Origin of the sequence: Trinickia fusca, assembly GCF_003628145.1 — a bacterium.
GTDB lineage: Bacteria > Pseudomonadota > Gammaproteobacteria > Burkholderiales > Burkholderiaceae > Trinickia > Trinickia fusca.
Genome location: NZ_RBZV01000006.1, coordinates 1 through 113,572 on the forward strand (window position 1 = coordinate 1; position 113,572 = coordinate 113,572).

Annotated in this window: 107 protein-coding genes and 5 pseudogenes (1 of these 112 cut by a window edge); 48 read left to right on the plus strand and 64 right to left on the minus strand. The window is 62.4% G+C overall.

Annotation, left to right across the window (positions count from 1 at the left end; all coding sequences use genetic code 11):
• Positions 1–3,169 (plus strand): hemagglutinin repeat-containing protein (locus D7S89_RS15535; protein ID WP_121278617.1); only part of this gene is annotated, 3,169 nt, incomplete at its 5' end.
• A gap of 296 nt (positions 3,170–3,465) precedes the next feature.
• Here the strand turns inward: D7S89_RS15535 and D7S89_RS28305 are convergent.
• On the minus strand, positions 3,466–3,579 hold the full coding sequence (locus D7S89_RS28305; RefSeq protein ID WP_121278619.1) for a SymE family type I addiction module toxin: 114 nt from the start codon (positions 3,577–3,579) through the stop codon (positions 3,466–3,468).
• Entirely contained in the window at positions 3,566–3,694 is a 129-nt protein-coding gene (locus tag D7S89_RS28170) for a hypothetical protein (RefSeq protein ID WP_281273141.1), read from the minus strand. The genes D7S89_RS28305 and D7S89_RS28170 overlap by 14 nt, the downstream gene beginning before the upstream one ends.
• Between D7S89_RS28170 and D7S89_RS15550 the strand changes: the two are divergent.
• A pseudogene (locus D7S89_RS15550) lies at positions 3,666–4,943 on the plus strand (ShlB/FhaC/HecB family hemolysin secretion/activation protein); the annotation flags it as partial. The gene D7S89_RS28170 and the pseudogene D7S89_RS15550 overlap by 29 nt on opposite strands.
• Before the next feature lie 40 nt (positions 4,944–4,983).
• On the opposite strand, the gene D7S89_RS15555 reads toward D7S89_RS15550, so the two are convergent.
• From D7S89_RS15555 to D7S89_RS15570, 4 genes are read right to left on the minus strand one after another with little or no spacing between them, the layout of a single operon-like run.
• Complete coding sequence (locus D7S89_RS15555) at positions 4,984–5,733, minus strand: siderophore-interacting protein (protein WP_121278985.1); 750 nt, start codon at positions 5,731–5,733, stop codon at positions 4,984–4,986.
• 23 nt (positions 5,734–5,756) lie between these two features.
• Positions 5,757–7,283 (minus strand): DHA2 family efflux MFS transporter permease subunit, encoded by a 1,527-nt coding sequence (locus D7S89_RS15560; protein WP_121278620.1) that lies wholly within the window; start codon positions 7,281–7,283, stop codon positions 5,757–5,759.
• On the minus strand, positions 7,280–8,449 hold the full coding sequence (locus tag D7S89_RS15565; protein ID WP_121278621.1) for an HlyD/EmrA/EmrK family protein: 1,170 nt from the start codon (positions 8,447–8,449) through the stop codon (positions 7,280–7,282). The genes D7S89_RS15560 and D7S89_RS15565 overlap by 4 nt, the downstream gene beginning before the upstream one ends.
• Positions 8,442–9,917: an efflux transporter outer membrane subunit gene (locus D7S89_RS15570; protein ID WP_183085217.1), complete on the minus strand. Its 1,476-nt coding sequence runs from the start codon at positions 9,915–9,917 to the stop codon at positions 8,442–8,444. The genes D7S89_RS15565 and D7S89_RS15570 overlap by 8 nt, the downstream gene beginning before the upstream one ends.
• A gap of 231 nt (positions 9,918–10,148) precedes the next feature.
• On the opposite strand from D7S89_RS15570, the gene D7S89_RS15575 reads away from it, so the two are divergent.
• From D7S89_RS15575 to D7S89_RS15590, 4 genes are all read left to right on the plus strand, one after another.
• The gene (locus tag D7S89_RS15575) at positions 10,149–11,048 is read left to right on the plus strand and encodes a LysR family transcriptional regulator (RefSeq protein WP_121278623.1); all 900 of its coding nucleotides are present in this window, start codon (positions 10,149–10,151) and stop codon (positions 11,046–11,048) included.
• A 473-nt stretch (positions 11,049–11,521) separates the two neighbouring features.
• Entirely contained in the window at positions 11,522–13,135 is a 1,614-nt protein-coding gene (locus tag D7S89_RS15580) for a 4-hydroxyphenylacetate 3-hydroxylase family protein (RefSeq protein ID WP_245982948.1), read from the plus strand.
• A gap of 15 nt (positions 13,136–13,150) precedes the next feature.
• Positions 13,151–13,894 (plus strand): SDR family NAD(P)-dependent oxidoreductase, encoded by a 744-nt coding sequence (locus tag D7S89_RS15585; protein ID WP_121278624.1) that lies wholly within the window; start codon positions 13,151–13,153, stop codon positions 13,892–13,894.
• A gap of 29 nt (positions 13,895–13,923) precedes the next feature.
• Positions 13,924–14,850, plus strand: a complete 927-nt coding sequence (locus D7S89_RS15590; protein ID WP_121278625.1) for an HpcH/HpaI aldolase/citrate lyase family protein — start codon at positions 13,924–13,926, stop codon at positions 14,848–14,850.
• Between the two features lie 20 nt (positions 14,851–14,870).
• Here the strand turns inward: D7S89_RS15590 and D7S89_RS15595 are convergent, their stop codons facing one another.
• Positions 14,871–15,563 (minus strand): TetR/AcrR family transcriptional regulator, encoded by a 693-nt coding sequence (locus tag D7S89_RS15595; protein ID WP_121278626.1) that lies wholly within the window; start codon positions 15,561–15,563, stop codon positions 14,871–14,873.
• Between the two features lie 743 nt (positions 15,564–16,306).
• Here D7S89_RS15595 and D7S89_RS15600 point away from each other — a divergent pair.
• The 7 genes from D7S89_RS15600 (at position 16,307) to D7S89_RS15630 (ending at position 22,316) form a co-directional block, all read left to right on the plus strand.
• Positions 16,307–16,720 (plus strand): acyl-CoA thioesterase, encoded by a 414-nt coding sequence (locus D7S89_RS15600; RefSeq protein WP_245982950.1) that lies wholly within the window; start codon positions 16,307–16,309, stop codon positions 16,718–16,720.
• Positions 16,721–16,832: 112 nt separating this feature from the next.
• Complete coding sequence (locus tag D7S89_RS15605; protein ID WP_121278627.1) at positions 16,833–17,966, plus strand: acyl-CoA dehydrogenase family protein; 1,134 nt, start codon at positions 16,833–16,835, stop codon at positions 17,964–17,966.
• Between the two features lie 98 nt (positions 17,967–18,064).
• Positions 18,065–19,132: a 3-deoxy-7-phosphoheptulonate synthase gene (locus D7S89_RS15610; RefSeq protein ID WP_121278628.1), complete on the plus strand. Its 1,068-nt coding sequence runs from the start codon at positions 18,065–18,067 to the stop codon at positions 19,130–19,132.
• Positions 19,133–19,246: 114 nt separating this feature from the next.
• Positions 19,247–20,374 carry a prephenate dehydratase gene (pheA, locus tag D7S89_RS15615; RefSeq protein ID WP_121278629.1) on the plus strand — a complete coding sequence of 376 codons (1,128 nt, stop codon included), beginning with the start codon at positions 19,247–19,249 and terminating at the stop codon, positions 20,372–20,374.
• The gene (locus D7S89_RS15620) at positions 20,358–21,104 is read left to right on the plus strand and encodes a hypothetical protein (RefSeq protein WP_147426670.1); all 747 of its coding nucleotides are present in this window, start codon (positions 20,358–20,360) and stop codon (positions 21,102–21,104) included. Before pheA ends, D7S89_RS15620 begins: the two co-directional genes overlap by 17 nt.
• A gap of 76 nt (positions 21,105–21,180) precedes the next feature.
• Positions 21,181–21,759: an FMN reductase gene (gene msuE, locus D7S89_RS15625; RefSeq protein ID WP_121278631.1), complete on the plus strand. Its 579-nt coding sequence runs from the start codon at positions 21,181–21,183 to the stop codon at positions 21,757–21,759.
• Between the two features lie 119 nt (positions 21,760–21,878).
• Positions 21,879–22,316 carry an anti-sigma regulatory factor gene (locus D7S89_RS15630; protein ID WP_121278632.1) on the plus strand — a complete coding sequence of 146 codons (438 nt, stop codon included), beginning with the start codon at positions 21,879–21,881 and terminating at the stop codon, positions 22,314–22,316.
• 5 nt (positions 22,317–22,321) lie between these two features.
• On the opposite strand, the gene D7S89_RS15635 is transcribed toward D7S89_RS15630, so the two are convergent.
• The 6 genes from D7S89_RS15635 to D7S89_RS15660 form a co-directional block, all read right to left on the minus strand.
• Entirely contained in the window at positions 22,322–23,743 is a 1,422-nt protein-coding gene (locus tag D7S89_RS15635) for a PAS domain-containing protein (RefSeq protein WP_121278633.1), read from the minus strand.
• Positions 23,740–24,360, minus strand: coding sequence for a SpoIIE family protein phosphatase (locus D7S89_RS15640; protein WP_121278990.1), 621 nt, complete (start codon positions 24,358–24,360; stop codon positions 23,740–23,742). The genes D7S89_RS15635 and D7S89_RS15640 overlap by 4 nt, the downstream gene beginning before the upstream one ends.
• Positions 24,357–24,758 (minus strand): anti-sigma regulatory factor, encoded by a 402-nt coding sequence (locus D7S89_RS15645; protein WP_121278634.1) that lies wholly within the window; start codon positions 24,756–24,758, stop codon positions 24,357–24,359. The genes D7S89_RS15640 and D7S89_RS15645 overlap by 4 nt, the downstream gene beginning before the upstream one ends.
• Complete coding sequence (locus D7S89_RS15650) at positions 24,748–25,122, minus strand: STAS domain-containing protein (RefSeq protein WP_121278635.1); 375 nt, start codon at positions 25,120–25,122, stop codon at positions 24,748–24,750. The genes D7S89_RS15645 and D7S89_RS15650 overlap by 11 nt, the downstream gene beginning before the upstream one ends.
• 4 nt (positions 25,123–25,126) lie before the next feature.
• Positions 25,127–26,107, minus strand: a complete 981-nt coding sequence (locus D7S89_RS15655; RefSeq protein ID WP_220702160.1) for a protoglobin domain-containing protein — start codon at positions 26,105–26,107, stop codon at positions 25,127–25,129.
• 347 nt (positions 26,108–26,454) lie between these two features.
• Entirely contained in the window at positions 26,455–27,048 is a 594-nt protein-coding gene (locus tag D7S89_RS15660) for a TetR/AcrR family transcriptional regulator (RefSeq protein WP_245982952.1), read from the minus strand.
• Between the two features lie 118 nt (positions 27,049–27,166).
• Between D7S89_RS15660 and D7S89_RS15665 the strand changes: the two genes are divergently transcribed.
• Positions 27,167–27,592 (plus strand): tautomerase family protein, encoded by a 426-nt coding sequence (locus D7S89_RS15665; protein ID WP_121278636.1) that lies wholly within the window; start codon positions 27,167–27,169, stop codon positions 27,590–27,592.
• 49 nt (positions 27,593–27,641) lie between these two features.
• On the opposite strand, the gene D7S89_RS15670 is transcribed toward D7S89_RS15665, so the two are convergent.
• The 4 genes from D7S89_RS15670 to D7S89_RS15685 all read right to left on the minus strand — a co-directional run bounded on the left by D7S89_RS15670 (position 27,642) and on the right by D7S89_RS15685 (position 31,251).
• Positions 27,642–28,856: a DUF3734 domain-containing protein gene (locus tag D7S89_RS15670; RefSeq protein ID WP_121278637.1), complete on the minus strand. Its 1,215-nt coding sequence runs from the start codon at positions 28,854–28,856 to the stop codon at positions 27,642–27,644.
• Entirely contained in the window at positions 28,853–29,638 is a 786-nt protein-coding gene (locus D7S89_RS15675; RefSeq protein WP_121278638.1) for a 3-hydroxybutyrate dehydrogenase, read from the minus strand. Before D7S89_RS15675 ends, D7S89_RS15670 begins: the two co-directional genes overlap by 4 nt.
• A gap of 42 nt (positions 29,639–29,680) precedes the next feature.
• Complete coding sequence (locus D7S89_RS15680; protein ID WP_121278639.1) at positions 29,681–30,421, minus strand: acetoacetate decarboxylase; 741 nt, start codon at positions 30,419–30,421, stop codon at positions 29,681–29,683.
• Positions 30,422–30,531: 110 nt separating this feature from the next.
• Positions 30,532–31,251 carry an NADPH-dependent F420 reductase gene (locus D7S89_RS15685; protein WP_121278640.1) on the minus strand — a complete coding sequence of 240 codons (720 nt, stop codon included), beginning with the start codon at positions 31,249–31,251 and terminating at the stop codon, positions 30,532–30,534.
• Positions 31,252–31,350: 99 nt separating this feature from the next.
• On the opposite strand from D7S89_RS15685, the gene D7S89_RS15690 reads away from it, so the two are divergent.
• Positions 31,351–32,322, plus strand: a complete 972-nt coding sequence (locus D7S89_RS15690) for a LysR family transcriptional regulator (RefSeq protein WP_121278641.1) — start codon at positions 31,351–31,353, stop codon at positions 32,320–32,322.
• A gap of 346 nt (positions 32,323–32,668) precedes the next feature.
• Positions 32,669–33,643 carry a cysteine synthase A gene (locus D7S89_RS15695; RefSeq protein ID WP_121278642.1) on the plus strand — a complete coding sequence of 325 codons (975 nt, stop codon included), beginning with the start codon at positions 32,669–32,671 and terminating at the stop codon, positions 33,641–33,643.
• Between the two features lie 129 nt (positions 33,644–33,772).
• Here the strand turns inward: D7S89_RS15695 and D7S89_RS15700 are convergent, their stop codons facing one another.
• The gene (locus D7S89_RS15700) at positions 33,773–34,717 is read right to left on the minus strand and encodes a glycoside hydrolase family 18 protein (protein ID WP_245982954.1); all 945 of its coding nucleotides are present in this window, start codon (positions 34,715–34,717) and stop codon (positions 33,773–33,775) included.
• An 802-nt stretch (positions 34,718–35,519) separates the two neighbouring features.
• On the opposite strand from D7S89_RS15700, the gene D7S89_RS15705 reads away from it, so the two are divergent.
• The 3 genes from D7S89_RS15705 (at position 35,520) to D7S89_RS15715 (ending at position 37,107) form a co-directional block, all read left to right on the plus strand.
• Entirely contained in the window at positions 35,520–35,795 is a 276-nt protein-coding gene (locus tag D7S89_RS15705; protein WP_147426671.1) for a hypothetical protein, read from the plus strand.
• 109 nt (positions 35,796–35,904) lie between these two features.
• Positions 35,905–36,486, plus strand: a complete 582-nt coding sequence (locus D7S89_RS15710) for a PAAR domain-containing protein (protein WP_121278645.1) — start codon at positions 35,905–35,907, stop codon at positions 36,484–36,486.
• 3 nt (positions 36,487–36,489) lie between these two features.
• A complete protein-coding gene (locus tag D7S89_RS15715; protein ID WP_121278646.1) occupies positions 36,490–37,107 on the plus strand; it encodes a type VI secretion system amidase effector protein Tae4 in 618 nt (205 codons plus the stop codon).
• 443 nt (positions 37,108–37,550) lie between these two features.
• Here the strand turns inward: D7S89_RS15715 and D7S89_RS15725 are convergent, their stop codons facing one another.
• From D7S89_RS15725 to D7S89_RS15865, 30 genes and pseudogenes are all read right to left on the minus strand, one after another.
• Positions 37,551–38,984 (minus strand): C80 family cysteine peptidase, encoded by a 1,434-nt coding sequence (locus D7S89_RS15725; RefSeq protein WP_121278647.1) that lies wholly within the window; start codon positions 38,982–38,984, stop codon positions 37,551–37,553.
• A gap of 60 nt (positions 38,985–39,044) precedes the next feature.
• Positions 39,045–39,791, minus strand: coding sequence for a hypothetical protein (locus D7S89_RS15730; protein ID WP_121278648.1), 747 nt, complete (start codon positions 39,789–39,791; stop codon positions 39,045–39,047).
• Between the two features lie 24 nt (positions 39,792–39,815).
• Positions 39,816–42,071, minus strand: a complete 2,256-nt coding sequence (locus D7S89_RS15735) for an ATP-binding protein (RefSeq protein ID WP_121278649.1) — start codon at positions 42,069–42,071, stop codon at positions 39,816–39,818.
• On the minus strand, positions 42,058–42,573 hold the full coding sequence (locus tag D7S89_RS15740; protein WP_121278650.1) for an aspartyl/asparaginyl beta-hydroxylase domain-containing protein: 516 nt from the start codon (positions 42,571–42,573) through the stop codon (positions 42,058–42,060). Before D7S89_RS15740 ends, D7S89_RS15735 begins: the two co-directional genes overlap by 14 nt.
• 22 nt (positions 42,574–42,595) lie before the next feature.
• Complete coding sequence (locus D7S89_RS15745; protein ID WP_121278651.1) at positions 42,596–43,384, minus strand: hypothetical protein; 789 nt, start codon at positions 43,382–43,384, stop codon at positions 42,596–42,598.
• A 21-nt stretch (positions 43,385–43,405) separates the two neighbouring features.
• Positions 43,406–44,083, minus strand: coding sequence for a hypothetical protein (locus tag D7S89_RS15750; RefSeq protein ID WP_121278998.1), 678 nt, complete (start codon positions 44,081–44,083; stop codon positions 43,406–43,408).
• Positions 44,084–44,099: 16 nt separating this feature from the next.
• A complete protein-coding gene (locus tag D7S89_RS27880; protein WP_245982956.1) occupies positions 44,100–47,714 on the minus strand; it encodes a hypothetical protein in 3,615 nt (1,204 codons plus the stop codon).
• A 14-nt stretch (positions 47,715–47,728) separates the two neighbouring features.
• Positions 47,729–48,559: a hypothetical protein gene (locus D7S89_RS15760; RefSeq protein ID WP_121278652.1), complete on the minus strand. Its 831-nt coding sequence runs from the start codon at positions 48,557–48,559 to the stop codon at positions 47,729–47,731.
• Between the two features lie 16 nt (positions 48,560–48,575).
• Positions 48,576–49,598, minus strand: a complete 1,023-nt coding sequence (locus D7S89_RS15765) for a phage tail protein (RefSeq protein ID WP_121278653.1) — start codon at positions 49,596–49,598, stop codon at positions 48,576–48,578.
• Positions 49,595–50,737: a hypothetical protein gene (locus D7S89_RS15770; protein ID WP_121278654.1), complete on the minus strand. Its 1,143-nt coding sequence runs from the start codon at positions 50,735–50,737 to the stop codon at positions 49,595–49,597. The genes D7S89_RS15765 and D7S89_RS15770 overlap by 4 nt, the downstream gene beginning before the upstream one ends.
• Positions 50,734–53,874 (minus strand): baseplate J/gp47 family protein, encoded by a 3,141-nt coding sequence (locus D7S89_RS15775; protein WP_121278655.1) that lies wholly within the window; start codon positions 53,872–53,874, stop codon positions 50,734–50,736. The genes D7S89_RS15770 and D7S89_RS15775 overlap by 4 nt, the downstream gene beginning before the upstream one ends.
• 5 nt (positions 53,875–53,879) lie before the next feature.
• Positions 53,880–54,089, minus strand: a complete 210-nt coding sequence (locus D7S89_RS15780; protein ID WP_121278656.1) for a hypothetical protein — start codon at positions 54,087–54,089, stop codon at positions 53,880–53,882.
• Between the two features lie 14 nt (positions 54,090–54,103).
• Positions 54,104–54,532, minus strand: coding sequence for a GPW/gp25 family protein (locus D7S89_RS15785; protein WP_245982958.1), 429 nt, complete (start codon positions 54,530–54,532; stop codon positions 54,104–54,106).
• A gap of 5 nt (positions 54,533–54,537) precedes the next feature.
• Positions 54,538–54,951: a PAAR domain-containing protein gene (locus tag D7S89_RS15790; protein ID WP_121278657.1), complete on the minus strand. Its 414-nt coding sequence runs from the start codon at positions 54,949–54,951 to the stop codon at positions 54,538–54,540.
• 16 nt (positions 54,952–54,967) lie between these two features.
• Complete coding sequence (locus D7S89_RS15795; RefSeq protein ID WP_121278658.1) at positions 54,968–55,594, minus strand: phage baseplate assembly protein V; 627 nt, start codon at positions 55,592–55,594, stop codon at positions 54,968–54,970.
• Positions 55,591–56,634 carry a phage late control D family protein gene (locus D7S89_RS15800; protein ID WP_121278659.1) on the minus strand — a complete coding sequence of 348 codons (1,044 nt, stop codon included), beginning with the start codon at positions 56,632–56,634 and terminating at the stop codon, positions 55,591–55,593. The genes D7S89_RS15795 and D7S89_RS15800 overlap by 4 nt, the downstream gene beginning before the upstream one ends.
• Entirely contained in the window at positions 56,627–57,271 is a 645-nt protein-coding gene (locus D7S89_RS15805) for a CIS tube protein (protein ID WP_121278660.1), read from the minus strand. The genes D7S89_RS15800 and D7S89_RS15805 overlap by 8 nt, the downstream gene beginning before the upstream one ends.
• A complete protein-coding gene (locus tag D7S89_RS15810; protein WP_147426672.1) occupies positions 57,271–58,110 on the minus strand; it encodes a hypothetical protein in 840 nt (279 codons plus the stop codon). Before D7S89_RS15810 ends, D7S89_RS15805 begins: the two co-directional genes overlap by 1 nt.
• Before the next feature lie 11 nt (positions 58,111–58,121).
• Positions 58,122–58,598, minus strand: coding sequence for a phage tail protein (locus D7S89_RS15815; RefSeq protein WP_121278662.1), 477 nt, complete (start codon positions 58,596–58,598; stop codon positions 58,122–58,124).
• A 1-nt stretch (position 58,599) separates the two neighbouring features.
• Positions 58,600–58,761: pseudogene (locus D7S89_RS28235) on the minus strand (DUF6760 family protein); the annotation flags it as partial.
• 14 nt (positions 58,762–58,775) lie between these two features.
• The gene (locus tag D7S89_RS15820; RefSeq protein ID WP_121278663.1) at positions 58,776–59,138 is read right to left on the minus strand and encodes a hypothetical protein; all 363 of its coding nucleotides are present in this window, start codon (positions 59,136–59,138) and stop codon (positions 58,776–58,778) included.
• Between the two features lie 12 nt (positions 59,139–59,150).
• Positions 59,151–59,597 carry a phage tail protein gene (locus tag D7S89_RS15825; RefSeq protein WP_121278664.1) on the minus strand — a complete coding sequence of 149 codons (447 nt, stop codon included), beginning with the start codon at positions 59,595–59,597 and terminating at the stop codon, positions 59,151–59,153.
• A 28-nt stretch (positions 59,598–59,625) separates the two neighbouring features.
• The gene (locus D7S89_RS15830; RefSeq protein WP_121278665.1) at positions 59,626–61,245 is read right to left on the minus strand and encodes a phage tail sheath family protein; all 1,620 of its coding nucleotides are present in this window, start codon (positions 61,243–61,245) and stop codon (positions 59,626–59,628) included.
• Positions 61,246–61,262: 17 nt separating this feature from the next.
• Positions 61,263–61,844: a peptidase associated/transthyretin-like domain-containing protein gene (locus D7S89_RS15835; RefSeq protein ID WP_121278666.1), complete on the minus strand. Its 582-nt coding sequence runs from the start codon at positions 61,842–61,844 to the stop codon at positions 61,263–61,265.
• Positions 61,841–62,452 carry a Pvc16 family protein gene (locus D7S89_RS15840; RefSeq protein ID WP_121278667.1) on the minus strand — a complete coding sequence of 204 codons (612 nt, stop codon included), beginning with the start codon at positions 62,450–62,452 and terminating at the stop codon, positions 61,841–61,843. Before D7S89_RS15840 ends, D7S89_RS15835 begins: the two co-directional genes overlap by 4 nt.
• Positions 62,452–63,402, minus strand: coding sequence for a hypothetical protein (locus D7S89_RS15845; protein ID WP_121278668.1), 951 nt, complete (start codon positions 63,400–63,402; stop codon positions 62,452–62,454). The genes D7S89_RS15840 and D7S89_RS15845 overlap by 1 nt, the downstream gene beginning before the upstream one ends.
• 29 nt (positions 63,403–63,431) lie before the next feature.
• Positions 63,432–64,046, minus strand: a complete 615-nt coding sequence (locus D7S89_RS15850; protein WP_183085219.1) for a hypothetical protein — start codon at positions 64,044–64,046, stop codon at positions 63,432–63,434.
• Between the two features lie 11 nt (positions 64,047–64,057).
• On the minus strand, positions 64,058–64,441 hold the full coding sequence (locus D7S89_RS15855) for a hypothetical protein (RefSeq protein WP_121278669.1): 384 nt from the start codon (positions 64,439–64,441) through the stop codon (positions 64,058–64,060).
• A gap of 92 nt (positions 64,442–64,533) precedes the next feature.
• Positions 64,534–64,986 carry a hypothetical protein gene (locus tag D7S89_RS15860; RefSeq protein WP_147426673.1) on the minus strand — a complete coding sequence of 151 codons (453 nt, stop codon included), beginning with the start codon at positions 64,984–64,986 and terminating at the stop codon, positions 64,534–64,536.
• 213 nt (positions 64,987–65,199) lie between these two features.
• Positions 65,200–67,824 carry an eCIS core domain-containing protein gene (locus D7S89_RS15865; RefSeq protein ID WP_220702161.1) on the minus strand — a complete coding sequence of 875 codons (2,625 nt, stop codon included), beginning with the start codon at positions 67,822–67,824 and terminating at the stop codon, positions 65,200–65,202.
• A 583-nt stretch (positions 67,825–68,407) separates the two neighbouring features.
• Between D7S89_RS15865 and D7S89_RS15870 the strand changes: the two genes are divergently transcribed.
• Entirely contained in the window at positions 68,408–69,778 is a 1,371-nt protein-coding gene (locus tag D7S89_RS15870) for an eCIS core domain-containing protein (protein ID WP_121279004.1), read from the plus strand.
• 34 nt (positions 69,779–69,812) lie between these two features.
• Here D7S89_RS15870 and D7S89_RS15875 read toward each other — a convergent pair.
• Positions 69,813–70,141 (minus strand): annotated as a pseudogene (locus tag D7S89_RS15875) (IS481 family transposase); the annotation flags it as partial.
• 11 nt (positions 70,142–70,152) lie between these two features.
• Here D7S89_RS15875 and D7S89_RS15880 point away from each other — a divergent pair.
• From D7S89_RS15880 to D7S89_RS15895, 4 genes are all read left to right on the plus strand, one after another.
• Positions 70,153–70,860, plus strand: a complete 708-nt coding sequence (locus tag D7S89_RS15880; protein WP_245982960.1) for a rolling circle replication-associated protein — start codon at positions 70,153–70,155, stop codon at positions 70,858–70,860.
• Between the two features lie 592 nt (positions 70,861–71,452).
• Positions 71,453–71,758: a hypothetical protein gene (locus tag D7S89_RS15885; protein ID WP_121278672.1), complete on the plus strand. Its 306-nt coding sequence runs from the start codon at positions 71,453–71,455 to the stop codon at positions 71,756–71,758.
• A gap of 121 nt (positions 71,759–71,879) precedes the next feature.
• Positions 71,880–72,566, plus strand: a complete 687-nt coding sequence (locus D7S89_RS15890; RefSeq protein ID WP_121278673.1) for a PAAR domain-containing protein — start codon at positions 71,880–71,882, stop codon at positions 72,564–72,566.
• Complete coding sequence (locus tag D7S89_RS15895) at positions 72,566–72,826, plus strand: hypothetical protein (RefSeq protein ID WP_121278674.1); 261 nt, start codon at positions 72,566–72,568, stop codon at positions 72,824–72,826. Before D7S89_RS15890 ends, D7S89_RS15895 begins: the two co-directional genes overlap by 1 nt.
• A 192-nt stretch (positions 72,827–73,018) precedes the next feature.
• Here D7S89_RS15895 and D7S89_RS15900 read toward each other — a convergent pair.
• Positions 73,019–73,861: pseudogene (locus D7S89_RS15900) on the minus strand (ISNCY family transposase); the annotation flags it as partial.
• Positions 73,862–74,011: 150 nt separating this feature from the next.
• Positions 74,012–74,308, minus strand: coding sequence for a helix-turn-helix domain-containing protein (locus tag D7S89_RS15905; RefSeq protein ID WP_121278675.1), 297 nt, complete (start codon positions 74,306–74,308; stop codon positions 74,012–74,014).
• A gap of 154 nt (positions 74,309–74,462) precedes the next feature.
• On the opposite strand from D7S89_RS15905, the gene D7S89_RS27195 reads away from it, so the two are divergent.
• Positions 74,463–74,753: a hypothetical protein gene (locus D7S89_RS27195; protein ID WP_147426674.1), complete on the plus strand. Its 291-nt coding sequence runs from the start codon at positions 74,463–74,465 to the stop codon at positions 74,751–74,753.
• Here D7S89_RS27195 and D7S89_RS15910 read toward each other — a convergent pair.
• Complete coding sequence (locus tag D7S89_RS15910; RefSeq protein ID WP_121278676.1) at positions 74,750–75,016, minus strand: hypothetical protein; 267 nt, start codon at positions 75,014–75,016, stop codon at positions 74,750–74,752. The genes D7S89_RS27195 and D7S89_RS15910 overlap by 4 nt on opposite strands.
• A 711-nt stretch (positions 75,017–75,727) precedes the next feature.
• Here D7S89_RS15910 and D7S89_RS15920 point away from each other — a divergent pair.
• From D7S89_RS15920 to D7S89_RS15950, 8 genes are all read left to right on the plus strand, one after another.
• On the plus strand, positions 75,728–76,045 hold the full coding sequence (locus tag D7S89_RS15920; protein ID WP_121278678.1) for a cellulose synthase: 318 nt from the start codon (positions 75,728–75,730) through the stop codon (positions 76,043–76,045).
• A gap of 127 nt (positions 76,046–76,172) precedes the next feature.
• Positions 76,173–76,397, plus strand: coding sequence for a major capsid protein (locus D7S89_RS15925; RefSeq protein WP_121278679.1), 225 nt, complete (start codon positions 76,173–76,175; stop codon positions 76,395–76,397).
• Positions 76,398–76,462: 65 nt separating this feature from the next.
• On the plus strand, positions 76,463–76,723 hold the full coding sequence (locus tag D7S89_RS15930) for a hypothetical protein (protein ID WP_121278680.1): 261 nt from the start codon (positions 76,463–76,465) through the stop codon (positions 76,721–76,723).
• A gap of 151 nt (positions 76,724–76,874) precedes the next feature.
• A complete protein-coding gene (locus tag D7S89_RS15935; RefSeq protein ID WP_147426675.1) occupies positions 76,875–78,335 on the plus strand; it encodes a virulence factor TspB C-terminal domain-related protein in 1,461 nt (486 codons plus the stop codon).
• Positions 78,332–78,469 carry a hypothetical protein gene (locus tag D7S89_RS27480; RefSeq protein ID WP_183085221.1) on the plus strand — a complete coding sequence of 46 codons (138 nt, stop codon included), beginning with the start codon at positions 78,332–78,334 and terminating at the stop codon, positions 78,467–78,469. Before D7S89_RS15935 ends, D7S89_RS27480 begins: the two co-directional genes overlap by 4 nt.
• Entirely contained in the window at positions 78,466–78,744 is a 279-nt protein-coding gene (locus D7S89_RS15940) for a DUF2523 domain-containing protein (RefSeq protein ID WP_121278682.1), read from the plus strand. Before D7S89_RS27480 ends, D7S89_RS15940 begins: the two co-directional genes overlap by 4 nt.
• A gap of 47 nt (positions 78,745–78,791) precedes the next feature.
• Positions 78,792–79,643, plus strand: a complete 852-nt coding sequence (locus tag D7S89_RS15945; RefSeq protein ID WP_425470823.1) for a zonular occludens toxin domain-containing protein — start codon at positions 78,792–78,794, stop codon at positions 79,641–79,643.
• Positions 79,640–81,007 carry a type II secretion system protein GspD gene (locus D7S89_RS15950; RefSeq protein WP_121278684.1) on the plus strand — a complete coding sequence of 456 codons (1,368 nt, stop codon included), beginning with the start codon at positions 79,640–79,642 and terminating at the stop codon, positions 81,005–81,007. Before D7S89_RS15945 ends, D7S89_RS15950 begins: the two co-directional genes overlap by 4 nt.
• A gap of 258 nt (positions 81,008–81,265) precedes the next feature.
• Here the strand turns inward: D7S89_RS15950 and D7S89_RS15955 are convergent, their stop codons facing one another.
• Positions 81,266–81,553, minus strand: coding sequence for a hypothetical protein (locus D7S89_RS15955; protein WP_121278685.1), 288 nt, complete (start codon positions 81,551–81,553; stop codon positions 81,266–81,268).
• Positions 81,554–82,302: 749 nt separating this feature from the next.
• Here D7S89_RS15955 and D7S89_RS15960 point away from each other — a divergent pair.
• The 4 genes from D7S89_RS15960 to D7S89_RS15975 all read left to right on the plus strand — a co-directional run bounded on the left by D7S89_RS15960 (position 82,303) and on the right by D7S89_RS15975 (position 85,293).
• Positions 82,303–83,187: a rolling circle replication-associated protein gene (locus D7S89_RS15960; RefSeq protein ID WP_121279006.1), complete on the plus strand. Its 885-nt coding sequence runs from the start codon at positions 82,303–82,305 to the stop codon at positions 83,185–83,187.
• Between the two features lie 172 nt (positions 83,188–83,359).
• A complete protein-coding gene (locus D7S89_RS15965) occupies positions 83,360–84,136 on the plus strand; it encodes a DUF6602 domain-containing protein (RefSeq protein ID WP_121278686.1) in 777 nt (258 codons plus the stop codon).
• Positions 84,137–84,289: 153 nt separating this feature from the next.
• A complete protein-coding gene (locus D7S89_RS15970; RefSeq protein ID WP_121278687.1) occupies positions 84,290–84,976 on the plus strand; it encodes a PAAR domain-containing protein in 687 nt (228 codons plus the stop codon).
• Entirely contained in the window at positions 84,976–85,293 is a 318-nt protein-coding gene (locus D7S89_RS15975) for a hypothetical protein (protein WP_121278688.1), read from the plus strand. The genes D7S89_RS15970 and D7S89_RS15975 overlap by 1 nt, the downstream gene beginning before the upstream one ends.
• A 16-nt stretch (positions 85,294–85,309) precedes the next feature.
• On the opposite strand, the gene D7S89_RS15980 is transcribed toward D7S89_RS15975, so the two are convergent.
• The gene (locus D7S89_RS15980) at positions 85,310–85,645 is read right to left on the minus strand and encodes a hypothetical protein (RefSeq protein ID WP_121278690.1); all 336 of its coding nucleotides are present in this window, start codon (positions 85,643–85,645) and stop codon (positions 85,310–85,312) included.
• Between the two features lie 755 nt (positions 85,646–86,400).
• On the opposite strand from D7S89_RS15980, the gene D7S89_RS15990 reads away from it, so the two are divergent.
• Together D7S89_RS15990 and D7S89_RS15995 are read left to right on the plus strand one after the other, a co-directional pair.
• Complete coding sequence (locus D7S89_RS15990; RefSeq protein ID WP_121278694.1) at positions 86,401–87,216, plus strand: hypothetical protein; 816 nt, start codon at positions 86,401–86,403, stop codon at positions 87,214–87,216.
• Between the two features lie 178 nt (positions 87,217–87,394).
• Complete coding sequence (locus D7S89_RS15995; RefSeq protein ID WP_121278696.1) at positions 87,395–88,198, plus strand: phytanoyl-CoA dioxygenase family protein; 804 nt, start codon at positions 87,395–87,397, stop codon at positions 88,196–88,198.
• Positions 88,199–88,326: 128 nt separating this feature from the next.
• Here the strand turns inward: D7S89_RS15995 and D7S89_RS16000 are convergent, their stop codons facing one another.
• Positions 88,327–88,701 (minus strand): DUF4180 domain-containing protein, encoded by a 375-nt coding sequence (locus tag D7S89_RS16000; protein ID WP_245982964.1) that lies wholly within the window; start codon positions 88,699–88,701, stop codon positions 88,327–88,329.
• 12 nt (positions 88,702–88,713) lie between these two features.
• Between D7S89_RS16000 and D7S89_RS16005 the strand changes: the two genes are divergently transcribed.
• The 8 genes from D7S89_RS16005 (at position 88,714) to D7S89_RS16040 (ending at position 95,490) form a co-directional block, all read left to right on the plus strand.
• Entirely contained in the window at positions 88,714–89,070 is a 357-nt protein-coding gene (locus tag D7S89_RS16005) for a M91 family zinc metallopeptidase (RefSeq protein ID WP_121278698.1), read from the plus strand.
• 277 nt (positions 89,071–89,347) lie between these two features.
• On the plus strand, positions 89,348–90,091 hold the full coding sequence (locus D7S89_RS16010) for an EAL domain-containing protein (RefSeq protein ID WP_121278700.1): 744 nt from the start codon (positions 89,348–89,350) through the stop codon (positions 90,089–90,091).
• A gap of 32 nt (positions 90,092–90,123) precedes the next feature.
• Positions 90,124–90,417, plus strand: a complete 294-nt coding sequence (locus D7S89_RS16015; protein WP_147426676.1) for a hypothetical protein — start codon at positions 90,124–90,126, stop codon at positions 90,415–90,417.
• A gap of 19 nt (positions 90,418–90,436) precedes the next feature.
• Positions 90,437–90,622, plus strand: coding sequence for a hypothetical protein (locus tag D7S89_RS16020; protein WP_121278703.1), 186 nt, complete (start codon positions 90,437–90,439; stop codon positions 90,620–90,622).
• The gene (locus D7S89_RS16025) at positions 90,609–90,788 is read left to right on the plus strand and encodes a hypothetical protein (RefSeq protein ID WP_121278705.1); all 180 of its coding nucleotides are present in this window, start codon (positions 90,609–90,611) and stop codon (positions 90,786–90,788) included. Before D7S89_RS16020 ends, D7S89_RS16025 begins: the two co-directional genes overlap by 14 nt.
• Before the next feature lie 186 nt (positions 90,789–90,974).
• Positions 90,975–92,372 (plus strand): FecR family protein, encoded by a 1,398-nt coding sequence (locus D7S89_RS16030; RefSeq protein ID WP_121278707.1) that lies wholly within the window; start codon positions 90,975–90,977, stop codon positions 92,370–92,372.
• A gap of 12 nt (positions 92,373–92,384) precedes the next feature.
• Positions 92,385–94,814, plus strand: coding sequence for a CHASE2 domain-containing protein (locus D7S89_RS16035; protein WP_121278709.1), 2,430 nt, complete (start codon positions 92,385–92,387; stop codon positions 94,812–94,814).
• A 61-nt stretch (positions 94,815–94,875) separates the two neighbouring features.
• Positions 94,876–95,490 carry a DUF4136 domain-containing protein gene (locus D7S89_RS16040; RefSeq protein ID WP_183085222.1) on the plus strand — a complete coding sequence of 205 codons (615 nt, stop codon included), beginning with the start codon at positions 94,876–94,878 and terminating at the stop codon, positions 95,488–95,490.
• Between the two features lie 23 nt (positions 95,491–95,513).
• Here D7S89_RS16040 and D7S89_RS16045 read toward each other — a convergent pair whose 3' ends face one another.
• The 3 genes and pseudogenes from D7S89_RS16045 to D7S89_RS16050 form a co-directional block, all read right to left on the minus strand.
• Positions 95,514–100,181, minus strand: a complete 4,668-nt coding sequence (locus tag D7S89_RS16045) for a beta strand repeat-containing protein (protein WP_245982966.1) — start codon at positions 100,179–100,181, stop codon at positions 95,514–95,516.
• A 27-nt stretch (positions 100,182–100,208) separates the two neighbouring features.
• Positions 100,209–100,340 (minus strand): annotated as a pseudogene (locus D7S89_RS28310) (ESPR-type extended signal peptide-containing protein); the annotation flags it as partial.
• Positions 100,341–100,361: 21 nt separating this feature from the next.
• Positions 100,362–102,155 (minus strand): ShlB/FhaC/HecB family hemolysin secretion/activation protein, encoded by a 1,794-nt coding sequence (locus tag D7S89_RS16050; protein ID WP_183085223.1) that lies wholly within the window; start codon positions 102,153–102,155, stop codon positions 100,362–100,364.
• Between the two features lie 443 nt (positions 102,156–102,598).
• On the opposite strand from D7S89_RS16050, the gene D7S89_RS16055 reads away from it, so the two are divergent.
• A complete protein-coding gene (locus tag D7S89_RS16055) occupies positions 102,599–103,333 on the plus strand; it encodes a response regulator transcription factor (RefSeq protein WP_121279009.1) in 735 nt (244 codons plus the stop codon).
• A gap of 156 nt (positions 103,334–103,489) precedes the next feature.
• Here D7S89_RS16055 and D7S89_RS16060 read toward each other — a convergent pair whose 3' ends face one another.
• From D7S89_RS16060 to D7S89_RS16085, 6 genes are all read right to left on the minus strand, one after another.
• Positions 103,490–103,777, minus strand: coding sequence for a hypothetical protein (locus D7S89_RS16060; protein ID WP_121278718.1), 288 nt, complete (start codon positions 103,775–103,777; stop codon positions 103,490–103,492).
• Between the two features lie 298 nt (positions 103,778–104,075).
• Positions 104,076–104,426 (minus strand): hypothetical protein, encoded by a 351-nt coding sequence (locus tag D7S89_RS16065; protein WP_121278720.1) that lies wholly within the window; start codon positions 104,424–104,426, stop codon positions 104,076–104,078.
• 237 nt (positions 104,427–104,663) lie between these two features.
• Positions 104,664–106,346: a hypothetical protein gene (locus tag D7S89_RS16070; protein ID WP_425470824.1), complete on the minus strand. Its 1,683-nt coding sequence runs from the start codon at positions 106,344–106,346 to the stop codon at positions 104,664–104,666.
• A complete protein-coding gene (locus tag D7S89_RS16075; protein WP_121278722.1) occupies positions 106,343–110,758 on the minus strand; it encodes a tetratricopeptide repeat protein in 4,416 nt (1,471 codons plus the stop codon). Before D7S89_RS16075 ends, D7S89_RS16070 begins: the two co-directional genes overlap by 4 nt.
• Before the next feature lie 19 nt (positions 110,759–110,777).
• Positions 110,778–112,190 (minus strand): HlyD family type I secretion periplasmic adaptor subunit, encoded by a 1,413-nt coding sequence (locus D7S89_RS16080; protein ID WP_121278724.1) that lies wholly within the window; start codon positions 112,188–112,190, stop codon positions 110,778–110,780.
• Positions 112,187–113,572 carry the 3' portion of an ATP-binding cassette domain-containing protein gene (locus D7S89_RS16085; protein ID WP_121279013.1) on the minus strand. The gene runs 906 nt beyond the window's last position, so 1,386 of the gene's 2,292 nt are visible here — the last part of the coding sequence; its start codon lies off the right edge, out of view; its stop codon occupies positions 112,187–112,189. Before D7S89_RS16085 ends, D7S89_RS16080 begins: the two co-directional genes overlap by 4 nt.

Genomic DNA, 113,572 nt, shown 5'->3' on the forward strand with positions numbered 1-113,572 from the left:
GGGCGGCGACACGGTCAATCTCGTGTCAGGCAAGGATATTTCGGTCAGCGGCAGCACGATCAGCCTCGACAAGGGCAATGCGAACCTGCTGGCGGCTGGAGACGTGAACGTCGGCGCGGCAACGGAAACGCATGAACTGAATGCGCATGAAACGCACAGCCGTAGCGGCGTGCTGAGTGGTTCGAAGGTCGCGAGCGGTATCGATCAGACCGCGACTTATAGCCAGGGCAGCACGATTTCAGCCGATGGCGTGACGCTCGCCGGCGGCCGAGACATCAACGTGACGGGCAGCCATGTCGTCGGCACCAACGATGTGACGCTGAAGGCCGCCCGCGATGTGACCATCAAGACATCTCAGGACACGGTTCAATCGTCCACCTACTACGAGAAGAAGGAAATGGGCCTGCTGTCGGACGGCGGCTTGTCGGTGTCGATCGGTTCGCGCTCGATGACGGACGGGCAGCAGTCGGCCAGCGTGACCAACAACGGCAGCGCAATCGGTGCGCTCAACGGCAACGTGTCGATCCGTGCGGGCAACGACGTGCATGCGACCGGTAGCGTTTTGCATGCCGGTAGCGATCTCGCCGTAGCGGGCAAGACCGTCACGCTCGATTCGGCTTACGACACGATGAGCTTGGCGGAGCAGCAGCAATACCGTCAGGCCGGTGTGACGGTGGGCTTGTCGAATCCCGTGATCGCGTTGGCGCAGACCGGCAAGCAGATGGTCGAAGCGGCGGGCAAGGCCAAGGGCGATCCGCGTCTGACAGCGCTGGCCGCGGCGACCACGGGACTGGCGACGAAGAACCTCTACGATGGTGCAGCCAGCGGTAATCCGGCGCAGTCGCCAACAAGCGTCGGCATCAATATTTCGCTGGGCGCCAGCAAGAGCGACAGCCAGTCGCAAGCGCAGGCGAGCACGGCGCAGGGCAGTACGGTGTCGGCGGGTCGCAATGTGGCGATCACGGCGACGGGCGCAGGGGCGGACAGCGACATCAATGTCATTGGCAGCACGATGTCGGCCGGGGACAAAGCGCTGCTGGCAGCGGACGGCAACGTGAACCTGCAAGCGGCGCAGAGCACGAGCAGCCAGCATTCGACCAACAGCGGCGGCAGCTTTGGTGTCGGGGTGTCGATTGGCGTCGGCTCGCAAAACGGGATTGCCTTCACGGCGGGCGTGGCCGGCAACCGCGGGCATGCCGACGGCGAATCGCGCACGTGGACCAATACGCACGTGACGGCCGGCGAAACACTGACGATTCAATCGGGCGGCGATACGACGCTCAAGGGGGCGGTTGCATCGGGCAAGCAGGTCGTGGCCGATGTAGGCGGCAACCTGAATGTCGAAAGCTTGCAGGACACCGATCACTACGATTCGAAACAGCAAAGCGCGGGCGTGTCGGTGAGCGTGTGCGTGCCGCCCTTCTGCTACGGTTCGTCGAGCGTCGCGGGCAATGTCGGCCAGCAGAAGATGAACAGCGACTACGCGGCGGTTGGCGAGCAGTCGGGCATCAAGACGGGCGACGGCGGATTCCAGGTCAACGTCAAAGGCAATACGGACCTGAAGGGCGGCGTGATCGCGAGCAGCGACAAGGCTGTGCAAGACGGCGTGAATAGCCTGACGACGGCGACGCTTACGTATAGCGACATCGAGAATCATGCCTCGTATGACGCTTCCTCGATCGGGCTGTCGGGCGGCTATGGGGGATCGATCGGCAAGAACCAGAAAGGCACCGCGGAGAACGTGAACCCGGTGGCGGGGACGACGCTGCCGAAGGGGGACGGTGGATTTGCGGTGGCGCCGCCCGTGGCGCTCAGTGCGTCGGACGATGCGAGTTCGACTACGCGAAGCGGTATCAATGGTGGCGTTGTCACGATTACCGACAGCGCGAAGCAGCTGCAGTTCACTGGGAAGACGGCCGATGAGACGGTCGCGAACCTCAATCGCGACACGTCGGACACGGGCGGCGTGCTGGCGCCGATCTTTGACAAGGAGAAGGTGCAGGCCGGGTTCGACATCACGAGTCAGTTCGTGAATCAGGTGGGGACGTTCGTCGCGAACCGGGCGGCGGAGGCCGATGCGGCGAAAGCGGCCGCGAATAATCCGAACCTGACGCCGGAACAACGAGCAGTGGCGCAGCAAAAGGCCGATCAACTGTCCGCGGATTGGGGGCCTAGCGGGACGTATCGTCAGGTGCTGACGGCGCTCTCGGTCGCTGCGGGCGGCAACGTAACGAACAGCATGGGGCAATTCGCGCAGAACGCGACGGTGGCGTACCTGCAAGAGCTGGGGACCAATGGCGTCAAGCAGATTGCCGATCACCTGGATAGCGACACTGCACGCGCGGCGCTGCATGCGATCGTGGGCTGTGCCGGCGCGGCGGCCGGCAGCCAGAGTTGCGGCGCGGGGGCAATGGGCGCGGCAGCGAGCTCTGTGCTCGGCACCCTGCTCAAGCCAGCTGAAGGATTGACGGCGACCGAGCGCGAAGCGCGAGACAATCTGGTGACGAGCTTGGTGGCGGGTGTTGCAGAGGCTTCTGGGCTGAATCCAGCGACGGCAGCCGGGGCGGCTAAGATTGAGGTGGAGAACAACCAAGCCTCGCAAATGGCCGACGGTGCGTCGCAGTTTCTGCCGAAAGGCATGGGCGGATACTTTGGGGAACCCGGCAAGAAAGGCGATGGCGTGATCGTCGATAATGCCACTGAGCTCGATCCGAGCGCCAAGGCAGGTTCGCTGATCTATCCCATGCCGGACGCGAAGACGGTAAATGATTGGATCACCTCCATCATCCCGGATCAGGCTAAGGGGCTCGTCGATTACATCACCACGGCGGTTCGCGGAGGTGATGGCGACAAGAGTACCTTCTGGTCCTCCACCAAGGACAAGACTCCAGTTGAAAATGCTTATGGGCATTCGACGAAGCATGGCGGGGAGTTTTCGGAGTATCAGAACTCGGTGCAGTATGTTCAAGCGGCACGGGACTTTGTGAATAATCCGCCTGCGGGAACGTTGACCAAGACGCGGCCAAATGGCGATACGTTGTTCTACGATCCATCATCAAACACCTTTGCTGTAAAGACAAAGGGCGGTGTTCCGAAGACGATGTTTAAACCGGATCCTGCCCAGCACGGATATCCGACCAATCTGGATTATTTCAATGCACAAAAGTAACTGCCGAGTATGCGGCTATGAATTGGCGTCGCCGCCTTGGGGTGATGATGGAGATAGTCCATCTTGGGACATATGTCCATGTTGTGGCACCGAGTTTGGCTACGAAGATTGCACTCTGGTAAGCACTAAAAGGAAGCGAGATCAGTGGATTGCCGAGGGATGCAAGTGGTTTGAGCCGAAAAAGAGACCACTAGATTGGGACTGCGAACGCCAATGCGAAAATATCCCCGAAGCGTTCAGATGATGCTGTAACCAACGCCCCCCGCTACGGCTGGAGTTGCTGTTTGGCGGGTCGCTCAGTAGGGCTCACTCGAAATGGTGAGGCAGGAGTTCCGGGGGGTGAACGGGATGCGCATGCGCCGACCCGGGGCGAAACCGGCTTGATGGAGCCATAGATCAGCGATCTGCATCCAGGGCTCTGCCGAGCGAGAACGGGATAGTCATGGCGCCGCCGGTGGCGTTGAGCGCGTCGACCAGAATCAAAATTCGATTGAATATGACATTCACGAAGAGACCAGTGGGCATATCGCTGATAGCCTTGCTGACATTCGGGGCGCAAGCAGAAGAGGCCCCGACGTCTGCCGACCGAACTGCCGCCGCGCGCGCAAACGCGGAGCGAGATCGACAGGCGCAGCAACAACGCGAAGCACAGCAGTACGAGGCGACCTTGCAGGCACCCTCGGTGCGCTCGGATGTCCCACATGCCGAAGCGTACCCAGTCCTGCCGTCTGAAACGCCGTGTTTCCGCATCGACCGCATCGTGCTCGACGTGCCAGACTCGTTGTCCGATGCCGTAAAAGCACAAGGCGCATCCGCGTTACCGCTCGGTCCTTTTGCATTCGCCCGTGAATGGTTGGAACACTACGCCGGCGCATGCGTCGGCAAACAGGCGCTCGATATGCTCGTCAAAGGCTTGTCGCAAGCGATCCTGGCACGCGGCTACATCACGACGCGCGTGCTGCTGCCCGAGCAGGATCTGTCGACCGGCACCCTGAAGCTCTCACTGATTCCAGGCGTGATCCGCCATATGCGATTCGCTGACGACAATTTGCGAGGCACTTGGAAAACCGCGTTTCCGACCCACAACGGCGAACTGTTGAACCTGCGCGACCTCGAACAGGGCCTCGAGCAGATGAAACGCGTGGCGAGCCAGGACGTATCGATGCAGATCGTCCCCGCCGATGTCCCCGGCGAAAGCGACGTCGTGCTCGACGTGAAGCACGGCAAGCCGTGGACCGTCGTCGCATCGATCGACAACTCCGGCACGCGCGCGACCGGCAAGCTGCAGGGCAGCCTATCGCTGGGCATCGACAACCCGCTCGGCCTGAACGACATTTTCAGCGTTGGCGCGAACCAGGACCTCCAGTTCGGCGATAAGCGCCTCGGCTCGCATGGCTGGAATGGCTTCTATGCGATCCCATGGGGCTACTGGACGGCGACGCTGTCCGCGTACACGAACACGTACTACCAGCAGATCGCGGGCGTAAATCAGACGTTCGTCGCGAGCGGCAATTCGAAGACCGTCGATTTCAAGCTGCATCGCGTACTGTCACGCAGCCAGAACGACGTGTTCGGCACACAGTTCCGGCTGTTACGCCGGTTCGGCCAAAGCTTCATCGAAGACACGGAAATCCCACAACAGCGACGCAACAATACATTCATCGAGCTAGGCCTGACCGATCGCCATTACTTCGGCAATATCCAGTTCGATGGGGCGCTTGCGTATCGTCAAGGAATAGGCGCGTTCGGCGCGCGAGCCGACGCACTCGTGTCATCCGCCTGCGTGCCAAATGGCAATGCCCAGCCCCGCTGAATCAATCGCGCTCGCGATGGTCCGCCACCCCGAGCTTCCAATAGCCTGCCGCCCGCACAGCGCTACGCGGCAGGCCGCGCTCGCCGAGCAGATGATCGCGTACCGCGCGCACCATCGACGATTCACCGGCGAGCCAGACTCGATGGCCGAGCGTGTCGAAATCGGCCTCACGCACGAGCGCTTCCATCAGCCCGCTCGTGCCCGGCAACCGACGTCCCGAATGGAGCCAGTGCACCCGCAGCCGCGCATGGCTCTTCAACACCTGTTCCTCGTGGGTGTCGGCGACCTCGATAAACGCTTCGGCGTCGATCGATTCGGGCAGGCACTGGAGGATCGAGGCGATCGCCGGTAGCGCTGTGGCATCGCCGATCAGCGTGTAACGGCGCGCGCTCATGTCGATCTCGTATCCGCCGCGTGGTCCCGCAAGCTCGATCTGTTCCCCGAGCCGCGCGTGGACGGCCCACTTCGACGCAGGCCCTTCCTCTCCATGCAGCGCCAGATCGATGTCCATGCGGCCCGCCGCGCGATCGAAATCGCGAATCGTATAGGCACGGCCGATCTTGCTCTCGCTGCCTGAGGGGTCTGATGTGCCTGACGGCACGAACATCTTGACCCATTGCCCAGGCAGCGTGACCTCCATCGTATGGAGGCCGTCGCCGATCACGGTGATGCGCCGCATGTGGGGCGTCACGTCGCGAATCTGCACGACTTCGACAGGCAACAGCGTGCGCGTTTTCGATTTGAAAAGCATGTCGATGCTCACTTTCGAAAAAATCACGACACCTTGCGCGGTGCGCGCGCGAGCCAAACGATCGCGAGCGTGGCGATAAAGGCGAAGGATGAGAAATAGAAAAAGTCGTTCAGCGACAACATGTGCGCCTGAACGTCCAGCTGCCGCGCAACGATCGCCCAGGCCTGGTCTTCGCCGAAGCCGCCACTTTTCAGGCGTGCGATGGCCGCAGCCGTTTGATCGTTGAGCGGCGTCAGCGTCCTGACGAGGTAGGTCTGGTGAAAGCGCGCGCGCTGATCCCAGAATGTCTGCGCAAGCGATGCGATGAGGCTGCCCGACATCATGCGGATCGCCGTCTGCAGGCCCGAGGCCGCGGCGATTTTTTCCGGCGGCACACCAACGAGCGACAAGCTCACGAGCGGCGTGAGGAAGAAGCCGATGCCGACGCCTTGCGCGAGACAGGTGAGGGCGATCGTCGCGGCATCGACGTCGGTCGTCATCGTCGAACGCCACCAGGCAACGCCGGCCCATGCGATAAAGGCGAGGCTCGCGAACAGGCGCGCGTCCGTCTGACGCACCCACTTGCCGAGAAACGGCGCGAGCAGGATGCCGAACACGCCCATCGGCGCGGTGACGAGACCGGCCCACGTCGAGCTGTAGCCCATGTTCGTCTGCAGCCAGAGCGGCACGAGCACGAGCGCCGCGAAGTAGAGACCGAAGCCTCCCCCGACCGCGACCGTGCCGACGGCAAAGTTTCGGTGGGCAAAGAGGCGCAGATCGATGATCGGATGCGCGTCGCCGAGCTCCCAGATCACGAGCCCGATGAACCCGAGTGCGGAGGCGGCCGCCGTCACGCAGATGAACGTCGAGGAGAACCAGTCGAGCGTGCGCCCGCGGTCAAGCGCCACTTGCAGGCAGCCGATGGCGACGGCAATCAAGAGCAGCCCGACGATGTCGACAGGCAGCCGCACGGTAGGCGTGTCACGCCCGCGCAGCACGAAGAGGACCGCCGCGACGACGAAGCACCCGACCGGCGCGTTCACGAGGAAGATCCAAGGCCAGCTGTATTGATCGGTAATCCAGCCGCCCGCCATCGGCCCTACCACGGGCCCGGCCATGTTCGTCATCGCCCACATCGCCACGGCGAATGCCTGTCTCTCGCGCGGAAAAACGGCGACGAGCAGCGCCTGGGACAGCGGCACGATCGGCCCCGCCACCGCGCCTTGCAGCACGCGGCAGGCGAGCAGGGTCTCGAACGACGGCGCGAGGCCGCAGAGCACGGATGCGAGCGTGAACGCGATGAGCGACGAGATGAACAGGCGCACCTGGCCGAAGCGTCGCGAGAGCCACCCGGTCAGCGGGATGCAGATGGCGTTGGCAATCGCGAACGAGGTGATGATCCATTCGCCCTCATCTGAGCTGACGCCGAGGTTGCCCGAGATGGTCGGCACCGAGACGTTGGCGATCGTGATGTCGACGACGGCCATGAACGAAGCGAGGCCGAGCGCGATCGTCGCGAGCCCGAGCGCCGGCCCCGAAAGCGTCGCGATGGGCTGTTTCGCGGCCGTCATCGATCGCCCCCTCGATTGGCGGCGACGATCTGTTGAATGCGCGCGGCGGTCTGCTTCTCCTCGTCCTGATAGACGGCAGCCGCGTCGTCGACTTGCGGCGCGCGCTGGGCCGCGAGCCTCGGATCGCAGCCGTCGGCATGGATCTCGACCTCCGAGGACATCCCGATGCGCAGCGGATGGGCCGCGAGATCGGCCGCGTCGAGGGAGACGCGCACCGGCACGCGCTGCACCACCTTGATCCAGTTGCCGGTGGCGTTCTGCGGCGGCAGAAGCGCGAAGCTCGCGCCCGTGCCCGCTTCGACGTCCTCGACATGGCCGTGATAGACGATCGATTTGCCGTAGACGTCGGCCGTGACCGTCGCGCTTTGCCCCGGGCAGACCCCTTTAAGCTGGACTTCCTTGAAATTCGCGTCCACCCAGAGATGTTCGAGCGGTACGACGGCCATCATCCGATCGCCGGGCGAGACGCGCCGCCCAAGCTGGACCATCCGCTGCGCGACCATGCCGGAGACGGGCGCGCGCACGACGCTGCGCGAGAGCGCGAGCGAGGCCGCGCGCACGCGCGCCACCGCGGCCTGCACGAGCGGATGCGACTCGACGGTTGCCCCGTCGATCTGTGCGCGGGCCTGCGTGCGCTGATGCTCGGCCGCGGCGAGCGCGGCTTGCGCCGCCAGTACGGCATCCTGCGCATGGCGCACGTCTTCGCCCGTGACCGCGCCGCTACCGGCGATCGCGCGGCGCGCGGCCAGGTCGGCCTTCGCCTTCTCGAGCTCCGTCTGGCGCAGTTTTACGTCGGCGTCGTAGCGCGCATCGGCGGCGAAGAGCCCACGCGTCGAGCGCACTGCTTGGGCGAGCTGTGCCTCCGCGGCGGCGAGCTCGATGCGCGCATCGGTCGAATCGATTTCGACGAGCGGCGCGCCGGCCGCGACGCGGTCGGTGTTGTCGGCGAGGATACGCGTCACGGTGCCCGTGACTTGCGGTGTGATCTGCACAATGCGGCCGCCGATATAGGCATCGTCGGTCGTGCGCGTCGCGCCGTCGGATAAGACCTCCCAGAGCGTGAATGCGACGCCTGCGAACACAACGGCGGCCGCGACGGCGGTGAGGCGTTTCTTGCGCGTGACGGCGCGGGATTGGACTTCTTGGTTTTGGGCAGTGTCACTCATGATGGGTCGTCGCGATAGAAGAAAGGGTCGATTGAGCCGAAGCGGTCTGCTTGCCAGCGGCGTCCTGCGTGGGGCGCCAGGCGCCGCCGAGCGCACGTATCAATGCGGTCTGTGCCAGCACGACGCGCGCGTCCGCTTCAGCCGAGCGGCGCTCGGACAAGAGCAGCGCGGTTTCGCTCGCAAGGCGCTCGAGCCCGCTCGATAGGCCCTGTCGTTCCCGGTCATGCAACAGACCGACGACGTGACGCCAGTGGGTGAGCGCCTCGTCGGCTTCGAGCTTGCGGGCATGCTCGGCACGCAACGTGACGATGCCGTCCGCCACCTGGGAAAGCGCCGTCGCGACCGTCTGGTTGTAGGTGAGCACGGCCGCGTCGTATTCGGCCGTTCGGCGTTTCAGGTTGCTGGTGAGCAGCCCCCCCTCGAAAATCGGCAGCGTTACCGCAGGGCCGAACCCGAGCGCGAGGCTGCCCGGGCGCAGAAGCTGCCCGAGGTCGAGGCTCTTCAAGCCGGCAAAGGCGTTAAGGTCGATGTCGGGATAGAACGCGGCCTTGGCGACGCCGATCCCATGCGCGGCGGCCTCGACATTGGCGCGCGCCGCCTCGACGTCGGGCCGATGCCCAAGCAGCTCGGCGGGGACGGGCGAGAGCGGGGCGGGGTCGGCGATACCGGTGAGCGTCGGACGCTTGAGCGCATCGCCAAAGGCGGGGCCCTTGCCCATGAGGGCGGCGATCTGGTGGCGGCGCCGCTCGATCTCGCCGGCCAGGCGCGCAATTTCGCTGCGCGTGTCGGTGATGGCGTCGCGTGCCTGTACGGCATCGATCTCGGTGGCGAGGCCGGATCGGGCTCTGAGGCGCAACAGGTCGATCACGCCTTGGCGGCGCGTCACCGCGGCCGTCGCAATATCGCTGATCTTGTAAGCCGCATCGAGACCGACATAGGCTTCGACGAGGGCCGTCTGCAGCAGCAGGCGGGCGTCGGCCGCCGCGCCCCGCGCCTCGCGGACGCGCTCCGCGGCCGCCGCTTTCGTTTCGCGGCGCTTGCCCCAAAAGTCGAGGCGGTAGTAGGCGTCGACTGTGATGCGGCCTTCACTGCCTGCTTTGCCCGCGTACTGGTTCGAATAGATGTAGTGATCGGGGAAGTGCTCGACGAGCGCGTCAGCGTTGCCAGTCAACGACGGCTTGTCTTCCGACGCGACAGCGCCGAGCTCCGCCTGGGCCTGTTCGATGCGCGCCGCGGCCAGCGCGACGCTGGGCGCCTCGTTCGTGGCACGCTCGACGAGCGCGTCGAGCTGGGGGTCACCGTAGGCCTTCCACCAGCCATCGGCCGCCACCTCGGGACGCTGCCCACCCGCGGCGGCCGCATCGGCGATGCTCGCCCCCGTGTCGGCCGCGCCCGGCGCGGTCAAGGTCGCATGCGGCACGATGCTGCCGGGCGCGCACCCGCAAAGCGACACGAGTGCCGCGCTCAAGATGAGGCTCGTTCTTCGCCTCAGGAAATTTTCGCCAACCATACCGACTCCGTCTTTTGATCTTGATGCGGAGGTTAGCGGCCCGAGTCATTTTCAGAAATGATCTACATCTAAAACATAGATTTCATTTTATGCAACTCAGGATCGTGTTACGTTTGCGCCAAACAAAGGCAGCGGTCGCCATACGGTGCTTCCGCTTCCCTATAACCATTCCAATTCCGAGTTACCGGTATGTCCGAGCCTTTAGACCTGAATTTGCTGATTGCCCTTGACGCGTTGCTCACCCATGGCAGCGTGACGGCCGCCGCCGAGCGCATGAATCTGAGCGTGCCGACGATGAGCCGCACACTCAACAAGATCCGCGAGATGATCGGCGACCCGATCCTGGTACGCGCCGGCCGCGTGCTCGTACCGACGCCGCGCGCGCTTGCGCTGCGCGAAGGCACGCGCGAGGTCGTGGAGCGGGCCCGCGCGCTCCTGCGCAGCGGCGAGGATTTCGACTTGCGCACGCTCGAGCGCGTGTTCACGATCCGCGCGGACGACGGGTTCATCAGCACCTTCGGCCCCGTGCTGTTGCGCCGGATGATGGAGGCCGCGCCGCTCGTCCAGTTGCGCTTCAATGCACAAGGGCAGCAGGACGTCGAATCGTTGCGCGAGGGCTTGATCGACCTCGACATCGGCGTCATCGCCGATATCGGCCCTGAGATCGTGCGGCAAGCGCTCTTTCGCGACCGCTTCGTGGCCGCATTCCGCGTCGGGCATCCGCTCGAACAAGTGGCGCAAATCACGCCTGAGCTGTTCTGCCGGTATCAGCACGTGACGGTGTCGCGGCGCGGCCGCACGAGCGGCCCGATCGACGACATGCTGCAAGCGCTCGGCCTCTCGCGGCAGGTGATCGCCGTCGCGCCAACGTTTGCCGAGGCGCTCTCGATCGCGCGCGAGACGGACCTCGTCGTGTCGGTTGCCGAACGATTGACACAAACGGGCCGGTACGGGATGCGCACGCGCGAGTTGCCCGTCGCGACGCCCCCCGTGTTGATCTCGCAGGCCTGGCACCCTCGCTTTCATGCGGACCCCGCCAATCAAGCCATCCGCGCGCTGGTCAGGGAAGCCTGCGAGATGTCGATCTAGCTCGATTGCTTCGCTCGCGTGTGCAGGCGATTGCCAAGTACCGAGTGCCAACGCAAGACGCAGTCATGGGTTCCTGTCGCCCGAAACGCGAGTTGCGCGGCGGCTTGATCGAATCATGCGACGCCATGCATGCGATGCCCGTCCACGGATACATCGCCGAAGCCACCGCCAATGAAGGGACCAGCGATCGGTCACGATGCCTTTCGCATTATTTCCAGAAGTCGCATCGTTGAAATGCGAGTTGCTCACGCGAAAGCGCGCCCATACACTGCGTTCCATTGCTTGATTCGTTTTGGGTAAGACGGGCTCGGCCTTACGACCCGATCGTGCTGGCCAGCGCTTGCCAGCAGCTCACGCTAGTCGATTCCACGTTTAGATGTTGCAAGGATAGCGCCCCCTTAAAGGCTCGGCGCCGTTGTTTCGCATTACTAAGCAATTGAACTTGGCATTCAACCATGACGAAGGAGGCCATTATGAATAACGACGCGACTCTCGCCGCTATGGCTGCGAGAAAGAACGACGACATTGCCATCTATACGGGGGCCGAATATCTCGCGAGCCTGAACGACGATCGCGAGGTCTGGCTGAACGGGGAACGCGTCCGGAACGTAGTGGACCATCCGGCGTTCAAGAATTCGGCTCGCATGATCGCGCGCTTCTACGATGCCCTGCACGATGAATCTCGCCGTGAAATCCTGACCATCCCGATGGACGACGGCAGCGGCTTGCGCTGCCACCGTTTCTTCCAGGCGCCACGCTCGGCCGAAGAGCAACTGCTCGCTCGCGATGCGATTGCCGAGACGGCGCGCATCAACTACGGCTGGATGGGCCGCACTCCGGACTTCAAGGCCGCCTGGATCGGCACGTTCGGCGCCAACAAGGAGCTCTACGGCGAGTACGCCGAGAATGCTCAACGCTGGTATGACCTCACCCGCAAACGCTTGCCGTTCATCAATCACGCCGTCGTCAACCCACCCGTTGACCGGCACAAGGACCCCAACCACTCCGATGTGTTCGTCCACGTTGACGAAGAGACCGACGCCGGCCTCATCATCAGCGGCGCGAAGGTCGTTGCAACGGGCGCTGCGCTCACGCACTTCACGTTCGTCGCCCATTACAACGTCGTCTACAAGGAAAAGAAGTTCTCGCCCGTGTTCATGGTGCCGACGAACGCGAAGGGCGTGAAGCTGATCTGCCGCCAGTCGTACGAGCTCAACGCGTCGAAGAATGGCACGCCGTTCGATCATCCGCTCTCGAGCCGCATGGACGAGAACGACTCGATCCTCGTGTTCGACCGCGTGTTCGTGCCTTGGGAAGACGTCTTCATGTACGGCGTCGAGCAATCCAACCGCTTCGTCGAGCATTCAGGGTTCTTCGGCCGAACGCTGCTGCACGGCTGCACGCGCCTCGCCGTGAAGTTCGATTTCATCTGTGGTCTGTTCTTGAAGGCCGTTGAAATCGCTGGCACGAAAGGCTTCCAGGGGGTGCAAGGCGCCGTCGGGGAAGCGATCGCGCTCCGGCACATGCTCTGGGGACTGTCGGACTCGATGGCATGGCGCACCGAGCCTTGGAAGGGCGAGTTCGTGCTCCCCGATACCGAGTCGGCGCTCGCTTACCGCTCGCTCGCCGGCGACGCCTATAGCCGCGTGATCAACCTCATCCGCAAGACCGTTGCAAGCTCGCTGATCTACCTGCCGGCACATGCCGACGATTTTCGGCATCCGGAAGAGCGGCCGTATCTGGACCGCTATGTGCGCGGCGCCGACGGCGTCGATTCGGTCGAGCGCGTCAAGCTCATGAAGCTGCTGTGGGATGCGATCGGCTCGGAGTTCGCTTCACGCCACGAGCTGTATGAAATCAACTACTCGGGCAGCTACGAGAAGAGCCGGCTCGACACCCTTGCCGTCGCCCAGGGGAGCGGCCGCGTGGACAAGATGACCGAGTTCGTCGAGCACTGCATGGCCGAGTACGACCTCGATGGCTGGCTCGCCCCGGACCTGCGTAGCGCCGACGTCGTGGCTCAGCTGCGGGAAAAGAGCAAAGAGCCGGCCGCCGCCCAGGCGAGCCCGGTCGCCGAACTGGTATGAGAGGAGGGTCCTAACGTGCGCGACAGAGAACGACAAGTTGCCGTCATCACCGGCGCGGCCAGCGGCATTGGATCGGCCACGGCCCGATTGCTCGCCCGCGAGGGCTACGACATCGCCTGTTTGGATCGGGACGAAGCGCGCTTGGCGGACCTCGTGGCCGAGCTCGGCGTGAGGCATCGGTCGTTCTGTCTCGACGTGTGCGACGAGGCGGCCGTCGTCTCCGCGTTTCGCGAGATCGTGGCGTGGCGCGGCCGCATCGATGCGCTGGCGACCTGCGCCGGCGTCGTCGATACGACCGAGTGGGCGAAGCTCTCGACCGAGCGCTTCCTCGAAGTGCTCAACGTCAATGTGCTCGGCACGTTTCTGCCGATTCGAGAAGCCGCCGCCGTGATGCGCCCGGGCTCCCGCATTTGCACCGTCTCGAGCGTAGCCGGTATTCGCGGGGGTGGCCTCGCGGGCACGGTCGCCTACGCGGCGAGCAAGGGCGGCGTCATTTCGCTCACCAAGACGCTGGCGCGTGAGCTCGGGGCGTTGGGCATCAACGTGAACGGTATCGCGCCGGCGGTCGTCCGCACGCCGATGCTCGATCAAACGACCACGGAGCCCGGACAGATCGAGCGCTTTCGCGGCATGACGGCATTGCGCCGCGAGGGCGGCGCGCAAGAGGCGGCCGAGGCGATCGTGTGGTTCCTCTCGAAGCGCGCGTCATTCATCACGGGCACGACGCTGCCGGTCGACGGCGGCTTGACGATGCTGTAGGGCTTTTCTTACTAGGAGTAGTAACGCTCATGGCGATTTCGATCGACAATCCTTTCGAGCCGATGCGCTCGTGGCTCTTTCTGCCCGGTGCCGACATGGACGCGCTCATCGCTGCGCCGACCACCGGTGCCGACGTCCTCGTGCAGGAGCTCGAGGACTTCACGCCGGCCGCCTTGCGGCCGAAAGCGCGGGAGATTGCGCCTCAAGTCATGAACGAATGGAGACGGCGCGGTGTCGTGCCCGCCGTCCGGATCAACCCGCTGGAAACGTGTGGGCTCGACGACCTGGCGGGTGTAATGCCAGGGCGACCCGCGGTAGTCATGATGTCGAAGGTCGAGAGCCCCGCGCAAATGGAGGCCTTGGCGGCGGAGATTACGCGCTGGGAGGCACACCTTGCGATCCCCGCCGGATCGACGCACATCGTGCCGAACATCGAGAGCGCACTGGGGATCGTGCGCGCCATCGAGATCGCGCAGGCAAGCAAGCGCATTCCGGCCATGCTGGTCGGCACCGAAGACATGGTGGTCGACCTTGGCGCCGACCGCCAGCGCGACGGGGCCGAGCTTTTCTATCCGCGCTCGCGTTTCCTGCTCGAATGCGCGGCCGCCGGCGTCTTGGCGATCGATTCGCCCTATACGTTTTCGGATCACGACGGCGCGCAAGCGGATCTGCGAACCTCGCGAGCGATCGGCTACAAGGCGAAGGCGGTCGTGAATGCCGATCTCGTCGCGATGACGAATCGGGCGTCCACTCCCTCTGACGAGCAGGTTGCGGCGGCTCACAAGCAGATCGCCGCGTTCGAAGCGGCCTTGCTCGAAGGCCGCAGCCGAGCCGACGTCGATGGGCTCGTCGTGGAGTACCCGAGCTACAACTCGGCCAAACGCATCCTGAAGCGCCATGCGTTGCTGAGCACCATGGTGGCGGCGCGCGAACGCGCACACGCCACGCTTGGATGAGACTGGGCTATCTGATCAGATTAACTAAATGTCGCCGTCGATTCTTGAGTACGCCCGCTACCTTCGTAATCCGGACGGAATTCACGGGACACCTCATTGGGTGAGTACTTCAGAAAGCCGACGATGACGCTGCAGATCATCTTCTCGAGCTCGTCCGCGCTGAACCGCGCGGGCGGATCGATGATGGCCGCATGCACCATCGCTTCGGCAATCGTCATGAAAGCCCACGCCGAAAGCTCCAGATCGCGCGAAGCGATTTCATCCCGGTGCGCATCGAGCAACCCGCGGATCTGCCCGTGAATTTGGCAATCGGCCGCGCACTGATCCCTAGGCGCATCGAAGAAGGAGAACTCCCGCTCGAGCACCTTGTGCAAGGCGGGCGCCGTCTCGTGTTCGGCCAACAACGCGCGTACCACGGCCTGGATGTGGTCCTCGAGGCTTTGTGCATAAGGCGCATTCACAGCTCTCTCGATCGCGTTGAGCGTCTGCGAGGCGTGTCGCTCGTGAAGCGAGGCGACGAGCGAGGCCTTGTTCGGAAAATACTGGTACACAGAACCGACGCTCACCCCTGCGCGATCGGCTACCAAATTGGTCGTTGTCGCTGCATACCCCTTTTCCGCGAGCAAACGCGCAGTCGCCTCCAAAATTAACTCGACCATTTGCCCGGATCTCGCTTGCTGTGGTCTCTTGCGCGGGAGCGGTAAATCTTTCATAGCGGCGGCCCTCGATAATTATTCAGTGTTGACGACGCATAGGGCTACCATCCCGCAGACCGTCTATTGAGTTACAGCTTCTGCGGTTTCTCGGGATTGGGCCGGTGAGGATATATGCGTTTGAGGTAGCCTACCATATCAAACCCGAAATGAGTATCACTCGCAAAATGAGCATTTGAGGTGCGTCATTTTTCCCAATGATATCAACGATGCACGGGCGCTCACGCGCTTACTTTGCTCCGCGCCGGTGCCCCTCCAAATCTTCGAGCAGTATAAATATGACGTAGCAGGTCATATTTTTACCTTATTCCTATGAAATCGAAGCAATTCAACGATACTTTCGGTAATTTATTTTACCAAGAGCAATAATTACCGAATTCGAGTAACTGTTCCAGATCTGCGTAGAGATTGCTCACGAAAGCAGCTTCGCTGCATGTCAAATGCGAGTAGCACGGTTCCTTGCAACAGATCATAGGAGTGCGAACTGTTTCCAAGTTGACCTTGGAAGCGTGCATCCAGTGCATTTTGATGCCGCTACCATTCCCTGAACACCTCACTCGCGGCACCTCGATAGTGCGTCAATCGTGACAGACGTCCCTCACGAAATGCGAGTTGCCGGCCATACATCGACTAAATAATATTCGCAACGGGTACATTACTTGTTCCCTACACCAGCCTGAATTCATGCACCGCCTGACGCGGTGGCACGCGAACCACTCTTCAAACTTTTTACCGAGGCAGCTATGGGCGACAACGGCTATACGACACACATCGAAATCAAATATCGCGATACGGATTCGATGGGCCACGTAAGCAGTCCCGTTTATTACGATTATCTCCAGCACGCTTACTTGAGCTACATGTTCGACCTGCTCGATCTGCCGCGCGATCAAAAGCTCCCGCACATCATGGTCAAGACCTCGTGCGAATACGTCCAGCCCGCGTTCTTCGGCCAGGCTATCGACGTCAAGAGCCGCATCACCAAGTTCGGCACGAAGAGTTTCGAAATGGAGCACCTCATGCTTCGTCACGACGATCCGAACGCGATCGTCGCCAAGGGCATCTCGACGCACGTGATGTTCGATTACGAGAGCAATCGCACGACGGTCGTGCCGGAAGAGTTCAAAAAGCAAGTGCTGGACTATCAGGCGAACTGACGCGTTCGGGTACGCCTCGTCGCAAGCGTGTTGGCATCGAGATCGGTCGGGACACCGATGCCATGTTCGGTGTCTCGATCGGGCATGACAAAAAGATAGCTGAGAGGAATATATGTTGTTCGACTTGACAGCAGAGCAATTAGATATCCGAAATAAATATTCGTCCATTGGCAAGGAAATCGCCGATGCGAAGCGTGCCGAGCCGGAGGGTTTCGATTTCGACGGCTGGAACCTGCTCCGTGACGAAGGGATCTGGCGGCTCATCGTGCCGGCCGATGCGAACGGCGCCAGCGACTGGTGGTCTTTCACGGCGGCGCTCGAGGGCCTATCGTCGTCGATCCGCACGCCGGAGCTGCTGCTGTCGGTCATCGCGCAAGCCGGTATGGTGCGGGGACTCGTGCGTCACGGCAGCCCGAGCCAGAAAGCGCACTACCTCGAGGCCATTTTGCGCGGCGACGTGAGTGCGACGGGCATCGCCGAGCCGACGACGGGAACGGATGTGAGAAGCATCTCGACCTCGCTCACTGAAACAGCGGACGGCTACCTGCTGAACGGCAGCAAGTTCAACATCGCGCATGCGCCGATCATGGATTTCGCGCTGCTCGTCTGCCGACTCAACGACCGGGAGTCGAGCAACATCGCGCTCGTGCTGCTCGATCGCGACACGCCGGGCCTGACTTCCGGTCGTGTCGACGACAAGCTCGGCAACCGCAATCTGCCGACGGGCGAACTCCACTTCCGCGATGTTCATGTTCCGCATTCGAGCGTGCTCGGTGTGCCGGGCCGGGGGCTCTCTACGCTCATCGACATCATCTCGCTCGGCCGCCTGTATTACGGCCTCGTGGCCGCGAATCTCATCACGCCGTACCTGGACGACGCGATGCGCTATGCGGCGACGCGTGACAGCTTCAAGAGCACGATCGATTCGCACCAGTACGTGCAGAAGCGTCTCGTCGATATGCGCATCGGCCTCGCGCGCTCGCGGTGGGTCGCCTACGGCGCGCTCTCGCAGCTCCTGAATGGCCACGCTGAAGCCTTGATGACGTGCTCGATTGCGAAGCTCGTCGGCGCAGAGGATCTGATCGCCAGCGCGACGAGCCTCGTGAAGCTCTACGGCAGTCTCGGCTACCACAACGGCAGCGTCGCCGAGCTGATGAAAAACGCGCTGGGCTTCGCCAGCGTGGGCGGGACCGAGGAGATGCATCGCAAGAACATCTTCAACCAGATGCAACGACTGGCCGCCTAACTGGCCATTCACACGGGCAGCATGCGCCGACCGGGTCGTATAGGCCTCCACCAAGGGAGCATGCAAATGTCTTCAACGGTTATCAGTGGGGAAGGGCGGTGAACGACAAGATTGTTAAGCCAGTAGAACTGAAGCAACAACTGCCGGTCGGACCGATGAGCCGCCAATGCGTCATCGGCTCGCGTGCCGCCGTGGATCATGTCTTGCGTGGCGAGAGCGACAAGTTGCTCGCGATCGTCGGACCATGCTCGATCCATGACCCGGAGAGCGCGCTCGAGTATGCCGAGCGGCTCGTGAGCGAACGCGAGCGGTTCGGCGAGGACCTCGAGATCGTCATGCGCGTGTACTTCGAAAAACCTCGAACGACGGTCGGCTGGAAGGGGCTCATCAACGACCCGATGCTCGACGGGAGCTTCGACATCGAGCACGGGCTGCATCTCGCGCGCAAGCTGTTGCTCGATATCACCTCGATGGGCCTGCCCGTGGCAACGGAATTCCTCGATCCCATCACGCCGCACTACCTCGCCGATCTCGTGAGCTGGGGCGCCATCGGTGCGCGTACGACGGAGTCGCAGGTGCATCGTGAACTGGCCTCGAGCTTGCCTTGCGCCATCGGCTTCAAGAACGGCACGGACGGGAACGTGCAAGTGGCCATCGATGCGATCCGCGCAGCGAGTCATTCGCACCGCTATCTCGGCGTCGATGAGCAAGGCGAATACAGGAAGATGACCAGCGCGGGCAATCGTGAGAGCCACCTCGTGCTCCGCGGCGGGAAGGTGCCGAACTATGACGCCAAGAGCGTCGACGAGGCATGCCACGCCCTCGCCGCGGCGGGCGTCATGGAGCGGGTAGTCATCGACGCAAGCCACGGCAACAGCAGCAAGCGCCACGAAAATCAGTTGCGCGTCTGCGAGTCCGTGGCCGTGCAGATGGCCTGCGGCGATCTTCGCATCGTCGGCGTCATGATCGAGTCCAACCTGGTCGAAGGTCGGCAGAACGTCGGCGAGAACGCGGCGCTCGTCTACGGACAGAGCATTACCGATAGCTGTCTCGGCTGGGACGACACCGTCGCCTGCCTCGACGGACTCGCATTGGCGGCGCGCGAGCGACGACTCGTCCGCCAAGCCGAAGCGCTGGCACTGCGTATGGACCGTATCGCCGCTTGAGGCGTCGAGCGCCTCCGGTGCGAGGCAGCGTGACGCGGCAAAGCGCGAGCCTCGGTGGCTCGCGCCGCCTGCTCACGTTTGCCCGCGTCACACCTTCTTCGAACAGGACTTCAGATGAGCGAGCTTGCATTGGCGCTGGTTCTCTCGCCGGACGAACAGATTGCGCGTAGCCGGGTGGAGATTTCGTCGATCGACGACAAGCTTTTGACGCTGTTGAATCTGCGTCAGGATCATGCCCGGCGCATCGGCGAGGCAAAGCGGGCTTCCGGCGCGTGCGTCTACCAACCCGGGCGCGAACGCGAGATCGTCGCCGCCCTCGGTGAACGTAGCACGGAGCTTTTGAGCCCCGCGCACGTCCGAACGATATGGAGCGCGATATTCGACGCGAGCCGATCGGTGCAGGAGGAGCGTGTCGTCGCGTTTCTCGGTCCACGTGGCACCTACACGGAAGAGGCCATGTTCGCCCACTTCGGGTGCGCCGCAAGAGCGCTCGCTTGCGAGAGCGTGGATGCGGTGTTCGCCGCCGTCACCGGCGGCCGTGCACGCTACGGCGTCGTGCCGGTCGAGAACTCGACCGAGGGCACGATTGTCCGCACGCTCGATCTCGTGCTCGACACGACGGTTAGCGTAATCGGCGACGTGGTGTTGCCGATCGCTCATTGCTTGCTTTCCAAAGATGCCGGTCTGGCGGACATCACATGCGTCGCAGGACACGCCCAGGCACTCGCCCAGTGCCGGCGCTGGCTGGACGCGTGTCTGCCGGCCGCGGAGCGGCGCGCCGTATCGAGCAATGCGCATGCCGCGCAACTCGCGGCGCAAACCCCCGCGCTTGCGGCCATCGCCAATCGCCGAGCCGCCGACCACTACGGGCTGGCGGTGATTGCGCCTGACATTCAAGACGAACAGATCAACAGCACGCGTTTCTGGGTGATTGCGAAACCTCGCGCGGCACGGCAAGACGATGAGCGCACGCTGCTTTGCCTTGAGCTCGACAATCGCGCCGGCGCGCTGAACAGCGTACTCGAACCGCTCGCCGAGCGGCACATTGCCGTAACGCGGATCGATTCGCGTCCGCTAAAAACGGAGCTATGGGCCTATCGGTTCTTTCTTGAAGTCGCTTGCCATCCGCAACATGCCGATCTTCTCGACGCGTTGCAGGTGATGCGTGATGCGGCCCGGTCGGTCACGGTGCTTGGGTCTTGCGCTACTCAACCGGAGTCTCGACATGCCAATCATGCTTGAGCGCGTCTCGCGCGAACTCGGGGCGATCTTCGCGGGTCGCGACGATCGGGTGATCGTCATGCTGCGCTTGCGGGAGCCGAAGTGCTTCGACGCCGACTCGCTCGCTTGGCTTGCGCGCCTGCGTGAAAGCTACGATAGCGAGCTCGAACTGCTCTTGCTCCTTGCCCGATCCGATGGCAGTGATGAGCCCGCTCGGCTGGAGCCCGCTGCCATCGAGCCGATCGGCTTGCCACTCGCGGCCGAAGTCGCACAAGGCAGCGAACTCGGCGAGCAGGGGCCGATTTTGCTTTCCACCTGGTCGCTCTGCGACGGCACGAGGCCGTGGCCGCCGCGCTTTCTCGACGCGCTCCTCGATCCGCGAAGCCTCGGCTGGTTGCTGCCGTATCGGCATGACGTGTCCATCGAGCGGATGGCGCACGATGCACGGCTCGACGCCTGCAACCTGCAGCGAACCGTGCTCGATCTGGGGGCGGGCAGAGTGCCCTCGGCGCGGCTCGCGCAGTGCGTGCGAACGGTGCTGTCCGAACTCGGCAGCGGGTGGGAGAGGCCGGCAGGCATCGCGTTCGATCTCGCCTGCGCGGGAACGTTCGAGGCGTCCAGTCAGGCCGATGACTATGGATGGCACGTGGACGCAACCGAGGCCGTGCTCGACGAGGTCGCCAACGCCGTCATGATGCGACGCATCGCAGCGTACACGAGATCGCCGATGTCGCTGAGCACGAAACTTTGATGCGGCCTGTCGCATACAGCCGCAGGACCCGGCCGGTGTGGCAACCGACCATTCAGAATCTTGAGGAGTTCGAGCAATGAGTAGCGTGCTGCAAGTGACGGCTGTGTCAGGCGGTTTCGGCAAGCCATCGCGTACCTTGACGCTTGTCGAGGCCATCGTGGAAGAGATCGGTCGCGTACTACCGGTGAAGACGACGACACTCGAACTTGGCCAGCTCGCGCCGCATCTCGGCTCGGCGCTGCAAACGGGCCGCCCTCCGGCGGAGCTTACCGCGGCGCTGAACAAGATCGAAACCGCCGATCTCCTCGTTGTCGCGAGCCCGGTTTATCGCGCTTCGTATTCCGGTCTGTTCAAGCATCTGTTCGACCTCGTCGATCAGGACGCGCTCATCGACGTTCCCGTACTGCTCGCCGCAGCCGGCGGCAGCCATCGTCATGCGCTCGTCGTCGATCACCCGTTGCGCGCATTGTTCGCCTTCTTTCAGGCGATGACGTTACCGGTGGGGATCTACGCCGTCGACGATGACTTCACCAACTACCGCGTCAGCGCAGCGAGCCTCGCGCAGCGCATCGAACTCGCGGTGACGCGCGCGCTACCGGTTCTCACCCATCGCGAGGCACGTGCAGGCGAGCCACTGGTTGCCGTGGCGGCATAAACATGGCAAGGGCGCGGCATGGGTGCGCGCCCGCCGCCCCAGGGTGGTAGGATGCATCAACGCCATTACCCAGAGGCCCGCATGGCCTTGCACCGCACGCAGGTCGAAGGGGCGACGCCATGATTGAGCGTCGAACACTCGGGGAAGGTGTCCGCATTTTCGTGCATGGCGAATCCGACGTCGCCTGGGCTCGCCAAGTCGTTCGCGAAATCGGCTTACGAGGGGCCTTTCCGGAAACCAGGATCGCGGCACTGGCGACTGCCGTCACGGAAATTGCACGCAACATCGTCGTGCACGCGGGCAGCGGGGAGCTGTCCTTCTGCCTGATCGCGGATGGGCTGCGCCACGGCATCGTCGTCGTGGCGCGTGACGAAGGCCCCGGCATTCCTGACATCGCACGCGCGATGGAGGATGGGTACTCGACAAAAGGCGGGCTGGGTTTGGGACTGGCCGGCGCAAAGTGCCTGGTCGACGAGTTCGAGATCGAGTCGATCGTCGGCTCCGGCGTGAAAGTCACGCTGACGCAGTGGAATGGCGACACCCAGCATTCGATTTGAGCGAACTAGTCATCGCGCCTGCTCGTCGCGGAGCGTGCCGGCTTGCTCGATTCACTCAACTCGCTCAATTCATCTCTCGCTTCGACTGCCGTGAGCGGCAGGATGGCGGTCAACGCAAAACCCGAGCCCGGCGACGTACTGATGCGGATCTCGCCGCCGAGCAACGCGGCGCGTTCGCGCATCCCGAGCAGGCCAAAAGAGTGCCGACCCGGACGGTCGTTGTGCGCCGCGCCGCGGCCGTTGTCGGCGATCCGCACAATGCAGTGCGGGTCGTCGCGAACCATCTCGAACACGACCTCGGTCGCGCCGGAGTGCCGGGCGACGTTCGTCAGCGCTTCCTGAACCATTCGAAACACTTCGATCCGGCATTCCCGATTGAACGTGATCGCATGCACATCGATATGGCGCACGACGCGCATCCGATACCGCGCCGAAAACTCGTCGATCAGCGCGTCGATCGCGGGAATCAGCCCGAGATCGTCGAGCATGGCCGGATGCAGATCGGCCGCGATCCGCCGCACCGAGTCGAGCAACTGGTCGATCAACGCATACATGCCATTGAGCGCATCCGTCGGCGGCGTCGAAGAGGGCACCTCATTGCCTTGATACTCCAACAGTGATGCCGCCATCTTCAGGGCGGTCAACTGCTGCCCCAGGTCATCGTGCAATTCACGGGCGATACGGGCCTTTTCTTCCTCACGAATATGCTGGATGTGCGCGGACAAACGCCGCAGCTCTTCACGCGAGACCCGCAGCGCTTCCTCGTCACGTTTGCGATCCGTGATGTCGACGATCCAACCGACCATCCGATACGCCTCACCCGCGTCACGCCACAACGCCTGCCCGCGAGATTGGACCCAGCGGAACTCACCGGCCTTCGTGCGCACGCGATATTCCACGTCATAGGTCGTGCGGCGCTCGAGATGCGTTTGCAGCGCCTCCGTTACCCGGCCGAAGTCGTCCGGGTGGATGGCGTTCAAAAGCGCTTGTCGCTCATTGGGTAGTTCGTCATCCTCATAACCCATGATGCGCTTGAAGTGAGGCGAAAAGTAGACCTCATCGGTCTGTGGACGCCAGTCCCAAAGCCCCGCGGTCGCGCCTCGCACGGCCAGCTCGAATCGCTCCTCGCTTGCCGTCAGGGCGGCACGGTAGCCCTCGATCGACATTTCGAATGGCGCAAGCAGCTCGTTGAAAAACGCCGTTACGGCCTCCATGAACCGCTGTCGCTCGTCCAGCGCAACCCCGAGAACGAGCGCATCGAGCGCCGCGCGGTGAATCGCCGCCATGTCGAGCAGCCCCAGCCCGTCGTTCAGCGCGCGCCTGCCGAGTTCGTAGGCATAGGTCAGCGCGGCTTCGTCCCCGTGCTCGAGAAAAGTTCGAAGGCCCGCAAGGTACTCGGCGCGGAGCGCGTCAAGCCGTACCGTCATGGGCTTGCTCCGAGGTAGCGGGCCACCAGGACGTGGGCGTCGTCCGTTCCTTTGGCATATCTGGCGAGGATCGACTCGGCCAGCTCCTGAGGACTGAACCGAATCGCCACGCCTTCCACGAACGCACTGTGAATGCCATCGGTTGCCATGACGAGCGTGTCGCCTCGCGATACCGCCAGCCGGTCTGCACGCAACGGGGGAAGGCGGAAGCCGACGACGCCTCCCCGCACCGAAATCGCCTCGTTACGCGCCTCGGGGGCGTCGCGTGCGCGAACGAGGATACCGTCGACGTTGCCGACGCCAGTCCACGTCATCGACGAATCCAGCGAACTGAACGATGCCACGGTCATCACGGCGCCGCGGGTCTTGCGCAGCGCCGTATGGCATTGCAGCACCAGGTCCAGGACTGGCTCGCGCGCATGAGCTTCGATGGACGGGACCGCGGCCCGTACGGCCTCGGCCGCTTCGAACCCGTGCCCGAGGCCGTCGAGCAGGGCCACCACGGCGCCGCCGTCGAACTCGACGACGACGTGCAGGTCTCCCGACGGCTCGATCAGTGCGCGGCCGGCCCATCCCCACTCGATGACCGGCTTGGCGGGCGTGGGAGAGAGCGTCATCGCAGCCACCGTTTCATCGTGACCGTCGTTCCCTTGCCGAGTATGGAAGTCAATTCGAACTCGTCCATGATCCGCTTCGTTCCCGGCAGGCCGACGCCGAGGCTCTTCGCCGTCGAGTAGCCGTCGCGCATCGCCAGTTCGATATCGGCGATGCCGGGCCCCTCGTCCTCGGCGACGATCAGAATGCCGACGCGTGTACCGTCATCGAGCTGACGCAGCATGACCTCGCCACGGTGGGCGTAGCTGACGATATTGCGGGCGATCTCGGAGATCGCGAGCGCGATGATGGTCCGGTCCGTCATCGAAAATCCAGCCGCCGCGGCGAGTTCACGCCCTTTCTGACGGGCGATGACGACGTCCTCATCGCGCTCGATCGGGACGCGAATTTCAACTGGCATAGCCAGGGCTCCCGTTCGCGGTATCGTTCAGATGCGCGAGGCCCTCTTCGAGATCCAGCGCTGTCGCCACGCCGTCGAGCGACAATCCCAACTGCACCATCGCGAACGCCACCTCGGGCTGAATCCCGACGACGACTGTAGTTGCCCCACGCAGCTTCGCAACATAGGCAATGCCCCGCACCGTTCGGGTGGCGAAGGAATCGAGGACGTCGAGCGCCGTCACGTCGATGATGACGCCCTGGATACGCAGGCGCCCGACTTGATCCGCGAAGTCATCCCTGAGCTGCACGAGGTCCTGATCCGAAAGCGCTGACTGGATCGACGCGATAAGCACACCGCCTTGCTTGAGGATAGGAACGGTCACGATATCAGCTCGCTCCGTGGATTCCGTTGATGCGAGGCACGGTCGCGTCGCTTTGTTGAACGCGATAGCCGAGGGTTTGCTCGGCCAGCTCGATGCCCCCCTGGAGATCGCCGACCGTATCGAGCTTGCTGAGCTCGATGCCGAGCGCGACCAGCGACTGCGCAACCGGGGCGGTGATGCCTGTCACGATCACCTGCGCGCCCATGAGGCGTGCCGCGGTCACGGTTTGCAGGATGTGGTTCGCGACGCGCGAATCGATCGTCGCCACCCCCGTGATGTCCATGACGGCGACTTTGGCGCGGCGTGCCCGGATGGCCTCGAGGAGATTTTCGGTGATGAGCCGGGCCCGGTAGGTGTCGATGACGCCGATGATCGGCAGCATGAGCAGGCGGTCACGCAACTGCAGCACCGGTGTCGACAGCTCTCGAATCGCTTCCTGTTGCTGACGGATGACGCGCTCGCGCTCGAACACCAGCACATCGATGATGAGCCCGACGTCGAAGAACGCGACTTTCTTCAACGACATGAAGGCGTCGAACGCATCGAGAGGCGTATGCTCCGAATGCCTGATGACGTGGCTTCCGACGAGCCGCAGCAGTTGATGGAAAGCCCCGAGGAAGACGCTCGTCTCCAGTCCCGCCAAAGCGTAGAGCAGGCCCAGCTCGAGGCGCTGTTCGACGTACTTCATGCCGTAGTCGCCCGATACGAGGCCATGGACGTGCTCGACCTCGAGCCGCCTTGCCTTGTCCAGCAGCGCGCGATTGTCGAACAGCTTGCGAGCTTCATCGAGGCCCGAAAGGTGCTCGAATAACGTCGCCGAATAGTCCTCGGCCCGACGCACCACCAGATCCTTGATCGCCGCGATTCGAGCCACATCGGAGGGCTCGAGCCCGACGATTTTCTTACGGCGCTCGATGCTGCCGTTGTTGAGCCCCATCTGATGCATCAACGCCAGGGACTCACGTTGTTCAATCTGCTCCGCCATACGCGCCTCCTCGGTTGCTCTCCGTGTCGAACACGGCCGACAACGGATATCGGGTACGTTGGATACGGACACGCCACGGCAGCCGGACGGCAGTCAGCGTGTCGGCAGTTCATCGCGGCACGCATGACGGAGGCACCGCTCATGCGTGGCTGAAATCGCTTGTTGCTATCGCGGCAGCGACTGCGTCTTCGTGAACGGGAGATCGTCGAACAGGTTGAATCGCGCTAATCGATTCTTCGTATTTTTCAAAGTATAGACAGGGTTCGCGAACTGGCAAGGTTGATGCTGGCGAGGGCGGGGAACCCTTATTTAACGCGAAAATGGCTCGCCCAAAGACGGCTAATGGCCTAACGCGTGCGCTGAGACGCGGTCATCGCCAGCGCCTCCGTGACGACCGCTTGCGCGATCCGCTCGGACAATGCCGGGTCCGGCACCGCGCGCGCGAGCGTAACGCCGCCCGACAAAAGCGCCAGTAGCGCGATTGCCTTCGCCTCCCGTTCCTTGCTCGAGCCCTCGGCCAGCCCCGCCGACGTTTCCTCGATCAGGCGGCGCAATTGCGCCTCGTAGGCACCGCGGGTTTCAGGGTCGGCGCGCTCCATTTCGGGGGAGAAAGCCGGCAACGCGCAGCTTTCGCCGACATCGCACGTGCGCTTCTGCCCAAGATAGAACTCGACGAACGTCTTCAACCAGCGCGGCCCATTCGCGTCCTTCAGCTGGAAGATAGCGAGCCGCAGTTGTTCGAGCCCGGCCAGCATGACGGTGCGAAACGCTTCACGCTTTGATTTGAAGTGGCCATAGAACGCGCCATTGGTGACCCCCGCGGCCTTGGTCAGGCCGTCGATGCCCGAGCCGCCATAACCTTCTCGGCGAAAAACCTGTGCGGCGGCATCGAGGATGCGCTTGCGGGTTTCGGTCTTGTGTTCGGCTGAGTAACGCATCATCAAACCCGATTTGAGAGCGATCGCTCTTTTTCTTGCTTAGAGAGTGATCGGTGTGTATAAATAGAGAGCACTCAGTATTTATACACCAGTTGTCTTCGCTTACCTCCAAGGAGCTGCCATGCCCATTACGCTGACCGTACCTGAAGGACTGCTTTCCACCGAGGCCGAAGCCCGGACGTTTGCTGAATTGAGCGATGCGCTGTTGAGCGTCGCTCAATTGAAGGGCAATGCGTTCATGACGCCCAACGTGGTCGGCACACTGAACGTTCTACCTAAAACAAGAGTGTTCGCCGGCGGTCGGCCTGCGGCGGCGGCCTTTATCGAACTCACCCTACCGCAGATCGCCCTGGCGAGCCGCGACTCCAAACAGGCGTTCATCGAAGCTGCCACCAGCGCGGTCGAGCGCGCGGCTGGCGGCCGCCTGAAACGCGAACATATCTGGACCAACATCGTCTATGCGGCCGACGGCTCATGGGGGATAGGCGGACGGGCGTTCAATAGCGAGAACCTCGTGGACGCCATTCAGCAGGCCGCTGCGCAGTAAGCGCAAGGGGGCTGAGGGCGGCGGTCTTCGATTGGACCGCCGCCTCACGTCACTTCTTGCGATGGATATCGTGCGTCACGAAGCCGGCTTCGTTATTGGGCAGGGCCAGGCCGTCCTTGACGGCGAGCGTCCTTCGAATGTCGGCAAGGCCGACGGACCAGTGCTCGCGCATCGTCGACAAGCCGAACTGATAATCCTTGTAGTAGTGCTCGTACGCCTTCTGTTTGTAGATCAGATGCTGGATGTTGTAGCGCTTGTCGCTCGACAACGCCTCGGCCTCGAGGCACCAAGGGTTGGTCTTGCGTTGCGCCTCCGGCACCTGCTCGAGCACGTTGCGCAGCAAGTTGCGGTATCGCTGTTCACGATGCAGCGTGTTCGTGACGAAGCGCGTGCGGCTCGAGTATTGAACGTCCTTCGTGCGCTCCGTGACATCGGCCATCGTACGCGGCAGCGGCCCGCATGCGCTCCAGAGGTCGACCTGAAAGGCGAGCGTATCGCGGCTCGGCTGCGCGCGCAGCACTTCCATGAGCGGTGTGTTCGACACGACGCCGCCGTCCCAGTAATACTCGCCGTCGATCTCGACGGGCGGAAACGCGGGCGGCAACGCGCCCGACGCGATGAAGTGTTCCGGCGTGAGGTGAATACACGTGTTGTCGAAGTAGACGAAGTTGCCGGTAGCGACATTGACCGCGCCGACCGACACACGCGTCTCGCCCTCGTTGATGCGATCGAAATCGCACAGCTCGAGCAGCGTCTTGCGTAACGCAGACGTGTCGTACCAGCTGACTTTCTCCGGATGATCCGACACACCATGCAGCGGCGGCGGGAAGCGCGGCGCGAAGAATCCGTGCTGGCCCTGCATCACCGCGCTTGCGGCCTGCGACGCGGTAAAGAATGTCCGGACCTGGTCGGTGCTGTTGAACAGCGCAAACTCGAGCGCGGCGGGCAGCCCGGGGAAGAGGGCAGGCCGACAGATCCGCTCCCAGAACTCGCGCAGGCGTTCGACGCGACGCTCTGGCGGGTTGCCCGCGATCAGCGCGGTGTTGAGCGCGCCGATCGAGATGCCGGCGATCCAGCTCAAAGGGATCTGCGCCTCGTGCAGGCCCTCGAATACGCCGGCTTGATAAGCGCCGAGTGCGCCTCCGCCTTGCAAGACCAGTGCGATCGTTTCATAGCCGAGTTGGCGCGCGGCGTGCGTGCCAGACTCGTGACGCAGATCCGCCGCATCGACGGCTTGTTTTTCGGTGCGCACGCGCGGCTTCATTTCATGACCCACCCGTGGCTGACGACGAACGATTGCCCCGTCAGCGCCGCGCTCGGAAATGCCGACAGGAACAGCACGGTCTGCGCGACATCCTGCACATCCGTGAATGTGCCGTCCACGGTGTTGCCGAGCAGCACATGCTTGACGACATCTTCCTCGCTGATCCCGAGTGCCTTCGCTTGCTCAGGAATTTGCTTGTCGACGAGCGGCGTTCGCACGAAGCCGGGGCAGACGACGTGCGAGCGGACGTTATGCGCCGCGCCTTCCTTCGCCAGCACGCGCGCGAGGCCCAGCAGGCCGTGCTTCGCCGTCACGTACGCCGACTTCAACGCCGACGCTTCGTGCGAATGCACCGATCCCATGTAGATCACCACGCCGCCGCGATCGTCCTTGTACATATGCTTGAGCGCCGCCTTCGTCGTCAGGAACGCGCCGTCGACGTGAATCGCCTGCATCTTTTTCCAGTCGCCGAACGAGTAGTTTTCGATCGGGTTGACGATCTGAATGCCCGCGTTCGACACGAGGATGTCGACCGAGCCGAACGTCTCGGCGGCCTCATCGACGCCCCGGTTGACGGCAGCTTCGTCGGTGACGTCCATCGCGATGCCGATCGCCTTGCCGCCCGCTTGGCCGATCTGCTCTGCCACGGCGTTCGCGCCGCTCTGATTGAGATCCGCGATGGCCACCGCCGCGCCCGCCTGCGCCAGCACCAGTGCGATTTCCTTGCCAATGCCGCTCGCGGCGCCCGTGACAACAGCCGTCTTGCCTTTCAGATTGCTCATCATCGAATTTCCGGAGGAAGAAGAGGGGGCACACAGCGACGATCACTGAGCCAAATAGTCGAAGACGACCTCGCCGAGCCCCAGCGTCAAGTCCGCGATCAGGTGCCGCGCCTCGACAATCTCGAGCACGGGCAGATCGGCGACCGGAGCAAGCGCGTGCGGCAACAGTTCGAGCGATGCCGGGCCGCTCCACGCGCCCTTCATCACGATGTCGCGCAGGTAGTAGCGCACGAGTTCGCAGATGCGCGGCGAGCCGTCGACGTGGGGAATGATTTTCAGCAGAAAGTTCGGGCCGGCCAGTCGCTTCGACTGCTCGACGATATCGAGTTCGCGGTGCTTGTAGCCCATCGTTCCCGTCGCGACACGCACCGAGCCGTAGTCGAGCGTACCGAGCAAGTGATCGGTGCTGACCTCCAGCGTCGGTGAGGCGAGCTTCTTCGGGAAGCCCCACAGCTCACGGCCACCTGCGATCGGCGGATGATCGTCGAGGTACATGGCGAGCGTATAGCCACCCGGCTGGCCGTCGTACTCGACGGGGATCACTTGACCGCTTTCCGTGTAATCGCCGAAGCCGGTCGAATCACGCATCCGGATGAACTCGTAGTGAACGAGGGGTTCCGTAATCTTCAACGGCTCGGGCACGATCGCGCGCAGACGGTCGGGATCCGTGCGGTAGGTGATGATCATGAATTCACGGTCGACGAACCGATAGGGGCCGATTGGAAACGCCGGGCTCGTCAAGGGCATGGCGAATGCCTTCGCGCGAACATCGCTTTGCTTCATGTGTGCGTCCTTGTGGTTTGATCGTCAATCGCGTCATCGGAAGACGCGTTATCGCGCACCGGTATCCGTCGGGCGCGCCGCAGATTCCGTTATAGGCGAAGCGCCGCTCGTTACACGCCGCGAATCGGCCCGCTCGCTGGCTCCCCGCGCAACACCGAGATCCCGATCCGAGGCCCCCACGCCCGCGCGTACGCGAGTTGAACCAGCAACATGACAGCTGGCTCGACATAACGCGCAAAGGCTAGCGGCCCGGCATCGACGGGTTGAGCGCCTATTTCGCTGATCAGTTTGGACACGACCACTCGTGCGTTGTCGTCGTCGCTACAGACGAACACATCTGTTCGTTTTTCGCCAATCAGCATGCTGGGCGAGTGCAACATTTGCGCGAAGGGGGGAATCGCCTTGACCACCGTCGCCCATGGGGCGAGCTTCGCGATTTCTTCACCGCCTGACGTGGTCGTGCCGATGGCGAGACCGCTGAGATCAGGTTTCAGTGCGTTCGTGCAATCCCACAGGATTCGCTTAGGGGCCTCGCTTCCGACTTGTGCAAGGGCTTCGGGCACCGCGCCCCAAGGAACGGCGAGCATCACCACGTCGGCAAACTCGACCGTCTCGGCGACCGCGCCGACGCGCGCCCGCAGGTCGGCCGCGATCATGGCGAGCTTTTCCTGTTCGCGGCTAAAGCTCAGCATCACTGAATGGCCCTTCGCCATCAGGCGTTTCGCAATGCCCGTGCCGACTTTCCCGGCTCCTATGATCCCGATCCTCACTGATCTGCTCTCCTTAGCAAGTGTGTACCGTCGCGAGACCTTGCGATCGCCATCGCGCATCCCGTGGCCGTGGCTCGAACGAGGTTGCCCATTCTCAGCAAGGATGCGTTTTGGGTCTATAATCCTCAGTAGAAAAACAGTTGTGAGTATCGGTATCAAATGAAATCGGACGGTAACGGCTCGATCGATTTGCTCAAGGCCCTACGAACCTTCGCAGCGACTGTCGAGTCGACGAATTTTTCGACGGCTGGCCGCGAGTTGGGCATCACGCCCGGTGCCGTGAGCAAGCAGATCGGCATGCTCGAAGCGTTTCTCGACTGCCGTCTATTTCAGCGCACGACACGGCGCCTGTCCGTCACCGATGAAGGGCGACGCCTGTATGCGATGGTGCGCGAGCCGACGCAACAAATCGAAGATGCCATCGCGACGTTGTCGTCGGATGAGACACAACTGACGGGTACGGTGAAAGTCTCCTTGCCGATCGCATTCAGCCGTGTGGCACTGCTGCCGGTGTTGCGCGGGTTCCGCGAGCGCTACCCGCATATCACGCTCGATCTTCGCTTCGAAAATCGCTCCGTCGACCTGATTACGGAAGGGTATGACTGCGCGATCGGGCAACTGCACGATACCGATTCGGGCCTCGTTGCGCGTACGCTGCTGCCGCTGACGCTCGTGCTATGTGCGGCCCCCGATTACCTGGCCCAGCACGGCGAACCGAAGTCGATCGAGGATCTCGAGCAACACGAGCTCATCGTGTTCCGTTCGCCCCGCACGGGCAGGGTGGCAACCTGGAAGCTGCGGACACGAAGCAAGGAAATCGTGTTCGAGCCGAGCTCTCGTCTCATCGTCACCGATACTGAAGCCCTGACGACCCTCGCGGCATCCGGATGCGGTATCGCACTGCTCGGCAGTCACCATGCAGCAACGTTGATCAATGAAGGCAAATTGAAGTGCGTGCTGCCGCAATACGTCGCGCAACGTAGTCCGATTTGCATCTATTACGCGGCGAGAAAGCACTTGCCGCCACGCGTGGCGGCTTTTGTCGAGTATGTGGTCGAGGAGGTGCGCAGGAGTGAGCTTGTCGCGGCGTCGGCGGAGTTGCTTCGGCATAGGTCCCGTGCGACGTCGTGATGGTCTGATGGCAAGGCACCGCAGTCCTTGAACGGGCAGTGGCCGAAATTTATCCCCAGTTTGTGTTGACAGCCTTGTTGATAACCATGGGGCGACCGGCGTAAGTCATTGTCGGAATGGCGATATTTGGCGCCTGTCGCGCAATGAGCACGGTCGTGCATGATGCACGCCTGGAAGCCGGATCTGAGCGGTCGGCCCCCGATTCTCAATCGTTGACCGATGCAAGTGCGAAGCCGCGAAGTCGACAAGTCCGGCCTACCATATCGAGTGCAAGTCCGCGAGTGCAAGTGCGGGCATTCGAGCGTTACCAGCATGTAGCTGGCGATGGGAGGGCGAGGAGGCGACCATGAACGTGAAAGAAGGGTTCGTCGATTGCGTGGGCCGTACGCCGCTGATCCGGCTGGCGAGGCTCAGCGCGGAAACGGGCTGCGAGATCCTGGGCAAGGCGGAATTCATGAATCCGGGCGGCTCGGTCAAGGATCGCGCGGCGCTCTACATCATCCGGGATGCCGAACGGCGCGGCACGCTGAAGGCGGGCGGCACGGTCGTCGAGGGGACGGCCGGCAACACGGGTATTGGTCTTGCGCACATCTGCGCGGCACGCGGCTATCGCTGCGTGATCGTGATTCCGGAAACGCAATCGCCGGAAAAGATGGCGATCCTGCGCACGCTCGGCGCAGAGGTACGGCCAGTGCCGGCCGTACCGTACCGCGATCCGAACAACTATCAGAAGATTGCGGGACGGCTCGCGGACGAACTCGACAACGCGATCTGGGCCAATCAATTCGACAACCTCGTGAACCGCGTGGCGCACTACGAGACGACCGGGCCTGAAATATGGCGCGATACGGCCGGCACGGTCGACGCGTTCGTCTGCGCGACCGGGACGGGCGGCACCCTGGCCGGTGTGAGCCGCTTCCTGAAGGAGCAGAATCCGCGGATCCGCATCGTGCTTGCCGACCCGCACGGCAGCGGTCTCTACAACTACGTGAAAACGGGCGAAATCAAGGCCGAAGGCAGCTCGATCACCGAAGGCATCGGCTCGACGCGCATCACGGCCAATCTGGAGGGTTCGCCGATCGATGACGCAGTGCGCATCGACGACCCCCAATGCGTGACGATGGTCTACCGGCTTTTGCGCGAGGAGGGCTTGTACGTCGGCGGCTCGACCGGGATCAACGTTGCGGCGGCGGTTTGGCTGGCTCGCCAGATGGGGCCCGGGCACACGATCGTGACGTTGTTGTGCGATCGCGGCGATATCTATCGCGCGCGGCTTTTTAATCGCGAATGGCTGCGTGAAAAGGGACTGGAACCGGCATGACGGGGAGAGGTTCGTGGTGTCGATGGGTGCGGCTGGCGGCTTCTGACCCTCCGCCGGCCGCTCCAGACCAGAGGGAAATCATTCGGGTCTGGAGCGGCCAATCTCACCGTGATGCGTCAAGCTTTCACGTCAATGACGGCGTGCCAGTGTCCCGTTGCTCGATGGGAGGTCATTGGCGAACTGGGTCGTATAGCCAAGCGTGCCAACGCCACCGATCGAGTTGCACGTCGACGATGCGGCGCCGGGCGGGCAATCGGTGTCGCGGTCCAACGACCAGAAGTGGACGCCCGCGAGCCCGTTCTGTTTCACAAACGCGGAAATGGTATCCACATCCGCGGGTGTGAAGGTTTCGTCGCTCACATCGTTACCGCCGATCATCGGAGTCAGTTCAATCTGGTTGTACGGCACGCCCCAGTGATCGTGCAGGTTCATGGCCGCCTGGATCGCCGATTGCCCCATCTGGCAGGTGCCGTTTGCGACCACGCAGTTGCCCGGCCCTGCCGAACCGTAGTCCATCGTCATCAGGTCGATGGTGTAGTTTTTCAGGCCGTACGTCTGGATGGCCTGCATGACCCAGTCGCCATAAATGTTGAAGCTGTCCTGTGCGTTTGCGCCCAAGGAGCTGGCCGTGGTCTGTCCGGGCTGGGACGGCGCAAGCGTTCCCAGGGTAAAGCTGAAACGCAGATTGGGATAATTCTGCTCGGCCACCACCACGCGTTGCACCAGATCGTTGACCACCTGCTGCGACTGTCCGGCCTCGATATCGAAGTCGATCCCGACGAGGTTATTCGATGCGTAACGATTGATGAAAGTCGCCATGCCTGCATCGCTGCCGCATGTAAACGAACCTGCCTCGCCGCCGGTGGAAATCACGTAATTGACATTGGCCGCGGTGAACAGTGACACATTCGCGGAAGCCAAGGAATCGCCGTCGACGCCCGCCCAGTTCTCGCTGCCGCATTCGCCGGTCGCGAAAGCGATCGTCAGGGTACGCACATTGGTTGGCAGCACCGACGTCACGGGGCTCATCTGGCCGGTGACGGTCGACGAGATGATGTTCGTGTTCCAGTCCAACGACGTCCCCATATCCTTGTACGGGCTGTAAATGAATGCTGGGGCCGTACCGGTACTTGCACTCATTACTCTCGTGGAAGAAGTCTTCAAAGCTGAAGGTGGCGTGGTCGTGGCGGCCCCTGCGTCGAAGGGGGACCACGCCAACAAGACGGCAGACACGACGCCCAAGGCAGATCTCAGCACGATTCCAGATCGTTCTTTCTTCATTTCCTTGTCCTCTTTGCAGTGATGGGTTTATTGCCGATAGTTGCGTATCCAATCGATCGTTACTGCGTTACTGCATAGGGAAGCAGTAACAGATTCTTGCCGAGCCTCTCGGCACGTATTTTATAAATCAGCAATTTTTCGAAAAAATTCCTTCACCGCAAAAGGGAGGGCGTACAGCGCCAGGGCGGCGCGTCGCCAACCACATGATGCGTGCCCGCTTCGAAGAGGCTGGGGTGCACTATCCGCACGAGGGTGTGCTGCGCTTTGACCGGCTGGCATCGGTCCGCGCTCTGATGCTGCTGTTGGCGGCTGACTGTCGAATAGATGGCCGAATCAATAGACGGGCCGTCCATTGACCTGTGAATGCAGTATATTCGGGCCTCGCGTTCAAAAGATGAACGCAGCTGAAGGACAAGAAAGATATGCGCCGTGTATCAACGGTCGCGAAAAACCTGAGAGATGAACATAGAACACAAGAACTTATCTGCTGAAGCCCTTGCACGTCCTCGCAGAGCGTGAGCGCGTTGCGGCGTTGCCTGTCCTAGCCCGCGACGCAATCGCGACCCTCGGCTCTCGGACAAAACGCGGCGGTACGGTGCAGACCGCCACATCGGCCATCTGTTTCGACGAACTCCGTACAGCTTGCGTCGGCGGCGAAGTGCATTACCCGGACGGGTCAGTCGCACACATCATGTCCGGAGCAGGCTTCGCGGCAATCGACAGCGGCAGGCCTGTTGCGATAACCATCAGCAACGGTGACGTGATCGCGGAGAGCTTGCAATCCAGAATGGGAATCGTGATCCGTGATGGTTTGCCACCGATTCCAGGCTTCCGTGATCTGGAATACGTCCCGCCGCAGCGTCGGCAGTAAGCGGGCGCAGCATTGCGCCGCGTCTCAACGGACTTCCGAAAAGAATGCATGGCGCATGTGGGCCGAGGGGTTGCGATGCGCTGCACGACAATCCAAGGAGATATAACGCATGTTGCGTCGGATTGCTGTCGTGGGCGACAGCTTAGAACACGGTGGACAGATTTTGCCCTACGTCGGTCCAGTCGTCGCGATGGGTAACGCGGGACATCAGGTTGCTCTCATCGGTGGGCAGGCTTATTGCGAGGCTTGCAAGCGCACTGGCTTGATTGCGAAGACAGGCGGTCCGCGCCGTCTTCGTTTCATGGGCGAGACGGCGGCGGACGGTGACGTTGTGCTGTGCAGCTGTTCAACCCCGCCGCGAATCGTGGCAACCCTCGCGGGCGAATCGTGGTGTGACGACATGGCCGATACGATGGGTGTCGTCTCGCCCACCGAGGCAGCCGGTAATAGCGTCGCGACAGCCGGTGGAGGCATCGCGTCTGCGGTAACAGGCACGTTTGATGAGCAGGTCCGCGCTACTGAAAGCGGTGCGTCAGAAGGATACCCGTACTTCGTCGAGGCAAGCGACGGTCAGGTGTTCTCGGGACGGCTGGACGAACACGGCCACTTGCCGCGCGTGTACACCTACAGCGCGGATGATTACACCGTCTATTGGGGCGATGAAGCCCTTGCAAAGCAGGATGGGATTTGACCGATGCCGAACAAAAGAACAGTCGTGAGAACGAACTCGACGCCGAACTCGATCAAAGAAGTACCGTTGAAAGCCCTGACGTTTCAAGAGTTGTGGGATGCGTACCCATCGGGCAACCCATACGATAATTCCGCGTACACGGATCAGTGCGCGATCCGTATGAGCGTGACATTCCACCGGGCCGGAATCGAGATGAAGTCGTTCTCACAAAAGCTGGTTAAGCCACTGTCGAGTCAACCGACCATAGGTCGTATCTTGCTTGATGGCAAAGCGACTGCTACGCGGGCCGACGAATTGGGTGAGTGGTTGCAACTGCGCCCGATTGCAGGTCTTCCACCGGCAGAAGACATTACAGGACCGGATTGGGAATCGAAAGTCAAGGGCCGTACCGGTATCATTCAGTTTTCACGGTACTGGACCCGAGAAGGTGAAAGTGCCGCCAATGCAAGCGGAGGCCACATCGACCTATGGAATGGCAAGCGGCTGACGATCAGTAGTGCGCCCGATTCAGTCGCGACGATCAGCCGCGTTTTGGGCTTCCAGTCGTTTGCGCCTGGAACCAGCTTCGGTTGGTCCGATCTCCGCAATTCCAAACAGATTCTCTTCTGGGAGGTTCGATGATCCGGCGCGTCGCATGGTCGTTGGGCTTCGGGGTGATTGGGTGCGTCAGTCTTATCGCCTGGGCGGCCATTGACACGCACTTGTGCGGCGTCTTTGCGAAGCTGTGTACGCCGCGAACTGGCGAATGTGGCGGTGGGCTGGATGCTTGTCCAGCCACCGCGCATACTGTGGCAGATCTGGTCATTTATTTGCTGCTACCGCCCATCGTATTCTGCGTCCTTGGATATGCCATCAGCAAGGGCCGACCAAAGGCGTCTACCGTTGCCCGATATATCCTAATCGCAGTGAGTTTGCATTGGTTCCTTGCGTTTCTTGGCGTACGACTTTTTCATGTGTAGCCGCTCGACGATGACGGCGATCATTTACGGCTACTGGCCGCAAGAAGACGACGCTAGCGCGAACTTGACGGGCTCCAGGAAGGGGTAAAGCGCAAGCGCCATCCCTCATTTGTCGAGCCCGCTTTTCATGATCGCCTCCATGATCGGCCCACGCTTGCTCGTGTTGCTTTGCTTGATCTGCGCCATCGCCTCCTTGCCGAGCTCATTGGAAATGAGGTCTTGCTGTTTTTCGCCGATCTTCCCGATCTCCTCAGCCGTATGTACCGCGCCGGCAACCTTCCACACCGTGGACGCTGTCTTCAGCGCGATCTTCGCGGCAGGGTGGGGAATGGCTGCGGCCGCGCCGTCGAGAGCGGCGCCCACGCCCGCGCCAACGGAAAGGCTCGTGATCGCCGTGTCCTTCATCTGCTCGCCCAGGCCGGCAACGGTGTCCTGCAATTCCTTTGCTTTATCGTCCGAAACCGTCATGATCGCGGCCGTGCCTTTGGCCGCTTTCGTCAAGCCTTCGAGCGAAAATGACGCGTTGTTGATGGCATCGGTGGCCGCCGCCTTGGCGAGCTTTCCCTTGTCGAGCTCACCCACGTCGCCGGTCGCCGAGAATTCGGCCAGTGTCGTTGCCGTGTCTAACCCTTTCTGGATGGATTGCATACCGGGAACTTGGCCCTGGGCGACGTGCTGGATCGCTTCGCCTCGCCCGGTGAAGCTGCCGGCCGCCACAGCCAGCGGATCGAACGCGTCCGTCTTCGCCTTCACCTTCTGGCGCATTTCCTCGGCTCGACGGTCTCCATAAGATGGTGCCGTAACGGGACGCGGCAGCGGCAGGGTGGTGGGCGGGGGCGTCTGCTGCTGGCGATGCTTGTTGAGTTCATATCCCATGGCGGCGGCGGCCGCGGCGCCCTTGATCGCCGCCCGAAACATGAGCCCGCCTTCGCGTACGGGAACCGTTCGCCCTTCGGCGCTCACGTCGACGTTGCCCGCATAGCTGGTCACGGCCCGCGCACCGCCTTGGCTGCCGCCCAGCGCCGACGTGAATCGCCCTGCGAGGCTGGGCCGGCTGTCGCAGCTCACCAGCGCGCATTCGACGCCGCGCACATCCGGACCGAGCTGCTTCTCGATGGCACGCTGGTTGGCTGCCAACTGTGAAGCCGTCGCGCCGCCGAGCGTCGGTTCGCCGTTTGCGGTATCGCCGTGGCCGACGTATTGAACCGTCGCCGTGACGGCGCCCGGCTTGAGGGCACCGAGCGCCACTTGCAACCGGCCATGCCCATCCGATTTCGCGAGGGCCGCATTGTCGGGATACTTCCCGTACAAATGTCGGGCCGCCCTTGCAGTCGTCTCGTCGTCTCCGTACTGCACGATCGCACGCGCCGCGTGGTGATCCTGTTCTGGCTTGAGTGCGCTTGCCGCGTAGCGGTATTGGCCCATCGCGACGAGCCCCTGCGCGCGGTCGGCGCTAGGCGAGGCTTGCTCGGACTGGGAGTGGGCGGCAGGTGCCGGTGCATGTTTCGCAGCGGGTGCCGCATGCTTCGCTTTCGACATGACTGCGTTCCTCCTTTGCGCGCTCGACGATTCGATCGTCGTTCCGGCCAGAACCCTCGTTCATGGATGGTAGGGCTCGACGATCGACAATGGAATGGGCGTCAGGAACGACACCTCGGCATCGCGCAACGGGCCATGATTCAACGCGACGATAGTCGATGCTTCCAGCATCGGCGCGTCAAGCAGCAGCGAGGGCTTGAGATTGCTGGTTCTCCCGTTCGGCAACGGGACGAGTTGGCGGTTCTGGATCTCGAACTCGTAGAATCGCGCGCTGATCTTGTACAACGGCGCGCCGCTGCTTTGGCCACCCGCTTCGGTATTGATCGCCGTGGAAACCCATACAGTCGATTTGTCCTTCGTGTATTTGATGTACGTCGACAAGTCCGCGAGCTTCGGATTGGGCCACTCGCCGACTTTATCGGAGACATGCCTAGGTAAGCCGCTCGTGTCCTTGCTGCCGAGGAAGACGTTCGCCAGTTGCTGCGCCCCGGATACGCCTATCGGCGTCCACGCCGTGAACCCCTCAGGGAAGCCCGTTTGCATCTGTTCATAGGTGCGGGTATCGGCCCGGTACAACGTGTAATCGCGCGCCTGCGGCGGTTCGCTTGCAGCGGATGGCTCGCGCGCGCTCGGCATCCCGCTACTCGGTGTGTGGCGCGGTGGTACGCCCCCTGCGTAGCGGTACTTGCCCATCTCGACGAGGCCGGGCCCGCTCGCGGCGGTCGGCGTCGTTTGCACGGGCGGCGCCTGCGATGTGCTCGCCGGCTGCTTGACGGGCGCGGGACGCTGAGTCTCTTTTTTAAACATGCCGATTTCCCTGTCGCACGGGGTTCAAGCCTCGTCGTCCCAACTGAAATCGGCCGCGCTGAACACCTTGCCGAGCTTCAGATACTCGCGCTCGACGGCTTGCAGCACGTGGCGCCAGGACACCGGCTGCGCCTCGGCCGCCGCGAGGAACGCAGCACCGATCGCGACGTTGTTGATGTTGCCGCCCGCGAGCGGCGCCTTCTCCGCGAGCAACTCGAAGTCGAGATCGCCGGCGAGCGGCGTCGCGGCGGGAAACGCGTTGCGCCAGAGCTGCAGGCGCTGTTTCCGGTTCGGGAACGGGTATTCGATCATGAACTTGAAGCGTCGCAGGAACGCCTTGTCCATGTTCTGCAACAGGTTCGTCGACAGAACGACGATCCCCGGATAGGTTTCGATCCGTTGCAGCAGAAAGCCCGTTTGCAGGTTCGCGTAGCGGTCATGCGCGTCCTTGGTGTCCGTGCGCTTGGAAAAGAGGCTCTCCGCCTCGTCGAAAAACAGCACGACGTTCATCGCCTCGGCCTGATCGAACAGTTGCGCAAGCTGCTTCTCGGTGTCGCCGATGTACTTGCTGACGATGCTCGCGAGATCGACGCGGTAGAGGCTCAAGTTCAATTCGTTCGCGATGATCGAGGCGGCCATCGTTTTGCCGGTGCCCGAGGGACCGTGAAATAGCACGCAAAGGTTGCGGCTCGTTTGATGGCGGCTGTCGAACCCCCATGTTTCGACGACTTGATGCCGGTTTTGCGCGTATTGCAGCACTTCGAGCAGCGCTTGGCGGGTCGTGGCCGGCAGCACGATGTCGCTGAACCGGTACGGGGTCTTCACTTCCTGCGCGACGCTCAACTGTTCCTTGAGGCTTTGCTCGCGACACGCGTCGAACAGGCGCTCGTCCGCGCTCTGCTCGTCGGGATTGACCAAGCCGCGGCTCGCGGCCTCCTTCACCGCCATCAGGATCTGCTCCTCGGTGAAGAGGTATTGGTTCACGAGTGACGTGAGCGTCGCCTCGACGGGGCTGAAGCCGAACGCTGGCAAATGCCGTTCCCAGATGCGGCGTCGCAATGCCGTGTCGGGCGCCGCGCTCTTGATGAGCACGGGAATCGCGCGGTGGCCGCGGTATCGATGGGCGAGATCGGCCAGCCGGCGCGCCGGGCCATTCACCACGACGAAGTAACGCTGGCTATCGAGCAGCGTATGGCATACGTCGTCGAGCAGATCGTCGGCGCTGTCCTGTGCGCTGAGCCATGGGCAGTCGATCAGCACGAGCACTCGATTGCAGAGCAGGGCGTCGCGGCACAGGCGCGTGAGGCCTGCGATCAGCGTCGCGCGGTTGCGCTGACCGTCCGCCCAGGCCTGCCTGATCGCCTTGGCCGGGAGCCGCACGCAACGCATGCCGATGGTCCCGAAGAGGGCGGCGGCCAGGCTTTCCTGCAAGCCTGGATCAGGCCCTTGCAGGTGCAGCAGATAGCTCGTCGGTTCGGCTTCGTTTCCGGCCACCCGCACGATGAAATGCGAAAGCTGCTGTTTCACCGTGTCTTGAACGAGATGTTCGTCGAGCTCGAGCGCGGCGTCGACTTCCTCGAGCGGTTGTTCGAGATGCAATTGCGGCGCGGCGCGCGCGAGCAGATACGCGGCGATGGCCGGTTGGAGCCGGTAGCCGCCGTCAGCGGACACGACCCGGCTGCCGGGTGCGAGTTCGATGAGATCCCAATGGCGCAAGGCGGCGTCGCTCATCAACCGCTGCCGGACGTCGGCGCGCGTCGCCGGCGCGTCGCCAAGGAGCAACGCCGCGCTGGCGAGCGGGATGAAGGTGTCACCGGTGGCCATGCCCGCGTGGCTCCCGCTATCGGCCGGCATCCGGGCGATCGCCTCATAGCGTGGGTCGAGCTCCGGCAGCAGCGCACAGAGCAACAGCGCTTCCTCGAGCGCGTCGAGCTGGAAGAGGAGCGTCAAATGCACCCACGGCAAGAACACTTGCGCGCGCACGCTCGCGTTGCTGCGCGCCGCGTGGCGCTCCCATTGGTGCAGCAACGTCTCGTCGAGGCGCTCTACCTGCCGCTGCCGGAGCGCGGGAGCACGCGTCGAGCGGTCAGGCTCACGATGGAGCGTTGCGAGCCGGTCCGCCGAATCGGTCAAAACGTCTACCGACGCGAACGGGGCACAAGACTGCGCGGCAGGGGACCGCAGCAGCAAGGCGCGCTCGATCAGGGTGTCGCCGATCTCGCGCAGCGCTTGGAGCAGGTCCTCATTGTCGCGATAGGGCGAGGCGTCAACGGTGTCCATCGGCATCGGCGGTCAACCCTCGCGGTTTGGTGAAATCGACGAGCAGCACGATGCGCTCGGCGGTGCTGCGGTTCCACGCTTCGTGCTCGACCGTATCGTCGAAGATCAGGCAGTGGCCGGGCGTCCAGCGACGGACCTCGCCGCCGACGCGCAAGCCGCAGTCGCCGTGCGACCGCAACGTCAGATGGAGCCGCAGCACGTCGTGGCTATAGCCGACGTGCGGCCGAATCTCGGTGCCTGGTGCTAGCCGCGAGAAACCCGCGGTGCGCAACCCGGGAATCTCCTTGACGAGCGCCGCCGTGTGCGGGCAGAAGAGGCAATTTCCGAGGAGTGGCTTCTCCATCACATAGAGGCCGTACACGTCCCAGCCCTGGTTATACAGGCGCGTCTCCGGCCAGGCAGCGAATTCGCTCGAGGGCAACGCCGCGCACTCGGCGAGTACGGTCGGCCAATGGGCGGTGAGGCGCTCGGTAAACGCGAATGTCGATGGCGCGAAGAACATGGCTCCTCCCGTTGGCTTGCAGTCACCAGAAGAGCCGCCAAGCCTGGTTCAGCCAGACGGCATGCCCTTGCAGCGTGATCCGATATTCGCCGTGCGCGACCGGAAGACCTCGCGCCTGGTGGAAGCGGTCGCCGGCGTGCAAGAACAGCGTGCCGGGGCGATAGGCAATGTGGCGCGCGGGGGCGACTTGCAGGCGTTGCTGTTGGCACGCGCTGTCCAGATGCGCGACGTCGTCGCAACGCAAGGACCAGAGCCTCAATCCGGCTCCCGCGCGTGGCAAACCCAACGGCAGCGTGAACGAGAAGGTGGCATGCCCATTGCCGGAAGGACCGGGTGCGAGGCCCAGCGCTCGATGCGCGGTATCCACATGGATCGGATTGCCCGGAAAGCCGGCGCCGTCGCGACGCATGAACCAGACGTCGTGCATCACGTCATGCTCGGGTCGCGCCGCGAAATCGGGGTGTCCACCGAAGATGTGAAAACCGGGCAGCGCGGCGTCGGCCAGAAAGGTCACCGGCGCCCGCAGGCATTCGCCGAGCGCGGTGAGCAACGCTTCATAGACGCAGGCGAAGGCATCGATCAGGAACGGATTGTATTGCCGTGCCAGGCGCTCGTAAGGCCGCGCCGGATTGGCCGTGATGTCGTAGTAATTGGTCGCGCCCAGTGTATGGAACGGCAAGCTCGCGTGTCGCGCCAGCCAGAACGCTTCGAGATCGAGCACGCGTTCGACGAGCGCTTCGCTCTCTCCACAGGTGAAGAGCGGCAATTCGAATTCGAAGTCGTCGGGAGCTGTTTCGCAGGCTGCATTCATCGTCGTCGCGCCTCCCTGACGCTACCAGTACAACAGAAGCCGTTGCCCCGGCAGGCGAATACCGTGGCCTTGCAGCGTGATCCGCTCAAGGTCGCCATCGCAATCGAGCACGGCCTGATGTCGCATCAGGCCGCTATGAACGACGAGCCGGCCGCTGCGGTAGGGAATGAAGTCGGGCCCGGCTGCATCGTCGGTCCAAAGGTTCAAGCCGCTGCCGGACGGCGTGCTCAACGGCAGCGTGAAGCTGAAGAGGTCGTCGTCCGCGGTTGTCCGCCCCGGAAAGACGTCGCGATACTGCAAATCGCGATGGACCTTCGCCACGTTCATCGCGAACGCCGGATGCGGCAAATAAATATGAAAACCGGGGCGCGCGCCAGCATCGGTCAACTCCGCGGGCAGGCTGAAGTGTGCGGAGAGAGCAGCCGCCACGACTTGCAAGAGCGGCGCGAATTGCCAGTCGAGCAGGGCGTTGCTCGAGCGGCGCAGCGCGCAATCGTCATAGATACGGCCTTTCGCCGTCGCCACACAGTCGAGATAGGCGGCGAGCCCGAGCGTGAAGAACGGCGCGAGCGCGTGACGCTGCCGCCAGTGGCGCCGCATCAGCAAGACGCGCAGCACCCAGTCCTCACAGCCCGCCTCATCGAGCAAATCGAACGTCGCGAGTTGTGTCGAACGGGCGGGCAGAGGGAGAGCGTTCATGACGGCGGCCCCGGTTTCAGCGATCGCCTTGCGAGCCATCGCCGACGATCCGCACGAGTGCCCGTGTCAGCAGACGCCGCTGTTGGGTGTCGAGTTGCAGATGCAGAGCCTCCCGCACGTTGTCGATGAACAAATCGATGTTGTTCTTGATGAGGGTGAGGTCGTGGCGGTTCGCGTCGTTTTCATTGATCTGCACCAGCGCGCGCACACCGGCCGCGACGAGGTCGTGTTGCTCCGCCGTGAAGTCGTGCCCCGTCACGCGTCCGAACATGTCGACGAGACTCTCGACGTTCCTCGCGAATTCGGTCGACGTCATGGCCAGCGGCGCGGATTCGGGCGCACAGACGACTTTGGCGAGTTCCTGACGGAACCGTTGCCGGTCCTGCTCGTCTTGGCTCATTCCCGTGGCGTTGCCGAGGACGTCGGTGAGGTCGTCCATGCGCTGCGCGATCGCTTGTCGTGCGCTGTCCTGCATGGTCGCACCGATACGGCCGCTCGCGAGGTCCGCGCGCGACTGCTCGAGTATCGAAGCCATGCCACCGCCCGGCAACGCCACAGGCGCCGGCCCCGCCATGGTGGTGGTCGTGAACGTCGTCGGCGGCGGACCGAGCGGAATCCAGTAGAACTCGATCTTGGGTGAGCCGACGATCACGGTGAACGTCAACGTCCACTTCTCGCTCTTTTTGACAGGCATCGTGAACGAGCCCGGGACGGGCAGTTTGACAGTCGCCCCGCCGCCTTTCTTACCGGGATCAGGCTTGAAATGGAAGGCGGCCCCCGTTGCGTACACGAAGCTCGTCTGGCTGCCGCCGTCGAAGGTCTGCCCCGCCAGCGTGCCGCCGTAGTCATCCGTATAAGTTGGCTGCCCGATTGTCGCCATCACGTAGCCATCGGTCGACGCCACCTGCTCGAAATACGTTCCGTTGTTGGTGAGGTCCTGGTTGCTATAGGCGCGGCGCGTGCCGATCATTTGCACGCTGCCGTCCGCGTTGATTTGCGTGCCCGCTGCCTGCAACGCTTTGCCGACCAGTGTGGCGTCGCTGACGAGATTGCCGCTCGCGTGCATCACGCCCTTTGCATCGAGCGCGTAGGGCGCGCTGCCCGGCCCGACCGTCACGTTCTGATTCGTCACGGTAAGGAGCGTCGTGCCGTCCGACGCACGGGCGTTGAGCAGTTCGTCGACGGTGCCGTCGCTGTCCACCGTGATGCTCTCGGTGGCGAGGAGCGTCTTCAGCTTCAAGTGATCGACGGTCAGCGTCGCATCGGAAAAGTTCACGTCGCCTTCCACCTGTAGGGCGTATTGCGTCTGGATGCTGTCGAGCGGAACGTTGATCGCCACCGTGTTCGGCGCCGTCTCCTGCTCGTTGGTCGTCACGATGAGCGCGGGCGGCACAGGCGTGCCCGGCGGCAGCACGCCGTCGTCGCGGTTGGCCGCGACATAAACCAGCAGCGACGGCGTCACGACGTAAGCCGACGTCGCCGCGGAAAACCGCGCGGTCCCCGGCACCGATCCGCCGTCGGGCAGGATCAGCGTGAGGCGTGTCTGGCTCTGGACCTGCTTCACGAGCATCGTCGGCGGCAGCGGCGAGGTCGCCGGCACGATCAGGCTGTAACCGCCGTCCTTGAAGAGCATGAAGTTCGTGCCGGCACCCGTCACGTTGACGCCGACCGAGCTGATCGTGCCGGGGCCCGACTCCGCGGTGCCATCGCCCTTGACGTACTGGTACGCGGAGTCGGTCACGTCGAGGGCGAACGGCGCGGCCAGCGTGAGGTGCGTGTCGTCCGTCACGGTCTTGACGGCGCTTTGCTGGGGGTACGAGGTCGCGGGATCGAACCGCGCGATCGAGATCTTGCCGCCCACGGCGAGCGTTTTCGTGAAGCTGGTGCCTGTGCCGATGATCTGAACGCCGTTGGAGGTGATGACCCCTTCCCCCGGTTTCTTGTCGCTGCTGCCTGACGACGGCTGGTATTGGTAAGGCGAGTTCCAGACGGGGATCTGCAACTGATCCTGAAGCGTCAGCGACGTGTCGCTCTCGATTTGGGCGATCAAGCCGATTTGCTCGACGAGCATGCCGATCGTGATCGCATCGCCGACGCTCACCTGATCGAGGAACGCCGTCTGATACCCCTCGAGCACGCTTTCCGAGAGCGAGTTGAGCACCCCCTTGCCGATGAACGCCTGACCGCCGCCGACGGAGAGCGCGGCGATCGGATGCGTGTCGCGGATGCCTACGTTGCCATCCGCGTAATACAGGTTGCTCATCGGCGTGCCGACCGTTTCGCGCGTCCAGTAGCTGAGAATCGGCAGTCCTTGCAGCTTCGAGCCGTTGCCTTCGAAGCTCTGCGCCTGAATCTTGCCCTGCGCGACGATCTGTCCGGCCACTGCGATCTCGTCGGCGCGAATCGCGCCATTCACGTCGAGCGCGGCAGACGGCGCGCGATCGGTGAGCGCGATGCCGACACAGCGATCGGGCGTGATCATCAACGCGCTGCGCCCTTGCGTGCCGTCGCCCGAATTCACGGACGCGGGCATGCCGATACCGACGGTGCCGTCGATGCTGACGGCGAAAAGGCTCGTATCCGCGGACGCGCTGAAACGCGCGAGCGTCGAGCGAATATAGGTGTAGCTGATGCCTTGCAATGCCGGATCGAACGCGCGATCCACCGTCACGCGCTGCTTGGCGGCGTCGGCCGCGACGATCGTGCGCCGCTGCGAGGACCCGAACGTCATGACACCGCTCGCCGTGGTGGTGACGGGCGGATCGGAGATCAGCACGTCGCCGGCCTGGAAGAACGGCGTGACCGGTTGCGAGAACGTCACTTCATTGCTTTGGGACGTGATCGCGCCCGTCCCCTTGAACGTGATCGCCTCGATATTCAGATTGGCGAGCGGCTGATCCGTGCCGATTCCCACGTTGTTGCGCGTGGTCACGAGGCCCATGAACTGGCTGCGCGACGCATCGACTTCGAGATAGGTCTCTTGGCTGCCGATTTCCTGCTTCGCTTGCAGGCTCGGGAAGCGCCTGCGGTCGTTCGCATCTAGAAGACTGGCCGACGGGCCGGGCACCCGGTTGCCGTAAATACCGGCGCCTTCGGTCACGAGCGTGAGCGCGCCGAGCGTCGAGCTCACGTAGCGACGCGAGGCGCTGCCACTGCGATAGGTCAGCTGGTCGATCGTCCCCTGGTTGGAGAAGGTGATCGCCGCGAGCACGATGTTCAGGCCCGGCTCGCGCAGATTGCGAACGTAATCGATCAGCGGCTCCTCGACGATGCGTTTGTAGCCCGCCACGCCGGTCTGGTCCGTATAGTCGGAGAAGACCTGGTTGTAGCGGATCGTCAGGAAATAGGTCGCGCCATTCACGATGTCGTCGAGATTCACCACGCGTGGCTCGAGCAGGATGATTTGCCGGCCGAGGCTATCGAGCGCCATGCCCGGGCGGACCTCGACCTGATTGGCATTCGCCGCGGAGTTCCAGTAGACGTCCAACCCTCTCGCGATGCCGTACGTATAGAGGCTCCGGTTGTTCAGACTCTGGATGGCCATGTGGTACTGCTGCTCGCAGATGAAGTCCGCCGTCAGCAGGGCTTCGCCGGAGAAGTAGTGCGGGCGCTCGATCGAGGGCTTGTTCATGAGAGCTCGGCGCGTTAGAACGTGGACGATGCGGGCAAGACCAGCCAGCTCACCTGCGTGGTCGGCGTGGTATCGGTACGCGTCTGCACGGCCGTCAGGCCCAGCGTGAATTGCGCGGTGCCGACCTCGCTGACGTTGACTGCGTAAGGCGTCCTGCCGAGCACCGTCACGTTGACGGTCGGTGGCACGCTGAACGCCTGCGCGCGGTCGGCCCGGTAGGGGACCGTGAGCGAGACGCTGTCGCCGGGCCTCGACAACGCGCTCGTGTCGGCCGTCACGGTGCCCGCCAGCGCGCCGTTCAGGTTCGGGACTGGGGCCGATGCGGCAGCCGGCTGTGTATCGAGCGTGACCGGCAGCCGGCTCGTCACGCCGACGCGTTTATCGGTGAAGCTCTGGATGACGCCGTCGTTGGTGGGGTCGAGCTGGACCTCCGCGAGGAGGATGGCGTTGGGCAGGGAGGGGGAAAGATAGCCGTTTTGCAAAACGGCGGCTTCGTCCACGTAGTCGCTCGTCGTGTTACCGGTGAGCGGATACGCGAGGTAAAGGCCGTACGGATTGCCGAAGTTGCTCGCCGGTCCCATCATGTTGCCGCTCGTGCCGGGAAAGATCAGGAAGTCGCCGTTCTCGTCGAAACCGGCGCCCGACGCGACGATCAACGCATTGCCCTGCAACGTGACGACCAGGCCGCTCAGCACGCCCGGCGTGTAGAGATACCGGTTCTGGTACTTGATCCAATTCGAAAAATAGTTCTGCTCGACGGTCATGTTCTGTGCCGTCAGGAACATGCCGTCGTGATAGTTCAGGCGTACCGCGACATCGGATGGAATCGGCGTGGTGTCGCTCATCGGCTCGTGTCCCTGGCTAGTTGCTTGTCGATTTGCCGCTCAGCCCGAGCAGCGTGTTGTTGCCGAGCGTGGCGGAACTGCAGAGCGGCGTGTGCGTCACCGGAAGCTGCATGCTCGGCAGGATGCCGATCGTGAAGCGCGTGGCAGCCGGCTTGATGACGGCGAGCAGCTGCTGCAGGTTCTTCTGCAGCGTCAGGATTTCCTGCACGTTGTCTCGCGTCAGGATGAAGTCCGGGTTGGCGGCATTGGGCAGCGTGATCAACACGTCGAAGCGCCACGGGAAATAGCCGGACACCACCGGTTGGCCACTTTGATACTGTTCGTGCAGGATGAACGCGCTGGCGACTTTGTCACTGACGCCGATGCAGGGCGGCGTCGGGTTGCTGACCGTCACCGTCATCGAGCCCGTGATCGGAACGGTGCTCGCCTTTTGGCCACGCTGCGGCGGCTGATACGCAATGCCCGTGATTTGCCTCGGCAGATCGAAGAGCAGATTGATGAGAAAGTTCAAGCCTTGCGGTGTGCCGCGCAGCCGGTAGAGCGCGAGTACTTGCGCGATGACCATGCGCTTCTTGTCGATGCTCCATTGACTGTCCGGCGTCAGGTTCACCCATCCGCCGAGCCAATCGAGCAGGCCGTCGAGCCACGCTTGCGTCGCGCTCTTGGGCGTCGCGCTCGCTTGCGGGCTGCCCGAGAACTTCGTGGTGGGATTCACCGGCACGGGCACGCCGATATAACTGTCGAGATCGGCGAGGATCTGCGTTTCCTTGTCCGGCTCCAAGCCCGAGATCGGCGGAATGAACTCGGTGTTGCTCGGCTCGAACAGGAACGAGAGGCGCGGATAGAAGAGGTTGCCGATGACGCCGGCCGCGAGCAGCGCCTGAATGCCGCGTCGCCCGTTCAGCGCATCGTCGTCGCTCGTCAGGAGCTTCTCGAAGATGTTCAGATAGTTGCCGACGAATGCCGAATCCGGCCCGCTGTAGACAGCCGGCAGGTAGCGCAGATAGCTCGAAGGCTTGGGCGTCGTCGGCGTGCTCATGCGGCTCCGTTCGTGGCGGTGATGTCGAGGCATCGCAACTGCGGCAGCCCCACGTAACGCATCGCGGTGCGGCCGTTCGGCAGCGCCGCGAGCAGCGTATTGGCGCCGAGCTGCGCCATCTCGGCCAGCACGATGGTCGGGACGTACGTGTACTCGAAGCGCTCCAGCGCGGCGACACCCGGCACGCTCAGCACGATATGCATGAGATCGTCGGCGTTGGGCGCCTCCCCGTAGCGCCAGCCTTGACCACCGGGCCCCGCCGCAGGCAACAGGTACCCGTAGAGCGCCGTGACGAGCGCGTCGACTGTGACGGACATCGACGTGTTCGGGCTACACCGTATCGTCATCGTCAGGTCGATCGCGGTCAGTTGCGCAGGCTCCACACGCACCGCACTGCCGGCGATCACGCGTGATTGCAGATAGAAACGCACTTGGCGCAGCAGCGTCGCTTCCTGTTCGCTCTGGTTCTGCGGCTGCAAGAGCAGAAGGCGGCGCATCGTGCCGACGGAATTCGTGACCTGCTGGCGGTTCGGGTACGGCGGGTACTGATATTGCCAAGGTGCGTTGCTGAGGATGTATGCGATGCTGGCTTCCCCGCGCATCTGGGCATCGGCGCGCTGCACGTACAGCGGCTCGGGCACCGGTGTCGACGAAGATGTCTGCTGTTGCTTTTGCCGCTCGTACTGAGCTTCGATCATCGCGTTGGCTTGCATGGCCACTGCCTCGACATTGGCGAGCGTCAAGGCAAGATACGGCTGCTCCAGGTACAGCAGCACCGCGCGCTGCAAGTCGGCCTTGGTCGTCGGCGCGCCTTGCTCGATTTCGGCGAGCACGGCGCGCAGCGCGAGAAAGGCGAAATCGTAGTTCGTCACGGCGGCATCGCTATAGGCCGTCCGGTTGCTGCTGAACGCGAGGCCGAGCACCCAGCGCAGGAAGTTCAGGTCGGTCAGCGTCGGGATCTGGTTGGCCTGATAGTGCAGCGACTCGTCGATCCAGGCGAGCAGCTGGAGTAGCGTGATGCCAGGGTCGGTGGCGTTGTAGTCGGTCCAGAGATTCGTGTACTGCGGGATGCGCCGAATCAGGCCGGCGACGATCTCGTCGTAGGTCGTCGTATCGAGATCGGGCAATTCGAACGTCATGGCGCCGCCTCCGGATAGAGCAGCAGCGACATCTGTCCGGCCACCGGCAATTGCAGCGGCAACAGCGCGACATTGCCGTTTTGCGTGCCGTTCAGCGAAAGCGAGCTCACGGCCTGGACTTGCGGCAGATCGCGCAGGAACCGGCTAACGGTCATCGCCAGAACCGGCTGTCCGAAAGGCCAGCCGTCGCCGCCTGGGCCGCCGAACACCGGCTGAAAGAACGCCTCCAGTTGCGCAACGAGATCTTCCTCGAGCGCGTTGATCCGATCGGGAGCGCAAGCGACGGTCAACTGCGCCGTCACATCGATCGGGACGAAATCGGGGGCGACGGTCGCGACACGCGGCGCGAGCGGCGCAAGGCACCTGGCGCACACGGCATCGCGCACGCGGGTCAGGACCTCGGGCGTCGTGTAGGGAACGGGCACGGTACTCTTCGCGAGCAGGGCGATGCAGATCGTCTGCCCGGGCGTTTCGATGGCGCGTGCTCGAGCAACCTGCTGACTTGCCTCGGCCGCGAGCGCACTGAAGTCGCCGATATCGACGGCATAGCCGTTCGACTTCACGAGCGCGGGGCTCGTGACGGCAATGCTCTCGGCCGTATCGCCGCCCACGCCGCCGAGCGCCGGCGCCGGATTCGTCACCGCCTCGATGTTCGTGATGCCGGGCCGCAACAGCGTCAGCCGGCCGGCCCCGACGTTGCCGGCCAGCCCCTGCGTGTAGTCGTAGTACGCGGCGACGATGTTGTTGTAGCCGACCATCGGAATCATGCCGTTGTAACCATCGCCGAAGGTCACGAGGCCGTTCTCGCAATCGAGCGTATAGACGCGGTCGGTCGGGCCGCAGAGCGAGAAGGTGTCGACCTGACGCCATCGTATGCCGATTCCCTCCGAACCCGTAGACGCTTCCGCGAGCGGCACGGCATCGAGCGCCGCGAGCGTATCGGCTTCGAGGGGCACGTTCTCGATCACGCGCAAATCGACGTCGGGCAGGGCAGGCGTGCGGGAGAGCGTGAAGGACTGACTCGGCTGGCCATTGCTGGAGCCGAGCACTTCGTCGTTCACGGTGGTGACGTTGCGGCCCATCACCGTGTTCGGGTAAAGGCCAAGGAGACGGATCGTGCGGTTCACGTGTGCGTTGTCGATGCGGAACCAGTAGCCCGTCTCCGAGTAGAGCGAAGCCGCTCGCATCGTGGCGGGCACGATGAAGCTGACGATGCCGGAACGGGCGAGCCCGTGCGTGCCATCGTCGACGGAAAGCGGCTGCCAGTTCCCGCCATCGTAGTATTGCCAGTCGAGCTTGCCGCCCGGCGCCGCCTCTTCCTGCTGCAGGTAGAAATACAAGGCGATTCGGTTGCCGGGCGCATGGGCACCGAAGCCGTCCGGGGCGAACGCGAAATAAAAGCCGGTCAGGACCGCATCGACGGGCTGGTACGGCAGATAGAGAAAACGGCTCAACTCGAACGCGTTGTAAGTCCAGTAGCGGGTCGGCCGCGCCGCGTAGCTGTAGGCGATTTGCAGCGACCGGATATAGGGCGGATAAAACTGGGCCTCGTTGAAGTGATACGAGAAGTTCACGCCTTCGACGTCGTTCAGGTAGGTGATGACCTGCTGCTTTTGCTCGGGGTGCAGGATCGCGTCGGGAATACCGTCGATCGTCTCGGCCACGCTCGTCGTCACGAAGCCGCCCGACTGGCCGTAGCCGCCCTCGGCGATCATCGCGCGAATCCAGAGCCCCGTGGCACCCGCGATGGTCGTCTCCGCCATGACGGGGCACTCGAACTGAATCCAGGTGGGCCCGTCGGCCGCATTGCCTTGGAGGTTGTGCGTCGTATCGACGAATTGATACCGGCTGGCCTGCGCAAGCGTTTCGTTGAACGACTGCCACCCCTTGCCATCCCAGAACTGCCAGTAGAGGACGACCGGATATTGCACGGCCACGGGCACGAGATCGAACACGAGGGATACGCGTGCGCCCGGCCGCGAGAACACGCTGTCGCTGCGGACGTAGAAGGCGTCGTTCGTTTGCGGGGTTTCCCCGAACGGATAAGCGCCATTCGCGATGTCGAGCAGGACGACGTTGAACGCAGCCTGCTGCGGCTGAATGCCTTCGCCACGCGTGGTGCACTGCAGCCCCGTGATGACGGGCAATTGCTCGACGAGGGAGGACAGCACCTTCACCTGCGGGCTCGGCTTCGAGAGCAACCAGTACGCCGGCGCCTGATCGGAGGCGCCCTCGGTCGGGGCCGTGAAGGCCGCGCCCGGATCTTCCTGTGCGTAGATGGCCTGGACGAGCGAGTCGATCGTCTGCGGCGGCGCAACGGGCATTTGCTGGAACGTGATGTCGAGCTGCCGCGCGTCGTCCGAGGGCGTCAGTTGCACGGCGAGCGGGCGCAGGGCACCGTCGAACCATTGCCCGAAATACTCGCTGTATAGCTGCTTGCCGTAGAGCGTGATTCGCAGGTATTGCAGCGCCGGATCGGGCTTGAAGAGCTCGGCGTCGCCCATCATGAACCAATGGCCGAGTGGCTGCTCCGACGGGTCCACCATCCCGTCGGCGACGAAGACCGGCACGCTCGCCGTGGCCGGCGCACCAGCCGCTGCCGGCCCCAGCACAGGCATCGCGTCGATGTATTGATCCTGCGCCGGCACGATCGTCATGGCCGCAGCGAGTTGAGCCGGCAGGACGAGCAAGTCGGCCTGCGTCTGGAAGCGGATGTCCTGCGCCGCTTCGTCGAGCACCGCGCTCTGTGCCGGCACGAGCTGCGGCGGCTCGCCCGCCGCGAGCGTGAAGCGAAGCGGCGCCTGCGCGGCGAGCGGCGGCCGCAGCGGTATCGCGAGGAACTGGAAGAACGCTTGCCGCCGCTGATAGGGAATCTGGTTTTCGATGCCGGCCGTGTAGCCGGCCATTTGCGCGAACAGTTTCAGGAGCACGAGGCCCGGGTCCTGATCGATCGCGGCGGCGGCCGCCGCCGGGTCTTGCTCGGCGACGGGCTGGTTCAGCACGGCCGGCCAGTAGGCGGCCCAATCAGGCGTGTAGGTCTGGGCGAGCGTGAGCGCCTGCTGATAGAAGTCGTCAGCGGTGCGGAAGTCGAGGATCGGCTCGGCCGGGTTCGTTCCGGACGGCTGCACGGGTGCCATGTGACTTAAGCGCGAACGCCTTCCCGCGCGGTCGCGGAAGGCACCTCGCGCAGCTCTTCGCGCATTTCCTCGAGTAGCTGGATCGCGCCGCTCAGGCGCAGCAACGTATGCTGCAACTCGCGCTGCTGCGCGTCGAGTCGTTGCAGCTGCATCTGCCCGGCCTCGTAATTGGCCTTGAGTTCGGCAAGCCTCGCGACGAGCATCGCTTCGTTCATCTTCGGTTCCTTGCTTACTTGAGAAAGAAGGGGTAGACGAGGTTGTCCGGCTGATTGCGCTCGCGGATGACGTAGTCGACCGTGACGACGAGACACTGCCGCTCCCGAGGCGCAATCGCAGCGCCGACGGTGATGAGCTGGATGCGCGGCTCCCAACGATTCAGCGCCTGGGTCACATAGAGCTGAGCGAGGCTCACGGCCGTCGCATTGCCGGCAGCGAAGACGAGCTCGTTGATCCGGCAACCGAACTCCGGCAACATCACGCGCTCGCCCGGCGCGGTCTGCAGGATGAGCCGCACGGCCTGGCGGATGTTTTCCGCGTCGGCCGAGAGCAGCACGCGGCCGGCTCGCGCGGTGACGGGAAAGGACCAGCCCTCGCCGAGAAAATCACTCGTATTCGTGAGCCGGCTCGACGCCGAGCCGCTCATTGTCGTCGTCGCCATCGTCGCTATCCGATCGTGACGTTGGCGAGGCCGATCACCTGCACCGTCGGCGGTGGTGCCTGCGGGCCGCCAGGCGGAATGTCGTGGCAGGTTTCGCAGATATCGTTCATGCGCGCCGCGCCACGGCCGTTGATGCGTACCGTCAGGCTGCCGAACACGACGCGCCCGAGGTTGGTCGGCGGTATCTGGAAGGTGCCCGTCGTTGGGATGTGCGGCGGCACGTTCTGGCCCATCGAGCCGACCGTCGCGGCGGGCCGCCCGTTGATGCGCACGTTCAGGCTCGTGTTCATCGTGATGCGGCCGTTGAACGGAAACGGCTGCGGCGTCGGCACCGGGCCGCCCGGGCTCGGCACCAGCACGATATGAATGTCTGCGGCGTTGACGATGCTGTCGCCCTGTTTGGCTGCGGGTTGCCCCATCCCCCCTCCGTTTCGTTCAGTTCAAGTCGATCATCGTGGCCGAAAGCTTCAGGCTCTGGCCGCCTTGCACCTGCATCGCGGCGCCCGACAGCGAGGCCTTGACGCTGCCCGACGTGTTTTGCACGATCACCTGCGCGCCGCGGATCGTGAGCTTGCCCTTCGCCTCGATGTCGAGGTCGCCTTCGCTGCTGATCGAAATCTTGTTGCTCGCGGTGTCGATCTGGATGCGGTTCCGGTGGTTGTCGACGATCACAATGCCGCCTTTGCCCTGTTGCGAATCGTCGAACATGATCGTCTTGCCGCTCTTCGTCTTGATGACGCGCACGTCCTGCTGCTGCGCTTTGTCCACGGGCGGTTTTTGCGCTCCGTTCCAGAGAAAGCCGAGCACATAGGCTCGGCTCGCGTCGCCGTCGGCAAACGCGAGCAGGGCGGAGTCGCCGACTTGCGGCAGAAAGAACGCGCCATAGGCGGGGCCCGCGAAGAAGCTCATCACCTGCAGCCAGTCCGATTCGATCTGCGCCCCCTTCAGGACGAACTTCACCTTGACCCGGCCGAGGCCCGCCGGATCTTCCGTGCCGCTGACGGTGCCGAGCGTCACGCCGAGCGCCAGACTGTCGAGCGAGAAGGCTTCGGCCGGATTCATATCCCGGTCCTCCTGAGCTTGAGTTCGGTACGGTAGCCCTCGTCGAGGTCGAAGCTGTGCGTGCTCGACGTGACGTAATAGATGCCGTTGAAGCGCTGGCTCAGGCCTGTCAGCTTCACGTTCGCGCCGGCGACGAGGTTCGGGTCGCCGAGCACGCTCGTGCTGCCCTCGATGAATTGGCCCAGGTTGCGCTGGTACTGCGCGGCAGAAACCTTCTGCAACGCTTCGGGCGTGCTGATGTTCGGCCGCTCGTAGCGGACCGAAGAATCGGGGAAATTCTGTGTCAGCTCGTAGCCCGTCTCCTTGCCACCCATCTTGTCCTGCGCCGTGCCGGACGAGGTGAGGGCGGTGAGCACCTTGTTCGACGCGACGTCGTAACCGGTCACGGTGACTTGCTTGCCGAGCGTCGGCACGCGCATCGCGAGTTGCACGTCGCTCGCATCGAGCGGGAAGTTGAGCGTTCTTTGCGGGCTCGCGCCCTCGGCGGACGGCCGAAAGACGAGCGTCGTGCCGTCCATCAGCAGTTCGTAATTGATCTGGGCGCAGCGCAGCATCAGGAAGTCGTAGTCGGTCAGATTGTTTTGCAGCACGTAATCGTTGATGACGCCCGTGTTGCCCGAGAGCTTCACCGACAGCCCCGCGTTGCGCGCGACTTCGGCGACGATGGCGCTGTCCGACAGCTTTTGATAGGTCCGCGTCCGCGTGCCGAATTTGAGCCAGTACATCCGGTCGAAGCCGCGAATCGTGGCCGTCGAGTAGGCGGAGAAATGCGGTTCGATCGCCGTGATTTCCCCGTTGACGAGCTGGGTGAGTTCGTCGATGCCGAGAAACACGGCGACTTCGTCGCCCGGCTTGAAGATGTCGAGATTGACGTCCTGCCAGGCGCCCACGGCCGAGACGATGTTCAGCTTGAAGCTGAACATCGTCGGCACGTTGATCTCGTTTTCGACGTCCACGCGCTGGATCGCCGCGATCACCGAGGTCGGCAGCGCCTGCCGGTTCTTCAGGATGCGAAAGCCGCCGGTTTGCACGCTAGACATTGCCGACCTCGTTGAAGGTTTCGCCGTGCGTGTCGATGATGACGAGCGTCCTGCCGACGTCCTCGCGCGTCGGGAAGTCGAGCACGTTGTAGATGCCGTTCGTCTGCGCGATGAGGCGCCATTGATCCGGACTCCCGAGCGTTTTCTGGGCGATCATGTAAAGGCGGTCGTTCTCGCGTACCAGCCAGAGCTGGCGGCAGTTGAATTTGCCCTGGTCGTGCTGGTCCTCCTCGGGCGTCAACACGCGCTTGAACGTCACCGACAGCTCGGCGCGCACGGGGATACCCGAGCGCAGGAACATCGTGAACTTCTGGTCGAGCTTGCTGATCATGCCCGTGAAGAGCGGCCCGGCCCAGGTGAAGACGACGACGGGCGGCTCGCGGCGGTCGGCCGTGCCGACGGTCGGCTGCGTGAGCGCGGCGATCTTGTCGGTCTTCGTGCGCACGTCGATCTGTTGCTCGTAGGTGTCGAAAAAGAGCGAGACGGTCAGGTCGTCGTCCTCGACGCGCTGGAACTGGATGTTCGAGCCTTGCCCGAGCAGCACGACCGTCTTGTTCAACGACAGCTCGGTCGGGTTGTACATGACGGGAATCTGCTCGCCCGTTTTCTGCACGACGATTTTGGCCATTTCGAGCATCAGCGCGCTCCCTTGCGGTAGCGCTCGACGCTCGCACGCACTTCGAGCGTCGCATGGATTTGACGCGCGAGCGATTGCACGAGCTTCGGCGAAAGCAGCGCGTCGGCGACGGCCGTGCGCAGCTGCTGCTGGCTCTGTCGCTGCTGGAGGATTTCTCGAACGACCTTGGTCTGCACGGTATGTTCGATCCGTTCGATCTCGCGCTCGACACTGACTCGACGCGCGTGCGCCGACTGCCGATAAGCGAGCGAGGGCAGGGCGGGAACGTCCGCGCCGTAGCGGCCGAGCTGCACGACGGTCATGCGCACCGGTGCGGCGGCGGCCGAAACCGGGCGCGCGCCCTTGAGCTGCCGGAGCACGCGCCGCGTGGCGCGCCAATCCTCGACGAACGGCCGCATCCACAACGGCTGATCGAGGTTCGTGCCGGTGCCGGCACGCTCCCCGAGCATGGCGATCAGCGTCTGCATGACGTGCTTTTCGGCGGCGCGCGGCACGTCGCGTGGCGAGGCGGATGCTTCGTTGCGCATGCGTGGGATGGCGCGTTGCCGCCTGTCGCGCCGCTCATGCCGCTCGCGTTGCTCAATGCGCAACATGAGACGGTGCATGAACTGCTGCAGCACATGGCGCTGATGAAAATGCAGCGTGACGGAGCGGTGCACATGGAGCGGCGCGGTTGGGCGCACGGCCGACAGGAACGCGAACGGCAATGCGTCGTTGGCTACGGCGCCACCGATGCGCGAGCCGACCAGCGCCAATCCGCGGCCCGCCATGCGCTGCGTGCCGACTGCGCACGACAGCCGCATGCCGGGGCGATCGCCGAGGAGGGCGGGACGAGGCAAGCCCACTCGCATCAAAACGCCCCTCCGTTGGCGCGCTTCCAGATCCCCTCATGGGCGAGCGTGAAGCTCTGCGTGGCAACCAGGTTCTGGCTGGCGTCGAGGCTCGGGCCCACCCACGCGACCGGCCAGGCGTTATAGAAGTTCCAGGTCGAGGTAATGTTGCCCTGGTCGTCGAGCAGATAGATCGAGCCGTTTTGCCGCTTGACCGCGCCGTTCATCGCCGACTGGTACCAGAGCCACATCGAATCGTGCGACGTGATGCCGGCCTTCAAGACGAGATCGGTGTAGGTCACCTGACCAGGCAGCTTGTATTCGACGTCGTTGACGCCGCCCTGGCGTATCGTGAGCACCTCGTTCTTCGATTCCAGCCCCTCGACCGACGTGAACCCGCCGACGAGGAGGCCCTGCACCTCGACGCAGAAGTTGTACGACATGAACGGATTGACCGGCGAACTCGTCCTCGCCGAGCCGCCGCGACCGGCGCGCATATCAGGCTCCCAGGTGAAGGCTCTTCGGCCGCTCGTCGCTGTTCATCGTCTGGTTGATCTTGCTGATCTCGTCGCACCAGCGGCGACGTTCGGCGTGCTCCATGGCGAGAATCTCCCCGTAGGACCAGTGAAAGTGATAGGCGATGAACGCAATCTCTTCGTAGAGCTGATCCGGTACTACAGGGAGGCGAGCTTTCCCGCCGCCAGGGCTCCCGGCAGGGCCACGACGTTGTCGTCGCCGTCGCCGTCGACCTGGTTGATCTCGTTGTACAGGTTCTGCAGATAGGCGAAATCGGCCGTGAAGAGATCCTCGATCACCTTGGTGTTGACCATCTCGAGCGTGCCTAGCTGCACGATCACGCGGGACAGCACGATCACCGGCAGATAGCCCGGGTTGCCCTGCACGCGATGGTCCTTCAGCGGAAGGATTTCGTCGCCGGCCGTGGCGAGGCGCATCCGGCCGCCCCTGTGCAAGGTGCCCTCGGCGTCGCGAAAGCCGATCGGAAGAGTGAATTCGAATTCGGTACTGATGGCGTTCATGGCGGACTCTGGTTAGGACACGCGGTTCATGTATTCGATCGTCAACTCAAATGTTTCGACCATCACGTCGCTCGTGCTCGCATTGAGCCCGGTGCTCTCGTACTTGCTCGGCCACGCGTTGATGACGTTCCAGCGCGCTTTCGCCGCGCCGCTCGGGTCGAGCAGGATCAGCGAGACGTTCTTCTGCGCTCCCTTGGCTGTCGAGCCTTGCTGAGAGACGAACAGGTACCAGTTGTAGAGATCCATCGAATCGGTCAGGCCTTTCTTGAGCGTGAGCTTGCCGTAGCTCGTCAGGCCCGAGAACGAGCGTTTGTAGACCGGGTCGGTGCCTTCCCTGTATTCGACGGTTTCGACGGTACTGTCCGGTATCGTCGCCTCGGAAAACGACGCCACCTGAATGCCGGCGATCTCCACCTGAAAGCGAAAGCCGCGGTACGGGTTGGTAAGCTGTGTCGCCATGGTCTCGTTCCCTGTTCAAGCGCGGCAGTCAGGAGCCGGAATCCGGGCCGGCGACTTTCTGCGTCAGGCGGATGATGACGAACTCGGCCGGATACACGGGGGCCAGCCCCACGTCGATGTAGAGTTGCCCGAGCGCGCGCGTCTCGGGCGGGTTGTTCGAGGCGTCGCAGGTCACGAAGAATGCCTCCGCCGCCGTCGAGCCGAACAGCCCGCCCGCCTGCCAAAGCGTGGTCAGAAAGGCCGTGATGTCACGCGTCACCGCGGCCCACGTCTGCTGATCGTTCGGCTCGAACACCACCCATTGGAGACTCTGCTTGAGGCTCTGCTCGACGTAGATGAACAGGCGCCGCACGCTCACGTAGGTCCATTCGCTGCCCTGCGCGGCCAGCGTGCGCGCGCCCCAGATGACGTTGCCGTAGCCGATGAAGTTGCGGATCGCGTTGATGCCGTCGGGATTGAGTATGTCCTGGTCCGCGTCGGAGAGGGGAGTCTGCACCGCCACGACCGAGGCCAGCATTCCATCGTTGACGCCGGCCGGCGATTTCCAGACGCCGACGTTCGAATCCGTATAGGCGTAGCGGCCCAGCGACGGGCCGGACGGCGGGATCGGCACGTTCGTGCCCGTGATCGGATTGTTGATCCAGACCCAGGGGTAATAGAGCGCGCCATAGGTCGAGGTGATCGCCGGCGCGGGCGTGCTGCCGCTGTTGGCCGACCCGCCGTCCTTGAAAGTCGTCACTTCCTGAACGGTCTGATTGAACGGCGGATCGCAGACATAGAAGAGATTGCGCATCGGCACACTGGCGCAGAAGAGCAGGGCGCTATTGATAGCCGTCGCCTGCAGCAACGGGCTCAGCGTGCCGTTCGTATCGGTGATGTTGACGGTGTCGGGCATCGCGAGCAGGCTGATGCCCTGCACGGTGAGGAGCGTCTTGGTAGCGGCGTCGAAATTCCAGGTCACCGACGTGCCGCTCGTGAGCGACACGGCGGCGTTCGGCGGCCGCGAATTGGCGTTCTGGGGTACCGAGCAGCGCACGAACATCGAATTCGTGTTGATCGCCGACGGCAGGGCCGTGCTCATGTTCGACGCGGTGTAGCCGTTGAAACTTTCGAGCACGTAGTACGCCTTGCCGTTGATCTGCTGCGGCTGCAAGTTGTTTTGCAAGATGTAGGCTTGCAGCGTCGCGACGGTCGAGGTGGAGTTGACCCCGCTGAGCTTCGCCGGATCGACGACGACACTCAGATTGAAGACTTGCGAGACTTCGTTGTCAGGGCCGCTCGCGTTGCTGATCGTGAAGGCGAGCGTGTTGCCCCACGTGCCGGGCGTCACGGCGGTGATCGTGATCGAGCCGGATGTGGCCGTGGCGGCCTTGCCGTTCGTGTTCGAAGGCGCAACGTTCACGACGTAGCAGACCATGCCGCCTTCGCTGAAGAATTCGTACACGGCCCACGACGCCATGCCGTTCCAGACCAAAGCGCCGAACTGCCGCACATAGGCGTTCCAGCTCGTGATGAGCGTCGGCAGCTGGGTGGGGCCGAATTCGGTGACCCCGATGAACACCGCCGTCGAGGTCGACGCGCCCTGGATGGTGCGAGCGCTCGGCACTTCCTCGATGTAGATGCCGGGATGCTTGTAGGTGGTCGCCAAGGTCGTGTCCCCAACGGTTAGTCCAAGTCCAATTCGATATTGACGAGCTGCGTGGTTCCTGCTTCCAGCACGAGCTGCGTTTGCGCGGTCGCGTAGTCGGTCTTGCTGAACGTCAACGTCACCTCCGTGCGTGGCGCGAGCCTGCCGCGTGGCGCGAGCGCATAGCGTCCGTTGTACTGCCCGAAATCGGAGGTCCGCGTCGTAGCCTGGCGAGGATCACCACGCCAGTTTTGATAGCTCGCCTGAACCGTCACCCCGGCCAGCGGCGCGTGCGTCGCGGCCGACACCACTTGTCCTCGAATCAGCGTGGTGCCTGCGGGGAACGGATACAGCGGGCTCGGTTCGAGCACGCAAGGCACGATCGCTTCGGCGAGCGGCAGGGAGAGCGGCACCTTGAAATCGACCTCCCGAGGAAAAAACGGCAGCGCGATCGTCGTGAGCCGGTAGTCGCCGTCAGCGAGCTCGCTGAACGCGTAAAAGCCTTGCGGTTTCGCCTGAGGCCGGTACGGCTCCTGATTGAGAAGAAAGCGCGGATGGACGTCCTCCGCGGGCGCCTGGCTGAATCCGTCGATCAGTTGCACGACCGCACAAAGCCTCATGGCATGTCCCGATAGGTGGAGTGCGTTTGCGTAATCATGTCGGTTCGCATGGCAAACGCCGCCGGAATGCGCACGGGCGACACCGTGTACAGCTTCGTCAGCTTGTACGTCTTGTTCGGGAAGCCGGCCCAGATGTTGCGCAACCGCTCGCTCGTGTCGTACTCCGGCACGATCTGGATTGCGTCGTTGCCGCTTGTCTTGAGTACGGGGCTCAGCCATTCACCCGAGATGGCGCCCACGTCGTGAAAGAGCTGGATCAGCTTGTCCACGAGCACGAGCTCCAGCTCGGCGGATCGCGCATACGGCACCATCAGATAGATCAGATCGACCACGAGAGGCGGCGGCACGACGACTAGCGCGGTGCCCTCTAGATGGGTGGCCGCGCGACGCGTCAGGGCGGGTGGCGAATTGCGCAGATACGGGTTGATTTCGGTCTGGTAAAGATAGAGCGAGAGCTTCGTTTCGTCCTGACTCTCTATCTCGCCCGGCGAATCGAACACGACGGCCGACTCCGGCTCGAGCTCGGGGATGTGATGCCGGATCATCCGGCGCAGCGACTCGCTGACCGCGCGCAGGACCTGGCCGCCGTCGATGTCGGGTTGACTCATCAGAGCGTGAACACGGTGTCGGTTTGACTGACGATCTGCGGCTGCCGGTTGTTGACCTGCGCCAGCACGGAAATGTCGCTGTTGCAGGTCGTTCTCAGATAGATGTAGTTCAGATCGTGCGGCACCCAGGTGATATAGGCGTTCAGAAAGAACTCGAGTGTTTGCGACCCATTGATGCTCGCACCGCTCCCGGATGGCTGCGACGTGACGAAAGACAGGGTATCCACGCCATAGGAAACCAAGGTGAGCGGGATCTGCCCTTGCTGACTCGCGAGCGTGACGCCGTTCGATTCGGCGAAGTCCGGGCCGAGCGACCAGTTGACCTTGCCGAGCCCCCGCTTCGCGCTGACGATCACGTCGATCTGGTTGCCCGGCCGCGCGCCCTTGACCGTGAAGCTGACGGGACGATAGTTGAGTTCGTGCTCGTTGAGCACGGCGCTGATGCGGCCGTTGCGCCACTGCACGGCGCCTTGCGAGCCGATCGTCGCCAGCACGACGGCCTCGTTGTTGAGCGTGCAATAGCCTTGCACGTAGTCGACACCGGGGCGTACGCGCAGGAACAGCGTCAGCGTGAACGAATAGCCGGCCTGCGTGCTCGTTTGAACGGCGGAGCCGGTGCGGATCGTCATCACGGCATTGTTGAATTCGATTTGCCGAATGCATGAATCGCCCGTGGTGCTCGATGGCGTGACGTTGTACGAGAAGCCCACGCTGTCGCCCGAGCGTGCGCCTAGCGACCACGAGACACCAACCGTCGTGAAGGTGAAGTTGAGGTTGCTGTTCGCCGCCACGTTCGCGAATTGCAGGGTGACCGGAAGCAGCTTCCAGATCTCGGTCTCGCCGCCCACTTGTGCGCCAACTTGTGCGCCCGAGTTTGACGCGGCAACGGGGTTCGGCAATGCGGCTGGCGCGGCGGGGCCTTCCTGCGCCGAAGGCGATTCGGTAGTCATCTGCGTCCCTTTGAGGGTGGGCGATCGGGTCAGCCGAGCTCGATCGCGAACGAGCTCATCCCGATCACCGTGCTGCGATCGTTGTTCGATTCCAACGTGACGCTTGCGCCTGGCGGCAGATCGACGCGACCGCGGACACTAGGTTGGTCGGTGCGCAGGTAGAGGGAGACTTGAATCTCTTGCGCATCGTTGTACGTCTGGAAATACATTTCGCGCGCATTGATGAGGAAATTGCTCACGTAGAGCACCGGGTCGATCCGGCTCGCGACGGAGAGCCCCACGAGATGGTCTCCCTCGCTGCCGTCGCTCCACATCGCCTCCTGGTCGGCCTGCAAGGTCAGGAACGCCTTGCTGTTGGCGCGCAGGTTGGCGAACGTGAGCGTCAGAGGCTTGAGCGTCCGGACCTCGCGAAAGATCCGCTCATTGAGCGCATGGCTCGCGTTCGCGATCAGATGCGCGTCGAGGAACTGCTGGTCGTCGCTCGAGAGCGCGTCGCGCTCCTTCTTGATGGACTGCATGACCGCCTCGACGTCCACGCCAAGAATTGGCGGCGGCGGCGGGGCATTGGCGGTCACGGGCGATGCCGCAATCTGGGCATCGCCGTTTCTGGCGTCCTTGGCAAAGCGATCGTCCTTGGGTGTCATGCCTGCTCCGATCAGCTCGGAAACGGGATCGAGAAATCGCCGACGGCGATGTTGCCGGAACTGGAGTAACCGATGAATTGGTATCGCAATCTGACCTGGACCCCACTGAACGGGAAATTGCCCGTGAGCGCCGACCCGCCGGGCTTGATCGGCACGACTAGTTTCACGGATTGAGGATTGCCCGACTGATTTTGTCCGGCCAGCATGGAAATCGATTGCGGCTTGACCTCAAGGGAAACGAGCGGCGCGCTGGGCTCCGGGGGGTACGGCGACTGGATCTGAATAGACTGGTTGTGCAACAGGGAAATTAAGTTGTCGCCGGACAAATTCAACTGCGCATTTAACGTGTCGTTCTCGTTGTCGGCCGTGAAAGTGAACGCAATGGTATATTCCATAGCTAGCCTCCGCAGTGCTCTCGGTCGGCCGGATTTCGCCGTTGGCGCGCATCCGGCCACATAAACGTGAAGCAAATATTGGAAACCAGGCGTTATTGCGGATTCCAGTAGAACGGCGTGAAGTTTTGATTGACGACCAAAGGCTGCGCATTGCCGACTTTAGCCGTAATTTGCACACCTGGGTCCGAACGCGAGCGAAGCGAGAACATCTGCGTATTGAGTTGTGCAACCAGATACAGATCCACCGAGAATTGCAGCGCGCTGCCGCCACCACCACTGCTCTGCGTGTTGACTTTCACTTCCCGCGCGTTGGCGTTGAAGCTGGTGAGCGGAAGATTGCCACCGCCGGATAGGCTAACTTGAACGCCGCCAGAGCTTTCGAAATTCGGACCGGTGCTAAACGCGACTTGCGGCGTCTGCTGTTGCAGTTCGATCCAGATCGTCTGGCCAGCCTGAGCATTGGTGACATTGAACGTCACATGTTGATACTTGACATCTTCATTAGCCATGATTGAAAAATCCCTTTCAATGAAACGGTTGAACATTACTCCATCGAGTGGATTCTCATGCTTCACTCACGCCTCAACCTGTCGCCTTATTTTTTTAGCGATTTTGCATGCGGCGCGAGGAGCAGCATGCCGCTGCTGATCAACGATATAAATAGATGATGAGGAATTCAAGTGCTTTTGACCTCACCATGATATTTTAATGTCGAGCATGACAGGTCATTCCAGGTCGGATATCGTGCCCGTCGTTTTTTATTTGTTGCGCATATCCGGGGAGCGTGGGAAAGCTGGACTGAAATGCACACCCGCGAAAAAGACGTAGATCTTGCGAAGGTTCCCCTCGTCGCCTGCGACGGGCGTTACGCCGTAAGCGGTGGAGCCTTGCGAAGCAGGGACCTCATGCACGCTATACAGCGTGAACGACTCGCCCGTTCGCTGGCGCAACAACTCCAGCAAACGCGCGGCCAGCGCCGGATTGTTCAGGTCCAGATAGCCGACCGGAGCGCAAAGCCGTTCCTCGACCAATTGCGTGCGCAATTGCTGGGCTTCGCTTGCGTTCAGTTGCAGTCCCGCAGCCTTGAAGACCGAGATCAGCAGACAGTTGTCGTCGGTACCGTCCGCATATCCGATCATGAACGCCTCGTCGGCGTGGATTCTGCGCGCCTCGGCAAGCACGCTTTCATGCAATTGTTCGGGGCCTATCCGCGCACCTTGGATCGCGACCTGATGCGTGAAAAAGGTCTTTTGTGCCGGATCGACGCCGAAATAGCTGCCGCTGAAACTTCCGGCTCCGCTAAACGGTATGGATAGCGCTTGGCTCAACCGCTGACGCTTTAAGCCCCCCAACATCGTGTTGTGCTTCTTGAAGTAGTTTTGGGATTCCATCTCGAACGCTTCATACCCGCTGCCATGGATGAACCTGCGTCCGTACTCCTCCTGCTCGGCCTTGGTGGCCTTGGGAAATCGATCGCGGATGGTGGCGAGTTTCGTCCCGCTCTTGTCTGAGCGCTCGTTGAACGTGCGATTGATGATGACGTTCGTCAAACCGGTGTGATCCTGCGATGCCTTGCCCCGCAACGCGTCGTGTGCGAGACGAGAGAGGTCTGTGCCGACAGTCAGGTTCTGAAAGTCCGTCAGAAACGAGACGTTGCGCTGAGGATGCCGGTTGTTCTGTGCATCGACGAGCAACTGCGCGAGGGCGTCGGCGCGCACGTCTTCCGCTTCTTCGTTGGTCAGCGGGCGCCCCTGCGCAGTTTGGATCTCTTCGATCATCCTGCTCAACACACCTCCGTAGTACTGCTCAAGTTCATCGGCGGCGTATTGCGCAAGCCGTTTGGCCAAGAGCGTGTATTCGGCGCCGTTGTCTCCGAACTCCAGAGGCTCTCCGGAAACCGGGCTCGGCCGCGCAGCGGCCGTCGCATCGATGAAGAGGTTCGGCTCAGGCGCGTAGGGCAGCAGCGGGTCCAGCCGCGCGTACATATCGCGAAACCGCATGTCCTTCGCGATGGTCTCGGAAAAACCGGCGAGCGCCTGATCTTCGATTTTCTTGCCGATCGCCCCCTTGTCGCTCTCGCTGACACGAGCCATCACGTCCTTGACGAGCTTCTCTTGCGGTTGCGGACGGTAGCCTCCGGCGATCATGAGCGGTCGATCCGGCGGCATCGGCTCGGTATCGTCATCCATCTGCTGCGCGCCGGACCCGATACCGGACAGCGTCTCGTCGAGGACATGGAAGATGTGCCGCCCCTCATCGGTTCCGGCCGCCCTTGAGCCGGTGTCGAAGTCCTGGATGGACACGTAGGGGTGGTAGCCTTGCGACGTGAAGTATCGCGTCAGATCGCGTGTTTCATCGCTGTGCAGGACCTGATTGCGCATGTCCCCGTAAGGGAAGTTGCCGCTGAATGTCGAGCGCACGATGGCGATCGCGAACGGCGTCCCGGCGATCAGTTGTCGCGCTTGGGCGATGGCTTTGTCGAGGTCGCCTTGCGCGGATTCCGGCGCGTTGATCCCGAACACCAAGGCGACACGGGCCACATCGCCGGGACTCAACCCTTCGGTGATCGCTTTGACGACGTCTGGAATCTTCTCCACCTCGCTATACGACAGAATCGCGTTCACGATGTAAGCGAGCTGGCCGAACTTCTCCGACGAGCGTTCCGCGAGCTCGGCGCTCGACGTGTTGTCCGGTTCAGTCTGGAGGAGGGCTTTGAAGGCGTCGAATTGCGCGTTGCCGAATGCTTGAACGACCCCGGGGCTGCATGCAGCCTGGTGCAGATTCTGCGGGATCGGCTGCTGAGCTGATACGCCAGCAGGCAATCGCTGCGCTCGTGTTCCCATGCGCTCAGCGTCTGCCTCCAGCGCCGGGCTCGCATTCAATCCCGTGCGGCCGACGAAGCGCTCGGGTTCGACTTCTCCGCGCTTTTGCTGCACGACGTGCCAGGCCTCGTGCGGCAAATGCCGTTCCTGGCCTGGCCCGAGGTAAATGTCGAGGCCCCGAGTGTAGGCTAGCGCGCGCAACGCAGCGGGCCTCGACGAGCGGTAATGGACGCTGACGTCGTGCATGGCCACGCTGGACAGGCGTTCGATTCCAGCCTTGAGCGGTTCAGGAAGTCCCGTGCCGGGGGATGGAACCGCTGGTGTAGGGGCATCGCCCGGTTCGTGGCTGGAGCCGAGGCTGCCTGGCAATGGGGACGATGGCTCGCGGCGCTGAATGACGCTGCTCGTGTAGCGGCCGCCGCCCATCGCCGTCAATCGACCGACCGCTTCCGGCGCCGCGGTGGTGGGCCGCTCCGGCGCTCGGGCAGCCGCGGCCTCATGAGAGCGCGTTGCGCCGGGGCGGCCGGGCTTCGCCAGAGGAGGGCTGCGATCGGTTGCCACGTCGGGGATGCCCTGTTCTCGTTCGTGGAGCGGGTGGCGAATCGCGTCGGCCGACTACAACCGTTGTTCATTATGCTCGGACGAGGGCGCTGCCGGCTGCTCCGCCGTCAAGCGGAGAATTTACTTTTGGGTAGCCGGTCTATCCAGCTGCCAAGATTGACAGGGCTGGTGCAACGCCTCGGTTTGTTTGGTCAATCTGAGTTACCGATGCCTCACGTTTTCGGTTCGATTGCGCAACCAGCGGTTGCACACAAGAAAATCCGGTCAAAGTGCTCATTGATTTCGAGATTTTTTACGCCCTGAGTCTCATCGCTTTGCTTAGCTTCGAAACCGCCGCGCCCCGTCGGCGGCCTGACCTCATCCCTGGGCGAAAACGAATTGTTCGGGGCCGACTGTTTAATGCCGATTCAGGGCAGTTTTTTACTCCGGGAAATATGCTATTTTCGTTGAGCGCGAGGTGAGGATCGGACATCTGGCCATACTCAGCATAGGCAAGGACGGTTCTGATAAGCGAGAATTAAAAACCTGCATTGCCAATAGCTTCGCGTCGCACGGCGTTCAGACAACGATAAGGATCGTGCAAATGACCCGTGAACCGCCCTGTCTCAAACCGCATAGACGCCATCGGATAAACGTTGCAGCAAGCCCGACTGATGCTCCGGTGGTAATACAGCAACGCAGCGACAATCACGTCACCGCGATGGCTGCTTATCACTACGCGTCCTCCCCGATACGGCGGGCAGCGCCGGATATCAATTCAACCGGCCTGCCGGACGATCTGAAATCCGGGATTGAAAACCTTTCCGGCTTGCCGATGGACAAGGTCAAAGTCCACTACAACTCCGCCAGACCGGCCCAAATGCGGGCGCTGGCGTATGCGCAGGGAGCCGATATCCATCTCGCCCCAGGACAGGAAAAGCATCTCCCGCACGAAGCCTGGCATCTGGTACAGCAGGCCAAGAGGAGGGTCAGGCCCACACTGCAGATGGGGGCGGGGACGCCAGTCAACGATGACAAGGGGCTGGAACATGAGGCCGATGTGATGGGGGCGAGAGCATCCCAGATGCGCAGCGATTCCGTGCCTTTGAATTTGCGCGCCTCTCATCCGCAAGGGCCAATGCCGGGCGGAGTGGTGCAGCGCGTGCTTGACGAAGACTTCGAGCACGGGGGGGAGGCAACGGAGGAGCAAACGGCGACGTGTAGAACCTTCGCCCAACAGGTGAGCGCTTTTGTCGATCGGGCTTACGACGAGCTGATGACGGGCCACGTAGGGGAATGGAAAGGCGCCCGGTGGGTGGCGTTCCTCGAGCTCCTCCAGAGAAATAGCCCGATGGCGTTGACCCACGCCGGAAACGCCATCGAAGAACGCGTCTACGTCCTCATGCGTGCAGCGAAGATGCCAGCGCCCTGGACTGAGCAGCACTCCGATGGCATGGGCGGCGCCTCGAAGCCGGACATCGTTATCAACCTTGCGGGAGGGACTGTTGAGGGGTTGGTCGACATTACCTCCGATCGCGGCCACATCCTCGGCAAGGCGGGCGGTTGGACAACGAGCAAGCGCTATGTCTACGTGGCGGAGGCGTACTATCCATCGATCCGGGCGGAGCACCTGCCGATCATCCGCGCAGCCGTGGAAGCGAACGGAATGGACGCGGACCGGGTTAGATTACTGATCGAGGCCGCCGACGCCGAACGCGCGGACAAGCAACGCAAAAAGCAGGATGCCGCTACCAAAGCGCGGAACGTGCTCAATATGTACCCATCGTTCGCCCGCTACGTGGAGGCCGAGCACATGGGGAACGCCACGCAGGCCGGGAAATACCTGTTGAAACACGGGATACGCGTCAAGGGAATGAAAGTTCCGAAACGCCGCGGGGCGCGATCCCTGGAAGTCATCAAGGCCGCCAGGAACAAGGCGCGGAAGGCTAAGGCTGCAAAGGAAGTAGTGAGCTAGGATTTCCTGATCTGTGCGATTCACAGACATTGTTTCACTTTCTTGAAGGCCGTTTTCTTGGCGTGTCGAAACCTGTGCCACCGATAGGAGACACGGGTTCCGACACGCGCCGATGATGTTCGGCAAGGATCTTGTCGACACGCCATTCGCAGTGCCGAATTCGCTCTTTCCTCTCATCGTACGCGCCTTCCACGTCCGCCGCGAGAGGAGTGACGTCGCCCAATTCTGCGATGCGATCGACGGGCGCTTTGCCACCAAGCGAGCCATGTGGGCAGCGCCAGTTGAGGCGAATTGCCATTCCTCCATTCGCTGTTCGATCGCGTCCTCGGTAGGAGCATGGCGGGCCCAGAACTCGTTCAGGTTTCAGCGTGCGGGTGCGGCGGCACTTCCAGGAGATTCGAGCACTGCCTAGGGGCGCACAGGGCAAGCGTGAAATCGCTGAGGATGAGAGCGAGCAAGACGCTTCGGTCAAAGCGGCGAAGTCGCTGCAAACGTCGATCGGGCGCTCCAAGCGGATGATCCGCAAGCGGTGCAAGGCGATCCGTGCCGATCGCGTGCTGACGCTCTCGACGCGTGCAAACGAAACGCGCATCGAGGTATGGGCCAAGTGGTGGGACGCCTTCCGACGCCGGCTCGATGCGATGCAAGACTTCCATTACGTGGCCGTGCTCGAGCGGCAGCAGCGTGGTGCTTGGCACATTCACGTGGCCGTAAGTGGTCGACAGAACTGGAAGCTGTTGCGCTCGATCTGGCTGTCGGTGATCAGGAAGTCGGGCACGGATGGCACGGTGAACGACAGCTTTCGAGGTAGCAAGGCAAACGCTATTTTCAAGCGGATCGGCGGCAAGGGCAGGGCCATGCGGCATCGAATCGCCACGTACATCGCGAAGTACGTTGGCAAGGACGCGGACGCGACGACGTTCAACAAGAAACGGTACTGGACGAGCCGGGGCATTGCGTTGCCCGAAGTAACGACATACGCGCATCTCGGCCCGGAGTTCGGCGCACGTGATGCCGTCGTGGCTGCCCATCAATGTGCGCTCGGCAATGGCGCAACGTGTGATGGAGCACAGTTCTACTAGAACCAGGGAATAGGGGTGTTTTGGATGGCGACCGGAAATACAAACTGAATTAAATGTTCATATCAAACTCTCGTTCACGAAAGGTGGACAAAATAAAATATCCAGCTCGCGTGCAAGCCAAGGAAAAGTCAAGCGTCAGAACACAAATAATTCAGTTGAAAGTCATTGGATGCCCCACTACTATTGGTAGTGTTTCCCGGGGGTGAGTACTACATGTTGTGCCCGCATGATTGCGACAATTAGGGAGCAAAGGGGGCAGCTATGAGGCGGGAAGGCAAAGGGAATTTGGGGGATTGTGGTGCAAACACGCTCCCCCATTTTGAGCGGTTTCGGTAAGCGCTGTTCTGAAAATCGCCCTCGGTCTGCAGCAATCGGAGTGTAGTTTTCCGTTAGACCTTGTTCAAGGCCAAACACAGCGCACATCTTCTCGAAAAAGTAGTGTTCGAGAGGAGCATGGCTCGTAAGCATGCGCTGACGAGCAACACCTAGTGACTCCGTGAGGAGTGCTCATGGGACCACGCTATAGCGTGGCTCCTTGTTTGGTCGACTGCCGGCAATATCTGCATGGTCGGTCTTTGTTCAAGGAAACGTTATGACTGATTTCTTGGTAAGAATTGAATTAATTCACAACCCAGCGACGCCGACTGAGGACGACTACAAACATCTTCATCAGCGAATGGAAGCCGCCGGGTTTAACCGTACGATCGTGGGCAGTAGCAATCAAAAGTTAGCTTTACCACCAGCTGAGTACTTTGGCTCTGGCGTCATCGACATTTTGAATGTCAGGGCCATTGTGGTTAAGGCTGTTTCGAACGGACTTAGGGGCGGGTTGTCATTCCGTGTGTTTGTTGCTGAGGTGAGGACCTGGGCGTCGCATAACCTCGCGCCAGCAGCATAGCTCGTAGCGGAATTGCATTCTGTTGCGCCGGCCCGAATGGACCGGCGTTTTTTTGCGTCTCAGTGAGCCATCGATAATTCCATTCACTTAGCATGAGCCGCAAAAATCATTCGACAAATTCTTGAAATACTCTAAACATTTCTGGCTCGAAAACTACCAGGACGCCCGAAAAATGCAGCGTTGCTACCTCCGCAAGGGTGATAAGTCATCCGGTAATGGCGTGGTGCAGGAAGGCATAGACGGTATGACGTGCGATGGTGCCGAGCTGACGTTCCTCGGCGCCAAAGTTGACTGCCCAGCATGCAATTCGACCGGAGCAATCGTAGCCAAGGGGCCGCGTTGGCCCGATGACAATTTCATGGGTAAGCGGCCGGCATTAGACGGCGATATTTGCGTGTGCGGGTGTTCGCCTCAGCCGGTCATGCACGCGAGCCAGACGAGGATGTTTGAGTCATACACGTCTGGTGAACTTGCAGCAATGGGATTTGCTGACGGTGGTCGTCCCGTCGCGAGGGCGGAAGCATCGGCGGTGCCGGTTGCTCAGCCTGCCGATACACCTGCCGCTTTGCCAGCATCTACTTTCGAGGGCGTGCAGCCATTCGCTTACACTGGCGCTCTCGGAAATGGTCCGGTCGGTGAGCTGGCTGCTCGTGGTGTAAGCGAGCACGGTGAAGCTGAGTGCAATGACCAGTATGAACGCGAGATGGACGAATGTATGGCGTATCGGAGCGCCATGGGCGGGCAACGGTTTATGGATGCCTGTTCACAGCGTGCGTTTGAAAATTACCAGCGATGCAGGGGGTACTAATGGCGGAACACCCGGACAAAAAGTGCGTGGTGGTGATGTGGTCTGACGAAAAACAGGCGCTGGTTTCTTACACGCTTGAAGTTGATAAAGTGCTTGCCGTGACACAACGCCTTTTTCCGCTCGAATTGCCGCTTGAGGATTACGACTACAACCTCGACGACGAGTTTGTGCGTCGATTTGGCGGGGCAACGTTGAATTTGCTGGCGCTGTCGAATCCTGAGCTTAAGCCGCATCTCAAGTTCACGCCGGCTAAGGATTGAATGCCAGCCCTGGCGGCCGGCTGGTGACGACTCGATTACGCGATGTCGAGTCGAAGCTGGATTGCGAACTGTTCCTCATTTGCTGCGGGCCGTGGCCGAATGACTGGCTGCGGCTTCCGCGAGCGCTGTTCTTGCTCGATGGCAGTCAGCCCCATCTGATCCCGGATCAGATCGCGTTCGAGCAATCGTAAGCGAATACGCATTGGCCCCGGTCACTGTGCTGATGCCGCGCAGCCGCAGCTCCTTCACCAGCCGGTCCTGCAGCGTCAAGTGCGCGCGCCCCTTGGCGGAGTTCGTGTTGGCGCAGAACGTGTCGATATTGAGCTCGTACATGGCCCGCCCGAAGTGCGTCACGCTGCTGCCGGTTTCATCGGCTTTAGTGCTGCGAAACACGCTGGCCTTGTCGCTGTAAAAGGCCTGCGGCTTGCCGTAGCGCTCCAGATACGCGCGCGTCGCCTCGAAATAGCTGAAGGTCGACTCGGTGGCCGTAAAGTGCAGCGCCATCAGCCGGCTCGTCGCATCGTCCACATACACCAGCAGCGTGCAGGCCGGCGCCCGCTCCTCGAACCAGGCATGCTCGCTGCCGTCGATCTGGATCAGTTGCCCCAGGCACGCGCGGCGGGCCCGCGGCTGATAGATCTTGGGCGGGCGCTGCCGGCGCGGCACCCACAGGCCGGCGTCCGTCATCAGCTTCCTGACGGTCTCCTTGGCCAGCTGGATACCGTGGCATTCCCATAGCTTCTCGCAGGCCAGCGTCGGACCGAAGTCCGCGTAGCGGTCTCGGATGATCGTCAGCGCTCGCCGGGCCACATCCTCGTCCAGCCGGCGATTGCCTCGGCAGCCACGCTTACGCGAGGCCAGTCCCGCTGCGCCAAGCTCCCGGTAGCGCTCGATCAGCCGCTCGACTTGACGCACCGTCAGCCCGAGGCGCTCAGCCGCGCGCCCAGGCTTGAGCCCCATGTCCACCACGGCCTGGATCACCTTCAAGCGGTCGAGTTCTCGCATGTTCAATGTCACCAGTGCAGTCGAATGCATGGCCGGCTCCGTTGTCCCGCAGGGAGCTGCCAAGCATACCGAGGTCAAAACGCGACATTTCTAAATAGCCAGAACACGACATTTGCATATAGCTCTAACAACAAAAAAATTGATAATTGGGAAGAGGTCAAATGCTCACTAACGCACCTATTACGCGGCTGAGAGCACCGTAAATAGGCGATTCAAGGCGTTAGTGAGCAAGCGAAAACCCGCTGCGACCATCTCTTTCAAAGGTTTACGCTTTTCCTCTTCGCGCACCATGATCAACATCACGTCGCCAAGTGATACGTTGGCCTCCCTCGCGAACTTCGCAGCCGTCGTGTAGTCCGGTAGACGTTCGCCCTTCACATAGCGGTCTAGTGACTTTTGAGCGATGCCCATTTCCTTCGCCGCTCGGTTCACGCTTCGGCCGTTCAGCACGCTCTCTATCAATTCTTCATACGTCATAGGAATCTCCGATTGATGAACTTGTCCGAACGGACTAGTATTCATTTGTCCGATCGGACTTAGGCCGGTCAGCCTTAGTCCAGATGGTCTGCCCGAAGTCTAGCAGCACCTCGGAAAAGGTAAACCCCGTAGGAGGTCTTGGATGGAGTGTGCTTTGACGTTGCTGACGCTGATGTACCGGGATGAAGTCGATGAATCGACACTTTCGCGCGGATATGCAGCTGTTCGTGACCTGTTGGCCGTCTCCGGTGGTGCGCCGGTTGCCTTCGTCGATCGGCTGGAAAACGGGGCGAGATTCCTTCGCGTCTTGTGCAACGGGCGGGTGCCCTGGCGTCGTGTGAGGGATGGTTGGTGCTCGGTTCTACCCGGCAGCGCATCGGTGGACAAGATTCGAAGCGCTGCGGTGCTTGATGTGCTGGCCGGGTGCGAATCGATTTTGCGTTAGTCGTCGTACTCGTAGAAGCCGAGTAGCGCAAGGTAGTCGCGAAAGCGCTTTTGCGTTTCGACGAATGGCAGTGCGGAGTAGTTCGCCCATACCAAGCCGATTCGCTCCTCGTCGTCTCTCGTTATTACGACTGCAACTTCGTTTTCGTGCTTTGCGATTTCCGAGCTGAGGAATGCCCAAGCGTCCTTTTGGTTGCTGGAGCCTTCGTCGAACTCCTTAGCAACGGTGCCGACCACTATTTGAGCGATGTATGGCGTATCCATATTGCAACTCGTGAATTGGGAAGCAACGAATATAACGCACCAGACGTGTCGGTTTCACAAACTGAGGACTATAGATGGCCGTATATCGAGTGTATGCGTACACGAGCTGCGGGCACCACCGAATCGGCGCGGTGCAGATCACGGCTCGTAATCCGTGGGACGCCTGTGAGAAGGGGCGTGAGCAGTTGAAGCAACAAGGGATCACAGCCGAGCTAGCCCGCGTCATCCCGGTTGAGGCCGATGGGCGCATGAATCCATTTCGGTTGTACTGCGTCGGTTCCGGTGCAGCGCGGGATATGCGCGCCTAGTTGTAGCCAATCGCGCACTTTACCCTCGGAAAGCGCGGTTGTTTTGCGGGCGAGTCGAGTCAGATTGACCGCCCGCCTTTTTTAGCGATGGGGCGAAAGCGGGGAAGCCATGGCGAAGTGTCTGAATGATGAGGTAACGCCGGATTTGTTTTCCGGCCAGCTTGCCGAGCAGGCGCGGTCGTTGCCGGCAGACGTTCGCCGAAGAGATACGTGGTCGCTTCCGGTCGAAGTTGTAGTAGAGCTGTGCGCGTGGTGCGGTGTCGATCGCGCGGGCAGTTGCGGTGCATGCAGTGATCTGAGAGCAAGCAAGCGTTAATCAAACCGCGCTGAATGCGCAAACGTGTAGGGCATCGCGAGTCGATCAGCCTATTTGAGTAGCACTACTAATTTTTCGGAGTATCGAATGAACAAGCAAAAACTGTCGGTCCTTCAAGTCATCAAGCGTTCGGGTATTGCGAAGCGCACGGGCAACCCTTGGGAGATCTACGCGGCGCAATGTGTGCTTGAGCAGGACGTGGAGGGGCAAAAGCAGATCCTCGTCGGCACGATCAATTTGCCCGATCACCTCAAGGCCATCGATGCAGGCGAGTACCTAGCCGACTTCGCGTTCGCACAGTCGATGGACGGCAAGCTCGAACCGCGCATCACGTCGCTGCAACCGTTCGGCATGCCCACTGCAAAGCCCAAGGCGGGTGCGGGGGTAGGGGGAGCAGCGGCTTAACGCTCGCTGGTTCGCTGGGTCGCTGAATGGGCGGCCTAGCTCACCGATCACGTTGAGAGTCGAATCGTTCGAAGCTGGCCCGATCGGACGATTCCTAACGGACGGGCTAAATCAGGGAGAAGAAGAAATGACAAAAAAGAAGCTGTTGGTGGTGGGTCTTGGTCTGGCGGCAGCGGCCGGCAGTGCAATGGCGGATGCGGCGGGCGCGCCGGCGAGCACGATTGACACGACGGCGGCTGTGCAGCAGATCAACGGCCTGACGGTGGGGATTTCGGCGATCGGCGGAGCACTAATTGCGGTGGCAGTCCTTGCGCTGGGTTACCGGCTTATGAAGGGCTTCGTGGGCCGGTAATAGGCTCAGTGCGTGTGCCAGGGGCGTTTCTGCAAGGGGACGCCCTTTTTGTTTGAGGGGGCGTGATGCCGGGCTTTTCGGAGGTGGTCTGCGGGCCGGGTGGAGCAAGCGGCGTGACGTATGCGCAGATTGGCGGGCAGCAGGTCAGCTGTGGCGTGGATAGCGCAGGCCATACCTTGTTTGTGCAGGTGCGCACGATCGACGACCAGGCCGCCGACGGCTCGACGACGGGGCTTGCAGTGGGCGGAGCCATGTTGCTCGTCATGGCGACGGCTTGGGTTGTCCGAGTTCTGAGGGCATTCATCGATAGCAGTGGGGAGGCGTAATGACTTGGTTCTATGTGTCGTTCGGGTGCGTCGTGGCGACCTGCTACGCCGTGGGGCTGATTCTGTTTCTGTGAGGGGCACAATGATTCGCGTACTCGCGGCGTTCGTTCTGTGTATGGCTATTGGATTGGCGCAGGCGCAGACCCCTGTCGTGGCGTGGACGAGCGACACGTCTTATATCGTGTTCGACGGCACGCCCAAGGCGAACATCATCGGCAGTGGCATAGTGCGCGGATCGCAGGTGGCCCTCGGTAAGCCGCAGATCGAGACGGGCGCGCTCGTGACCGGTAAGGCGATCTCGCGTGGGTACAAGGCGGCCGATTCGGTGATCGCAAACACGGTCAAGGGGATCGGTTCGGCCTTGGCAGCGGACGTTGTTGCAGGCCTAACGTGCGGTGCCGGTGGGCTTTGGGGATTCGTCGGCTGCGCGGCACTCAGTGCGGTCGTCCAAGCTGCTGTTTTCCTCGGGGTCGATCGGCTCTGGTCGTGGCTCTTCAATCCCACCACGAAAAACGTCACATACGTGAACCAAGGGCCGCCGGCTACCTATTTCGGCGCCTACGTCTACGCGAACCCCACGGACCTGAGCAGCACGCAGAGCTACGAAGTCGACTTCGTAAGCCTTGCCGATGCGGCCACGTATTGGGCACAGAACGCGTCATTGCATGGACAAGCGCAACTGTCGAGCGGCGCCGCGGCGAAGAGTCAGCCGGCGTATGCGTACACGTTCAAAGGCACTTGTACCGTTTCGCCTCTGCCGGGTGGTGGCGTTAACTGCGCGATGAACGACCAAGATTTAACGGGCGTATACGGTTCGGGGCAACAGCAGGTGCAGTTCATCGTCGGCACCGGTACTGCGCCGAATCTACAACCGGCGCTTGGCGCCTCTATGCAAGGCACAACGTCAAGCCTGTCGGCAGCTGTTACCGCGCTCCCATCTTCTGAGTTGTCGCAAAGAGCCGATCCGCAAACGACGGCTAGCATGGTCAATGCGGCATGGCAGCGGGCTTCTTCGCGCCCTGGCTATACCGGCGTGCCCTATGACCCCGCGAACCCTATTACCGCGTCGGACGTGACTTCGTGGGAAGCCAGCAATCCGACGTTTGCGCCCACGGTTGGCGATGTGCTGGGCGTCGGCCCCGGCTCGGCAGGCCAAGGCAATAGCTCTTCTCAGGTCGGTTACATCCCGTCGAGCGGCGTAGCTTCCGATGGCTCAGGCCCAAGCGGTAGCACGGGTACCGGCTCTGGGACCGGTACGGGTTCAGGGACAGGCTCCGGCACTGGTACAGGTGCTGGTTCGGGCTCCGGGGCATCGTCGCCGTCGACGACCGATCCCTGCACGATCAATCCTGCCTCTCTGCTTTGTGCGCAGTGGGGAAGTGCATCAGCCGGGGCGCTGCCGTCGAATACCGTGAATGTGGGTTTATCGCCGTGGCGGATCGGGCCGGCCACCGCGAGCTGTCCCGCTCCGGTGACGTTCAGTCTGTTCGGGCAGCCGTATGCGATTGACTATTCACCGGTCTGCACGCTTGTACAGAAGGTAGCGCCGCTGGTCGCTGCGCTGGGTGGGATAGCGGCCGCAATGATTGTCATTGGAGGAGTGAAGTCATGAGAAACGGGCTCATCGTGGGTGGTGTATGCGTGGTGCTGCTGGTGCTGTGCTTGGCGCTCGCGTGGCATGGGCTGTCAGCCCTGTCGGGTGCTGAAGCACAAGCAAGTGACAGCATGATGGAGCGCCTGAAATGACCATCGCAGCATGGCTCATGTCGCTCGTCGGGCCGATGATCATTCAGGGGCTGATAGCGCTTGGTGTCGGCGTGCTGACGGTGACGGGGATTGACCTTGCGGTGAACACGGCGCTCGGCTGGGTGAGTACGAACGTCGGCGGCATTCCTAACGATTTGTTGTCGATACTGGCGCTTAGTGGGCTGTTCCAGGCCATGAGCTACATCGGCGGAGCGATCACGGCGCGCGTCACGCTGGCGGGTGCGTCGGCTGCCAAGAGGTGGTTCATCAAATGATTACGCTCATTACCGGCGTGCCCGGCTCGGGTAAGACGCTCTACGCCGTGTGGTTGGCACGCAAGCTCGTGAAACAAGGTCGGCGGGTAGTCGTCGACGGCATCCGTGATCTGGCGATCGATCATGTGCAGGTCGATGAGGCATGGGTGCGTCAATGGCCCGAGCATGTGCAGCCGAACGACGTGGTGATCATTGATGAAGTGCAGCGCTATTGGCCGCCCGTGAGCGTGAGCACCAAGCCGACCGAAGACATAGAAAAGCTGCACGTGCACCGGCATTTCGGCGTCGACTTCATCCTGATTACCCAGCACCCTCAGCGGATGAACAAGACAATCCGCGATCTGGTTGGGCGGCATGTCCACGTGCGGCGGATGCTCGGCATGAACAAAGCGCTGCTTTATGAGTGGGATAGCACGCGCAATCCGAACGGCAGTCTCAAGGATGCAGTAAAGACGTGGTGGGCCTATCCCAAGGACGTTTTCAAGCTGTACACGAGCGCCGAACTGCACACGAAGCCGAAGGCCGTGGTCCCGAAAGTGCTCTTTGTTATCCCCGTGGCGCTCGTTGCACTGGTCGTGTGCGTGTGGCTCGGATACCGGAGTGTCGTGGGCATGGGCACGAAGTCGAACGGTGCAGCCGTTCCGAGCCCTGCGGCTGCCGGGCCGACATCCGCTCCTGTTGAGGTGCGTAGCGATGGATGGCGTTTGGTCGGCGCCTACGCGATTGACGGCATGCCTTATGTGCTGTTGGCCGATGCCGCAGGACGGGTGCGCTCAGTGCCGCGCGAAGGGTTTCGTGGCGAAGGTCTGCGTCTTGAGGGGGCGGTCGACGGCGTGCAGGTGGCTGTATGGACCGGCGTTGAGCAGCCGGCAAAGATGCTCGGGGGAACGGGGAAATGAGGAAGCTGGTCGGGTTGCTGCTGCTGTGGGCGTCGTGGTGTGGTGCCGTCGAGAATGCACTGCTGCCGCAGGGCATACCGCCGTTGCCGACGCTGCCGGGTGTGCCGTCTGCACCGCCCGCTCCGTTACACATGCACGGCGGCGCATTTGATCTGCGGTTCGTGAACGTGGGCCAGTTGGTCGACCTGCTTTACGGCGAAGCACTGCACGTGCCGCACGTGATCTCTAATGAGGTGTTGCAGGATCAGCGGCTGGTGTCGTTCCAGTGGGACGGCAAGCGCGACGAGCTGCACGACTTCGTGCGGGTGTTTTTGGAGTCGCAGGGCTTCAAGGTCGAAACGCGCGACGGTGTGGATTTCATCGGTCGACGAGCGGACACCACGAAGGGCACACCGCCCGCGCACTATGTCTATCACGCGAAGCACCGTTCAGCCGCGTATCTCGTGCAGGTGCTCGGGCCATTGTTCGCTTCGCGCGGGGCGGTTGGTGTGCTGCCGGGTGCACTCGACTTGTCTAGCGCGGGTGCCCCCGATAGCGCCTCGTCAACGGCCGGCATGCTGCCTGCGTCGAACGATCGAGCGGCAACTACTCGCGTGCCGAGCGTGACCGCAGCGGAGCAGCTTGTCGCTTCCGGCGATGAGGTCGTGTTCTTCGGCTCGGCCGATGATGTGGCGCAGCTCAAGGCGATCTTGCCCGAGCTGGATGTGTCGCCCGGTGAGCTGGTCGTACGTGGCTGGGTCTATGAAGTCACTGAAAACGACTCCAAGAGCAGCGCGTTTTCGATCGCGGTGAACGTGCTGGGTGGGGCGCTTTCGATCTCGAATGGTGACACGACGGCCGATCGCAATTCCTTGCGTTTTGCGGGGCCGCATATCGATGCGGCGATCACGGCGTTAAACGGCACGACCAACTTCCGGCAGATCAGCAACCCGCATGTGCGTGTGCAGTCGGGGCAGCACGTACGGCTGAATGTGGGCGCACAGGTGCCGACGCTCGGCAGCGTCAGCTACCAGGGCACGAGCGGTGCGCCGGTTCAATCCGTGACGTACCAGGACGCAGGCTTGATCTTCGACGTGCTGCCGTCGATCGTCGGCGACTCAATCGATATGGCGGTCGACGAGCAGCTGTCCGACTTCGTGGCGACGACGACCGGCGTTGCGGGCTCGCCGACCAAGCACACGCGCGAAATGAAGACCAGCATGCGCATGGCTGATGGCGAGGTCGTCGTGATTGGCGGTTTGACGCAGGACACGGCCAGCGACGCCCGTAATCGCTTCCCATGGCTGCCGTCGTTTCTCGACGGTAAAGGCGCGAGCAAGGGTCGCACGGAAATCGTGCTCGTGTTGCAGGTTCAAAAGGTGTGAGCGCGCAGTAGGTGGCTGCTGACTGCGTAAAGGCCGATCAGAACGGCAAGCCAAAAGGCAAGGGCGGGAGCGTAGCGGCGGATTCGATGCGGCTTATGCAGGTGCTGTAGCGCGGGGTGGACGTATCCGGATTGCGCCGGCTTTGGGTTCGCTCGGCGTTTCATTTCTTCTCGGTACCAGTCGCGATCGTCCAGGCTCATTTATTCCTCGGCGTTTTGTTTCGGCGCATTGTAGCCGAGCGTAACTAGGAGAGCCGCTCTAGCGCCGGGCAGCTTTGAGCAAGCCTTGGAGCAAGTGGCCGTCGTAGTCCATGACGCGAGCCACGAGACTGCGCATGTTGCGGCATACGAACTGCCGACCGTCGGGGCGTGTCCAGGTGAAGTAATTGCCCTTGCGGATGAGCGGCCGGATGTATAGGCGAAGGTTCAATTGCCGCCAGGGCGTGAGCGGTGCCCGGCGCTTGATGGACGCGCGGCGCTTGGGCTTGGCGAACCAGAAAGGGGCCGTTGCGATGCCGCCGATAAGAAGCAGGGAAAGCTGAATCATGGTGCGCTCCAAGGTGTTGAGGCTGCCGGGCCGTTAGATTCAGGAGCCCGGCCAACCCGGTTTTTCCCGCACAGCCGTAGCGTTTGTGCTTGCCGCCAGTCCGCCGAGTTCTTTCGCCCGCTGCCGAGGTAGAGCGCGGCCGAACGCGGGTCAAGGGGGAGGGTTTGTAAAAGTCGTGCCGTTCGACTTTTACGGATACCCCCTTGAAGGCGCACCGCGCCGGCCAGCGGGCGGACGTGCGCTACCGTGCCCGGCTAATGGCGAAGAACTCGGCGGACTGGCGGCAAGCGAGCGATGACGATGGCGCGGGAAAAACGCCGCGCGGCGAGCGCCCACAGCGCGCAGCGCTCCGTCTAGGGTGTGTAGACGTGTTGGGCCGGAGCAGAGGCTCGTAGATGGCGCGTAGGACGGCTGGCCGATGGTGTTGAGGACGAGTAGGGCGCGAGCGTGCGCGGGCCTCCAGCGAGCCGGAGGCCGCAGAGGCCGGCGCGCGCAGCGCGCCTAAACTTGTACCTCTAACACTTAACGGAAACGAGCCGCAGCAGGGCTCTAGCAGGACCGCAGAAGGTAGCAACAGAAAAGAAAAACCCGGCGATCGTTGGCGCGATCCCGGGCGGTGACAAACATCGGATATGAGGGTATCCAACGTGAGCAAGCCCATTGTAGTTGATGGCGTGGTTGTCGGGTATGAGCGTCCTGACGTTCGTTCGCTGGAAAGCTGGGATGAGGAGTACAGCAAGCCGGGCGCTGTGCTCGATGCACACGAGCGTGGTGAGGTGTTGCCCGATTTCGTCGACGGCTCATGCTGGGATGAATACGTCGTGCGCACGCAACGGTTCGAGGATGGGCAGCAAGAGGTGGCCGCCTTCAGCGTACGGGTGTGGCGGCACTTCCAGGCTATTCGAGCACTGCCTAGGGGCGCACGAGGCAAGCGTGAAGTCGCTGAGGGTGAGAGCGAGCAAGACGCTTCGGCCAAAGCGGCAAAGTCACTGCAAACGTCGATCGAGCGCTCCAAGCGGATGATCCGCAAGCGGTGCAAGGCGATCCGTGCCGATCGCATGCTGACGCTTTCAACGCGGGCAAACGAAACGCGCATCGAGGTATGGGCCAAATGGTGGGACGCATTCCGGCGTCGCCTCAATGCGATGCAAGACTTTCATTACGTGGCCGTGCTCGAGCGGCAGCAGCGTGGCGCTTGGCACATTCACGTTGCAGTCAGCGGTCGGCAGAACTGGAAACTGCTGCGCTCGATCTGGCTGTCGGTGATCAGGAAGTCGGGCACGGATGGCACCGTGAACGACAGCTTTCGTGGCGGCAAGGCTAACGCCATCTTCAAGCGTATCGGCGGCAAGGGCAGGGCCATGCGGCATCGGATCGCCACATACATCGCGAAGTACGTCGGCAAGGACGCGGACGCGACAACGTTCAACAAGAAGCGTTACTGGACGAGCCGGGGCATCGTGCTGCCAGAGACGACCACGTATGCGCATCTAGGCCCGGAGTTTGGCGCACGTGACGCGGTGGTGGCCGCGCATCAATGCGTCCTTGGTAACGGCGCGACGTGTGACGGGGCTCAGTTCTACTGGAACCAGGGAATAGGCGTGTTTTGGATGGCAACAGGAAATACAGAATGAATTTCGAAAGGCGCATCCCGACCCGATAAAGTCATCGCGCGTTTCGGAGGTGAATATCAGTTCGTCCACGCATCGGGGTCGCTCGTCAGTACATCACCTGTTAAGAACTGATAGCACCAAAGGGTGCCAGTAGAGAGTATGCTTGCGTAGGCAAATACGCTCACACGACGAGATGACCACTCCATACTTTGACTTTATAACTAGTTTGATCGGGGCTGCGAAGGCTGAGGCGGACAAGCTAGCGGCTCATACGGGCCATCACGGGCTGTCCGGGGAGATACGGGAGTTGGCGGCGAAAAGGTGCATCGAGCCGTTTCTTACTCAGAGCTTCCGATGCGGAAGCGGAAAGGTGATCGATTCACTCCAAAATAAGTCCGACCAAGCGGATATTGTCGTCTATCACAAAAGGACAGCGCCCCCCGTGTTCTTCAGCGGTCAGCTCGGGCTATTCCCCGTTGAGTGTGTCAGGTATGTATTCGAGGTCAAATCTACGCTCACCGCTACGGAGATTAGGGACGCAAACAAGAAGTTTCGCGCAATCGCCGGGTTGAAGTCGTATCCAAAGAGGGAAGCAGATGGTTCGATAACATGCGGCTCGATGCCTGCAACCGTGCTGCTTGCTTTCTCCTCCGACATTGCCGGTGATGAGTTGGAAAGATATTTAAAGTACACGGAGGATCATTTCCCACCATGTGTGGTCCTTTGTGTTTTGGGTAAAGGCTATTGGTTTTTTGCAGATGGAAAATGGCATGGAGCGCAGGTCGTCCCGAATATGCCGCCATATGCCGAATTCGCCTTGTTCATTACCGGACTAATGAATACACTTAGCTCGGAGGAGTGCACCATAAGGCCATTCAATCCCGGACCTTACGTTGATGCCGCTGATGTTATTTTGCAAGCCATGAATTTAAAAGACATGGACACCCCACCACCTTTCTTCCGCAATTAGAATTGAATAGCCGCCTCCGGTTGAATTCAACGTTTGAATGTCAGAGTAATGGCGCTAGCGAATGATGCCTCATAGTCGTTAAGCATCAACGCTGCATCGCACAAATTCCATTTATTCAATCAGCATTTTTCAAAAAAATCATTCGACAAATTCTTGAAATACTGCAAACATTTCGGGCTCGAAAACCACAGGGGTGCTCGGAAAATGCAGCGTTGCTACCTCCGCAAGGGTGATAAGTCATCCGTTAATGGCGTGGTGCAGGAAGGCATAGATGGTATGACATGCGATGGTGCCGAGCTGACGTTCCTCGGTGCCAAAGTTGGCTGCCCAGCATGTAATTCAACCGGAGCAATCGTAGCCAAAGGGCCGCGCTGGCCTGACGATAATTTCATGGGTAAGCGGCCGGCATTAGACGGCGATATTTGCGCATGTGGGTGTTCCCCTCAGCCGGTCATGCACGCGAGCCAGACGAGGATGTTTGAGTCATACACGTCTGGTGAACTTGCCGCAATGGGATTTGCTGACGGTGGTCGTCCCATCGTGAGGACGGAAGCATCGGCGGTGCCGGTTGCTCAGCCTGCCGATACACCTGCTGCTGTGCCAGCATCCACTTTCGAGGGCGTACAACCGTTCGCGTACACTGGCGCTTTCGCTAGTGGTCAGGTCGACGAGCTGGCGGCTCGGGGAGTGAGTGAGGAAGACGAGGGTGAGTGTTTCTCGCAATATGAGGAGGATATGGAGGCCTGTAATGCGGCCCGCGCCATGTATCAAAGTCCGGCCTATTTTCAGAGCTGCGCGCAACGGGCTTTCCAGCGGTATCAACAGTGTAGAGGCTACTAATGGAAGCAAAGCCAAAAACATGCGTTATTACGCTTTTCAACGAAGAAACTAAATCTATTTCCTATCATCACGTCTCGCAAACAGCCGTTGCGGAGGCGCTCGCGAAAAGTACTAGCGTTGATGTACCTCTGGAAGATTTTGGCTTTAAGGTAGACGATGATTTCGCGCGCCGGCTCGGTGGGATGATTCTGCTGATCCTTGCCGGACGGTCGCCATTTTTGAAAGAGCACCTTGCTCTAACTACTGAGGGCGCTTCCGGCGCGACGGACACGCCGTCTGCCGAAAAGCGCTCGTGGTTCTGGCGAAAGCGCCAGTAATGCTTGGTTTGATGTGCTAGGCGATGTCAAGTCGTAGCTGAATGGCGAACTGTTCCTCATTGGCTGCGGGCCGTGGCCGAATGACTGGCTGCGGCTTTTTCAAGCGCTGTTCTTGCTCGATGGCAGTCAGCCCCATCTGATCCCGGATCAGATCGCGTTCGAGCAGTCGTAAGCGAAGTACGGCAACGGCCCAGGGCGGAATGACCGCTTGGCCGCTCATCCAGCTTTTGATCGTGCGCTCATGGCGCTGTAGTGTGCGGCAAAGGTACCGCATCGGAAGGCCGTTGGCGTAGTACAGGAACTCGGCTAAGGGTGCGGCGTTGTGCCGCGTAAGTGGCTTGCGGAAGGTCATACTGATCTCTCAAGGCTAATTCTTATGCGCTTCAGATGTAAGAAGCCGCTTAACAATAGCGGCTTGGGCGTCGAGAGTTGGTGTAGTTTCGTGGGGAGCGTGTCGTGAGCACTTGATCTTTCAATTATCTTACAATATGACCAAAAGTTCGATAATTGGGATTATGTCAAATTACATATGACTTCCTCCGCCCCCCTCAGATAGCTCTTCACGCCGCCGACGTTCGGCGCGACTTCACTTGTCGCAGCCTCTGGTCGACGCTCGGCACGCGCGCGGCTCCAATCGAGTGCGGCAAGCGCCCGCCGCATATTTCGCAGCGCGTTGTAGATATAACGCGGCATGACGCGCCTTCACTGTCCCTTCTTGCGCCTCTCGTCGGAGTTGACGCTCGCATTAGTGTCGTGCTGGGTGCGCTTCTGATCTTCGAGTAGTCCTGCCATGTCGTCCGCGCACTCCTCCTCGACAGCAAAAACAGCCGCTTCGCCAATCGATACGCGGCTTCGCCCCCTCAGGCGCCGGCATCTGATTAGCTCGATACCGTTAGCACTGCCAATGCCTACCATGGGTTGTTAAAAAAGGGGATCAAATTGTTTAACAACAGTACACCAGTAGGGCCATCGACCAGCTCCAGTTATTCGGAGCATTCGTTCGATGATCAAAGTGGTCCGCCATCGTACCTACCGGGTGATCTATCGCGTCAACAATTACCTCGTGATGATCGCCTACCGCAGCCGCGCAGCAGCACGGTACCGGCGATGCCTAATTCCGCCTTCGCGCAGACATACCGCAGCGTGAGGTTGAACGGCATCCTGTCACAAAGCGCGATGCAAAACAGGCATATCGGATATGCACCGTCGAACGATGGCGTAGTTCAGCGCGGCGACGTCGACGTCACCCGAGTGCCGCAAAGTTCTAACCAGGAACAAGCTCTAGCGCATGCTATGTACGCCGTCTCAGCCCCGCATAACGGCGCGTTTTCGGTCGCACTGGAGCGCGCGGGCCATGGTCCATTGGATATGGAGACACGGCAACAGACGGCAGATGAAATCGAGGGGGCGCTGTCTGAACAGCAACGCGGACAGCTTCAGGAACTCATGGAATACATGAACATGTCCCGCGATCAGGCCCTTAGTCTTGTCGCGCAATCGAACTCAGCCCCGGAACTGACCGCGACCGGTCGGCAACAGGCCAGCCAGCGCATGGAAAACACGTTTATGGTGACGGCTTGGGCTGATACACCATCCACGCAAGCGACGCCACATGAAACCACGAGGAGTGGCATCGCGCCTTCGCAATTCACTAGTGTCATGGTGCCCGAGCAACATGCCCATGAAGCCGACGCTGTAGACCAGATCCTTAGCGCCCAGGGCCACCTTGCTGGGCCACGCATGCAGTCGGTGCCTAGCGTCATGGGGATAGAGCCGCATTTTCAGCGAACGAACGGCGACATTCATTCGGTCACTGGCGTTCCCGCGCCGGACTACCATACGGGTATAGCGCATCAGGCGCTCCAAGGTGCAGTCGACGTGCACCTTGTGAAGACGGAATTTCCGCGGCCCCACGACGAATAGCCTCACGCTGACGCCACCGCGTTCTCATTCCGAGGAAACGGCGGCACAGAATCGAATGGGACAGTAGTAGATCAACCCGTTGGCGCGTTCCATGCGCCCTTTCGGTAGCTACTCGCGACGACGCAGCCAAAGATAGAAACTGGTAACGTGCTGGCAACTTGCGAAATTGAGAGATTTCATGCCTTTCGACAGCCCCCAGCACGGCATCTTGGACGACACACAGATTCAGCATTTCATTAGGAATGGTTTCGTCCGCATCGAACGAGCCTTCCCACGTGATTTGGCAGAGAAGGCGCGTGCGATTTTGTGGCGGGACACCGGCTGCGATCCGAATAACCAGGCGACTTGGACCGAGCCTGTCATACGGCTTGGTGTATATGGTCAAGAACCTTTTGTCCAAGCAGCCAACACGCCGGTCCTCCGCGCGGCCTTCGACCAGCTTGTCGGTACAGACCGTTGGCTGCCCTGTACGGCGATAGGGACGTTCCCGGTTCGATTTCCCTCGCTGCGGGATCCTGGTGACGCCGGCTGGCATGTGGACATGAGCTTCGATTGGGAAAAGCCTGATTTCATGGACTGGCGGGTTAATGTCAGCTCGAAGGGCCGCGCCCTGTTGATGCTTTTCCTGTTCTCCGACGTAAATGAGCAGGATGCGCCTACTCGCATTCGCGTGGGATCCCATCTCGATGTCGCACGCATGTTGAAACCGGCCGGCGAGGCGGGCCTGACCACGCGTGAGTTGGTTGCCCAACTGCCGGAAACGGAAAGCCGGACGGAAATACTGGCCACCGGCGACGCCGGGACGGTCTATCTCTGCCATCCGTTCCTCGTTCACGCGGCGCAGCCACACCGGGGCTCGCAGCCGCGCTTCCTAGCGCAGCCAGCTCTGATACCACGCGAGCCGTTGAGTCTGGAACACGCGAATGCCGCTTACTCGCCGGTCGAGGCTGCCATTCGGCTCGCGCTAGATTACACGGCATAGTTTCATTTTTTTGGATCGACGGCTTGTGCTGCGTCCAGTAGTCGCTGAGCTCCGAGCAAGCTAACGCGTATTTCGGCGGAATGTTGCAGACCAATTACCAGGCACGACGGCGCTCACGGCATTTGCAATCAATGAGCGCCCGCTGTCAGCTTATGCTCCAACGCCTGAAGATCATCAACGAACCAGATCGCGCTGCCCCGATTGGTCTCATACACCAGCGAGCGCAGTGCGTTGCTGCGCATCTGCCAATGACTGATGTCGCCGATGATCGCGAGCTTCAGACCATAGTTGACCAGCTTTTGCGTAATATTCCCCAGCAAGCGCGTTTCAAGTCGAAAGAAATCGTCGTGTATTGCCTGAACCGGCAAGGCCAGCCACGTTGCTTCATGCTCCCAGGCCGTGCTAATTAGCGCAATGGCGTCCTCCTCGCACGACAGGATAGTCGCGCTGTCCGAGTAAATAAGCACGCTGTGCTTGCCAATATTCTGACTTCGATAAGCCACCAACCCTCCTCCATGGATCAAATGTTTGCAGCAAGAATTATCAATTGCTCGGTAATTCTAGCTACTTCGCGTGTCGCGTCTATTTTTCGCACGCCCCACCAATCCGAGCATGGCCAGCCTTGCGGCCGCTCCGACTCCGACGACAAAGCGTATCTCAGCTTAGCGCACGAACTGATTCATGCGAAACGAATCCTCAAAGGCGAACTCGCACACGGATCCAAGGCGCTCACACAGATGAACGAACAGCTCGGCTCAGCCGAAAAGAACGAGGAAGAGCGAGCGGTTGGCCTAGGGAAGTACAAAAATGCCACCCCATCAGAGAACTCGATTCGGATCGAACAGGGCGAGCAGGTCAGGACCCGTTACTGAGGTCTTGCGTGCTTCGGTCGCCAGCTGGATCACACCAGAAGGCAGCCAGCTGGTTTAGGTGTTGATTGGAGCCCTGCAAGGCTGATAATCGCGGGCGCGTAACACGTGCGCTGGCGCGTGCCCATATATTTCGCATTCCAAATTATTTACCTCTCTCCCCCGAACCTGGTAATCGCAGCCAGCGTACGCCCACTGTTGACAAAAATTCAGAGTCACATCCACACCGGCCACTACAGTGACGGAAAGTCAATGTTTATCGCTGTAGAACGAGGTGGCAATGCTGGCCCTGAGCGACATCGAGGTGGTGCGAGAAGTATCCGAGGCGATGCGCGCCGGGCAGGTCTTGCTTGCCACACAGCCGGTACGGAGCGTCTTCGACACCGAGCTCGAGCTATACCGCGAATGCCTCGCGCGGCTTTCACGCACAAGCGGCGAAATCCTCTATCCCGCCAGCTTCATTCCTAGCCTCGAGCGGTTGCAGATGATGCGCGACTTCGACGCTCACGTCGTGTCGCAGGCGATCGAGCAGTTGCGCCAACACCCCCACCTCTGCCTCGGCGTCAATATTTCCGCTCAAAGCGCGACGATCGACGAGATCTGGGGACCTACGCTCGCGGCACTCGAGCAAGCGCCGGCCGTTGCGCGCAGGCTCATCGTCGAAATCACCGAGTCGGCACCGATGGAGCGAGGCCGCGGACGCCAGTTTTGTGCCCGGCTCCAACACCTCGGATGCCGCATCGCCGTCGACGACTTCGGTGTCGGCTTCGGCGTTCACACCGCCATGGAAATCACGTCCCCCGATATCGTCAAGATCGCGGGCAGTCTCGTGACGGAGGCCGGCAAAAGCGCGGGGACGACAGCAAGGCTCGCCCGCATGATCTCGCTCGCGGCAAGCACGGCCAAACACGTCATCGCCGAAGGAGTGGAAAGCCTCGCCGACCTTCACGTCGTGCAGCAAGCCGGCGCGGGATGGGTACAAGGCTATTACCTCGGCACGGCGGCACTCGAGCAGCGGCAATAAGCCCGCGCAAGGAGCAGATGGTGGATGCACTCATGGGAACGATCGATCGGCCCGATGCTGCCGGACGATTGAGCGGCGATCCGGCGTCGGTGAAGACGGAGGCCGAACTGCACAGGCTGCGCACCACGGTTCACACCTTGCTGCAGCGAGGCATCGGAGAGAGCGGAGACGAGTTGGACGAGTTGCAACTCGCGCTGGCCGCCTATGACGCCGGCATTGCGCGGCGGTTTTACGGCAGAGATTCGTCCATCGCGCATGGCTTGCGGATGAAGTTCGAGTCGATGCTCAGGGCCGCAGCCGACACGCTCCATCGTGGCCCGGAGTGAGTTCGAGGAGGGAAAGACCATGTTGCATGATCTCGTCGGTTCTCTGAGAGTCGTCTACGAACAGGCCCGCGACCGCCACGACCGGCACGCGATGGATGTCGCAGCGCAGGCGATCTCCTATGCCGTGTCCGGCCATCGCGAGCTGGCGCTGGACGCGATCGCCCGCAGCGGTTTGATCATGGAGAGCACCGATGGACATGCTTGACAAGATGGTCTCATGGGAAGACGGCACGCTTGCCCCGTCGGCGGTCATCGAGATGATGCAGGAACTCATCGATTCCGGCGAAATCGAGCATCAGTCGGACACCTACCAGTTCATGGCCCGAGCGCTCGTAGATGCCGCATTGTGCCGTCCCAGGCTCGTTCATTGACGCTGCGGGCCGCCCTGCTCGCTCGGCTAGCCGGTACGTGTCCGGATTGTCTTTTTGAGATAAGTCTGATTAGCTACGGCCTGTCCGCGCGCTGGCACTGCGCTGTCGGAACGGTCGTGGGTGAGAGCCTTGCAGCAGAACACGTCGCCGCGATTCCATCGCAGTAAGCGACCCCTGAATTACCTCATGAAGAACACCCACATACGTGTCATTGCGTTCGTCGCATTGGCCGCCGCGATTCTCGGCGTTTCGCCCTCCTACGCGGAGCGCCTCGGTACACCCGAGGCCACCGTGAGTTACGTCACGAAAGAAGGCGACACGCTATTGGCGGTCGCGGACCACTACCTGCGCGGCGTCGACGCTTGGCACGCGCTCGCCCGACTCAACAAGCTCGACGCACCGCGCCGCCTGCCCGCCGGCCTCGTGCTGAAGCTGCCCGCCAGACTGCTGCGGCACGAACTGCTGACGGTGCGCGTGGCCGCTCTCAGCGGACCGGTTGAGCGTTCGTCCGCAAATGGTCCATTCACGCCGTTACAGCCCGACGCGTCGATCGTCGAGGGCGAGACCGTACGCACGGGGCAAAACGGCTTCGTGACGCTCGAATTTGGCGACGGTACGCATACCAGCCTTCCGCCGAACAGCACGATCGAACTCCATACGCTGCGCAAGACGGCGCTGACGGGCGCCACGGAACGCGTAATCGATTTGCAGCGTGGCGAGGTGGTCAACGGCGTCACGCACGCGACCCGCAAAGACGATCGTTTCGAGATTCACTCGCCTTCCGTCGTCGCCGGCGTGCGCGGCACACATTTCCGCGTGAACTACGAGCGCTCGGCCACCATGGTCGAAGTGCTCGACGGTACCGTCGCCGTCGACGAGGCTGGCCAGGCAGAGAGCGAAGCGCCGATCGCGTCGGCGATCCCCTCGTCGGCGCCGTTTTGTCCGATGCCGTCAACGTTGCAGCTCGTGCACGGCGGGTTCGGCAACATCACGCGCGAGTCAGGCAGCGTGGGCGCGCCGGTGAAGCTGTTACCCCCACCGGAGCTGACGGACCCAGCCAAAATCCAGGACGAAGCGACGGTCGCTTTCGACGTTGCGCCGCTGCCGGCGAGCCGCGGCTATCGTTTGCAGATCGGCCGCGACGCGGACCTGCTCGACGCGATTCGCGAAGCGCGGGTCGACGGGCCGCACGCGTCGTTCACCGATCTGCCGGACGGCACTTACTTCCTCCGCATTTCGGCCATCGACGCCGAGGGCCTCGAGGGGATGCCGCGCATAGTCGAGTTCGAGCGCCAGCGTGACGAGTTGACCGCGACCTCCGCGCGGCGCGAGGGAAGCCGCGACTATGAATTCCAGTGGTCGCTCGCCCACTCGGCCGCCGAGGCTCACTTTCGGTTCGTGCTCGCGCATACCGCTGATTTGCGCGACCCGATCGTCGATCGGGTCGACCTTGCGGATCAGCGCATCGCCGTGGAGAACTTGCCGCCAGGCGTCTATTACTGGACGGTCATCGCCGAGCGCTTCACGGGCGGGCAGCTCCGTGAAATGGCAAGCGGCGTTCGCTCGTTCACGCTCGCCGATTGACGGGGCACCCGCATGAACTTCGACCCACGCACGCCGTTCGCCTGGCTCGGGCGCATCTTTCGGTTCAGCCGGCCTGGCGGGCGGCGTTTTTTCACCGAGTGGTTTGCGATAGGCTCCCTCGGGCTCGCCACGATCCTCATCACCTCGGTCGGTCATTTGGCGACCGGCGCCGGCTGGTTCGTCTACGATCGGCTCCTGCGCCTTCAATCGTGCCCCGTGTCGCCCGACATCGTGATTCTGGAAATCGACAACGAGAGCATCGCGCGGCTCGGGCGCTGGCCCTGGCCGCGCGATGTGCATGCACGACTGATCGGCGCATTGGCGAAAGCCCGCCCTGCCGCCGTCGTCTACGACGTGCTGTTCACCGAGCCGTCGGAACATGACGCGGCGCTGGCCAAGGCGATGGCCGCCGTGCCGACGTACCTGCCGGTGCTGCTGTCGCCCGAGGCGCGCGATGGCAGTCGCGTGACGCAAGCGCCGGTCGCGCCCCTCGCGAAAGCGAGCGCCGCGCTCGGCCATATCAATCTCGAAGTCGACCCCGACGGGATCGTGCGCAGTGTCGCGCTGACCGAGCACGATGGGCAGACGCCCTGGCCCGAACTCGTCGTGCCCGTCTTCGAAGCGATCAGGCACGGCACGGTCAAGATCGCGCCTCCGCTACAGGGTTCACCCAGTGCTATCGATCCGGCCCGGTCGAGCGACACTGACACACGTGTTCTGATTCCGTTCAGCAGCCGGTTTTCGGCGTCATACCCGAGAGTATCGTTCGCGCGCGTGTTGAACGGCGAGGTCCCGCCCGAGATGCTGCGCGGCAAGATCGTCTTCATCGGCGCGACCGCGGCCGGCCTTTACGATCTTTTCGCCACGCCTGCGTCGGGCGAATTGGGGCCGATGCCTGGCGTGCTCGTGCACGCCAATTTGCTCGACACGCTGTTGACGGCGCGTGAGATCTATCTGGTCGGCGGGCTTGCGTTGTTTCTTGCCTCGATCTTGCCGTTCGGCGCGATGCTGGCGGGCTTTCTCGTGTTGTCGCCCCGCCGCTCGTTGCTGCTGACGGGTCTTCTCTGCGTGGCGATGGCGACAATCAGCGCGGCATTACTCCACACCGTACACATCTGGCTGTCGCCGGTACCGGCGATTGCCGGGATGGTCGTCGTCTACCTGCTCTGGAACTGGCGACGGCTAGAAATGACGATGTCGTACCTGCGCGGCGCGCTGCAACAGCTCGCCGACGAGCCATGCCTGCTGCCGGAAGCATCGAGCCCGCCGCCGGAATTTGCCGGCGACGTGCTCGAGCAGCACATCGCGCTGATGTCGCGGGCGTCGGAGCGCGTGAAGGACATGAGGCGCTTCGTCTGGGACAGTTTGAACGGCGTTCCCGAGCCGATTCTCGTATCGGATCGACGCGGCGTCGTGTTGCTCGCGAATCAAGCGGCACGCACGCATTTTCTGGCGCTGGGTGCGCCCTCGCCGGACGGCCGAACGCTCTGCTCCGCGCTCAGCGGCCTCGAGCTGGTCAAGACGGTCGACGAAACGCCTGGCATCGACGCCTACGCGCGCGCCAACTGGCCTACGTTGCTCGATCCGAGACGTCCTGGCCATGAATCGATACTGGAGTGCGGCGTCGAAGTGCGCGACCGAAACGAGCGTGATCACCTGCTGCGTTACGCGAAGTGCCGCAATGCGCAGGGCGAGATCACAGGATGGATCGCGGGGCTCGTCAACGTGACGGCGCTGCATGCCGCCGAGCGGCAGCGCGAGGAAGCGCTGCGCTGGCTCTCGCACGACATGCGCTCGCCGCAAGCATCGATTCTCGCGCTCGTCGAGGTCGAGCAGGCGCGGGCCGACTCCGACCGCGTGCGCGATGTGCTCACGCGCGTCGAACGGTATGCGCAGCGCACGCTGAAGCTCTCCGACGATTTCGTGCAGTTGGCCCGCGCGGAATCGCAAGTCTATGTATTCGAACCAGTGAATTTCCCCGATCTCGTGATCGACGCGAGCGACGAGGTATGGCCTCAAGCGCGAGCGAAACGGATCGAGTTCGACATGCAGTTCCTCGGCCACGAGCATTGGGTCCGCGTCGATCGGTCTCTGATGACGCGTACGCTCGTCAACATCCTGAACAACGCGATCAAGTACAGTCCCGCCAATACGCGCGTTGCGTGCACCGTCGAGACGAAGGAGCAGACACCCTCGCGCGTGCAATGCACGATCCGCGACCAGGGCTATGGCATTACACCGCAAGCGCAAACCCATCTGTTCGAGCGTTTCCGGCGTTTTCGCACGCCGGCGCAACCCCAGGTGAGCGGTACCGGTCTCGGCATGGCGTTCGTGCAGACCGTCGTCGCGCGGCACGGTGGCGAGGTGTCGGTCGAGAGTCAGATCGGCAAGGGCACGACGTTGATCGTCTCGCTACCGTTGTCGAGCGAACCGGCCGCCTGAAATCTCGGACATCGCCAAGGCCGGAAAAACCAGAGAAAGGAGGACCATGAGGAAAGGCTTCATGCCTGCCGCCATCGCGGTGGCAGCGTTGGTGGGGATGTTGGCGGGCTGTGCCGACGTGAGAACCGATGTGCATGCAACGGCCTCGTCCGGGTTTGCCGACGGCGAGCGGACCTACGCGCTCGCGCGCACCCGTGCGCTGTCGCGCGACGTCGGGCCGGTTCAAATCCGTTATGAGGCGCTCGTGCGCGAAGAACTGGCACGGCAAGGATTCATGGCAGCACCGGCCGACACTGCGCACTATCTCGTGTCGCTCACCTATGAGGCGCGTGGCGCCGGGGTCGTCGTCGCACGCGCCGAGTGCGCGGCAAGCGACGGATGCGCCGACCCGGCTGCGCGGGCGAGTGGGTCGCGAAGCTCCGGTTCGACCGTTCACTCACTGACGCTACGCTTCTTCGAGGGAAGCAGTGGCCGAGAGGTCTACAAGGTGACGGCGTCGCGGCGCGAGCGGGACACCGACCCGGCCAGCGCGATCCCCTATCTGGTGAAGAGCGCGCTGGCCCGGCTGCCGTACCAGGGCCATGCGGATTGGTCGATCCAGTTCAAGGACGGCAACGGCAGCAGCGACACGGGGCCGGACGTCGTGACTGTCGAGCCGGCCGACGCGTCGCGTTGAATCGATTCGTCATCGATTCGTGACTAGCGCAACATCGGCTGCGGACAATCGTCGATCGGCAGTGCCTTGGCGCCCGGTGGCACGCGCATGCCTCCCTTCGCGCAATAAAGCTTGGTAGGCACCGCCCCCCGCTGCGCAAGCGTGGCGGACTCAGGGCTTTGGGTGACAGAGATCTTGTCGTCGGGCGCACTCGCGGTCGCAGTCTCGCTCGCTTGTTGCCCGGCGTCGCGCGCGTCGTCCACGCCTCTCGAGGCAGACTCGTTCCATCCCCAGGGAGCAGCCACCAGATTCGATCGACCAGGCTCGACGCGCGCCCCCGGCTCCGCTCCGCCCGACGCCGTTTGAGTCGAACCGGCCGGCGCCGGGACGACCTCGACAGGGGCCACGCGCAACCACACCATATACGACGAAGCGATGCTCGCCGAGGTCCGCGCGGTCCGATCGGCCAACACGTAGTTGCCCGCGTCGGCACCGCCGAGCGTGATGTTCGAGACGAAGACAGGCTTGTTCTGCCCCACGTCCGGCGTGCCGAAGGTGCCGTCGGCCGATGCGACGAAAACCTGGTCGCCCGGCAACAAGCAAGGGATGCCGGCCTGCAGCTTGTTCAGCGTGGCTGCCGTCGTGCCGTCGTAGACCTTGTCGTTCGCGGTGATGCCCGTCACGGCCGGAATCGTCAGCGGGCTGATGCTGCCGCCTACCGTCGGGCTCGGTAGCACGATGGCATAGTCACTTGGCCTGCCCGTCCCGGCGAAGCTCACGTTCACGGTGGCGGAGTCGAACGTGGCCGTGCTCGCCGTTTCGACGTCCTTGCTGTTGTAGTCGCCGGTGCCCGTCACGCCGGCCAGTTGATCGCCCGGAGCCAGATTCGCTGCGGTGGCACCTTCGATCGTGGCCGCCGTCGTCCCGTCGTAAACCTTGTTCACGTTATCGAGCGTCACGGTCAGCGGACGCGGTTCGATCATGGCCTGGGTCGGCTGCACCAAGATCACGCGATAGTTCGACAGGTCGCTGCGGCTCAACGCGACATTCATGTCGGACATCTTGAACGTTGCCGACGTCGCGTCGATCACGTGGGCGCTGTTATACGCCCCCGTGCCGGTGATGCTCGTGACCGTGTCGCCGGCGACGAGCCCCGTCGTGCTCGTCGCCGGCTCGACGATGCCGCCGTTCGCATACGCGACGTTCGTCGCGTCATACACCTTCATGACCGCGCCGAGATCGATCGTCAGGTCACGCGGCACGATCGTGCCGGCGGCATTCGCATAAGCGATGCTGTAGTCGGCCAACGTGCTGCCGTTGCTGCCGCTCACCCCCACGCCGCTGCCATTGACGACGAGCGTCGAATTGTACGGACCCTGTGCATTGGGTGACGTAAACGCCTGGGTCAGTCCCGTCAGGCTGTCACCCGCCACGAGGCCGTTGATATTCGTCACGCTTTGACTGCTCGACGTCGTGCCGTCGTACACCTTCGTATCGGAGCTCGCCGTCACCGTGACTGCGCGCGGCGTGATGTTGATGTTCGGGCTCGGCCCCTCGACGAGCGTACGGTTGTAGCCAGCAGCATTCCACGTCACGCCGCCGCTCGTGTACGTCGTGGCGCCGGAAAAAGGCGTCGTCACCGTGAGGTTCGAGCCGACCTGCGAGGTGTTGTAGACGGCGTGCGCGAAGTCCATCCCAGTCGTGCCGCTGAACGTGTCGCCATCGATGGCGCCTCCCAGCGAGGCATTCGCGTAGTTCACCGCTGTGGCGGCTTGCGTCGTGCCGTCGTAAGCCTTCGTGGCCGTGAGGTTCGACACGGTGGCGACGGGTGCCGCGCGGTAGTAGTAGTTACGCGTGCCCGCCACCGCGCCGGATGTGCTACTTGCTGACGCATCGTAGGTCTTGTATCGGGCGCTGCCCGTCGCTCCGCTGATCCGCGCATCCAATGTCGCGGTGTTCGGATTGCCCGAGAAGATCGTCACTGTCCCGTTCGCCCCGACACTGACCGGCACGCTCAACGTAACGTCTCCCCCGCTCGCCGTGCCCGCGGGCTGCGTCACGCCAGCCTCGAGATTCAGGCTGCTCGCAGCACCCGTCAGCTTGATGAGGCGATCGACATTCAAGCCGCCGCCGATGAATGCAGCAACGTTGCCCGTGCCCGAGATTCCCGCAGCATTGCTCACGAGGCTGCTCAGATTCTGCGTGTTGGAAAAATCGAAGACCAGGTTGCCGTTGTCCGTCACCACGCCCGTGCCCAAGTTACCGGTCGTGCCATCGTTACCGACCTGGAGCGTACCGGCGCTGACGAGCGTCGTACCTGTATAGGTGTTGTTCCCGGTGAAGATTTGCGTGCCCGTGCCGGCCTTGACGAAGTTGCCGGGGCCCGTGAGCGAGCCGCCGAACAAATCCGCGCCGCCGTTCGCCAAGCCTGCGGTAAGCGTGGTGCCCGCGCCCGACATGTTGATCGTCCCGCCCGAGGTGCCGGTCAGCGCGCCAATGGTCATATTCGAGCCGGTAAAGAATGTGCCTCCCGTCACGTTCAGCTTCGCCGTCGGCTCATTGACCGGGGCCGTACTGCCGTAATACGGCAAACGGAAATCGGTGTTGTTGGCGTAGTTGACCGAAACGTTTCCGCCCGTCACGTTCAGCGTGCCCGTGCCCCAACCGTCCGGGGAATTGATCTGGACCCAGTACGCTCCGCCGCCGCTCGAGGCGTTGATCGTGCCCGAGAAGTTCGCCATCGGGCCGTAGATGTCCAAGAGGCTTCGGTAGCCGTCCGCCGTGAAGACCGTGACGTTCCCCGATCCGGTAAAGCCGGACATGAACGTCAGCCCCTGTTGGTATTGATTGCCGGACATCGTAACGCTGCCCGTCCCAATCCATCGCACGGGCGAATTCACCGACGTATAGGTGTCGCCGCAAGTAAAGCAAGCGGTAGTGATCGACGAATTGTTCATCGTCAACTGAGAACCGAACGTATAGCTGCCGTACGGCGCGAGATTCAGCGTCGAGTTCACGAACGTCGCCGACGATACGCCGTTGAGGCTGCCGAGCGAAACAGTCGTATTATTCGCCGTGAAAGCGCCCGTCAGGTTCGGCTCCGTGACGGTCCAGCTTCCGCCATTGAGCGTCAGGTTGCCGGCCCCTGCGATGTTTCCGCTGAGCGTGCCGGTGCCGGTGATCGTCGACGTGATGCCGCCGCCGACATGGTACGTGCCGGAGAGATTCACGTTGGCCGCATTCAGCGTCAGCGCGCCTGCCCCGTTCACGTTCACGTTCGCCGCATCGCTGATCGTATTGCTCGCGCTGAGCACGACGTTGCTGCTCGCGAGCTCGGCGGAGAGCTGGCCGTCGGTGATCGTTCCGTTCGTCGACGAATTCAGCGCGTCGACCTGAGCGCTCGTGCTACCTCCCGCCGCGCCGCTGACGATGGAGATGTTCAGCGGATCGAGCAGCAACGTGCCCCAAACGCCATACGGTGCACGCAGATCCACGGGCTGCACGGGATGAAACACGAGGTCTTGCTTGCCCGACACCTCCACCCATCCACCGTCGCCTCCGAACGATCCACCGCGCGCCGCTACGCTGCCGGCAAAGTCGGTACGCTCGTCGGACCAGAGCACCACCGTACCGCCGTTTCCGTGGCCGGTGGCCGACGCGTCGATCGATACGTCCGGCCCGACCGTCGTCGTCTGCGCATGCGCCAGCGTACCCGCTCCATGAAAATCGCCGCCCACGCGCACGTTGCCGCCGCCCGCGTCCCCACGTGCGTCGATCGTCGTGCCGCCGAGCAACGCGATGTCCGCGCCCGTGATCGTCACGTTACCGCCGTGCTCCCCCGCGTTCAGTCCGGTCACGTCGACGGTCGCATCCTTCAGCACGACGGTACCCGCGTCCGGTGCGTCGCCGCCATCGAGGATCACCTGGCCGTTTTTCGTGCCGATCGAGTGCGCCCGCAGCACGCCCGACAGATTCATGACGCTTCCTTGCAGCATGTCGCGCCCACGCGCCGTCAGCACGACCTGGCCGCCGTCGGCCGCGATCAAGCCTTGATTGGCGATCAGCGCGTTCAGCGTCGTACCGTCGACCTGCACGTTCGTTCGCCCGGCGTTGTCGAGCGCGAGGGTGACGTTCGCGCCAGCCGCCAGCGCTGCCGTGCCGCCCGTCGCGCTGATCGTGCCCAGGTTCGTGACGCGATCCGCCGCCAGTACGATGAATCCGCCGTTCACGGCCTTCAGGCTGCCCTGATTGATCACCTCGCCCGGTACCCCAGCTCCTGTACCGGTAAACCGATAGTTGCCGGCCTCGAAATCAGCCTCGCTGATGGTCTTGGTCGTCGCAAACAACCCGCCGACGTTCACCTCGGCCGTCCGGCCGAACAGCACGCCGGCCGGATTGACGAGAAACACCTGCCCATTCGCCTGCAAGCTGCCGTAGATTTCCGAGCGGCTACCGCCCAGCACGGTGTTCAGCGCCACCGAGCTCGCCGACGGTTGCTGGAACACGACGGTGTTGCCGGCCCCGATGTTGAAGCTGTTCCAATTGATCGAAAGCTTCGGCGTGTTCTGCGTGACCGTCATCTGGGTGCCCGATGTGGCGATGCCTCCGCGGCCACCCACGATCGCACCTCCAGTCGGCAGCGTCTGCGCCTGCGCAAGCCCTGCCACGAGCGTTCCCATTGCCAGCGCGGCAGCCAAGCTGATCGAGCGCATCGCGAAGCGCCGAGCCGCAAGCAAGCGCGCAACTGCGCTAGCGCCCCCTGCTGAGCCTGCTCGCGCGCCGCCCTTTCCACGTCCTCGCGCTGTCTCCGCGACCGCCGTGAGGCAGCCGCTCCTCTTGCTGAATACGAGACGAAAAAGATGTTGATTCATGATTGGTTTCCCGGCTCGGACTCAGAAGAAGACTCGTGCTTGCAGCCATAACCAGCTGCGCGAGTCGGGCTCCGAGGTATCGCGCTCTCCGCCTGCATCGCGCATCGCCCACATGACGTTGACTTGATAGCGGTCCCTGCGGCGCAGCTCGACACCGATCCCCGTGCCGCCGAGCGTGCGGTGCGCGGGCCCGCTGTAGCCGGTCCACGGGCTGTGGTTCACGTCGATCCATCCTTCGTCGCGAAATACGGAGAACGTCACATCGCTGCCGCCCACGAGCGGCGTGGCGATCGAATAGCGCAGTTCGAGCGTCGCGAGCACACCCTCATCGCCGGGCGCTTCGCCGACCGGATAGCCGCGCACACCGCTCGGGCCCCCGAGGTAGAGCTTTTCGGCCGAATCGAGGTTCGTGCTCGAGAGTTGTCCCTGCATCGCGCCGTAAAGGCTCAGGCGGCGCGTCGCGCCGAAATAGGCGAGCGTCTGGTCGCGCGAAACGTTCGCGTTGAGCTTGCTGAAACGGCCTGCCGCGTTGGGCATGCCCGCGGCCAACGGCGTGCCGCCATAAACGAGGTTGCCTTGCGTGACTGACGCGCTGTATGCGGTGGCGCCCCCGCCGCCGAGCCCGTCGAGAGCATTGCCGTCGAGGCTCAAGCCAACGAGCTGCTCCCGCTTTCTCGTCGTGATGTCGGTCACGTCGTCGACAAGCCATTTGACGCCGCCGCTCACGCGCCCCGTCAGGGTGTTGTTCGGGTGCCGTACCAGCGGGTAAGTCGCGTAGGCCATCGCCGTGTCGCCTCGGCCGTGCGCGTTCGTGACGTCGAACGGCGCGCCGAGCGTGTAAAGAAAATGCGCGTAGTCGAGACCGACACGCCAGCCGTCGTAGCCGACCGGCAGGCTGTAGTCGACGGTGCCGGCCGTTGCGCCCCGCCCCGACGTCACCATATCCGCGGTGGCGAGGTCGCCGATGCCGAGCGGATTGTTCCAGCGCACGTCGGCCGTTCCGCGCGTACGCCCCGTGTATTTGTTGCCGAAGTCGTCGACGCCGAGTGCCGCGACGACTCTCTGGCCCGGCTCCGCATTCAGCGTGAAATTGGTCGTGCCTTCTAGCGAACCGGGGGCAAGCGTGCCGGACGTGCTCGCCACGCCGGGCAGATCAGCGACGACGCCGAGCGCGCGGTCGAGCCGGTCGCGCGTGAGCCCCGTGCCCACGCAATCGGGCATCGTACGGCCGCAGAGCGCCTCGTTCTCGAAACGGAGCAGCCGTTCAGGGGCATAGCTCGCGTGCTCACCGATGCGGGTCCGATCGAGCTGGCCTTCGAGCACCGCGATCGTCACGACGCCGTCCGTCACAGCCTGGCGCGGCACGTAGGCAAGCGCGGCGAGGTAGCCTTGCTGGCGATAGAGATGCGTGACCGCGCTGGCGAGTGCGTCGAGTTCGCCGAGCGTCGCTGACTTCTCCTCCGTCCCGGCGATCTGCGGAATGGCGCGGCGCAAAGCGGCTTCCTCGATGTGGGCGTTGCCCTTGAAATGAATCATCCTGACGAATACCGTCGCGCCCCCCTTACCCTCGGTGGGCTCAGCAGGCGCCGGCGGTTCCGTCACGCCCTGGCTTCGCCCTTGCGAGGGTTGCGGCAAGGCAGGTACGTTCTCGCGCAGCAGTTGTCCGGCATCCGGGCGCTGCGCTTGCTGTGCGAGCGCAGGACACGCGCTGGATACGGCGACACTCGCGGCGAGTGCGACCCACGCGGACTGCCCGGCACGCGACCAAGGCAGACCCTGCCCGCGAATGCGCGCACTTAGGAAAAGCTCTTTCATCACCAACTCGTTTGTAGTGGAATTTGTTCGGAGATGCGGCTTCCCCATCCCTTGGGCGCATGTGTCGCGCGAGCGGGTTGGGTGTGCGGAGGGTCGACGCGTAAGTCTCACGTTCACACCGCGCATATTTCTCGTTCGAGGTATTTCTATAATCGCGTCGCCGCCTGGCAACAATGCGAAGAATTGTCAATTGACCGCCACCACCACAAGCAGTGCTAATTGATGGGACCGGTACCTTTTTCATCACCGAGCGCGGAAACCTCTCGATTACCCGGAGAATCGCGTCACACGCATCGTCAATTTCCATTTATCGTGCGATGATTTCACTGCGCCTCACTAGATCCGCGCGCAGCGTAAATTCTCTCAGTACTCCTGTAAAACATTGCTCAACGCATGCGCAAACCGACGAGACGTATTGGTCCGTGTTGCCCTCGAGAATGAATATGAAGATTGCCTTACTGGAAGATGACCCGGAACAATCCCAGCGCATTAGCGGAGTCCTGCGTGGCGAAGGCCACGAATGCAGCGCTTTCGGCGATGGCAGCGTCCTGATCCGGCAGTTGAAGCGTGAGACGTTCGATCTGCTGCTGCTCGACTGGCGGACCCCCGGCGTCACCGGCTACGAGGTCACGGCGTGGGCGCGCGCAAACTTGAGCGTGCATGTCCCGATCGTCTTCCTGACCAGCCGTGCGCTCGAGGTCGACATCGTGGCGGGGCTCACGGCCGGAGCCGACGACTACATGGTCAAGCCGATCCGGGGTGCCGAGCTGCTCGCTCGCATTACTGCGTTGCAGCGCCGCATCAACCTCGAATCTGCGCAAGCGGACCGCGTGATTGCCGCGGGTAAATACCGAGTCGACCCGAAAAGCCGCTGCTGCTACCTGCGCGACGAGCCCGTCGAGCTGACCTGCAAGGAGTTCGACCTGACGCTGCTGCTCTTTCAGCACATCGGCCGCGTGCTCTCGCGCGAGCATATCGGTGGGGCGATCTGGGGGCACGGCCCCGAATCCATCTCGCGCACGCTCGACACGCATATGTCGAGAATTCGCATCAAGCTCGAATTACGCTCGGAGAACGGCGTGAAGCTGACGCCCGTCTACGGACAAGGCTATAGGCTCGATGTCGTGGCCGATCTTCCGCAGGACGCTGACGAACCCAAAGAGTACGGGGCGGGCTGACCACCCCATTAAATCCCGCACGATCGCACGGCTTCCTACTGGCGCACCGGACGATGCTGTTTGCGCTTTTCGGCCCCAGCGGGATTGCCACACCTTGCGCCACGCCGAGGCCGTTTTCGCATCGAACGCCAAGTCAAGACGACTTGGCGAGCGTGCTTAACGTGCGTTTGCCGCCCTCGCGGCTTGCTTCACTTCGTAACTCGCCTGGTCCAGCAGGTGCTCCGCGGAATCCGCATGCCCACCCAATTGGTATTCGTTGGCTGCCTGAGCTGCGCGCAGTTCGTTATAAGCACTCTGGATATGGGCCTGTGCAGCAGCCAGATGAGGATGGCGGCCAGCGCTGATGTCCTGCTCGGGCGGCGGCGGAACTTGCGCGCACGCAGAAAGAACCGCCCCGCTGAGGCCGATGGACACGAGAATTGCTGCAACGCTCTTGACTTTCATTTCCTACTCTCCTTCTCGGTTGAGAATTTCTAAGCACTACGAACTAAAAACTTTAAAAAAAGACCTTGGGTAGCGTGGCGCCTTTTCAGTCTGCCCAGCAATGGTGGCCATAGGGCCCCGGGTGTGAGCCCGGAGGGCAAACGAGACCTGTGACGGGACTAACGACACATCCACCTAGCGTCGCTAGCGCGATGAATCCAATAACCACTATGACAGCATTAACCTTAGGCATATGCCCTCCGGCAAAAAGCATCGAGGCGACAAGCTTCTTCGATGATCAAAAATTTAAATATAAACCTCAATAGCCGATTTGATCGCTGACACCGTTCAATTGCCGATTGATTTGTTGCTGTTGCAGCTGGTCCAGATGTGAAGTGCCGTTTGCTCGTGCGTCTGCGCGTTCCTCCTCCAAGATGGAGTGGACTTCCCCGTGCTCGGCACGGGCCTGCTGCGGCGTTATCTCACCATTCCAGAGTTCGTGGTTGATCCTCCGATTTTGGTTATCGACACGAGCGTTGTCATAGGCACGCCATGGATGGGAGTCCGACCATCCCGGGTGGTTATAGGCCGTCCATGGATCGGCCTGAGCCGAACTAGCCAGGACGGAGCCGAAGACGATCAAAATACCGAAGGCCGACTTGAGATTCACATTAATTCCCCATATCCATCGAATCAATTAAATTCACGATCATTTCGCCACCACATTCGAAATATCGCCCCAATGCTTCGAAATGAAGTGTAGAGAAATAATGCCGGACGATTGTATATAAACCAGTGAAAACTGAAACAAGATGTAGCACCGGACCGGGAATTTGCAAAAATTCACAGTCCCGGCATGCTTGGAGCGCGAAAACGACCGTGTCTTGGCGATATCTTCCATGGCCAGCTAGCTCGCTATTGGCCGAGTAACAATGTGAGTCAATTCCCGTGCAATGCGCTCGATGGGGTCCCGCCAGTCATCGGCGACAGATTGGTGAAAGACGCGAACCAAGCCGTACCAGCGGCTCCCCGATTGGCGGGCTGGCCAGCGCCAATCGCCGAATCGCCGATTGAGAAGCCAGACTGGGAGTCCCATCGCGCCTGCAACATGGACGGGTGCGGAATCGATTGTGATCAGCAAGTCGAGGCCGGCAAGCAAGCCGGCCAAATCCAGAAAATCTCTCACGCCACGATCCGCGCAACAGATGCCTTGCGTGTCCTCCGACAGACCCGGTTGGACACGAACCCAGTCGATGGTCCCCGCGAATCGGTCGATGAGCGGCCTGAGCGAATCGAACGACAGCGAGCGCCGCGCATCCTCGACGTGCGTGTGCTTGCCGGCCCAGCATAGGCCGACACGCAGCCGTCGCGCACCGGAAGGCCGATGTGGAACGAGCTGTGAGGACACCCGATCGCACCATGCGCGGCAAAGCGCATCAGGCACTCGAATATAGGGCTCGGCAGCGAAGTCGAAGTCGGCCGAACCGGCAACGCCGAGACGGTGCGGCAAGCTGCACAACGGCACATGCCAGTCGAACGCCGGGATCGAATCGCCGAACGCGATGACGTCGTCCACGCCCGCGACCGTGGCCGCCAGGCGCGCCAAAGGCCTGTTAGTCCCGAACACGACCTTCGCGGCGCCAAGCGCCTTGAGCCGTGGCGCGAAACGCAAGAACTGCATCTGGTCGCCATAGCCCTGCTCGCCCATCACGAGCACCGTTTTTCCGGAGAGATTTTCCCCACGCCACACCCGATCGACCTGCTCGTCCGTCCACCCCGCATCATGGCCCCACCAGAGCAGGCGGCTTTCATATGTCGCGAAACCGTCCTGCCAGCGCTCATCGGACAGCAAGGCCAGCGCCAGCTCCCAAGGAACCCAGTTCGGCACCTGCGGCAACTCCCGCAGCGTCGGATAGTGTCCCGCAACGGCGTGACATGCCGCACGCTTGCGCGCCTCCCACTCGTACAGCCTGTGCGAGAAGGCGCCGCGCGCCGCGGCTTCGCTCAAGACGTCGATACGTTCATGATCCAGACCGAGACGCCAGGCTGCCCGGGCAAGCGCCACAGCAACCGTATCGGCTTCCTCCGGCGTATGCCGTCCATTCTTCGCGCTGCGCCACCCTTCGCGCAGCAGCGGTATTCCCGAGCCGGGACAGTCGTCCTCGCCCAGTTGCGCATAGGCGACAAGGAACTCGATCCGTCCTGGATGGCGCCGAAACGCCTCCAAGACCGTTGCGCGATATTCATCGTCGTGGTCAAGTTGCCTGAGCATGGCGAGGAGATTGCGCCAGCCCGATCCATAGCCGGGCTCGGCGGCCGTGAGCAAACGCAGATGATGCAGCGCCTCTTCGTGCCGTTGCTGCTGAAACAGGATCGCGGCCAGATTGTTGCGCCAGCGATGACCGTCGACGGGTTGCGAGGCAAGCCGCTCGAGCCAGTCCACGATGCTGCCTCCCTGCCCCGCCTGCAGGCAAAGATCCGCGTAGCGCGCGAGGACGGCCATATCGTCCGGATGACGCGCCATGCGTTCTCTGGCTGCCTCAACGAGCGCGCCGGGCGGGACGGCCGCCAGATCCGGGAGGTTGCTCATCTCACATCGGTCGACACGTCGGCCGGTATGGCGACATGCTCGTCCCGCCTCCAGCTCGTCAATGCTTGCGCCAGCTCTTCGAGCGGTTCCACCCAGCTCAGATGCAGCTTCTGCCGAAAGATGCGCATGCTCGGATACCAGCCGGTCGTCGCGGCCCGAGCTCCCCAGCGCCAATCCGTCGAAATCCGATTCAGCATCCAGACGGGTTTGCCCAGCGCGGCAGCCAGATGAGCCACGGCCGTATCCACGGTGATGACGAGATCCAGTTGCTCGACGAGCGCCGCCGTTTCCGCGAAATCGACGAGTTCGTCACTCACGTCGACCATCCCGGGCCAGTCCTCCGCCTCCGGTGCACAATCGCCGACCTGAAGGCTGACCCACAAAATGCCCGGCACCTGTGCCAACGCCCCGCGCATTTCAGCGAGCGGAATCGAACGAAGCCGGTCGGCCGGGTAGATCTTGCGTCCCGCCCAGACGACGCCGATCCTTCGCAGTCCTGTCATCGCCGGGAAGCGCTCGCGCCATGCCGCTCGCGCGCCCTCTGGCGCACGCAGGTACGGAAACGCCGGGCGCAGATCAGCCGTCGTCGACACGCCAAGCCGGTGTGCGAGACTCATGAGCGGGCACAGATAGTCGAACGGCGGGCGGCGCGAATCATCGAGCGGCACGGTCTGATCGACGCCAGGCGTAATCTCGAGCAGCCGCGCGAGCGGAGCCGACGCGCCGACGAGCACCGTCGCCCCGCGCCGCTTGAGCTCGGGCAGATAGCGCAGGAACTGGATCACGTCGCCATACCCTTGTTCGGGGAGCAACAGGATGCGTTTGCCGTCGAGCGGCTCGCCGCGCCAGAGCAACGTTCGATATTCGTCGCCCGTCATGCCGCTGACGGTCTGGTGCTCCTGACGGACTTCGTAACCGGCGAACCCGCTCGCGTAATCGCCCTCGGCGAGCGAGATCAACGCGTTGTTCCAATCCGGGCCGAAGCCCAGATCGATCGTTTGCAGTTCGGCGCGGAAGGGTTGCGTCGCCATCGTTTGCCGCACCGTGGCCATGCGCGGCTGCAACTCCTTCTTCATCTTCTCGCCCGACGCGGCCAGTGCCTCGCTGTTCAAGCGCCGCGCCTCATCGTAGCGTTGCTGCCGGTTCATCGTCACCGCCAGATTGACTAGCACGCGGTAGTCGCGACGAATCGTCAGCGCGCGCCGCAGCGCCTCTTCCGATTCGCCCAGGCGATCGACGCGCTCGAGAACGGTGCCGAGCGCGAACAGCGCCTCCATGTGCTCAGGCTCGATGTCGAGCGCACGCTTGAGCGCCGCTTCGGCCGGCTCGTACGATTTGAGGTGGTGATAGACGAGCCCGAGCATCACGTGCGAGCCCGCCAGCTCGGAATGTGCCTCCACATAGCGGCGCGCGAGCGCGAGCGCCTTGTCGTACTGCTGCGTGCGCAGATAAAACTGGATGCCGTTGTTCAGCGCCCCGGCATGTGTCGGGTCGAGCTCGAGCGCTTTGTCGAGGTCCGCCTGGGCATCGTCGCGCCGCTCCAGCGCGGCATGGGCCGGGATCAGATTGGCATGGCTTTCGGGAAGCTCCGGGTGTTGATCGCGCAACCATTCGAACCGGCGAAGGGACGCTTCGAACTCGCCGGCGTCCAACGCGATTTCGGCGCTCAACAGCACGATGTCCGGCTGCGTCGGCGCGAGTTGTGCAGCGCGGCACGCATGTTCGAACGCCTGTGCCGTATTGCCCTTCTGCCGGCGCAGCCGTGCCAGATTGGCCCAGCCCGTATGGAACGCCGGGTCGCACGCCACCGCTCGCACCATGTCGTCTTCCCGCGCCGGGTCGTCTTCGGCGCGCGCGGCCGCGCGGTTGCTGTACGCCACCGCATAGTCCGGGCGCAGCTCGATCGCGCGATCCAGGTAGCCGCGAGCCGCAGCAGCGTTTGCCGACAACAGCTCGAGCGCGCCAGCATGGCAAAGCGCCTTCGTCGAGTCAGGATGGTCCAGGAGGTACGCGTCGATCAACGGGCGTGCCTCGTCGAGTTTCGAGGCGCCCAAGGCCAACTCGATCGCCTTCAGCCGTTCAAGCGCGTCAGCGCGCCCGCGCTCGGTCGGGGCCAGCGTTTCGCCCGGCACGCGCGCATCACACCCGCGTGATACCGAATGTTGTGCCAGACGCTCGCGCGCCTCAGCGACCGCCCCGCTCCAATCGTTCAGCGTCTTCTGCCGAACCTGCTCGACAGACGCGTACCAAACGCCGTCATCGCGCAACAGCTGCCAGCGATATTCGCTGCCGAAGCGATTGAGCAGGATCGCCGGCATGCCGAGCGCGCCCGCCAGATGCACGGAGGCGGTATCGACGCAGATCACGACGTCGAGCGCTTTCATCGCCGCAGCGGTGGCGGCGAAGCTGTCGAGCATCACCGACCAGTCGACCACGCCGTTCGCCACCGCCAGCGCCGCGCAGTCGTTCGCACGCGGCCCCACCTGCAAGCTGTAGAAGCGCACGCCCGGAAGCGGCGCCGTCAACGTTCTGACGATGGGCTCAGCGAGCGAGCGCTGACCATCGAGCAGCATCTCGGGCTTGCCCGCGTAGACGATCCCCACGGCCAGGGCGTTCTCCGCAAGGCGATGCGACCGGAAACGCGCGACGGTGTCGGCGTCGCACGACAGATACGCGCCCACGGCCTCCGGTTGCGCCACGCCGAGTTCGTTCACGCGATGGTGCAGACTCAGAATCGAGACGTAGTAGTCGAACGCAGCGGGCTCCTCCCGCCAATCGCAAATGACGATCTTCTCGCCCAAGTCGGCGAAGCTCGTTTCGAACAATGCGCGCACCGATGCATCGGCAGGCAGCAGGACGCAATCGGCCATCGCCGCCAGACGACGAACATGCCGCAGCCCTTGGAAGACATCGCCATAGCCCTGTTCCCACAACAGCAGCAAGCGCTTCCCGCGCAGCGGCTCACCGCGCCACATGCGCTTCGCGCGGCGCGCGTCGAAGCCCGGCACGAACGCGCTGCCGAGTCGCCATTCGAGCAATCGCAAGCCTTCCGTCGTCCGGCCGAGCGCGAGCAGCGCCATGCCGAGCCGCGCATGCATGCTTTCGAAGATCGGCCGGTTCTCGATGCGGCTCCGATAAGGCGCATTCAAGCCCTGCCCCGGGGCTGCAAGCGAGACGTCAGCCGGTTTCGTCAAATCCGGCAGCAGCTTCGTGCAGGCTTCGTCGACGAACGCTTGTGCCGCGTCGGCCTTCTCCATCGCAATCAGGCAATTGGCAATGTTGACGCGCGAATCGAAGTGTTCGGGCGAGCGCGACAGCACCTCGCGATACGCTGCTTCCGCCCCCGCCGCGTCGCCCATCGAATAACGCATCGCTGCGAGCCCGCCGTAGGCCGTCAGGTAAGCCGGATCGGCCCGAACCGCGTTCTCGAACGCCGCTCGCGCTTGCGGAAACCGCCTCAGCTCGCCGTAACAGCAGCCCAGGTTGTTCCAGGCGGCCGGATTGTCCGGCGTATGAGTGAGGAGCCGCTCCAGAATGTCGGCGCACTGGGCATAGCGCGCCGAATCGAGGTAGAGGCGTTCGAGCACGTCCATGGCGACGCAGTCGTTCGGCTCCTTCAGCAGCGCCTCGAGCGCCTTGCGCTCGCTCGCGTCGCGGTGCCCGCCTTCGAGCAACGCCAGCGCCTCACGGCCGAGCGGCGCATCGAAACGGCCCAGTTGCGACGAACCATTCGATGACGGCACCCGCGCGCCAGTGCCAGTGCCAGTGCCAGTGCCAGTGCCAGCGGCCTCGGGCGTCGCCGTGGCCTGGCGCGGCGCCGTGCCCAGCCGCTTGCGCAGCACGATCTCGATCGCGCATTCGGCATTCGGCTGCAACGTCTGATCCTGGTCGGCCATCCGGTTGTCGAAGAACTCGCGCACGAGCTGAATCCGCTCGACCTCGACGGCGCCCGACATCTTAGTCACGAGATCGAGCACATTGACCGAGCGCGGCGACCAGCTCATGCCCGCATCCTTGTGGATCGTGAACGTCCACTTGTGGTCGGGATTGAAGCGGCTCGGAAACACGCCCTGCTCGTACATGTCCTCGTCGGGTACGCTCACGACGAGGTAGCCATTGGGCTTGACGACGCGAATCCAATTCGCGAGGGCCTCGGCGGGATCGCGCATGTGCTCGAGGCAATGCGACGAGTGGAGGAAGTCGAAGCTCCCGTCCGCCACGCCCGCGAGCAATTGCGCGTCGCCGTCGGGCAAGTCCCACCCGCGCACCGACCGCAACGCCGGGAACAGCGGTAGATAGCGCCCGAGCGTATCCGGCCCGGCACCGACATCGATGCCGTCGCCGACGAAGTACCGGCACAGAAAATCGCCGTCACGATAGCGGCGCTTGGCCGCTTTGCTTTGTTCGTACATGATTGCGCCTCGCCGTCCTTTAGCGTTCCGTCATGGCCTTCGTCATGCCACGAACGATGGGTCGCAAGATGTAGGACATGATCGTTCGATGCCCCGTGATCACGTCGACCTCGGCGACCATCCCCGGCAGGATGTTCAGGTTGCCGACCTGCGTGCTGACGATGTTCCTGCGCGTGCGCACTTCGATCTTGTAGTAGAGATTCCCGGTACGCTCATCGGCCTGACTGTCGGGGCTGATCAGCTCGACCTTCGCGTCGATCGTGCCAAGCGCGCCCGAGTCGAAGGCCGTGATCTTCACCTTCGCCTCGTCGCCGAGCTTGATATAGGCGATGTCCTGCGGCTGAACGCGCGCTTCGATGAGCAGCGTGTCGTTGATCGGCACGATGTCGACGAGGCTCTTGCCGGGCGAGGCCACGCCGCCGATCGTCGTGATGTGCAACGTCTTGACGATGCCTGCCACGGGCGAGCGGATCAGCGTCCGTTGAAGAATGTCCTGCTTGCCCGACAGCGTGCCCTCGAGCGCGTTGAGCTGGATTTGCTTCTTCGCCAGATCCTCGCGCGCCTCGCTGCGGAACGTCGACGTCCTTTCGTCGATGCGGCGGCTCATCTCGGCAATCTGGGCACCGGCTTGCGCGGCGCCTTCCCGGGTCTGGATGACCTGCGCGCTCAGATTTCCTCGCTCGCGCTGCAGATTGATGATTTCGACGGGCGCCACGGAACCGACGGAGACCAGCGGCTGCATGCGCTGAATCTGCTCGTCGAGCAAGCGCAAGTTGTTCTCGTACTGCGGGATGCGCCCGCGGTAGTCGGCGGCCTCCGCCTGTTTGGCCGCGCGCTGCTCCTGCAAGACCTCGATCGACGACGCAAGCGCCGACGCGCGTTGCGCGCGCACGCGCTCCTCCTCGGCGATCACGTCGGGCTTCAAACCGGCCGGGTAGGACGGGTCCTTGCCATCGGCCTCCGCCGAAAGCCGTGCAATCGCAGCCATCAGGCCGTCGCGCGTCGCGGCTTGCTCGGTCACGGCTCCTTGTGCGACCACCGGGTCGAGCCGTACCAGCGGCTGATCCTTGGCGACCAGTTGCCCTTCCTTGACGAGCAGTTCCCGCACGACGCCGCCTTCGAGCGTCGAGAGCTGCTGCACGGTCGTCGAAGGAATAACGTGCCCCTGCCCTGAAGCGATGATGTCGATCTTGAAGATCGTCGCCCAAAGGATCAGTGCCAGGATCAACGCGAGCATCACGCACGGAATCAGGGCTGCGGCGCGACGTGCCGGCGCGATCGAGGCCTCCTCGAGACCGATGGCGCTCAGGCTGGAAAGACGCCGACGCCCGTCGGGCTCCGCTTCGAACGCGTGCTGCTCGAAAAACGAGAAGATGGCATCGGCGATGCGCAGAAATGGCGAGAAAACGCGCTTGGCAACGGTCGAGATCATTTCGCCCCCTTTGCATTCGCTTCGTCGGCCGCACTGGCTTTTCCACCCGAGAGCTTCGCCAGCACCTCGTCGCGCGGACCGTCGAGCACGACGCGTCCCGAGTCGATCACCACGATGCGCGACACCAGTTGTAGAAATGCGGGCCGATGCGTGACGACCACGAGTGTCTGATCGACGAGCGATGTCTTCAACGCGTGCACGAGACGATTCTCCGCATCGATATCGAGCGAGCTCGACGGTTCGTCGAGGAGGATCGCGTGCGGGTCGTTCAACAACAGCTGCGCGAGCCCGACCACCTGCTTCTGCCCTTCCGACAATCCCCGCCCGCGTTCGCCGAGGCGCATCGAATAGCCGTCCGGATGCGTTCTCGCGAAATCGTCGACGCCCGAGATGCGCGCGGCTTGCAGCACTTTGTGGTCGGATGCATCGGGGTGGCCGAGCGTGATGTTTTCCTTCAACGAGCCCGATACCAGAAGCGGGTTTTGCTGCAGATAGCCGACGACTTTGCGTCGCGTGACGACATCGAGTTGTCCGAGATCGACGTCGTCGTAGAGGATGCTGCCGCGCATCGGCACGAGCACACCCGCGATCAGCTTCAAAAGCGTGCTCTTGCCGGAGCCCATGCGCCCGAGAATCGCGACACGCTCGCCCGCGGCGATATGCAGCGACACGTTGGCGAGCGTCGCGCGTCCGCTCCGGTGCGCGGGATAGGCAAAGCTGACGTCATTGAGCGTAACGGCGCCGCTGAAATCATCGCGTGCGACGAACTCACGCTCCTCCTGCGTGACGCGCGGTATCTGAAAGAAGCGCGAAATGAATCCCGCCGCGATGCGTGCGTTTTCGAGCCGCATGCCGAGCGAGACGATCGAGAGAAACGGCGCGAGCGCGCGCCCGGCCAGCATGTTCGCGGCGATGAGCCCGCCCAGCGTGATCATCTTCTCGCCGACCATCCATGCGCCGACGCCGAGCAGCATCAGGCTCTCCAACTGCATGCAGGATGCCGTCACGCCCGAGACGAACTGCGTGAGCAGGCGGCTCGTCCCCGACGCGATGGCGGCCATCGCACTCTGATCGCGCCAGCGCCGCCGCAGCACGCGCTCGCCGCCGACCGCGCGAACCGTTTCGAGCGCGTTGATCGTTTCGACGAGCGTACCGTGGCGCTCCTGGCCGAGCTGCATCGACTGCTGGCTCGAACGCTGCACCGAACCCTGCAAGCGCCACAGCAACGCCAGGAGCAGCAATACCCAGAACACGGGCACCCATCCCAGATGCCCTGCCACGACGAACACCATCGCGAGTGCGATCAGGCCGAACGGCAAGTCGATGAGCAACAGGAGGATGCCCGACGTAAAGACTTCCTGGACCGTCCCGAAGCCTCTGAG

What these genes read in the sequence shown, in the direction of transcription:
- D7S89_RS28305 (WP_121278619.1), bottom strand. Translation starts at nt 3,579, where the DNA reads ATGCAGATCGCTGATCTATGGCTCCATCAAGCCGGTTTCGCCCCGGGT.
- D7S89_RS28170 (WP_281273141.1), bottom strand. Translation starts at nt 3,694, where the DNA reads ATGCCCACTGGTCTCTTCGTGAATGTCATATTCAATCGAATTTTGATT.
- D7S89_RS15555 (WP_121278985.1), bottom strand. Translation starts at nt 5,733, where the DNA reads ATGCTTTTCAAATCGAAAACGCGCACGCTGTTGCCTGTCGAAGTCGTG.
- D7S89_RS15560 (WP_121278620.1), bottom strand. Translation starts at nt 7,283, where the DNA reads ATGACGGCCGCGAAACAGCCCATCGCGACGCTTTCGGGGCCGGCGCTC.
- D7S89_RS15565 (WP_121278621.1), bottom strand. Translation starts at nt 8,449, where the DNA reads ATGAGTGACACTGCCCAAAACCAAGAAGTCCAATCCCGCGCCGTCACG.
- D7S89_RS15575 (WP_121278623.1), top strand. Translation starts at nt 10,149, where the DNA reads ATGTCCGAGCCTTTAGACCTGAATTTGCTGATTGCCCTTGACGCGTTG.
- D7S89_RS15580 (WP_245982948.1), top strand. Translation starts at nt 11,522, where the DNA reads ATGAATAACGACGCGACTCTCGCCGCTATGGCTGCGAGAAAGAACGAC.
- D7S89_RS15590 (WP_121278625.1), top strand. Translation starts at nt 13,924, where the DNA reads ATGGCGATTTCGATCGACAATCCTTTCGAGCCGATGCGCTCGTGGCTC.
- D7S89_RS15595 (WP_121278626.1), bottom strand. Translation starts at nt 15,563, where the DNA reads ATGAAAGATTTACCGCTCCCGCGCAAGAGACCACAGCAAGCGAGATCC.
- D7S89_RS15600 (WP_245982950.1), top strand. Translation starts at nt 16,307, where the DNA reads ATGGGCGACAACGGCTATACGACACACATCGAAATCAAATATCGCGAT.
- D7S89_RS15605 (WP_121278627.1), top strand. Translation starts at nt 16,833, where the DNA reads ATGTTGTTCGACTTGACAGCAGAGCAATTAGATATCCGAAATAAATAT.
- pheA (WP_121278629.1), top strand. Translation starts at nt 19,247, where the DNA reads ATGAGCGAGCTTGCATTGGCGCTGGTTCTCTCGCCGGACGAACAGATT.
- D7S89_RS15620 (WP_147426670.1), top strand. Translation starts at nt 20,358, where the DNA reads ATGCCAATCATGCTTGAGCGCGTCTCGCGCGAACTCGGGGCGATCTTC.
- msuE (WP_121278631.1), top strand. Translation starts at nt 21,181, where the DNA reads ATGAGTAGCGTGCTGCAAGTGACGGCTGTGTCAGGCGGTTTCGGCAAG.
- D7S89_RS15630 (WP_121278632.1), top strand. Translation starts at nt 21,879, where the DNA reads ATGATTGAGCGTCGAACACTCGGGGAAGGTGTCCGCATTTTCGTGCAT.
- D7S89_RS15635 (WP_121278633.1), bottom strand. Translation starts at nt 23,743, where the DNA reads ATGACGGTACGGCTTGACGCGCTCCGCGCCGAGTACCTTGCGGGCCTT.
- D7S89_RS15640 (WP_121278990.1), bottom strand. Translation starts at nt 24,360, where the DNA reads ATGACGCTCTCTCCCACGCCCGCCAAGCCGGTCATCGAGTGGGGATGG.
- D7S89_RS15645 (WP_121278634.1), bottom strand. Translation starts at nt 24,758, where the DNA reads ATGCCAGTTGAAATTCGCGTCCCGATCGAGCGCGATGAGGACGTCGTC.
- D7S89_RS15655 (WP_220702160.1), bottom strand. Translation starts at nt 26,107, where the DNA reads ATGGCGGAGCAGATTGAACAACGTGAGTCCCTGGCGTTGATGCATCAG.
- D7S89_RS15660 (WP_245982952.1), bottom strand. Translation starts at nt 27,048, where the DNA reads ATGATGCGTTACTCAGCCGAACACAAGACCGAAACCCGCAAGCGCATC.
- D7S89_RS15665 (WP_121278636.1), top strand. Translation starts at nt 27,167, where the DNA reads ATGCCCATTACGCTGACCGTACCTGAAGGACTGCTTTCCACCGAGGCC.
- D7S89_RS15670 (WP_121278637.1), bottom strand. Translation starts at nt 28,856, where the DNA reads ATGAAGCCGCGCGTGCGCACCGAAAAACAAGCCGTCGATGCGGCGGAT.
- D7S89_RS15675 (WP_121278638.1), bottom strand. Translation starts at nt 29,638, where the DNA reads ATGAGCAATCTGAAAGGCAAGACGGCTGTTGTCACGGGCGCCGCGAGC.
- D7S89_RS15680 (WP_121278639.1), bottom strand. Translation starts at nt 30,421, where the DNA reads ATGAAGCAAAGCGATGTTCGCGCGAAGGCATTCGCCATGCCCTTGACG.
- D7S89_RS15685 (WP_121278640.1), bottom strand. Translation starts at nt 31,251, where the DNA reads ATGCGCGATGGCGATCGCAAGGTCTCGCGACGGTACACACTTGCTAAG.
- D7S89_RS15690 (WP_121278641.1), top strand. Translation starts at nt 31,351, where the DNA reads ATGAAATCGGACGGTAACGGCTCGATCGATTTGCTCAAGGCCCTACGA.
- D7S89_RS15695 (WP_121278642.1), top strand. Translation starts at nt 32,669, where the DNA reads ATGAACGTGAAAGAAGGGTTCGTCGATTGCGTGGGCCGTACGCCGCTG.
- D7S89_RS15710 (WP_121278645.1), top strand. Translation starts at nt 35,905, where the DNA reads ATGTTGCGTCGGATTGCTGTCGTGGGCGACAGCTTAGAACACGGTGGA.
- D7S89_RS15715 (WP_121278646.1), top strand. Translation starts at nt 36,490, where the DNA reads ATGCCGAACAAAAGAACAGTCGTGAGAACGAACTCGACGCCGAACTCG.
- D7S89_RS15725 (WP_121278647.1), bottom strand. Translation starts at nt 38,984, where the DNA reads ATGTCGAAAGCGAAGCATGCGGCACCCGCTGCGAAACATGCACCGGCA.
- D7S89_RS15730 (WP_121278648.1), bottom strand. Translation starts at nt 39,791, where the DNA reads ATGTTTAAAAAAGAGACTCAGCGTCCCGCGCCCGTCAAGCAGCCGGCG.
- D7S89_RS15735 (WP_121278649.1), bottom strand. Translation starts at nt 42,071, where the DNA reads ATGGACACCGTTGACGCCTCGCCCTATCGCGACAATGAGGACCTGCTC.
- D7S89_RS15740 (WP_121278650.1), bottom strand. Translation starts at nt 42,573, where the DNA reads ATGTTCTTCGCGCCATCGACATTCGCGTTTACCGAGCGCCTCACCGCC.
- D7S89_RS15745 (WP_121278651.1), bottom strand. Translation starts at nt 43,384, where the DNA reads ATGAATGCAGCCTGCGAAACAGCTCCCGACGACTTCGAATTCGAATTG.
- D7S89_RS15750 (WP_121278998.1), bottom strand. Translation starts at nt 44,083, where the DNA reads ATGAACGCTCTCCCTCTGCCCGCCCGTTCGACACAACTCGCGACGTTC.
- D7S89_RS27880 (WP_245982956.1), bottom strand. Translation starts at nt 47,714, where the DNA reads ATGAACAAGCCCTCGATCGAGCGCCCGCACTACTTCTCCGGCGAAGCC.
- D7S89_RS15760 (WP_121278652.1), bottom strand. Translation starts at nt 48,559, where the DNA reads ATGAGCGACACCACGCCGATTCCATCCGATGTCGCGGTACGCCTGAAC.
- D7S89_RS15765 (WP_121278653.1), bottom strand. Translation starts at nt 49,598, where the DNA reads ATGAGCACGCCGACGACGCCCAAGCCTTCGAGCTATCTGCGCTACCTG.
- D7S89_RS15770 (WP_121278654.1), bottom strand. Translation starts at nt 50,737, where the DNA reads ATGACGTTCGAATTGCCCGATCTCGATACGACGACCTACGACGAGATC.
- D7S89_RS15775 (WP_121278655.1), bottom strand. Translation starts at nt 53,874, where the DNA reads ATGGCACCCGTGCAGCCGTCCGGAACGAACCCGGCCGAGCCGATCCTC.
- D7S89_RS15780 (WP_121278656.1), bottom strand. Translation starts at nt 54,089, where the DNA reads ATGAACGAAGCGATGCTCGTCGCGAGGCTTGCCGAACTCAAGGCCAAT.
- D7S89_RS15785 (WP_245982958.1), bottom strand. Translation starts at nt 54,532, where the DNA reads ATGGCGACGACGACAATGAGCGGCTCGGCGTCGAGCCGGCTCACGAAT.
- D7S89_RS15790 (WP_121278657.1), bottom strand. Translation starts at nt 54,951, where the DNA reads ATGGGGCAACCCGCAGCCAAACAGGGCGACAGCATCGTCAACGCCGCA.
- D7S89_RS15795 (WP_121278658.1), bottom strand. Translation starts at nt 55,594, where the DNA reads ATGAATCCGGCCGAAGCCTTCTCGCTCGACAGTCTGGCGCTCGGCGTG.
- D7S89_RS15800 (WP_121278659.1), bottom strand. Translation starts at nt 56,634, where the DNA reads ATGTCTAGCGTGCAAACCGGCGGCTTTCGCATCCTGAAGAACCGGCAG.
- D7S89_RS15805 (WP_121278660.1), bottom strand. Translation starts at nt 57,271, where the DNA reads ATGCTCGAAATGGCCAAAATCGTCGTGCAGAAAACGGGCGAGCAGATT.
- D7S89_RS15815 (WP_121278662.1), bottom strand. Translation starts at nt 58,598, where the DNA reads ATGCGCGCCGGTCGCGGCGGCTCGGCGAGGACGAGTTCGCCGGTCAAT.
- D7S89_RS15820 (WP_121278663.1), bottom strand. Translation starts at nt 59,138, where the DNA reads ATGAACGCCATCAGTACCGAATTCGAATTCACTCTTCCGATCGGCTTT.
- D7S89_RS15825 (WP_121278664.1), bottom strand. Translation starts at nt 59,597, where the DNA reads ATGGCGACACAGCTTACCAACCCGTACCGCGGCTTTCGCTTTCAGGTG.
- D7S89_RS15835 (WP_121278666.1), bottom strand. Translation starts at nt 61,844, where the DNA reads ATGAGGCTTTGTGCGGTCGTGCAACTGATCGACGGATTCAGCCAGGCG.
- D7S89_RS15840 (WP_121278667.1), bottom strand. Translation starts at nt 62,452, where the DNA reads ATGAGTCAACCCGACATCGACGGCGGCCAGGTCCTGCGCGCGGTCAGC.
- D7S89_RS15845 (WP_121278668.1), bottom strand. Translation starts at nt 63,402, where the DNA reads ATGACTACCGAATCGCCTTCGGCGCAGGAAGGCCCCGCCGCGCCAGCC.
- D7S89_RS15850 (WP_183085219.1), bottom strand. Translation starts at nt 64,046, where the DNA reads ATGACACCCAAGGACGATCGCTTTGCCAAGGACGCCAGAAACGGCGAT.
- D7S89_RS15855 (WP_121278669.1), bottom strand. Translation starts at nt 64,441, where the DNA reads ATGGAATATACCATTGCGTTCACTTTCACGGCCGACAACGAGAACGAC.
- D7S89_RS15860 (WP_147426673.1), bottom strand. Translation starts at nt 64,986, where the DNA reads ATGTTCAACCGTTTCATTGAAAGGGATTTTTCAATCATGGCTAATGAA.
- D7S89_RS15870 (WP_121279004.1), top strand. Translation starts at nt 68,408, where the DNA reads ATGACCCGTGAACCGCCCTGTCTCAAACCGCATAGACGCCATCGGATA.
- D7S89_RS15885 (WP_121278672.1), top strand. Translation starts at nt 71,453, where the DNA reads ATGACTGATTTCTTGGTAAGAATTGAATTAATTCACAACCCAGCGACG.
- D7S89_RS15895 (WP_121278674.1), top strand. Translation starts at nt 72,566, where the DNA reads ATGGCGGAACACCCGGACAAAAAGTGCGTGGTGGTGATGTGGTCTGAC.
- D7S89_RS15905 (WP_121278675.1), bottom strand. Translation starts at nt 74,308, where the DNA reads ATGACGTATGAAGAATTGATAGAGAGCGTGCTGAACGGCCGAAGCGTG.
- D7S89_RS15910 (WP_121278676.1), bottom strand. Translation starts at nt 75,016, where the DNA reads ATGGATACGCCATACATCGCTCAAATAGTGGTCGGCACCGTTGCTAAG.
- D7S89_RS15920 (WP_121278678.1), top strand. Translation starts at nt 75,728, where the DNA reads ATGAACAAGCAAAAACTGTCGGTCCTTCAAGTCATCAAGCGTTCGGGT.
- D7S89_RS15925 (WP_121278679.1), top strand. Translation starts at nt 76,173, where the DNA reads ATGACAAAAAAGAAGCTGTTGGTGGTGGGTCTTGGTCTGGCGGCAGCG.
- D7S89_RS15930 (WP_121278680.1), top strand. Translation starts at nt 76,463, where the DNA reads ATGCCGGGCTTTTCGGAGGTGGTCTGCGGGCCGGGTGGAGCAAGCGGC.
- D7S89_RS27480 (WP_183085221.1), top strand. Translation starts at nt 78,332, where the DNA reads ATGAGAAACGGGCTCATCGTGGGTGGTGTATGCGTGGTGCTGCTGGTG.
- D7S89_RS15940 (WP_121278682.1), top strand. Translation starts at nt 78,466, where the DNA reads ATGACCATCGCAGCATGGCTCATGTCGCTCGTCGGGCCGATGATCATT.
- D7S89_RS15950 (WP_121278684.1), top strand. Translation starts at nt 79,640, where the DNA reads ATGAGGAAGCTGGTCGGGTTGCTGCTGCTGTGGGCGTCGTGGTGTGGT.
- D7S89_RS15955 (WP_121278685.1), bottom strand. Translation starts at nt 81,553, where the DNA reads ATGATTCAGCTTTCCCTGCTTCTTATCGGCGGCATCGCAACGGCCCCT.
- D7S89_RS15965 (WP_121278686.1), top strand. Translation starts at nt 83,360, where the DNA reads ATGACCACTCCATACTTTGACTTTATAACTAGTTTGATCGGGGCTGCG.
- D7S89_RS15975 (WP_121278688.1), top strand. Translation starts at nt 84,976, where the DNA reads ATGGAAGCAAAGCCAAAAACATGCGTTATTACGCTTTTCAACGAAGAA.
- D7S89_RS15980 (WP_121278690.1), bottom strand. Translation starts at nt 85,645, where the DNA reads ATGACCTTCCGCAAGCCACTTACGCGGCACAACGCCGCACCCTTAGCC.
- D7S89_RS15990 (WP_121278694.1), top strand. Translation starts at nt 86,401, where the DNA reads ATGCCTAATTCCGCCTTCGCGCAGACATACCGCAGCGTGAGGTTGAAC.
- D7S89_RS15995 (WP_121278696.1), top strand. Translation starts at nt 87,395, where the DNA reads ATGCCTTTCGACAGCCCCCAGCACGGCATCTTGGACGACACACAGATT.
- D7S89_RS16005 (WP_121278698.1), top strand. Translation starts at nt 88,714, where the DNA reads ATGGATCAAATGTTTGCAGCAAGAATTATCAATTGCTCGGTAATTCTA.
- D7S89_RS16010 (WP_121278700.1), top strand. Translation starts at nt 89,348, where the DNA reads ATGCTGGCCCTGAGCGACATCGAGGTGGTGCGAGAAGTATCCGAGGCG.
- D7S89_RS16015 (WP_147426676.1), top strand. Translation starts at nt 90,124, where the DNA reads ATGGGAACGATCGATCGGCCCGATGCTGCCGGACGATTGAGCGGCGAT.
- D7S89_RS16020 (WP_121278703.1), top strand. Translation starts at nt 90,437, where the DNA reads ATGTTGCATGATCTCGTCGGTTCTCTGAGAGTCGTCTACGAACAGGCC.
- D7S89_RS16025 (WP_121278705.1), top strand. Translation starts at nt 90,609, where the DNA reads ATGGACATGCTTGACAAGATGGTCTCATGGGAAGACGGCACGCTTGCC.
- D7S89_RS16030 (WP_121278707.1), top strand. Translation starts at nt 90,975, where the DNA reads ATGAAGAACACCCACATACGTGTCATTGCGTTCGTCGCATTGGCCGCC.
- D7S89_RS16035 (WP_121278709.1), top strand. Translation starts at nt 92,385, where the DNA reads ATGAACTTCGACCCACGCACGCCGTTCGCCTGGCTCGGGCGCATCTTT.
- D7S89_RS16040 (WP_183085222.1), top strand. Translation starts at nt 94,876, where the DNA reads ATGCCTGCCGCCATCGCGGTGGCAGCGTTGGTGGGGATGTTGGCGGGC.
- D7S89_RS16045 (WP_245982966.1), bottom strand. Translation starts at nt 100,181, where the DNA reads ATGCGCTCGATCAGCTTGGCTGCCGCGCTGGCAATGGGAACGCTCGTG.
- D7S89_RS16050 (WP_183085223.1), bottom strand. Translation starts at nt 102,155, where the DNA reads ATGAAAGAGCTTTTCCTAAGTGCGCGCATTCGCGGGCAGGGTCTGCCT.
- D7S89_RS16055 (WP_121279009.1), top strand. Translation starts at nt 102,599, where the DNA reads ATGAAGATTGCCTTACTGGAAGATGACCCGGAACAATCCCAGCGCATT.
- D7S89_RS16060 (WP_121278718.1), bottom strand. Translation starts at nt 103,777, where the DNA reads ATGAAAGTCAAGAGCGTTGCAGCAATTCTCGTGTCCATCGGCCTCAGC.
- D7S89_RS16070 (WP_425470824.1), bottom strand. Translation starts at nt 106,346, where the DNA reads ATGAGCAACCTCCCGGATCTGGCGGCCGTCCCGCCCGGCGCGCTCGTT.
- D7S89_RS16075 (WP_121278722.1), bottom strand. Translation starts at nt 110,758, where the DNA reads ATGTACGAACAAAGCAAAGCGGCCAAGCGCCGCTATCGTGACGGCGAT.
- D7S89_RS16080 (WP_121278724.1), bottom strand. Translation starts at nt 112,190, where the DNA reads ATGATCTCGACCGTTGCCAAGCGCGTTTTCTCGCCATTTCTGCGCATC.